This window comes from Laspinema olomoucense D3b (assembly GCF_025370785.1).
Classification (GTDB): domain Bacteria; phylum Cyanobacteriota; class Cyanobacteriia; order Cyanobacteriales; family Laspinemataceae; genus Laspinema; species Laspinema olomoucense.
Genome location: NZ_JAMXFA010000024.1, coordinates 1 through 101,235, shown reverse-complemented (window position 1 = coordinate 101,235; position 101,235 = coordinate 1). Strand labels below are relative to the sequence as shown.

Sequence of the window (101,235 nt, the reverse complement as noted above, 5' to 3'; positions counted from 1 at the left end):
ACCTCGGAGCCTCTGGGGTTGTTTACAATAACCCCCAAAGTAGCGATATTATTCGCTCCATTCTCATCAGCATCACCGACCCATCCACACTTTAGATTTAGGCACTCAAATTTCTTGCCTTGTCGGTTGCCAATTACTTTGCAACAATGACAAGTCTTTGAGGTGTAGCGAGGGTCTATTATCCGGACATCTACGCCAAACTTTATTCCTTTGTAGGTCAAGAATTGACGCAACTGATAGAACGCCCAACTGTTAGACTGTCGTCGCTCTGTCTTAGAGCGTGGCAATTCATTGGTACGTTCTCTGATGCCCGTCAAGTCTTCAAGTGCAATCGCCTGATTTGATGCCTTGGCGCTATGAGTGAGTCGATAGCTGATGGTATGGTTTAACCATGCTTGAAATCTTCGTTCACGTCCACTCAACCGTTGCAAAATCTGCCTCGCTCTACGACGAGTAGACCTTGTGCCTTTGGATGCTTTATGTTGTAACGAAGCCCGTACACGGCTGTATCTGTCTCTAGTCTGCGTGATTTGTTTGCCGCTGAATTTTTCTCCCTTGGATGTGCAGACCAGATCTGTCCTCCCAAGGTCGATACCCAACACATTATCCGTATCGGGGATAGCTGGTGGTTCAGACTCTAGCTGAATGTTTAGATAAAAACTGCCATCATTCCGTTTTACCAGGGTTGAGGATTTGGGTGCTTGCCCTTGCAGTAAGTGTTTCTGGTAGTTACCAATGTGGAGTTTAAACTTTTCTCGACCCTTCAGCATGGTCAAACTAACCATCCAATCCGCTTCCTTGAAGGTGAAGGTGCGACTATCGTAGGTAGCAGAGGTTGGAACAAACCCTTTGACGGGTCTACCTTTTTGCTTTGCCGTCTTGCGATTCGCGCAAACTCGCCGGATAGCGTGAATGGTCATCTGCGCAGACAGACCAGAATGTGCTCTAGCTTCCTTGTAGATTAAGGATTGGACAGCAATCTGATTAGTCAGTTTCTCAGGGGTGTTGTCATTCACGAACTCACAGCAACTTGCAAAAGCAGCAAGCACCGCATCAAGTTTTTCTACCTGCTGTGGTGTAACCATCAATTTACAAGAGACCGTAAGTACCTGACTCATTTTTTAAGTGGTAAACGTTATCAATGTATATAATTACATACTATTTTGCAGAGTGTGGGGTATCGAACCCCAAACTCTACCCAGCATTCCTCCCGACGCTCAATCAAAGATTAGAGCGTGGGACTCCTGCTGGTTTAGTTGAATCAAGAAAACATGGGTTAAGTTAGGATGGAGAGGTCAGCTTAAATTTTAAACCCGAGATAAGCTGCCCTTTTCAAATGTATAAAAAAACCGGATAAATCACTAGGAGAGGGTTGTAAAATTAGGCCAATCACCCAAGAGGAAAATGAGCAAAAGCAAACAGTTAGGAACACCGATGACGGACAATCGCTTAGATAAATTGGAAGAGATAGGAGCGATCGCCCGGATGATTGGTTGGGGGAGTGCGGATATTCTGACCTATTATCATACCGATGCTGCTGGGAAACTGAAGGTGAGGGAAAAAAAAGAAGGTCCTGTCACCAATGCCGATGTAGCGGCGAACGAGTATATCTTGCAAAAATTACGGATTGCCTTTGGCAGTCTGGAGTTTGGCTATCTGAGTGAGGAAAGTTATCAATCCCATAGCAATGGCGATCGCCGCGCGCACCAGTGGGTTTGGATTATTGACCCCATCGATGGCACTCGCGCCTACATTCAGCAAAACCCTAACTATGCGGTCCATATTGCCTTAGTCTATGAGGGGCAACCCGTGGTGGCAGTGGTGGCAGTCCCTTCCGCCCAGAAATTATATTATGCCCAACGTGGAGGGGGTGCTTTTGTGGAAACGCGTTCCGGCGATCGCACCCCCCTGAGAGTCTCTGGGCGCGATCGCCTCCCAGACTTATGTCTGCTGACCCGACGGACCCGCAAAGGAGAGAAATTGGACGAACTCTTGCAACGCTTACCCTGCCAAACCCAACAATATATGGGGAGTATCGGGTGCAAAATTGCCGCCATTGTGGAACAGCAAGTGGATGGGTTTATTTCCCTTTCGGGCAAAGGTGCGCCCAAAGATTGGGACTTTGCGGCCCCAGAGTTAATTTTGACCGAAGCCGGGGGCCGGTTAACCTTTGTGGATGGGACCCCTTTGCGCTATAACCAAAAAGATGTGAATCAGTGGGGGTGCGCGATCGCCAGTAATGCTCATTGCCACGAAGCATTATGCCATGAAGTCGAGAAGATTTTGGCCACCCTCTAACGCCGCATTTGCCGAGGGTCCTCTCACCGACGACAGAAGAAGTAGAATCCGGTGATTGCGAAACTCTGAGGGATTCCGCTATGCGGGTAAACGATGGGCGATAATCGCATAAAAAGGGTCGCCACCGCCCATTCCCATAAACTGCAAGATAGAAGGGAGATCCGACTTTCGGGCGATCGCTTCCGGATTAGAAAACCCTTCCACTGCCTTAAAATAACTTTTCACCAGGGCAACGCGAGACCCTTCGTCCCCCTCGCGCCATGCTTGAATCGCTTTCTGATAAAACATTCGATTGGAAAAACTAATAATCGCGATGCCACCCGGTTTCAGGATGCGGTGAATTTCGCTAAACACCACTTCGGGATGTTGGATATATTGGACCGAAACCGCATTCAGGACCGCATCAAAACTTTGATCCTCTAGGGGGAGGTGGGGGTTGTCATTGAGATCTTGGACAAAATAATGGTTAAGACGAGGATTTCTCCCGAGTTCCTCTTCATTGAGCCCATGACCTTCCACATGAGCCCATGTCATTTCTGGGGGGAGATGGGAGACCCAGGAACTCATCATATCGAAGATGCGGCTGTTGGGTTTGAGGCGATCGCGATAGAGATGGGTCAGTTGGTCGATGAATCCATCATCCACATGGGTGACGAATCGGGGGTAGGAATAGAACAGGCGATCGTCGGATTCATCGAGTTTCGTGCGTTGAGTCGGTTGTAACAACATAAAAACAGGGGGCAGTTAGCTTGACATTATTCTTATTGTAAAAAAAAATTAAGAAAGATGAAGCATCCGAGGGGGTCGCGCTTGCAGTCCTTGGACGGCATTGGCCCAAACTCTGCCCCGGGAGGCCTGTGCGTTCAAGGGGAATCTCTGCCAGTCGCGGAAAGTCAGATTCAATCTACCCCGACTGCGGGAACCCAATCCAGACAGCAGGTTTCTGGCACAATATTTCAGAGAGAAATAACCCACTTTTTTACCAATCTGGAAACCTAGAAACGCTTTAATTGTTGGGGAAAACTGCCCTGAATCTGTGGAAAACTGACGTCAATCTGTGGAAAACGACTGATGTTTTAAGCGAGATTTCCAAGGGAGGTTATCCCGGCGATCGCCCAGCCTAGGCATTAGGGTGTCCCAACAAATAAATCATCCAAATCCCGATAGTTAAACACCTAACAAGACTGTATGACGCCGCGCTTCTCGGGCTTTGTACGCAAACGCCCCACCCTTCAGGGTGTGGGGTTTTTGGGTATTTTATTTTTTGGAGTTCTCTTATTCTCGGGATTCAGGAGAGTCCGGCGCATAGCTAATCTCGGGAGATTGATAACTCGGCGGTTCGATGTGAATCAAAATCCGGGCCGGGGAAAATCGCCCTTGTAACCGCGCTTCCACTTCCTCCGTAATGGCATGAGCAGTTTCTACATCCTTGGCATCAACAATCAGATGCATTTCAATAAAAACCTGACGTCCGACCACACCGCGAGAGGCAATATCATGACAGTTGAGAACGCCGGGAACTTGCATGGTAATGGAGTGAATTGCTTCGGGGGCGATCGCCATTTGATCCACCAACCAGGGTAAATTATCGGCCAACACTTCCCAGCCACTTCTAAACACCAACAAGGCCACGGGAAAGGCCAAAATCACATCCACCCATTGCAACCAAGGCCAGCGACTGGCAAAGGTAATCGCAATTAAACCCGCCATCACGACAATGGTTACCCAAACATCGCTCATAGTATGTTTGGCATCGGCAATCAGAATACTGCTGCCAATTCGCCGACCGATTGTCCGTTCATAAAAGGCGACAAAGATATTGATTCCCAACACAATCAGCAAAATCCAGAGGTCTCTGGGGGAAACTTCCACCGGGGTTCCATCTTTGAAGAAAATGCGCTCGATCGCACTGCTGAGAATTTCAAAACAGGCTACCCCCAAAAAGGCCGCAATCCCCAAGGCCCCTACTGCATCAAACTTCTGATGGCCATAAGGATGTTCGCGATCGGGATGGGGAGAGGCGAAATGATTCGTCACCAATCCCAAAATATTATTGGCACTATCGGTCACACTATGCAACGCATCCGCCAACAAACTCAGGGAACCCGTCAAGGTGCCCACGACTGCTTTAATTGCCAACACGACCAAATTTAAGCCCAGGGTAATCAGGAGTACCCGGCGAACTTCAACCCGATTATCTGTAGCCACGGATCTTTACCTTATGCAACCTACAAAAATTGTAGGGCATTGGGTTTGTTTGGAAGTTCACAGATCTCAATGTCCCCCTTCCCCCTTACCATAAAGAAACCGAATATTAAAAGTAGATCCCTCATGTCTGGTTCTCAACTCACCCTAAATTTAGTCGAGGGTTCCGTCTCGTTTCGGTTCTCTCCCGAAGCAGCGCGGGACTTGCAGGCGGCGATTAACGACCTGATGCAGCAACTTAAAGCAGTGGCATCGAAAGCAACCCCCGGTACGGGTTCCGGGAAACCAACCCCGCAAAAACCAATGGAATATCGTTCTACCGGGGATGTGTTTTTAGAAATTTTCTGCAATCCCAATATTTACCCCACCCCCTTTGCCGCCAAGGTGCTGATTACCCTGCGGGACGATCGCATTCGCCTGAGTACCGAAGCGGAACTCACCCGGTTAGTCGAGGACCTCAATCTGTATTTAGAACAGGTGGGTTAATCGAGATCGGTTCAGACCCCAAGCACAGAGACTAGACTGTTCTTCATAGGCTCCAGCAGGATTAACCGAACAACCTTATTTATATTAGGACTGACGCAACTCAAAGGTGTTTACCCTAAGGCGGGGTACATCCCCACCCTTGCGGAGGTCCTGATCGCATTCTTTCCGGATTCGACCCTTTAGAATGAAAATGAGCAAACTGTAAAATTTCACCACACCCCCGGATATTTAACCTGTTATTTTAAAAGGGAAGATGACTCAGCATATCCTGTTTTATAGTGATGATCATGGTTTGGGCGGGGTCGCCCATTACAATCACTCAATTTTATTTGGATTAGCCCAAAAAGGTTATCACGTTAACAGCGTACAAACCCAGAAAAATAATCCCTTAATTGAGCAACAACAGCAATTAGGAATTAACCATTTCTGGCTCAGTTACGATACCCATAAAAATTTTGAATTAACGCTACAGGAAACTGAGGAACCTGAAAAGATATTTTCTCGGGTTAAGCCCGATTTAATTATCTTTAGTGATTCTTGGCCGTTAGCTAATTTTGCCCCAAAAAAAGTAGCAACTCACCTCGGCATCCCCTACATCGTCGTGGTTGGGTTTGTGGCTCCCTATCCCGCAGCAACTTCTCCGGTATCTTTTGATGAACTAGAGCATTTGTATCAAGAAGCGAAGACCGTGATTGCGGTTTCCCAGGAAAATTTGAGGGTGCTGCATGAATGGTTTCGACTGCCGAGAAACAAAGGGGAGGTGATTTATTATGGCCGACCCATTGAGTATTTTAAACCGCCCTCGGCACAGAATCGCGATCGCCTCCGGCAAGAGTTACAAATTCCCCCAGAGGCTGTGGTTTGTTTTACCGCAGCGCGGTTAGATCAATTTAAGGGATGGAACTATCAGTTACAAGCGATCGCCCAGCTCAAGCATAGCCCTCAGTGGGAAAATCTTTACTTTGTGTGGGCGGGTACAGGGGAACTAGAATCTCCAATTAAAAACGCCTTAGAACAACTCCAGGTAACCCATCACGTCAAAGCGATCGGACGACGGTGGGATATCCCGGATTTATTAGACATGGCTGATATTTTTGTATTGCCTTCGGACTATGAGGGAATGCCCTTAGCGGTGATGGAGGCAATGGCAAAACGATTGCCCATCATCGCTTCAGCAGTGAGTGGAATTCCGGAAGAGTTGGGAAAGACTGGAAAATTACTCCCGGATCCCAAAACCGATGCTCCCGGGACGGTGCAAGAGTTAGTAAACACCCTTCAGCAGTGGGCTGAAAATCCCCAATTAAGGAAAGAAATAGGTCTCCAGTGTTATCACAGAGCTTGTGAACTGTTTCGGGAAGACCGGATGATTGATGAAACTGTCCAAACCATTCAAAGGGTATTGATGAATAAAAAAGATTATATTTCTCCGGGCTTAAAAACGGTTAATTTAGAGCCTTATTTTCCGAATAGGGTAATGGGGAATACCGATAATTGTAGTTGGCCTTATCTGCGGCGAGAAATCCCCCATAACTGGTATGTAGACAAGCGGCAACCCGTGATTGGATTTCTGAATCCCGATGAAGCTCATATTCTCTATAACAGCGCCCTCAAATTTAAGGGCAAGAAAGGGCTAGAAATAGGCTGTTGGCTGGGATGGTCTGCCTGTCATATTGCCAGCGCTGGGGTTGAACTAGATGTGGTTGATCCGCTGCTGAGTCGTCCGGAAATTTATGAAAGTGTCACTCAGTCTCTAGCAGCGGCTGGAGTACGCGATCGCATCAATTTGCTCCCTGGGTATAGTCCGCAGCAAGTGGAAGAACTCGGCGCAAAACAACAACAGAAATGGTCGTTAATTTTTATTGATGGCAATCACGAAGGAGATGGCCCGCTTCAGGATGCGATCGCCTGCGAAAAATTAGCGGCAGAAGATGCCTTAATCCTCTTTCATGATTTAGCCTCTCCTGATGTCGCCAGAGGATTAGATTATTTTAAGCAAAAAGGATGGAACACCCTGGTTTACCAAACAATGCAAATTATGGCCGTTGCATGGCGGGGAAAAGTCCAGCCAGTTTACCACAAACCTGACCCCAAAATTAATTGGCCGTTACCCACCCATTTGCAAGGCTACGCCGTAAGTGGAATCACCACAGAAACAACAGATACAACAGAATTTCAAGAAATCTTAGCAGCAGTTCGTCCTTATACCCTGCTGAGTGAAGCGCGGTTATTCTCCCTTTATTCTCGGGCTAAACACATTTGTCAAGCTGATATTCCTGGAAACTTTGTGGAATGCGGAGCCTACAAAGGGGGTTCAACGGCATTACTAGCGGCTGTCATTAAACGTTACAGTTCTCGGTCCCGACTCCTCTATGCTTTTGATACCTTTACGGGAATGCCCGATCCCACTGCCGTCGATCGCCATGAGGGAATTCCCGCCAATCTCACGGGTTTAGGTGCAGGAACCCTACAAGCGCCTTTAGATGAAAATTTAGAGGTGATTTGTCGCACCCTCGGGGTGAGCCAGCTTGTGGTTCCCGTACCGGGGCTGTTTGAACAGACGTTACCAGAATACGAGTCCACCATCGGTGCAGTCGCCTTTCTTCATGCCGATGCAGACTGGTATGAGTCTACCCTGACTATTTTTAATACTCTCTACAACCGCATAGTTCCCAAGGGGATAATTCAGATTGATGATTATGGCTTTTGGGAAGGGTGTAAGCAAGCAATCAATGATTTTCAAACCGCAGGAGGGATGACCTTTCCTTTGCAAATCATTGACGAGACCGGGGTTTGGTTCTGCAAGGAAGATGTCAGAGAATTATCGGCCAAGCCTTTAAATCCGTTAGACCCAGAAAGTTATTATCATCAAATCCCCGAACCGAAGAAAAAAGGGGCGGTCTCTTCTAGTCCCCAAATCGAAGCCGAAATTATTCATCGCCTTCAACAGTTAGGGATTCAGGTGGAGGATTATGAAATTGATATTTCCGAGTATGAGCGCTACTTCCAATCGGGAAATTATTTACAAGAGTTTTCGGAATATTACGCTTTCAATCGCGTTGAAAAATCTCTAGAACATTATGTGGCGGCGAAACTGCTACAACTGAGCAATCGCGATATTTATATTGATATTGGGAGCGAAAAAAGTCCGGTCCCAGAGATCTATCGCCGTCTATTTGGATTACAAACTTATCGTCAAGACCTTTCCTACCCACCGGGAATCAACGGCGATCGCATCGGGGGAAATGCCGCCCAGATGCCAGTTCCCGATAGTTTTGCCACCAAAATGGCCTTACATTGTGCCTTTGAGCATTTTGAAGGCGATGCCGATATCGGGTTCGTACGTGAAGTCGCCCGCGTGCTCAAACCCGGGGGGGCTGTTTGCATTCTTCCCCTCTATTTAGCTAAAGACTATGCCATTCAAACAGATCCAGTGACAGCCATTTCAACGGGCGGGGTCAACTTTGAACTGGATGCGGTGATTTACTGTGCAAGCGGATGGCAAAATCGACATGGGCGATTTTATGACCCCGAACATTTAGTGCAGAGAATCTGCCAAAATTTAAACGGTCTGACTCTGAAAATTTACCGCATCAAAAATGCTCAAGGGGTTGATTCATCCTGTTATTTACGCTTTGCCGCTGTTTTAGAGAAACCTCCGGTTAAACAGGTTCTGAATTTACCGTCCTTCGCCCCAGAAACTCAGACCCATAGTCTATCCAAATCTTCGGACAAAAAAGTCCTAATATTTTTTCCCCACAATCCCTATCCCCCCAAAACAGGCGCTCATCAACGCTGTATGGAAATGGTGAATGCCCTGAAAGGGTTAGGCTATGAAATTACCTTATTCAGTTCGACTTTATTCTCAGATATCCCTTGGGATATAAAGAGTATCCAGGGGTTGGAGGAGAACATGGGGATTCAGGTCGAAGTGTATCCCGGAACCGAAGGAGATCGTCAGTATAGCAACGAAATCAGCAACCGCAATCCGGGCCAATTTAATGCAGATTACTATACTCCCCCAGGATTGCGGGAACGATTTCGGCAGCGATTTCAGGCGCTCAAGCCCCAAATTGTCCTGGTCAACTATTCTCTCTGGGGCCGGTTAGTCCAAGGGGATGAATTTAAGTCAGCGGTGCGAATTATTGATGCGATCGACTTATTTACCTTAAATCTACAAATGGGGCAGGCCTTCAGGCGTTATTTGCATCAAAATCCCCTCGTCCCCAAACAGATTGATGCCCAAGTCCTAAGGGAAGATTTTTACAGTCAACTTCAGCTTAAAGCCTTGCCCGAAGAATATGCAATCTTTGATTTATACGACTATACCCTAGCCATTTCCTCCCAGGAAGCCGAAAGCATTCAACAAAATACCCAACAGACTCAGGTTGAGTATGTTCCCATGACCTTCGAGACAGAAACCTTGCCGAATACTTATGCAGGATTTCCCTTGCTTGCCATTGGGAATAATCCCTTTAATGTCCAGGGGTATCTCTATTTTGCCGCCAAAGTATTACCCATCGTGCGACAGCAAAGCCCCGATTTCACCTTAAAAGTCTTAGGAAAAGGCTGCAAAAATTTAGCCCCGGTCCCGGGTATCGATTTGGTCGGGTTTATTGAGGAGATTAAACCTCTATATGCTGAAAGTCGGTTTGCCATTTGTCCTCTCATCGGGGGAACGGGTCAGCAAGTCAAAATTGTAGAAGCAATGGCCTATGGAGTCCCGGTGATTGCCCTGGAAAATGTGGCAAAAAGCTCACCCATAGAACATGGAGTCAATGGCTTAATTGCCAAAAATGCCGAAGAATTTGCCAAATACACCCTGGAATTGTGGCGCAACCCGGAACGATGTCGCGAGTTAGGACAAGCAGCAAGGCAGACCATTGCTCATCAGTTTTCCCCGCAAATCTTAGCAGAACGTATGAAAAAATTTACCCATTGCTCTCCCGTTGCCTTGGCAACTCAAAAAATCACGGCTATCATTGATGGAGTCTTCTATCAAATTAACAACACCGGCATCGCTCGGGTTTGGACTTCCCTCTTGCAAGAATGGGTTAAAACGGGGTTTGCCAAACAACTCTTATTCTTAGATCGCGCTGGAACTGCCCCTAGAATTCCGGGTATTAAATATCTGTGTATTCAGGGTTATGATTATAATAATACCGAGGCCGATCGCCGCTTGTTGCAGGATATTTGTGATGAAGAAAGCGCTGATATCTTCATCTCCACTTATTACACTACACCCCTAAGTACCCCCTCGGTGTTCATGGCCTATGACATGATTCCTGAACGGTATCCAACCGCTTTAAATTCCCCCATGTGGCGGGAAAAACATCACGGCATCCGTCATGGTTCTGCCTATATTACCATTTCTGAACAAACCGCCCGAGATTTGGTTAAATTTTTCCCGGAAATTCCTGGCGATCGCGTGACGGTTGCCCATTGCGGAATTCATCCGGAATTTGCCCCGACTCCCCCAGGGGAAATTAACTCTTTTAAATCTAAATACAACATATCGAAACCCTATTTTCTATGGGTCGGTAGCCGCAGTAATATTAATAGCTATAAAAACGCCATCTTATTCTTCCAGGCATTCGCAAAACTCCCCTCCCGCCGAGAATTTCAGATTCTATGTGTGGGAGGCATAGCTACATTAGAAGCGGAATTTCAACCCTACGTCACCGATACTCAGATCCACCTTCTCCATTTGAGCGATCGCGAGTTGCGATTAGCTTATTCCGGTGCAGTGGCTCTCATTTATCCCTCAAAATACGAAGGCTTTGGGTTGCCTATCCTCGAAGCAATGGCTTGTGGATGCCCAGTTATTACTTGTCCAAATGGGGCAATTCCAGAAGTTGCTGGACAATCGGTCATTTATGTGAATGACAACGATATCGACGGTCTCGTCAATGCCATGCAGGAGATTCAAAAACCCCAAGTTCGCAATCCGTTAATCGCCGCTGGATTTCAACGAACCAACCAATTTTCCTGGGCAAAAATGGCCGAAATTGTCCGTTCAACCTTAGTTGCTACAGCACAAAACCCACGGAAAGAGGCGATCGCCACTCCCATTTCCCCCACCCCTGTAGAACCCGAAACTTTAACTGATCTCCAGCAAACCCGCCAACAACTGGCCCAGCAATGGTTAAATACCCCCGAAGAACAATTACAATCCGCCTATTTAGGTGAACTTGGCAAGGCCCATAAAACCCTGCTAGATACTGACATCAAACATCACGCTATTACCCCCAGCGAACAAGCACTCATCCGTAAACTTTCGGTGGGAATTGCCCAGGGATTTGATGCACCCACTGCCCTGCAATCCTTCATTGCTGCCACCCTCTATTGCTATCCCCATCACCTCCCCATTCCCTACAAAAACGCACCGATTCCAAAATGGTTCGCCCAGGATTATCTCAAATTTATGTTTGCTAGTCCTACCCTGTTCCACGAAACCGGAGAAGTCGAACAATATTATCGCCATTTCCAAGGGTGGTTAGAATATGTCCATCAAAAAATATTCAGTAATCTTGACTCAGCCCTCTGGCAAAGCGTAGCTGAATTTTTCACCCAGGGAAATGCTAACTTTGCGCCCTTGTACTTCACCCTTGCTAACCTCAAATCTGTCTACAGTCAGCGAGGGGAGATTATTGAATGGGCACTCAAAAATAGGGGTTTTGAAGTGGATTATGTCTTCCCAACCCCTTCCCCAAATCGCCCCAAAATTCGCCTGGGAATTTTGAGGGACCATTTCAATCCAGCAACGGAAACTTTTGCAACCTTGCCAGTTTTTGAACATCTGGATCGCGATCGGTTTGAGATTGTCCTCTATGCGTCTTGGGCCAATGGCAGTCAACTCGAATGGTATTGTCAAAGTCGAGCCGATCGCCTCGTGAAACTGCCAGAAAACCTCTCAGCACAAGTCCAAACCCTCCGCAACGAGGACTTAGATATCCTCTTCATTGGCACCAATATTACCGAACTTAATAAACCCTTAACTGCCCTCGCCCAACACCGACTCGCCCGAGTCCAAGTCACCTCAATTGCCTCCCCGGTTACCACCGGCATTCGCAATATTGACTACTATATTGCTGGCAATTTAACCGCCCCCACGACTACCAGCAGTGAACAGTACCGCGAGAAACTGGTCAATATTGAAGGGTCGGGATTATGTTTCCGGTTCCCTTTACCTGAACCCGCCTCCACCGTCAATCCAACTCGGGCAAGCTGGGGTGCAACAGAGGAAACGGTGGTGTTTATGTCCGGGGCTAACTTCTACAAAATTCTTCCCGAACTTACCGAAACTTGGGCTAAAATTATCGCCGCCGTTCCCCATTCTATTTTAGTCTTATATCCCTTTGGTCCGGCCTGGAATTCCTCTTATCCAGCCCTCCCCTTTTTGGAACGAATCCACCGAATTTTTGCTCAAAATGGAGTCGATAAACGTCGGTTAGTCCTGATTAATACCCTGCCGAGTCCAGCGGATATTAAAGAATGTGTCAAACTTGCCGATGTTTATCTGGATTCCTATCCCTATAGTGGGGCAACTTCTTTACTAGATCCGTTACAACTGGGAATTCCAGCGATCGCCTGGGAAGGAAGTAGCTTAAGGTCTCGCCAAGCTTCTGCACTCCTGCGCGAAATCCACCTTGCTGATTTAATCGCCCAGGACGAACCCGGTTATATCCAATTAGCGATTAAACTCGCAACAAACCCGCAACTGCGCCATCACTATCGCCAGCAAATCCAGCAAAAAATGCAGCAAAATCCGCCCTTTTTAGATAGTGCTGTCTACGGCCAGAAAATGGGGAATTTGTTTGAGCAATTGTTTCAAAAGGGACAGACTTCTGGTGCAATGGCGAGTGCTATATCTACCCCTACTCCCGCTACACCAGTCTCTGTTTCTCAGGAATTTCTCAATCGCCTGATCGGTTGTGCCAACCTGTATTATATTGACCCGTCTGATGAATCTATTCACCGGGAATTGCTCCAACTGCGGCGAGAATTTGCTGAGTTGTGGTTGCAAATACCTAGCGATCGCCTGCGCGAATGCTATACCTATGAACTCGGCAAAGCGCATCAAAGTGTCCTCAACAGTGGCATTCAAAATGAGCCATTACCGGCTACAGAACAGACCTTTGTTCAGGAGTTAATGGATAAACTGACCTCCGGACTAAATGCGCCCTTGGGGATGAATGCAGTCCTAGCCCTTCTGTTATATCAACAGCGCGATCGCCTCCCCCTCTCCTCCCAAACCTTACCGGATTGGGTGAATGTTTAATCGGAATTAATTGTCCCCCAGGATAGAAACCGGGTTTCCGTAAAACTTGTTGCCTTTTCATCATAAATTGATAAAAAAAACCCGGTTTCTTGCTACCCCTCTCCTCCGATTACATCCAATCTTCACTATCACTATCTTGCGCTCGATAGACTCGACCTTTCCGGTGAATCTCGCGGGTTTTTTCAAATAAATCCTCTTCAGTCATATTCCACCGGGATAACACTTTTTCGATGTCACTCCAGACATCCCGGGAACCCGGAAATCCTCGATATCGAATTCGCAATCGAGCTAATTCCGCCAGATTATATTCGTTTAGATCTCCTGCTAAAATTTTATCCAGAGTCTCGCGATCTTTACGAGCTTGGGGATGTTGTTGTTCCTGTTTGATTTCAGCCATAATTCGGTAAATCCTTCTTTAGTGATTTAATTGACAGAGATTTGCTGTTTTTTTAGCTCTTCAAAAATGCCATACATATCCTGAGCAAATTTAGCCGGATTCCACAAATGAGATAGGTGTTGAGGTTGCTTAGACCGGATTAATTGATGCCGAATATCTTGCCTAATTTTAACCTCATGCCCCAACCGAATTCCCCACTCTATATACTCTTCCCAACTCCGGGCGATTCCACTCTCAATGCCTAGAGTATTGAGGAATGAATATCCCATCCGCGCCAGACACAATTCTCCCACCCGGGTGACGAGGGGTAGGTTAAACCACAAGGCTTCAAGGGTATGAGTCCCGCCATTGTAGGGATAGGAATCTAATAAAATATCCGCACATTCGTAGATAGTCCGGTGCTGTTCTTCGGTTTGCGTTCTTGATATTAAAATAACTCGATTGTTGGGTACTCCTAACTCAGCACAGGCTTGTTGATAGAGTTGCCCAATAGCCGATCGCTCTCCTTCGCCTTTATGGATTAACACACTATTGGGGACCTGCTTAAGGATCTCAATTTGAGCTAAAACTAACTCCCGATTCAGTTTTTTACCGGGCGCGACACAGAGATAGGCAATCTGTTGCCAATTAATTCCTAGGCTCAACCGGACCACTTCTCGCTCGACGGATTGCCGCTTAAATCCGGAAACCGCCACAAAGGAATCGGGCATTCGGATTAACTGCTCAATGTAATCCGCTTCAATACCTGGGGGATGGGTGTGCCGATCGCCTAAAAAGTAATGAGATGAACATAAAAAAGGGGCATCAAATCCCAGCCAAGATAGGCAAATCGGGGCAGGTTGATGGTACAAAATTTCTAACTGCTCAGAACAGGTGACTGAATCTAAATCCACTAAAATATCAATTTGGTCCTGGCAAATTTGCTCCCAAATCTCTAATCGCGCCGATTCAAAATCACCACTTTGCGGTTGATAAAATTGGGTGGCTAGGTTCTGGAACTCTTCGGTTTTATCATCCCTAGCTTGTACTTGTGTCACATAGAGATAGATTTCAGCAGATAGGGCCGATAACTCGCGGATAATATCTGCACTGCACCATCCGATAGAATGGCGGCGGAAATGAGGAGAGAGGAAGCCGATTTTTAGATGGGGGAGAGTGGGGGGATGGGGAAGATGGGGAAGAGTGGGGGGATGGGGGGAGGAGATTAGTTGTTGGTTGAGGCGGGCTTGATTTTTAGCGCCCAGCAGTTTCGCTAAGGTTAGATTGGTTCTAGCATCATCGCGCAGATGGGGTTGAGAAAACATCAGCCGAGAATAAAGCAAGGCGATCGAGTCGAAGTCTAGGCGATCCAGGTCCGACTGAAGCTGTGTTTCTAGGGTGAGAAAGGTTTCTTGAGCTAATTCGCTATATCCCCCATGTAAACATAAGGAGAGGTAGGGCAGGGCAGCTAACAGTTTAGTGGGGCCTTGGGCGCGGCTTAAATAGTCTTCGGCAGCTTGTAGAAGGGAGTCAAAGTCGATTCCGAAGGGGTCTCGCGACCGAATTAGATAGAACAAGGCATGATGTGCTGGGATTAAGTCTGGATCAAGGGCGATCGCCTGTAGAAAACAGTCCACGACCTCTTGCCATGCTGATCCACTCAGTTGTTGATGCTGATGCCCTTGTTGTAGAAGGGCTTGACCTAAATTGTAATGAATTCCGGGTGACTGGGGGCTGAGGGATTGGGCAGTTTTCAGGGCCGCAATCCCTGCCCCTAAGGACCCCTGTTGAATCAGGGCGTTGCCGAGATTAGAATGGGCTGAGGAAAAGTTGGGGTCAAGGTCGATCGCCTGTTGGTAGTGGTGAATCGCTTCCTCAACTCGTGCCAGTGCTAAGAGGGTATTTCCGATTTTTAAATGCCGTTCGGCGTTTCCCATAGAGGGTTCCAGGCGCAATGCCTCCTGCCAGGACTCCAGGGCCTCCCCTAAGCGGCCTAGATCGTGATAGAGGGTCCCGAGGTTCCAGTGAATGCCAGCTTGGGAGGGTTCCAGGGTGAGTGCTTTTTGGTAGCAGGCGATCGCTCGTTCAGACTCCCCCTGGCGATAGTAGAGGCTCCCCAAATTAGCATGAACCGCAGCAAACTCAGGCATAATCTGTACCGCCTGTTGGTAAGCGCGTTCCGATGCGGCCCACTTTTCTTGGGATTGGAGGATATTGCCCAGGGTCTTGTAGGCATGGGCTGATTGAGGGTCCAGTTTGAGCGCCCCTTGACAGTAGGCGATCGCCTCAGTCCATTGGCCCTGCCGCCAATAGAGGTCCCCCAGTTGGCAATAAGCGTCAACCGCATCCGGGTTAAAATTCAGGGCTTCTTGATAAAAGGCGATCGCTCCCGACCACTGCCCCTGTGCTCTCAACTGATTGCCGCGCTGGATCCAAACTCCAGCTTTTTCCAGATCAACCACAGATATTTCCCTCATCCCCACGGATTTTCGGTCTTGACTCCCATAGCAATCCTAAATCAAAACTGCTCCCTGCCCCTACTTTGCCTTATGCCCCGCCCTTGATGGCATCGTCCCTGTCCACCGCCAGAATAACAACTTCGTAATAATTCGCCGTATTTTCTCCGATTTATAGTAATTCCCTATAGAACCCCCTCGGGGATCGTATATAAGATTACAGTAAAATCTGGTTGGCTAGTCTTTGCGCTCTTTGAGAATCGGAGTAGAGATGAAAAATTGTGGGGTGGTTTAACTCATGCGGTTAAAACAATTAATGTAGAAACGAGAGATTTTGCGTCTGTTTAATCAATAATGTAAAGACAAGAGATTTCGGTTCTCTAAATCAAGCGAAGCGAATGGCCCCTAGGAGCGGTGCTGATCTGTCCAGCTTTGATGGTGTAGGGACAAAAGAGGCGATCGCCTCTGGAACACCGCGTTCCCACCCCTAGCAGTCCCTAAATCCTCTTAACCCCGTTTAACCCGATAATTGCAAGTCACAGCGAGGTTTTTTCCCGGGTTCCCCCCTGGAGGGTTGGCCGACTGGCCCCCTATTTGATAAACTTTCCTGCGATCTGCCGGGTCAGAAAAAGAAAACACAGAATAGAGGAATAAGAGCTGCCTGGGTAGGCATTTTGAGCCATTTTAAGGAAAGGGAACTCTCGGATTGGTATCATAGTCGTGCACCCCAGCATTGTCAAGCTAAAATCAATGAGCCATGCTAATCGGTCACAGTTGGAACAGCTAAATTTTTGCCATCTTGCCAGACTAGACATTAGCACCCAATTGGGCTAGACTTGCTGCTGACAGAAAGTCCAGACGACTCAACCGAAGTCAAGGGTTTCCTAGGTTAGCTGCCTGAGCAGACTTGACAAGGACGACACGAAACAGATGAGGAGTGAGAAACTGAATGGTTAGAATACTAGATACAAACCCGTTAAACCCGAACGATACCCTAGATTTAGCTTCGTTTGGCCTAGGCGCCGATACGGTTGTGGGCCTAACGGGAAGCGATTTTATTACCACCGATACCGTCGGTGGGAGTTTAATTTTTGGGAATACAGAAAATGATTCCCTGTCCTCTAGCACCGCAGGAGACACCCTTTATGGGGGTCAAGACGATGACTTTTTGGTGAGCAAAGGAGGCGGGAGCGTCTTCTTCGGCGACTTAGGGCAAGATCGGTATGAAGCCCGAGGCAGCTTAGGTCGCGACACGGTTTACGGTGGCACCAACAACCAAGCCGAAAACCGAGGAGAAGACAGCGACGATATTTTCAACTTTGGTAACGGACTAGGGGGCAACCTCGCCTTTGGAAACGGCGGAGATGACTTCATCAGTGGCTCCGGCTTAGGTGCAGATACCCTCTACGGTGGTATTGGCGACGATACGATCCAGGTGATTGAAGTCGCCGGTAGTGGCTCAGGTTCCGGGGGTGGAGGCGCAGCCTTCGTTCCCGATACCATTGGTGGCATCGGCTTCGTTCCTCCGTTCTTATTTGGCGGTGGATCGGGTGCAGGTGCAGCAGCAGGCTTGGGAGTGGGCGTCGTTGTAGAAGATGGCGTAGCGGTTCCCAGAAACCCCGGACGCAACTATCTCAGCGGTGACAAAGGCAATGATGTCATCTTTGGGATCGGCGATCGCGACAGCCTGATTGGGGGTGAAGGAAACGACTCCCTGTTCATGCTCAGTAAAGATGCTCCTCTAGAACTCGGGTTAGAGGAAGAGGGCGTTAACACCGTAGCAGGGGCGCAACGCGCACTCGCAGGGTATCCTCGCAACAACTTCTTAAACGGCGGAACCGGGAGTGATTACATCTACTCCTACGGTGGCGATCGCGGACGCCAGACCATGACCGGGGCCGAGGGGGATGATTCCCTGTTCAACCGAGGCAGTCAGGTCCTGGTGTTCGGGAATACTGGCGCAGACTACTTAGAAACCACCGGGTTCTCTCGGAGCACCCTATATGGTGGACAAGATAATGACACCGTGGTTTCCGGTTACTCCGAAGTCACGGGTAGCACCGCAATCGTGGGTGGCGGCACCAACCTCCTGTATGGAGATAAAGGTAACGATTCGATGCTCAGTCGCGGTGCGCGCGATACCTTAATTGGTGGCAACATCGAAGACAATGACACGATCGCTGGAAACAATCTTGACCTCTTATCCGTCGGCGGAGCCTCCAGCATGGGCTTTGGTAACCAAGGGAACGACTCCCTAGTTGGTGGAGCCGACTTGGTGACGCTGTACGGTGGTCAAGACAACGATTCCATCGTGGCATCGAAATCCAATTCTTATCTAGCAGGGGACAAAGGCAACGATACCCTAATCCTCGATGGTGGCACAAACAACACCCTGATCGGTGGCGAAGGCAATGACTCCCTCTACGCCCGCAACGGTGGCGGTGGAAATCTGCTGATTGCTGTCGCAGGCGATAACGTGCTGGTTGCCGGGTCTAAGGATGACACCCTGATGGGCGGTAGCGGTAATGACTTCCTCGTAGGAAGTGAAGAAGGGGATACCATCCGCGCAGATGGTCCCGGCTTGGATACCCTGGAAGGGTTCCACGGTGCGGATAGCCTGATTGGAACTGCTGGTGCAGCCGATGCCTTCCTCTTCTCCAGTATTGCTGATGCCCTTGATGACGTCACAGTGGAGAACGGTGTGATTACCGCAGGAAACAACACCAACCGCGGTGATACCATCACCAGCTTCCAGAGTGGTACTGATAAAATCTACCTCAGCCTTGAGGGCTTTAATTTAGACGAAGAGGCGATCGCTGGACTGCGGACCGACATCGACTTCTTCACTACCAAGGCAGACGTGCCTTATGGGGGTAGCTTCGAGGGCCTGCTCCAGAAAGACACCCCTGCGGCGATCATCTTCAACCCTACCAATCAGGGTGGGTACTTGATCTGGGATGCAAATGGTGCGACCGCGGACGCCGGTACCACTACCAATGACGTGATCACCCTTGCTACTATCCAGACTGGTACGATTACCCGGAATGACATATTCCTCTTCTAAATGGCGCTTAACATAAACGCCTCGTAATGAGACAGCCACAGATGAATAACATCTGTGGCTCTTTTATTGGGGGTCATTTGTCATTTGTCATTTGTCATTTGTCCTTGGTTGATGGGGAGGATGGGGAGGATGGGGCTTTTTTATCCGGGGGAGATATTAATGCCTCGACCGATTAGGTTGAGAAATGCGGTGCCAAAGTGCTGAATCTCCAGGAAACTGGCATAAGCGGGAGCGGGTTTATAGATTCTAAAAGTTCGCATGATCCCCAGCGTGGCGACACTTTCCAAGGGGCCGATAAAACTGGTATCGCGGTCTAAAAAATAAGGTTGGGAAGCCCAATAAGCCATCTGTTTGGCATTCAGAAAAAAGCATCCAGAATGAGGATTAAGCACTCGTTGGAAGATCACAGGTTGCTCCATGATACTTCCCTTCAACTCTGGGCGCTCCTGCACCTTCTGAAACTGGGCCGTAGCCCTAGGTAATAAATCCCCATCAATATAGACCTTACCCACCCGACCCGGAGGCGAGATTTCATAGCGATTTGGCTGCAACAGATTCAAATCCCCCGCTTGGGAGGAAAACCAGTTTAATTTAATAAAAAACCAGGGGTCATGGAGGATGAGGTCATCTTCCAAATAGCAATAATAATCGTAGCGACCCAAACTATCCCGCAACAGGGCGTGACACTCAAACCCCAGCATCAAGGGTTCCGCTTGGGTGGCGTGATGCTTGTAAATCTGATGGGGAACCGGCAATTCATCTAAAACATGGCGATTTTGAGTCGTACAAATCACGATGTCAAGATCCACGGATTGGCCCTGATTCGCTGGGACTGCTAGAGATTTAGCGATGTCCAGGACGCCTTGATATTTCCCTAAAATTGCGCCTAAGTGGGTTAAAGACTGACTTAATGCCACAATCCGCGATCGCGGGTCTTTGCTGAGAGAACCATGTTTCCCACCGCCATCGGGATTGAAATAATGCGCGATCGTGATCAGTATTTTCATAGATGTAAATTTAGAGTGGTCATTTGTCATTTGTCATTTGTCATTTGTCCTTGGGGGATGGGGGAGACCGCCATCGAGACCGCCATCGGGATGGGGTGGATGGGGGATTTGCCTTACTATTAATTGCACTTCCGGTCCCCTCCCCTGTGTCTTGGGGAGGGTTAGGGTGGGGTCTTCTTGAGGTAGCCAAGCCACGTCACGAAGAAAGAGGTTGGAACAGCCTAAATACAGCGGCGATCGCCTCTCATGATTGCGTGAGGTGGCGGTAAGCGGAAGCTCTCCCGTAGGGAATCGCCTCATCAGGAGGACCCCACCCTAACCCTCCCCAAGACAGAGGGGAGGGGACCGGAGGTGCTCTTAAGCGTAAAAAACTTACTCTTATAAAGGGGAGATGGGGGGATGTTACACCTCTAGGTCCTCCTCGGGACGCGGCTTCAGCCACCTCACGAGGACCCATCATTTAGGATTGCGATAGATTAATCTTCAAACAATTCCGGTAGGCGATCGCGCAATTCCTGATTCAATTGGGGGAGGCGATCGCGCAGGGACAAATACCACTGGTGACGTTCCCGATAATGCTGCGAGAGTAAGCGATTTTCAGCCACCCACTGATAAGCATTCTGCCCTAAACCCCGCCGCAAATCCAGATCCAGGATTAAAGATTCCAACTTTTTGCCAAACTCCCCCTCAGATCGATAAATTAACCCCGTTTTTCCCTCAATAATCGTGTTTTCATAGACCGTAGGACTTGCCACCACTGCCACCCCATGACCGGCACATTCCAGAAACTTTAAATCCGACTTCATACTATTAATCCGCGTGGGAGTTAAAGGCAGCAGCGCTACATCACAACTATGCAATACCTCCTGATAGGTTTCATAAGGAGAGAAGGGCAAAAACTCCTTATTCTTGACCTGTAATTGCTCAAAAAACTGGCGATCGTGCAGCACTTTCACCCGGACTTGCTGCTTATATTTTTGCAGAACTCGATTCAACTCTGGCATAATGGGTTGCCAATCCGCCTCGCGATTGAGCGCCCCAAAAAAGATGGTACAAGTCTGATCATCAGAATAAGTTCGCTTGGGTGGTAAATAGCCCAATTGATTTTTAAAGACGGCCACATTGGGATTATATTGGCGTAAAAAATCCGCCAAAGGTTCCGTAGAAGTTTGCACACCGTGACAACCGCGATAACTCAAAAAGAGGTTCTTTTCATATTCCGGACGGCGCAGGGGGTCATCATCAATTTCAGCAATAATTAAATAGCCTAATTGCAGCAGTTGTTTAAGTTTGACCACATCCTCGGGATAGTCCATAATGGTGCGTTGCCAGATAAATACTTTTTCCTCTTGAGGCAGTGCAGCATTCACATTGGCCGATCGCACATCCGAGATGGTTCGCACCCCTGGAATTGTCGCACTGAGGCGATCGGGTTCCAACACCCGAGGGCGATCGCACCCCGTCGGGGCCATAATAATTGTCTGAATTAACAACCGTCTCGGCGGCACTTCCGACTTAATTCCTCTCACCACATATTGAATCGCCCCCGTCTGAGTTTCAAACGTTTTCGGGTCAATTCCTAACCCTTGAACCACCGGGGCCATTAACTGCTGGAACTGTTGAAACGCCTGGGGTTTCCTGCCGCGAGTTTGAATTTCATAACTCTGTAAACCTGCCTGAAGGAATAACTTTTTCACCTCATCTAACGTAAAAAATCGTAAATGAGTGCGATCGAGCAACCCTTGGTCTTGATACTCCCAACTCCCGCGCAACAAATTAACAATCGCCGTCCAATGTTGAATATTGGGAATACAAGCCAAAACTTGACCCCCATCTTTCAACCATTTCACATGATGCTGCAAAACCCGCCAAGGATCAATTAAATGTTCCAACACATCCCCATACACCAAACAGTCAACCGACCCAGGCTCAAACTGTAACCGTTCATCCTCCAAATCCTCAACATTCGCAACAATTACCTCATCTAACCGTTGCGCTGCCACCGCTGCCGCCCCCTCATTAATTTCCACCCCAACATAACGCATAAGAGGATTAATCCGCTTATATTGCGCCCCCATCGCTCCGGCACCACAACCCACCTCAATAATCACCCCTGCATCTGCCGGTAAAACCTTCAACAAATCCGGATTCACCCGGTCATAATAATCAAAATCAGTCATAAATCTCTTCTCTAAATCTCTTCTGTGACAATCAGTGAAATCCGTGGTTCAACCCTCCCCCTCCCACCTTACCAACTGACTAATTTTTTCACTCCAAACCCTCCCAAAATGCTGCACTTCCAAAAAATTAGCCCTTGGCGGTGCCGGTTTATAAACCTTAAACGTCCGCATAATTCCCAGAGTCGCCGCACTTTCCAAAGGACCTACAAACCGGGTATCTCGGTCGAAAAAATAGGGTTGCTGCACCCAGTATTCCATCTGTCGGGCATTTAAGAAATAACAGCCCGAATGGGGATTACAAGTGCGCTGAAAAGTGACCGATTTACCCATAATCATGCCGGTGAGTTGAGGTTGTTCGGTAACATTTTGATAGGGTGCAGTAATTTGGGGGTGTAGTTCCCCATCGATGTAAATTTTGCCGATGCCGGGGTGAGTGGATTGTTCATAGCGGTTGGGTTGGAGGAGATTGCGATCGCCTACTTGTTGGGTAAACCAATTCAGCTTGATAAAAAACCAGGGGTCCTGCAAAATTAGGTCATCTTCCAGAAAACAGTAATAATCATACCCGCCTAAGCGTTCTCTCAAAAGGGCCTGACACTCAAATCCCAGCAGTAGCGGTTCCGCATCCGTGGGGTGATGGGTCCACAAATGGGAGGGGAGGGGAAGGCGATCGAGAATATGGTAGCCTTGGGTCGTGCAAATCACAATCTCAATTTGAGTCTCTAGGGATTGATTGGCGCTGATCGCAACCCGGTTGGCATAATCCGTGGCATACTGGGAGTTCCCAAATAACTGGTGCAATGCGGTGAGGTTTTGGGTGAGTGCTTGAATGCGCGGAGTGGAATCGTTGCGTTGAGCACCATATTTGCCAATCCCATCCGGGTTGAAAAAGTGAGCCAGGGTAAATAGGATTCGCATATAAATTTTAGGCTTTAATCCGATGAAGTTTGAGGCTTGTTCACGAGAGTTAATGACGACCTTTGCGACAATTTTAGATCCAGAACGTCAGGGGACGGCGATCGAAATTGGAGTGGGAACCCAGGATTATTATTTTGTAGATTTTGTCAAAGCTGGGTTTCCCACCTTGGCAGTGGAACCGGCCCCAGCAGAGGAACTACGGGTGACTTGTCAGCAGTTGAATGTCCCCCTGGAACAAGCGGCGATCGCCGAGAAAAATGGGGAAGTCACCCTGTATTTGGGGGAATATGAAGGTCAGCTTAATGTCAATTTGAACTCCTTAAATCCGGATTGGTGGGGAGTAGTCAACCCGCAACAGTCTGAGTTTCCCCATCAGAAGAGAACCCTAGCCAGCCTAAAGGTGCCTGCGTTTACGTTAAAAACTTTACTACAAAATCGAGGAATTGAGCGGCTTTCTATTTTAAAAGTTGATACAGAAGGCAGTGAATTTGGAATTATTAATGGACTGCGGGAGATTCCCCCCCAAACGTTACCCAGTTTGGTGCAATTTGAATATGGGGGAGGAGGCGATCGCCAAAGTCAGGAAGGGGGATGGAATCCTAAATATTTTCAGAACACCCTGGATTGTTTAGAGGTACTAAAAGCCCTAGGGTATGAATGGTTAGTGCTGATTGATCGGGATTTACCCCGTCCTTACTCTTTGGCACTTCAAGAGATTACTAACTTGGCCGAGATCTTTCATCCCCTGTCCCATGTCGGCAATGCGATCGCCTGCAAAACTCGCCACATTACCTCCCGAATTAACCTAGAATCCCTATGTCAGCCTTATCTCAATTATTCCCATAAATTAGCCCAAAGTCTGGTCAATTTAGGGTCCTCTAAAATTGTCCATTCCTTTAAATATCTTCTGCCTTATGTCATCATTCATCAGTATAAAATAAAACGACGTCCCTTGCGGGTCCTAGAGTATGGGCCAGGATGTAACACAGAGCAGTTTATCAAATCATTAGTCTGTCAGCAGATCGTCTCTGTGGAAGATAATGCGGGGTGGTATGAAAAATTTGCGCCCATCGTCCAATCTGCTCAAGGCATCGATATTGACTATCGATTAATTCAGGTTAAAAGTGAAGAAGGAAAAGCCTATTTAGGGGGACATTGCTGGACGGAATCAGAGATTTTAGAGTATTGCGAATACCCACTGAAATATGGTCCAGGCTATTTTGATATTATCTTTGTCGATGCAGGCGATCGCCAAGACGAAGTAACCATAAAAGGGCGCACTTATCCCGGTTGTCCCGTCCGCACTATCTGTTTAGAACTGGCTCATACCCTATTAGCAGATCAGGGGGTCGTTGTTCTCCATGATGTACCCGGTCCTTTTCCCACCATCAATCAGTCCTTAGTAGAACCAATTAAAACTTTTTCTGGCGTTAAAAGTTTTCCTCAAGTTTGTACAACTGTACTCTCTAATTCTGTTAATTTAGACGATTTTGAAGAATTTATTTCTAGCTTTTATCCCCAGAGGATTCCCCAAGACTCTTTCAAACCGGGGATGCCCTCTAGTCGGGAGAGTTCCCCTCCTGATCCAAAAATGTTGGATTTATCCCAACTTTTAGAGAAGCATTCTATCAACCCTCAAGGAGTCATTCATGTGGGGGCGAATGAAGGAGAAGAACTAAAAACCTATCAAAAACTTGGCATTAAAAAAGTCTTATTTATTGAAGCCAACCCCGCCGTTTTTCAGATCTTAAAAGCTAACTTAAGTGGCGTTCCCAACCTAATCGGGGTGAATTGTGCCATTTCCAATGTCAACGGAACTGCAACCTTGCACGTCACCTCAATGGATGCAGCCAGTTCTATTTTACCCCTGAAACGGGTTAAAGAGTATTACCCCGAGATTCAAGAAACCTATCAAATTCCTGTCCAATGTAAAACATTGGATACACTGCTGGAAGAATTAGGTTTAAATCCAGCGGATTTTAATCTATTGAATTTAGATATCCAAGGTGCAGAATTTTTAGCACTCCAAGGGGCCAAAAATCTGCTGCAACATATAGAAGCGATTAATACTGAAGTCAATTACGAGGAACTGTACGAAGGGACGCAATTAATTGACAAAATCGATGAATTATTAGCGGAATCCGACTTTGAGGGCGTTGCTACTGTCACCCCCTATCATCCTTCCTGGGGAGATGCGTTTTATGTAAAAAAGCCGCTCATCACCCTGTCTACCCTGGGTACTAATGGAAGGTTTGCTAATCAAATCTTTCAGTATGGGTTTTTAAAACTTTATGCTCAAACCCATCATCTGCGGGTAGAAACTCCCCAGTGGATTGGACAGTATTTATTTGGACATCAAGACCCCCCCTTATCTAAAAATTTACCTGAATTTAAAGATATCAGCAGCCGCACCCAGGACTCGCCGATTTTGCAACGGGAAACTCCCCTAAAAAATGTTGATATTTGGGGGTATTTTCAGTTTTCTACGCAATATTATTCCCAATATAAAGAGGAATTTTGTCGCCTGTTTCAACCCGTCCTTGAGGTGAAACAACAACTGGAGCCAGTGCGCGATCGCCTCCTTTCCCAAGGCAAAACCATTATCGGATTGCATATCCGACTCAAAGACTATGGCTTTTCCTACTTTTTCATCGCCCCTCTTATCTGGTATAAAACCTGGTTAGCCAAAATTTGGCCTACTGTGGAACAACCAATTTTATTCATTGCCAGTGACGAACCCGAAAAAGTCCTGCCGTATTTTGCCGAATATCAACCCATTACCGCCAAATCCCTGGGGGCCGAATTACCGAAAGCTGACTTTTATCCCGATTTTTACTTACTGAGTCATTGCGATATTCTAGCGATTTCTAACAGCACCTTTTCCTTTGTTGCCTCCATGCTCAATCGCCGGGGAACCTGCTTCATGCGTCCCCAATTGTCTGCTCAATCCCTGATTCCTTACGACCCTTGGAATAGTGAACCGATTTTGCATGATGCCAAAGTGCCGAGGAAGTATGAACCCGCCTGTCTGCGTCCCCTGCGAGAGCAAATCGCCGATCGCTGGTTAAGTTTAACCGGCGAGCCACTCAAACTCAGCTATTTGAGTGGCGTCGGTATCGACGCTAAAATGCTGCTAGATAAAGGGGTAAAAAATGAACCCTTGACGGATAGCGAAAGAGAGTTCATCCACAGGTTAAATTCAGAGATTAGCCCCCGATTGGATCAGCCCAAAGCGATGCAATCCTTTCTCGTAGCCATGTTATATCGGGATGCCTATCAACTTCCTTTACCCTATAACGGTGCGGCGATTCCCAAGTGGTTTTTATCGGATTTCTGGCAGTTTTTATTTGCAACACCCAGCGCTTTTTCTGAACAAAGAGAACCAGAACAATACTTTCACTACCTGGAGGGATTAGTTAACTATGTCCATTCCCATCTGTTCCAGAATCCCCATTCAGACTTGTGGCAGTATATAGCCTTATGTTTTATCCAATCCCATAATTTTAAATTCCTATCCGCCTGGGAAGGGAATGGGATAAAAATTGCCCAGAAACGGGGAGAAATTCTGGAATTGAGCCTAAAAAAATTAGGGCAGACTCTGGATTATGATTGTCCCCCTCGTCCCCCTTCGGCGGGGAAAATTCGTCTGGGAATTCTGCAACATAACTTTTTTGCGGCAAAGGAAACCCTGGTTACTTTGGCAGCCTTTGAGCATTTAGACCGACAGAAATTTGAGGTCCGCTTGTATGCGATCGCCCTGCAAGAGACCCCCTTGCAACAAACCTGCCAAAATTGTGCGCATAGCTTGGTGAAGCTGCCTCAGAAATTGGGGGAACAAGTAGAGAAAATTCGCGGGGATGATTTGGATATTCTGCTCATTGGCAGCGACATTAGCAGTCATACGACAGCGATCGCCCTCTTAGCTTGCCACCGCTTAGCTAGGGTCCAATGTACCGGGGCCTGGGTCGCCACTACCACGGGACTGCGGCAGATGGATTACTACATTACCGGGGATTTGATCGCCGGACCCAGGTTCCAAGACTACTATCAGGAACGAGTGGTTACCGTGGAAGGGTCCGGACTCTGTTTCGCCCGTCCCCAAACCCGGGAACAACCGCGAATCCAACCGACGCGCCACCGCTGGGGGACTCCAGAGGAAACCATCATCTTCATTTCCGGGGCCACTACCCACAAAATCGGTCCTCAGATTCGGGAAACCTGGGCCAAAATTTTGACCGCCGTGCCGAATTCGATTCTCGTGTTATATCCGTTTGGAGCAATGGGGGCCAAATTTTATCGCACCAGTCCCTACGATAATCAGACCCTGATAGTCTTCCAGCGATATGGAATTGACCCTAGGCGGTTCGTAGTAATTGAGCAGTTGAAGTCTTTAGAAGAACTGAAAGACAGTTTGCAGCAAGCCGATCTGTATTTAGACGCTTACCCGGATACGGGGGATTTATCCCTAATCGATCCGTTAGAAGTGGGACTGCCGATGGTAGTTCGGGAGGGGGAAGCCCCACAAACCCGGCGATCGTCGGCCCTATTGCGAGAGTTGCAGCTTGGAGAATGGATTGCCCAGAGTGAATCTGCCTACATTGACTTAGCTATTTCCCTAGGGACAAACCCGAAACAACGGGAACAGTATCGGCAGCAACTTCACCAGGGTTTCCCGAACAAAGGTCCCTGTGTGGATACCCGAGCTTATTCCGCCAAAATCGGAGCACTCTTGGAAAAACTGGTTCAAAGCCAAAATTTGAACCCAGTTCAAGGAAAAATAGCACTCCGGGACATAAAGTAGTCTGACCCGGTTAAGGTGGGCAACCTGTTTAAAGAAACCAATCCCGGTTGACTAGCGTCCCCGGTAGTAGAGAGAACTCAACGGCCTATCTACTAAGATAGTAAAGAGCCGTCAATTTTTTTCAGGGCAGCAACGGCAATCGGGAAAGGTCAGACAACAACAGGAGCAACGCTTAACGATGGGATGAGCGATGTATGGAATATGCCGGATTCAGTTTATCTGTGATGCCTTGATCCCTTCTCCAGGGGTAAGTCGATATCGACCCATCCCATCGTGGCATCCAAGCGAGTTTGACCGCCCCTTTATGATGGGAGAGCATCACCCAATTGCCCGAAACCCAACCCAAAACTCAATTCAGGAAACAAAAAGTGCTGGCAATGCCAACTAGGATTGGTTATATTTGTGGTCTTGTAGAGGTTGAACATGAGTGACCTTTTCCAAGTTGGCGACATAACGATTAAAGCAGAAGACATACCGGCCTTATTAAAGCGGTATCAGTTAGATCAGCAATTTTGTCGGGGTGTCGTCCTAGATCAAGGAATAGCCGAGGCAAATATCACGGCAAGCGATGAAGAACGCTTAAGAGCGCTTGAAGACTTTGCAGTGCAGCAAAAGCTAACCTCCCCTGAAATCCGGGAGGCGTGGCTTAAAAGCCAAGGCATGACCGAAGAACAGATGCAGGAGTCTGTGGTGCGACAGATATTGATAGAAAAATTCAAGACAACAACCTGGGGGCCAAAAGTTCAAAGTTATTTTATGACCCGCAAAACTGACCTGGATAAAGTGGTTTACTCCTTAATTCGGACACAGGATGCGGGTCTAGCCCAAGAAATCTATTTTCGGATTTCTGAAGGGGAACAAAGCTTTGCAGATGCGGCTGCCGAATACTCAAAAGGCCCAGAAAGCAGAACTGGGGGAATGCTGGGACCTGTTCCGGTGTCTCAACCCCATCCCCTAATTGGTAAACTGTTGTCGATTAGTCAACCGGGGCAACTCTGGCCGCCTCGACAATTGGACGTATGGTTCGTGATTATTCGATTAGAAAAATTTATTCCAGCCCAACTGGATGACAATATGCGTCGGCAATTAATCGACGAGATGTTTGAAAATTGGTGGCGAGAACAGGTGCAAAAAGTCGGGTCATTGCAGTCTATCGCGGGTTAGGCGCAGGTTTGTTTCATCATGACATCAACGATCGATCTCTCTCAAATTTCAGAATTTTTAAAGAAAACGGCCCCTTTTGATCGCCTGAGCGATCGGGCTTTGGAAAATCTGGCCACCCATTGCGAACTGTTGCGGTATCGGACGGGTCAACCGATTTTTGAGCTGGGCAAAATGCCGACTCAAGTGGCGGTGATTTACGAGGGCCAGGTGCGGGAATTGGCCCGTGATGAACGCAGCCAAAGCATGGTGAGTTTGCGGTTAGCCGGTCCGGGAGAAATTCTCGGGTGGGGTAGCTTGCTGCGGGGGGTGGCGGTAGACAGTGCGATCGCCTCACGGGAAGTGATCTGTGTCTGCATCCGGGCTAGTACCTTCTTAGAGCAGGTGAAATCCGAAAAGGTCTTCCGAGAAGCTTTTGATCAACAGGCCGCCTTAAATGAGGTGTTTGAGGTCCTCTCCGGGGAACTTCAGCGCCGAGCCGATGCGACCACCAATGCCAAAGACTTGACCCTGCAACTCCATCCCCAGGCAGTCGTCCTTAACATCCCAAAAGGGAAAGCTAATCTGACCGCACTTGATCGCGATCGCCTCTGGTTTCTCAGTAGCGGAACCATCGGCGAATTTAACAGAGGCAGCCGCCTAATTGTGGATGCCAACACCATTGGGAAACTCCCTTGTCCCGATGGGGCCCGAGTGGTGGGCTTACCCCTGTTTGATTTGGCAGGAACTGCGGTAACCCCCGAAAACAATGGGGGTGCGATCGCTGATTCCCATAGCGCGATCGCCCCCACGCCGACCGTCACCCCGACCGTAGTCGATCCCATTCCCTACGCCCCCGATCGCCCCCCGGAGATTGAAGCCGAAGAGAACACCCCACCCGGTAAAGTTAAATATCCCTTCATCCGAGGAAGAGGCCCTATTCAGGGGTCTTTGGCCTGTTTTCAAATGTTGGGGAAACAATATCAGATTCGGGTGCGCCGTGACGTCGTTCAGCGCGTCTTGGAAAATCAATATAACTCCCACGGCAAACTGACCCTACAATCCTGTGGGTCTGTTGCTGCCATGATGGGATTTAACGGGCAGTTGGTCACCGTCCCGGTAGAAGTCATCTCCCGGCTCAAAGCACCGGCGATGATTCGGTGGGAAAATAGCTTCGCCCTCTTATTCAGCGTCAGCGATCGCGAAATCGTTGCCGCAGTCCCCTCCAAAGGGCTCATTCGCCGCAAACCCCAAAAATTTATCCAGGAGTGGCAACTCGTCACCCCCACCGAAGAAGGCAAAGAAGGCACCGAACAGGTCCTCCTCCTCGTCCCTCCCGCAGAAGACAAACAAGACACCTTTAACTTCTGGTGGTTCGTTCCCGAACTCGGCAAATATAAAAGTGTCTTAGTCCAAGTCTTCCTCGCCTCCTTCTTCATTCAACTCTTTGGGTTAGCCAACCCCCTGATCACTCAGGTGATTATCGATAAAGTCATCGGGCAAAGAAGCCTAGAAACCCTGGATATCCTGGGTATATTGATGGTTTTAGTCGCCCTGTTTGAAGGGGCGCTCACCTGGTTACGCACCTATTTATTCGCAGACACCACCAACCGCATTGACTTGAACCTCGGGTCCCAGGTGATCGACCACCTGCTGCGACTACCCCTGGGTTACTTCGATCAACGGCGTGTCGGTGAACTCGCCGGACGGGTGAGCGAACTGGAAAAAATTCGCCAATTCCTCACCGGAACCGCCCTCACCGTCGTTCTCGATGCCGTATTTTCGGTGATTTATATCGCCGTCATGCTCTCCTACAGCCTGTTGATGACCGCCGTCGCTTTGGCTGTCGTCCCCCTGATGGCCCTGCTAATCGCCGGGGTCTCGCCCATTGTCGAACGCTTGTTACGCAAACGAGCCGAGCGTTACGCGGATACCCAGTCCTATCTCGTGGAGGTCCTCTCCGGTATTCAAACCGTGAAGGCCCAAAACATCGAACTCACCTCCCGGTGGAGTTGGTACGAGCGCTATGCTCGCTATATCAGCGCCGGGTTTAAAACCGTCGTCACCTCCACCACCGCCAGTTCCATCAGTACCTTATTAAATAAAGGATCGGGACTCGCCCTCCTGTGGGTGGGTGCTCATTTAGTTCTGAGTGACCCTCCTCAGATGTCCTTGGGTCAGTTGATCGCCTTCCGGATCATCGCCTCCAACGTCACCGGGTCCCTGCTGCGCTTCGTGCAAGTCTGGCAAACCTTCCAAGAAACCGCCATGTCTGTTGAACGTCTGCGGGATATCTTAGAGGCACATCCCGAGGCCGATGAACAGGACCGCAACAATATCCCCATGCCTGCGGTACAGGGTGCTGTCCGATTTGAAAACGTTTCCTTCCACTTTCCCCAGAGTAAATCTCTGCAATTGGCGAACATCAATCTGGAGTTTCAACCAGGGCAGTTTGTCGGCATTGTCGGGCAGAGTGGTTCCGGTAAGAGTACCTTGATGAAGCTGTTGCAACGGCTTTATGAACCGACAGGGGGTCGGATTTTGCTCGATGGCTATGATGTTTCTAAGGTGGAACTTTATTCCCTACGGAGTCAAATCGGTGTGGTCCTCCAGGATACCCTGCTGTTTAATGGGACGGTGCAGGAGAATATCGCTTTGACTAATCCAGATGCCGCCACTGATGAGATTATTAAAGCGGCCAAAATTGGCGTCGCCCACGAGTTTATTATGACCCTGCCCAATGGATATAACTCCGTTGTGGGAGAACGGGGTTCCTCCTTATCCGGGGGTCAGCGCCAACGGATTGCGATCGCCCGGACTGTCCTGCAAAATCCCCATCTGCTAATTTTGGACGAAGCTACCAGCGCCCTCGACTACAATTCCGAGCGCCTCGTTTGTGAAAACCTCGCCGATGCCTTTAAGGGTCGCACGGTCTTTTTCATCACCCACCGTCTAACTACCGTTAAAAAAGCCGATGTCATCCTCATGATGGACCAAGGCGCAGTGGTGGAACAAGGCACTCACGATGAATTAATGGCCCTCAAAGGTCTCTACTACTGTCTGTATCAACAACAGGAATCGCAAGTCTAAGAGAAATGGGCAAAATTCAGAGATGAGGGTCAAATCCCCCATCTCCCCATCTTCCCCATCTTCCCCATCTTCCCCATCTCCCCATCTTCCCCATCTCCCCCTCTTCCCCCTCTTCCCCCTCTTCCCCATCTCCCCATCCCCCATCCCCCATCCCTCCTAAAACCTAGCACCTAAAAACCATGAAATCAGCAGTTTTCGACCAACCTGTTATTTTAGAACGCCCGCCGATTTGGTCTAGTGTATTTATCTGGTTGATTATGGGTATGACCGCTTCGGGAGTCGGGTGGGCGGCCTGGGCGCAAATTGATCAATCGATTGCTGCCACGGGTAAATTAGAACCCCAGGGAGCGGTAGTTGAAGTGAAAGCCCCAACCAATGGTGTAGTGCGGGACATTCACGTTAAAGGCGGCCAGTTGGTAAAAAAAGGCCAACTCTTGGTGACTTTGGACGCGACGAATCCAGAGGCTGATGTGGAGTCTCTCAAGCAACAACGAGACGCCCTGATGCGAGAAAACCAGTTTTTTACAGCAGCACTCAGTGGTAATACCGTGGGAGAAGCGGGTTCTGAACTCGAAAACCTGACCAAACTGCGAGCAAATTTAATTTCTGAAACCCAATTTTTACAAGCCCAGCTCAATGGGGCCGCTGTCGCCAGCAATGGAGGGGAGTTCGACCTCAACCAAGAGCAATTGTTAATCGCTTCTCGAAACGAATCTCAGTCGCGGGAACAAGCGGTATCTTTGCGGGTAGATGAGTTGGAAAAACAACTCAACCAGGTGAATAACCAAATTCCCACGGCTCAAGGTCAAATTGCCATCTCTCAGGGACAATTAGAAACTGCCCGCAGACAATTAGAAACCGCCCAGCGGCAATTGCCTAATGTGATTGCTCAATTGGAGAATGCTAGACGGCAATATGTGGCCTCCCAACAACGCCTGGAAAATGCCAAACAAGACCTCCCGAAGGCTCGGGAACGGTTAGAAAATGCCCGTCGCCAATTACCGAGGGCGCTGGAACAACTGGAAACCGCCCGTCGGCAAATCCCCACGGCTCAAGCCCAACTGGAAACGGCAAAACAGGGCCTCGCGGTGAATCAAAGTATTATGGGCCGGATTCAACCTGTGGTGGCAGAAGGGGCATTGTCCGAGCTGCAACAAGAGCGCCAGGAACAAGAAATTTTGCGATCGCAAGCGGAAGTGTCTAATCGGGAAGCGGAATTGTTGAGTCGTCAGCAACAACTCGCGGCCCAGGAAGCTCAAATTTTGACCCAGCAAAATGAAATTTCCTCGCGGGAAGCTGAGGTGCTGCGAAGTGAAGATGAGATTGCCCGACGGGAAGAGGAACTTTTGCGATTTCAAAATGAAATTGGGGCGCGGGAATCAGAAATTTTAGGGGCTGAAAATGAGATTGCGGCCCGGGAGGGGGAAATTTTGCGCCTACAAAATGAATTGCTTTCGCGATCAGGAGAGGTCGATCGCCTCTTGAGTGAACAAGAACGGCTGAAGGTGGCGATGTCGCGATCGCGTCAAGAGGTCCAAAATACTCGCGCTATTTCCCAGCGCGATGTGTTAGCCCGCATTGCCGAAAATCAAAAACGCATTTCTGATATCAATGGACAACTCAGCCGCTTAAAACTGGAAAATGACAAGCGGATTTCTCAAATTGACGGACAGTTAGCCAAGGCTAATCTGGAACTCCAGTATCAAGAACTCAAGGCTCCCGTGGATGGGTATGTGTTTGATTTAAAACCCAATTCTCCCGGATATGTCACCCTGGCGCAATCCCCGGAACCTCTATTAAAAATCGTTCCGAATAATGAACTTGAAGCATCGGTTTACATCCAAAACCAAGATATTGCAATGGTGTTAGATGCCCTGCGGAAGAGTCAAGAGGACGGACAGCCTGGGGTCCCCGTTGAGATTAGTATCGAAGCTTTCCCGGCCACGGAATATGGTACGGTTCGGGGTGTGCTAACCTCGATTGGTTCTGATGTGTTGCCACCTGATGAAACCCGACGCTTTTATGCATTCCCGGCAACTATTATTTTAGATAGTGAAAAGTTCTTGTTGGATAATGGACTGCAAGTGAGTCTCCAGTCCGGTATGGCAGTGCAGGGTAATATTAAAATTGGCAAACGCAGTGTGCTCCAGATTTTCTTGAGCCGGATGACGAATAAGACTCGCAGCATTGAGACGGTGAAATAATTTCCTGTCTACAAGATGGCGGTTGGCGCTAAAACTCCTGCCGTCTGAGCGATATTTTTCAAGTTCTCATTTTGAACACTTGAAAAATATCGCCCGGATGAGCCTGGGCAAGGTGCGGTGGCGATCGCGGGTGGGCCTTCCGGGCGAGGCGATCGCGTCGGGGGCTGGTGAGCGATCGCCTCGCACGATTCCACTGCATCTGGCTTATGGTCCCACCTAAAAGTCGCGGGTCCTAGTGATTGCGCGATTGAGGGGTGTTACGACTGCTAACTACAGCTAGACTGGGTGGGGACTGATTCATCTCCGTAGGACTACAGCTAGGGAAGTGGAGGCTTGGGAAGGCGATCGGCTTTCTGTGAAAATGAGCAAGGCTTTAGTTTAATTTTAAATCAAGTGTTGTAGCTCCCTTCAAATTTCATGCAATTAATGGCAGATATTTTTTTATAACTTTTATCTCTTAACGTTCTCGCCCAACAATTTATGAATAACCGGCAAAGTATTCTTGCCTTAAATCTCAGGAATTTTATCAACTTTTGTTACCAACTGCCTAAAAACGTATAAAAACTCGGGCGTATTTTTAGACAGAGATATAGAGTAGTATAGTGCCTCTTGCAGCATTTGGACCTAGAGATAGCTTGGGTTGAAGGCTCGCACTACAAGAACATCCAGCATGGTTTTTTTGTTAAATTCCTGCAAGATTCGCTATATTTAAGCTAATCATTCCAGAAAATCTAGCCTTTACGGACATCGCTGTCCGTAAAAATAACGCCCCATTCCACAAAGCATTATTCATCGTCTGGCTCAAGAGTGGCCCCTCAAATTTCTGCATTTAACATTAGGCAGAGGCGAAAAATAAAATCTTATTTTCAATATAGGGCAGGACAAGTTAGTGCCTTATCCTTCCAGTTAACGGTAAAATTTACTGATATATTAACCCGGGTAGGAATTTGGCAGGGGTTCCAAGCCGGGTAACCTAGGTAGCGCCTAAAGCAAGTAAATATAGATTAGGGGATAAAAGCGCATAAAAGTAAGAGCAAATGCTGTGCAGCACTTGCTCTTACTCTTGTGCGCCATGCTGCCAAACGTACCGTTAGAGCATCACACCTTGCTCGCTTTCATTTAGGAAAAAATCCTCCAAGACTAGGCATGGAAGTAAATCTCCCAGGTTGGGTGGGCTATTTTTATTCATCGGCGATCGCTTAAATCAAATAAATTCGCTGCATCTCAGTTAATTTAGGATTAAACCAGCCTATTTTCGTGTCTGAAAAGGACTTAAGCTAACTTTCAAAATATCCTAGATTTTGCGCTCCTTTACTCGCGAAGCACTTCACAACTTTCTTAATTATTTTTTTATAAAAAATCCTAGCTTTTAATTCTAAAATAAGCTATCTTTTAAGATAGATCGGAAAGACAAAGCCTCAAGTTCCATTCAACCCATAGGGGTCAAAATTGATTGTAATATCTATCAAATACTGTATTAACGCTCTATATCAGTCCTAAATCAATGGAGTCATGGCTTCTTATGTGAAGCTCTTAGAGTGCCGCACATCAACAGCTATGCCTACTTGAAGAGCATCTGGCTCCCTGGCTTTGTTTCAAATCATTTAGTCGGGTTATATCATCCTGCCCCCACCCTAAAACCCACTCTAGTTAATTGGCAAATTGTTAACCCAATAGCATGAAAAATACTAACCGAAATTCAACCAAAAGTAAAGGTGTAGCTCTGTTACTTTGTTTTTTTCTGTGGTTTTTAGGCGCTCATGAGTTTTATTTAGGTCAGATAGTTCCAGGCATCCTCTACCTCCTTGGTTTTTTAATCTTATGCGTATTCCTGGGCTGGCTGATTATCCCCATCTTTATCTATTTAATCATTTGGGGACTAATTGCAGTTATCGAATTTTTTGTAATTTTATTTATGTCTACTGAAAATTTTGACCGCAAATACAATGGGATTTAATCTATGCAATTACCCCTAAAACATGGTAAAGCTAACATCAAGAAAATGAGCTTAGTGCCTTTTGTTATCTTAGGAATACTGGCCTTTACTGGAACTTCAAGCTTAAATTTAAGTTACTTTTGGAGGGGTTATGTTGTCTTATTAGAGACTCAAGCGGGTCTAGTAATCCTCTATTTTTTGATGCATAAGCTCTCTAAGATTTATGCTGCAAAACCTTAATTGTATCCACTCATGTGGGTATAATAATGCTATCAATTGACGCCTTTTAAGGGTGATCACTTCACTAGAATAATCGGGGAAAAATCATGAAAAGTAAAAGTGTTGCCATTTTATTAACCTTTTTTCTAGGAGGAATTGGAGTACACAAATTTTATCTAGGACAAAATCTAGGAGGGGTATTGTATCTACTATTTAGCTGGACTTTTATCCCCGCTTTAATTGCATTTTTTGAGTTTATTGGATTGCTCTTGATGTCCGATCAACAGTTTGATGCTAAATTCAATGGCATCCCAATGGGTGGAGGGAGCTTATCTGGGAACGGGCGCTCTGCCCGAGACACGACTGGCGCTCTGAGTGAATTAAAAAATCTCTATGATATGGGAGCTATTACCCCAGAAGAATATGAAGAAAAGCGCAAGAAACTCTTAAAAGATTTGTAACATTCATCTGTTGGAAACCATCATGTCTAAAGATCCGTTGTCGTTAGAGAGAACCCCTAATTGGGTATGGTATTCGATGATTCCCGGATTGGGAGGATTAGCGATCGCCTATGCCGGAAAAAAAACCAATACTACATCTTGGATTGTCATAGGACTGGGAATGACCGGATTTACCTTATTCCTAGCTGAGACTAGCTTAATGTTCCCGATTTGGGTAGCTCAAATTGGTCTAGCTTGGTATTTCAAAAAAGGGTTTTTAGATAAAATGTCTTCCCCCGAATTAACGGTGCAGGCCAATTTTAATGGAAGTACATCTATCTCTAAAAAAAAGGTAAAAATAGATATAAATAAGTGTTCAAAAAATGATTTAGTTCAGGAATTGAACTTACCTATTGTTTATGCTAATGATATTGAGGCACTACGAAATGAAGGATATATTTTTACAGATCCAGAAGAATTGTCAGATATGGTAGGAATTCCTGAAACAACAGTTCAACGAATTGCCAATTTTATTGTTTTTGGGTATGACTATAAACAAGAATCAGATTTCTCTTGGCGGCGTCTCAACAGTTACTCTTTAGAGGAATTAATGACCGTTGGCCTTCAAAAAGAAGTCGCTCAAAAAATAGTGAATGAGCGAAAGCGTGGGGAATACAAATCCGTTATTGATGTCAAACGACGAACACAACTACCTTTGGCTACTTATCGTCAAATTATTTAAATAACTGGACCGTACAAATTTCGGTGAGGTAATGAACACCACCCCCCAGCCATGCCAGGACTGATACTACTATATCTTGAACAACCGCAAGGAATTATAAAATAGACTATAACATTATAGGCCACATGGAGCCGGTCGATGGGTTTTTCAATGTTGTCAATCAATCCATTTACTTATTGTGAAAGGAGTTAAGCGAATAACCTATTTAACTGATGAACGCCGGTGGATAGTTCAGTTTTTATGAGACTCCTGGTAGAAATATTATTTACTTATACGGAATCCGGTTTTCAAAAGTCTATAAAAAACTGCACCCATGCTTGGTGGGTCTACACAAACAAAGCCTGCGAAGGCAGGCTAACATAAAAAATCTACTTCTAACAACCGGATTTTTTATTACTGGATTCAACCGGCGGAATGTACGACAGTTATGTTGTCGGTTCGGTTAGGATAACTTTTCTTGGGTGCGATCGCGATAAATTTGGGCGACTTTATCATCTGGATTTTTGCACAAACACCGTTCAAACAGTTCCTGAGCTTCCTCCGGTGAGTTCTGGTTATAGTAAAACAAGGCGGTTTCAAAGTCCTGTTTTGTCTCTAGCTTGGAAACTTTCAAATCCGGTGGATCGGCATCAAAAACTTCATAAACGGTGACTAATTCTGATTTACCTTTGACTTTAACCGTGTCGATTTGGCGAATTCCATACTGAGCGGGATTTTTTAACTGGGAAAAGGTGCGATCAGAAATTAACAAGGAAACCTCATATTGTTTGGTGAGTCCTTCAATTCGGGAGGCTAAGTTGACGGCATCTCCGATCGCTGTTCCATCCATGCGAGTTTTTCCCCCTACGGTTCCTAACATTAAATCCCCGGTATTGATGCCAATGCCAATTTTAATCGGCTGTTCTCCCGTGGCGAGGCGATCGCGATTATATTCCCTGAGACTTCGTAACATCTCTATTCCCGCTTGCACGGCATCATCGGCTTCCCCATTAAATAAGGCCATAATCGCATCGCCAATATATTTATCAATAAACCCCTTATTGGCTGCGATCGCCGGTTCCATTCGCGACAAATAAGCATTAATAAACTTAAATGTCTCTTCCGGCGTCATCCGTTCACTTAAACTTGTAAAATCCCGAATATCTGAAAATAAGATTGACATTGACTGATTCACACTATCGCTCAATTTAACATCAATAATGCTCTCCTTATTCAGCATTTGTAAAAATTCACGGGGAACAAAGCGACTGTAAGCTAGGTTAATATGTGAAAGTCTTAAATGTGTTTTAATCCGCGCCAATAATTCATTCTTGGAAATGGGTTTGGTCAAATAATCATTCGCCCCAGAACCAAAACCTTCCACGAGGACATCAATTTGAGTTTTGGCCGTTAACATTAAAATCGGGACTTCCGTCGCTGGAAACACATCCCGCAATTTCTGACAGACTTCTAACCCAGTCATTTGGGGCATCATGACATCTAGTAATATCAAATCCGGCTTAAACCCGCGCTGAATCACATCTAAGGCTTCCATCCCATTAGAGGCTTGAGTAATCGCATAATTTTGTAGGGAAAGATGATTCACCAATACTTGCAAATTAATCGGCTCATCATCCACAATTAAAATCTTAAATTGTTCCGAATTTTCCTCGGCTTTTAAAAAGGTTAAAGTAGCGACTGACTCCTCGGGGGATATGGGTGCTTTACCGGAGGAATCAAAGGCGACTGACTCACGCTGTTCCTTGATAATTTGCGTCGTCACCGATGGGTAAGTCAACCGTTCCCCATTGGATACCTCAACGGGTGCGATCGGTAAAGTAAAGGTAAATCGAGACCCTACTCCCACCGTGGATTTTACCGTTATTTCTCCCCCATGCAACTCCACAAGCTGCTTAGTAATAGATAACCCCAATCCCGTGCCACCATATTCCCGTGCCGTAGAACCGTCCGCTTGTTCAAAAGACTCAAAAATTCGCTCTAACTTGTCCGAGGCAATCCCAATTCCCGTATCAGAAACCGTAATCGCTAAATAGTCAGGATGATCTGGAGTATCCGCGACAGATTTGCACAACTGCGCCGACACTTCAATGACACCGATGGAGGTAAATTTAATCCCATTGGCAACTAAATTTTGTAAAATTTGCTGGACCCGATTCTCATCGGCTAAAACTAACGGAATCTCCGCCGGAATCTCATTGATTAATTTTAAATCCTTGGACCCAATTAAAGGCTGACAGATAGAGAGGGTAATTTCTGCAATTTCTCTCATGCCAATCGGCTTGAGTTGCAGTTCAATGGTTTTATGTTTTAACTTGGAAAAATCAAGCAGGTCATTAACTAGATGGACCAGGCGATATCCACAGTAGACAATCATCCCTAAATTTTTCTGTTGGAGGGAGGTCACGGCGCCTGCGGCCCCATCAATTAGCGACTCAGCTAGACCAATAATGCCATTGAGGGGCGTTCGTAATTCGTGAGAGGTATTGGCTAAAAACTCATCTTTGAGGCGATCGAGGTGTTTTAATTCCAAATTGGCCTGTTTGAGGGCATCTTCACTATTTCTGAGGGCAGTGGTGGCACGATTGACGGCACCCTGGAGTCTTGCTGGTGTACTGACTAGAATAAACACCAAACCCCCAGCTAATAGCGCTAAGACGGAGCCTCCTGCCCATAACCATCGGGAAAAGGGGGCGATCGCAGGCCATCCTTCAGCCGGGATTGCCGCTAACTGCCAAGATCCATTGGGCAGAATCACGGATAACAACACCGGACTTTGCCTAAAAATTTGGGGGTCCCCGAAAAATACCCCTCCGGCAGCCCCCAATCCATCGTTCCCCCGGATGGCATATTTTAGTCGGGAATCAGCATCGAACAATCCGGCCTCGGTAAACAAGATATCGCGATCGATAATAATCCCCACCATCCCCCAGTAGGACCCGCTTCCGGGTTCTGCACCGGGAGGGGTCAAAAATATCGGGGTGCGACTAATAAAAGCCAGTCCTTGAGGAAACAGGTCCAGAGGTCCAGCCAAGACTGTGCTGCGGGTATTAATGGCCCGCAGAATTGCTTCCCGTTCAGCGGGAATCGTCATCGGATCAAACCCGATCGCCGCCTCATTCCCCGCTAGGGGATACATATGGCTAACAATGGTGTTTTTATAAAGGGCAATACTGCGAATTCCCGCTTGGTTGGCGACAATCACCCGAGCTAGGTTATCAAACTGCTTGGGGTCAATGTCGGAATTGAGGGCGCTAATATAAGCGACTAAACCCCGTTCCAGAAACAACCGCTGGTTTAATCCTTGTTCTAATCGGGCCCGGATGGCGCTGACTTTATTCAAGACATTGGCGCGATGCTGCTGTTTCCAGCGCTGTTGTTCAGAATAGTTGAGGATTGCTACTCCAGCTAACAGCAATGCCACCGTGACTGATGCTGCGATATAGGGGAGCAGACGAGCTTTCAGCGCCCAATTTACAGGTCTGCTTGAAAAGCTGGTTGCGAAATATTTATGAAACAATTGCATTACCATAGAGGATAAACGCAAAGGCGTTTAGGGAAACTACCGCGCTACATAGAAAGTACACGATCTTGATTCTTGGTTCCTTGGGATCAAGAATGCCACTGGCTACCCTGAACCTTAAATTGGATAGCGCCCTCTATCCAGGCCCCTCTGGGTCTTTGAAAAGGCTCGGGTTGCCACCGTCCCTGGATTGGTCTTTTAAGCCACTGTAACCTTGAGTGTAACGGACGGGAAAATGAGTCCTAATTTTTAAACCTCTCGGTTTAAAGGTGAGCAATTCTGATAAATTGATGAGCGAGCTGAGTTTAAACCCGAAAACTCCCGGTTGCTATCCCTGACAATTTTTAATGAACATAATTCCCACTGATATTCCTGATGTCGTGATTATCGAACCGAAAGTTTTCGGCGACGATCGCGGTTTTTTCTTGGAAAGTTATAATCAACGCACCTTTGCTGAAAAAACCGGCATCACCGCAGAGTTTGTCCAAGATAACCACTCGCGATCGCGCCAAAATGTCCTGCGCGGTCTACATTACCAGATTCAACAGCCCCAAGGAAAATTACTCCGCGTCGTGGTGGGTGCCGTGTTTGATGTGGCGGTGGACATTCGCAAAGAGTCTCCCACCTTCGGACAGTGGGCCGGTTGTCTCCTGAGTGACAAAAACCACCGCCAGTTATGGATTCCGCCTGGATTTGCTCATGGTTTTTTTGTGGTCTCGGAAATCGCGGAAGTGCTGTACAAAACCACGGAATATTACGCCCCGCACCATGAACGCTGTATCCTGTGGAATGATCCAGAGTTGGGCATCGATTGGCCCTTGAATGGGGCTACGCCGATATTATCGGAAAAAGATCAAGCGGGTCTACCTTTGAAGGTTGCGGAAGTATTTGCATGACCCAAATTTTATTGACGGGGATTACGGGTCAATTGGGACAGGAATTGTCTCCCATTCTGCAAGCGGTGGGAGAGGTGACGGGGTGCGATCGCCAAACTTTGGATTTAGCCAATCCTGACTCAATCGGTCAAGTCATCGCAGCGGTTAAACCTCAAGTGGTCATCAATTGTGCTGCCTATACTGCAGTGGACAAAGCCGAAAGTGAACAGGACCGGGCAATGGCTATTAATGGCACCGGGGTGGGAATCCTGGCGGATGAGTGTCATAAATTAGGGGCGCGGTTGATTCACGTTTCCACAGATTATGTCTTTGATGGCACTCAGTCTCATCCCTATCGCGAAACCGATACCACCCATCCGTTAGGACAGTATGGCGCATCAAAACTCGCCGGTGAGGAAGCGATTCGTCAGGTGGGGGGAGATGCGATTATCCTCAGAACCGCTTGGGTGTACGGGACCGGGGGTTCCGGTAATTTTGTGAAGACGATGCTGCGCTTGGGTGCCCAACGAGAGGAATTAGGGGTGGTAACGGATCAAGTGGGGAGTCCGACTTGGACTGGGGATTTAGCTGCGGCGATCGCCTCCATGATTCAGTTAGCAATTCCCTCGGGGACTTACCATTACACCAATAGCGGGGTTGCCAGTTGGTACGATTTTGCGATCGCCATTTTTGAAGAAGCTCAGGCCCTGGGTTTTCCCTTGCAAATCCAACGGGTTAAGCCGATTTCTACCGAAGAGTATCCTACTCCCGCCCGTCGTCCCGCCTATTCGGTCCTCTCCCTGGCTAAAATCGCCGCAACTTTGGGAACTTATCCCCCCCACTGGCGACAGGGACTCAGACAAATGCTCCGGAATTTTAGCGGTTAATTATTGATATGAAAGCACTGATTTTGTCCGGTGGAAAAGGCACCCGCCTCCGACCTCTCACCTATTCTGGTGCTAAACAGTTAGTGCCGGTCGCCAATAAGCCGATTCTTTGGTATGGCATTGAAGGAATTGTGGCCGCCGGAATTACGGATATCGGAATTATTATCAGTCCAGAAACCGGGGAAGAGGTGAAATCTCTGACCGGCAATGGCGATCGCTTCGGTGCGAAGATTACTTATATTTTGCAGGAACAACCCGCCGGTTTAGCTCATGCAGTAAAAATAGCTCGTCCATTTTTAGAGGATACTCCGTTTATTATGTATCTCGGAGATAACCTCATCCAAAGGCCGCTGAATCCGTTTTTGGATAAGTTTAAAGAAGAAAAACTGGATGCTTTAATTTTACTGCGGCCAGTCTCCAATCCCAGCGCATTTGGGGTGGCAAAGGTGGATGGAAAGGGTAAGGTTTTAGAATTAATTGAAAAACCTAAAGACCCGCCGTCTAATTTAGCCTTAGTGGGGATTTACTTTTTTTCTCCCCAGATTCACGAGGCGATCGCCAATATCCAACCCTCGACCCGAGGAGAGTTAGAAATTACCGATGCTATTCAACGTCTCATCGACTGGGAAACCTCCGTGGAATCCTGCACCCTAGAGGGTTGGTGGTTGGATACCGGGAAAAAAGATGACCTTCTTGAAGCGAATCGCATCATTCTGGATACTCAATTAGTAGCCCAGAATCACGCCGAAGTGGATCACCAGAGTCACATTATCGGGCGCGTCCAAATTGGGGCGGGAACAAAAGTGATTAACAGTTCAATTCGGGGCCCCGTGATTATTGGCGAAAATTGTTATTTGGAAAACTGCTTCATTGGTCCTTATAGCAGCATCGCCGATCATGTGAAGTTAATCGAAGCGGATTTAGAACATAGTGTGGTTTTGCATAGCGCTCAAATCATTGGCATTCATCAACGATTGGTCGATAGTGTCATCGGTAGACGAGCACAATTGACCATCGCCCCCCGACGACCCAAAGCCCTCCGCTTTATGATTGGCGATGATTCTCAAATTGAATTACCCTAATCGGTTCGGATGAAGGATAAAAGATAAATCAAAATTTAGCTAGGTTATCCTTCATCCCAGTTCAATTGATCAATCACTCGATGGAATCTCAACTCAGGTGCTTTATTTTGTAACCGTTAATTATTATTCTACAGAGTTAATTGAGCAATTAATTCAATCCATTGAGGACAGTTATACCCTTAAATATCAGGTAATTATTGTTAATAATTCCCCCAAAGACGGCTCAATTTACCAGTTGGAATGCGAGTCTACGGTGATTTTGGAGTCTGGGGAGAATGTCGGATTTGGCGCGGGGTGCAATCTGGGACTGGATTGGGTTTACCAGCAAGACTCCCAAGGGATTGTCTGGTTAATCAATCCCGATACTCTGCTGGGATCGGAAGGATGGGAAAAAGTCCCCAATTTATTTGCCGCGAATCCCGAAGTGTCTATTTTAGGTACAATTGTTTATGAACCCACCGGGACCCTCTGGTTTGCCGGTGGGGTATTTATTCCGAGTCAGGGTGCGATTCTGGAAAAAAACCTGTTGAGTGTGAAGACGGATGCCGATTATGTCCCTTGTGACTGGGTAACGGGTTGCAGTTTATTAATTAATTTGGGACAGTTTTCCGAATGTCCTACCTTTGACCCCGATTATTTTCTCTATTATGAAGATTTTGATTTTTGCCGACGCTATGCCGCCCAAGGACATATTATTGGAGTGACGCCCAAATTAAGCCTGATTCATTCTCCGTCTTCGATTACAGATACCCAGGTTAAAGATAAATTCAAACACAGCACCTACAGCTATTTAAAAACAATGGAGAAATACAGTCCAAAACGAGTTTTAATCGGTCGATTGTTTCGCTTAATTGTCCATGCCCTAATTTTGAGTTGTGTTAAGCCGGAGATTGCCCGGGGAAAGTTTGCTGGATTGGCTCACTATTGTCAGCGATCGCCCCTAGTCAAAGCCCTCCTCTCTAACCTGAAACCAAGAGGTTCGGATGTTTACTTTGGATAAAACAATCGTGTTCGCTCTTGACCTGTAGTTGGACGTCACGCAAAAAATCCGAGGTGTACGCTCTTGACTTCCCTGTCCATTAATCTGTCATTTTTGATTCCCAAACCTACGGGAATTACCACTTATGCTAACCAAATTGTCCCTTATTTAACCCCTCTGGAGCCGACTTTATTAATCGGGCGGGAATTAGCTCCTTATAATTGTTATTTAGTTCCAGAAGATTTAACCCCAGATTATGGAAAGAAAGGTCATCTCAAGCGGTTGTGGTGGACCCAACAACACCTGCCGAAAATTTATAAAACTCTGCGATCGCAACTGCTGTTCTCCCCAGTTCCCGAAGCCCCCTTGTTTTCAAGCTGTCGGTCTGTGGTGATGGTTCATGATTTTATTCCCCTGCGATTTCCTAACAAACGCTCTCCCTTAACCTATTATCATCGCTATTATATTCCCCTCGTTTTGCAGCAAGCGACTCATATTGTCTGTAATTCCATATCCACAGCCCGGGATATTAGTAACTTTTGTAAAATATCGGCAGATAAAATCACCCCAATTCCCTTGGGATATGATGGGGAGAATTTTAAATTTTTAAACTTACCCGTTAGTAATTATTTTCTCTACGTCGGTCGCTGTGACCCTTATAAAAATCTGCATCGATTGATAGAAGCCTTTGCGAATGTGGCCCAGGGTTCCGAGTATGAATTATGGTTAGCCGGTTCCCATGACTCCCGCTACACTCCTGCCCTCCAGGAACAGGTCAAAGAGTTGGGATTATGTGAACGAGTGAAATTTCTGGAATATGTCCCCTACGAGAAGTTGCCGGTGTTGATGAATCAGGCGATCGCCTTGGTCTTTCCTTCCTTGTGGGAGGGATTTGGCTTACCTGCTTTAGAAGCAATGGCCTGTGGCACTCCGGTGATCACCTCAAATCGCTCTTCTCTGCCGGAAGTGACCGGCGATGCTGGCATATTAGTGGATCCGTACAATATTCGAGAAATTTCCAGTGCCATGCTGGCGGTGGCCCTGGGTGCAACCACGCGATCGCGCCTCCGGGAACTGGGTTTAGCCCGTGCCAGTCAATTTAGTTGGTCTAAAACCGGAATCTCCACAGGAGAAATTTTAAAAGACTATCTTTAAGGATGAGCAATCAAGGATGAACAAAATCCCGAAAATTCATTCTTGATCGTTCATCCGTTCTCCGTCTATCGTCAGACTCTTAACCGGCTTAACTCCGGATTTCAGCTTTTTACTCTTGTTTAGTAGGATATTTCTGTGGAAATGCTATTCTCCACAGTGAATCTATATATTGGTGTGTGTGGAGTGAATAAAATTATGGTAACAACTCCAGCCTGGACGCAAGGCTCTGGATCAAACGGCTCATCCTTAACCCTCGCCGGGGTGAATGGGTCTAAATCGGTACAAAACCCCAAACCCATTGCGGGTAAAGAGGTTATCAATCGCCTTTCCGTGGTAGAAACCGGAATTTATCTACCCAATACTCCCTTATTTGGGACCGATGGAATTCGCGGACGAGTGGGAGATTTTCTGAATGCGCCCCTCGCCTTGCAGGTCGGATTTTGGGCAGGTCAGGTCCTGAAAGCCCAAAGCGGAACAACGGGTCCGATTATTTTAGGACAAGATTCTCGAAATTCTAGCGATATGTTAGCAATGGCCCTCACGGCAGGGCTGACTTCGGCAGGGTTAGAAGTTTGGAATTTAGGATTATGTCCGACCCCCTGCGTAGCCTACTTAACTAGCGTTTCGGAAGCGATTGGCGGGGTGATGATTTCGGCTAGTCACAATCCCCCGGGGGATAATGGAATTAAGTTTTTTGGATCAGACGGGACGAAGCTACCGGCTGCTGTGCAGAAGCAGATTGAAGCAGGTATCCGAGGGCAGATGGACTTGGCGAGTTTGACCGGGGCCTGGGGACATCAATATTATAGGCCCGAGTTAGTGGCGGATTATGCCAAAGCGTTACAACTCCCGTTGATTTATGGCAATGGGACTGAGGAATTGCCTTTACAGGGAATGCGGATTGTTTTAGATTTGGCCTGGGGTGCAGCGGCGATGTTGGCCCCGGAGGTGTTTCAGGCATTGGGGGCTGAGATTATCTGCTTGCACGATCGCCCCGATGGCGATCGCATTAATGTCGGCTGCGGTTCTACCTATCTGGATGTCCTGCAATCCGCAGTCAAGGCATACAATGCCGATATGGGATTCGCCTTTGATGGCGATGCCGATCGCGTCTTAGGGGTGGATGATAGAGGCCGCCCGATTGATGGAGATTATATTCTCTATTTGTGGGGACAGACCCTGGAACAGTCCGGTCAACTCCCTGACTCAACGATTGTGGCTACAGTCATGTCTAATTTAGGCTTTGAACGGGCCTGGGAAAAATTGGGGGGTAAATTACTCCGAACTCCCGTCGGCGATCAGCACGTCCATGCAGAAATGCTGCGTACTGGGTCTATGTTAGGCGGTGAACAATCCGGTCATATTCTCTGTCGCCACTATGGGGTAACGGGAGATGGCGTGATGACCGCGATTCATCTGGCAACCGTTGTCAGACAATATGGCGGTTCCCTGGCGCAGATGGTGGATGAGAGTTTTCAGACCTATCCGCAATTGTTACGGAATGTGCGGGTAGAAGACCGCGATCGCCGGATGGATTGGGAAAGTTGCGAACCCGTGCAAATCGCCATCAACCACGCAACTACAGCAATGGGCGATCAGGGCCGGATTTTAGTTCGCGCCTCGGGTACGGAACCCTTGATCCGGGTGATGGTGGAAGCAGCAACGGCGGAACTGGCAAATTATTGGACCGAAAATTTAGTGCGAGTTGTTGAGCAACATTTGGCCGCTTAGAGTTGAATTATCCCGTTAAGTTGCATTCTTAAATCGGAATAAATTTAGAAAAGAAGGCGCGAGCGATCGGGTCTTCTTTTCTTTGTTTGGGAAGAATAGGGCAGGAGTCTATTCGTTAAAAATAGGTGCTTTGGAGGGGTCAATGGGCTGGAGTACCGACGGCACAGGACGGGTGCAATTTCTGGGGTGTAATTCCCTAGCGCCCTGGGGATGAGGGCGATCGCCACTCCCTGAATCCGGATATAGCCGCCTGAGTGGATTTGATGTTATCAATAAGAAGTGATAAGTCGGGTTTGTGTGACTGTCCGTAGAAAGGTCCGCCGGTTCGAGGGTCTAATTCCTGGGGAAGATTCACCATCGGAATATGTTAAAAAGCAAGCAAAAATCTAAGAAAAAGTCCCAAACCAATAAGGAGGCACAAGTGCCTTCTGTGAGTAAAAAAGAACTGGCTGCCCAACAAAAGAAGGTTGAGCGCGAACGCAAAGCGATGATTCAATCGTTCACGATCTATGGAGGTGTCGGTGCAGCGATCGGGCTGGTACTTTTTTTTGTGGCCGACGTCAAGTTAGCGCTCGCGGGTGGAGGTGGGGTTGCGGTTTTATTAGTGTCCTGCAAATACCCTCGGTTAGCGATTTGGGGCTTTTTGATCTATATGCCGTTTTCCGGCACCATTACCTACTGGATCGGCGGGGGAAATGCACTGTTCCAACTGGCTAAAGATGGGTTTTATATTCCTGGGGCGATCGCCCTCTACCGGGAGATCAAGGCCAAAAAACTCCCCTTCCTAATTCCCCCCCAACTGGGTCTTGCGCTGAACATTCTCTTGTTGGTCTGCCTGATGACTCTGTTGTTTGTCAACGGGGCTCAGCAATTTGGCCCCAAACCCGATGGCAAGCCCCTCCCAATGGGACTACTGGGTCTGAAAGTCTTCCTCGGCTATATTCCCTTGATCGGATGCACTTACTATACCATCCGTAACAAAAAGGAATTTCTGTGGCTGACCCGCACCCATGTCATACTCGCTGTGATCTGCTGTGGACTGGGTGTTGTTCAGTATTGGTTCCTCTCCTCCGGTCGCTGTCCCGGGACCAGAGGCTATGTAGGTGCAGATTTATTTAAAGCCACCCTCGAAGCTAAATGCCTGGTTGGCGGTTCTCTGGTGTTTAGTCCCGAGGTGAACATGATTCGCTTACCCGGGACCTTTGTTGCCCCCTGGCAGTGGGCTTGGTTCCTGATTGCCAACCTCTTTTTTACCTTTGCCTCAGCCTTTAACGATCCTTCCTTCCTCTGGAAGATACTCAGTTTCCTGGGAATGGCCTTAGTTTTTGTCAATTCAGTGATCTCCGGTCAACGAATTGCCTTAGCGCTTGTCCCTGTGATGACGGTTATTCTGCTGGTCGCCACGGGTCAAATCACAAATCTGAAACGATTTATTCCGATCGCCGTCGGACTCTCAATCTTGGGATTTGGGGCAATGGCACTCTTCCCGGATCTGATTACGGAACGGATCGATAGTTTTGTCGGCAGGTGGAATGCCTCTCCACCCACAGATTTTATCGCCCACCAAGCCGAATTTACCTCAAAAGGACAAGCTGGATTTTTTGGGCATGGTTTAGGCAGAGCGACCAACTCCGCTCGGATGTTCGGAGAGATTAAGCTCATCGAAACCTACTATCCTAAATTACTCTATGAAATTGGCCCCGTGGGAGTCATCGGGTTTCTGATTTTCGTGACCACTCTGAGCTATCTGGGCTTTAAAACCTATCGCTCTGTCAAAGATAAAAATCTCCGAGGCTATGGCGCATCCTATTGGGTGTTTGTCTTGTTTATTAGCTATAACACTTACTATTATCCTCTCGACGTAGACCCGGTTGCGGTCTATTACTGGGTGGTTGCCGGGTTACTGTTCAAGTTGCCTGACCTTGACCGAGAGGTTGCTCAGGAAAAACTCGAAGCAGAGGAACTCGGGTTGCTCGATGAGAAAGGCTCCTCTAAAAAGAAACAGAAAAAGAAATAAACCCGACCTCTAAACGCCCGCTTCCCTTGCCGATCGCCTTCAACTCCTCTAAACTCTAAACTTTCAACCCTTAACTCCATGTCTTTGCCCTCGATTTCTGTGATTATTCCCACATACAACCGGGAAAAGGTACTCAGAGAGACTCTCTGCGATGTCCTCCAACAAGACTACCCCGATTTTGAGGTGCTGGTGGTGGATCAAACCCCCACCCACGAACCGGAAACCGATGCCTATCTGCAATCCCTCGCCGAATCTGATCGCATTCACTGGTTGCGCTTGGATTGGGCCAGTTTACCCGGTGCGCGCAACTATGCCGTGCGCCGATCGCAGGGAACAATTATTCTCTTTCTCGATGATGATGTCCAACTTCCCCCGGGTTTTCTGCACGCTCATGCTCGCAATTATCTCGATAAACCGGAGATTGGGGCGATCGCGGGTCGGGTTTTCGATCGCATGAAACTCGCCGACTCCGGTGGCGGTTTAACCATCGAGGATTTACCCCCAGAAGCAATGGATCCGGGAATTGCCTGGTATTATATTGACCTGGTGCATACCGTCAAACCCCAGGAAGTCCTCTCCGTTCGCGGTTGTAATATGTCCTTCCGTCGCGAAATTTTCGACAAGTACGGATTACACTTTGATGAACGCTTCCGAGGCAGCGCCGTGCGGGAAGAGTCGGATTTTTGCTTGCGTTTGCGACAAACTGGATACAAAATCTGGTATGAACCGGACGCTCACTTAATTCATTTAGGAGAAGAAACCGGCGGCTGTCATGATATTAGCACTCGCTCAATTAGCTATCAAATCACCTTTTATCACAATCATTTCCTCCTGGGATTAAAAAATCTCACCCTATCTCAATGTCTGCGCTTTTTCGCTCGCTTATTCGACTGCCATGTTCTGGGTCATCCCCCCTGCAATAAAAGTGGGTCGCCGATTAAAACCCTGGTGCGGTTTTGGTTCTATACCCTGGGATTTTTCAATGCTGTTGGCACTGTTCTGCAATCGAGCTTTCAAGATGGACAAATTTACAGCCAACAAGATGAACTAGCCAATTCTCAAAAAACCTGATTTATCCATTTATTGTAAATGCTGTGAAAATTCTAGTTGCCAGCCATACTTATATTGTTGATTTAAACCGGGAAAAGTTACGAAAACTGGCCCAACTTGCTCCCGGGATTGAAGTTACCGTGGTGGTTCCTCGGCGATGGCGTCCTGGTGGCGTTCAAAATAAACTCATCGAAACCGAATTCTTAGAAGAAGGTTCGTTTCGAGTAATGCCAATTTCCAATTTTAGCCAAAACAATCAAGGACTTTTGACCTTTGGCGCGGATTTGATTTCCCTGTTGCGGCAGTGGCGGCCCGATATTATCCAAGTGGAACAGGGTGCGAAGGCGATCGCCTACACGGAATTTATCACTCTAAACCGATTACTCGGATTAAAAGCTAAGAATCTATTCTTTACTTGGTGGAATCTCCCCTACCAATTAAAATTCCCGGTTTCTCTCTTAGAATCCTATAATTTACGACATACCGATGGCATTATTGTGGGAAATCAAGATGGGGCTGAAATTTTGCGCGATCGCGGCTATTCCGGTCCCCTCAAAATCATGCCTCAACTCGGCGTTGATGAAACCCTCTTTCGTCCCCATCCTCAACCGGAACTCCGCACCCAACTCGCTATTTACCCCGATGAATTTGTCGTCGGGTTTGTCGGGCGGTTTGTGGAAGAAAAAGGATTGCTCACCTTACTCCAGTCTTTATCGCAGTTAGCCGATAAACCTTGGAAATTGTTGCTATTAGGTCGCGGTCCTTTAAAAGAAATGCTGTTGCAAAAAGCCACGGAGTTTAATTTGCAAAATCGGCTAATTTGGATTGAAAGTGTTCCCCATGATGAGGTCCAGCGCTATATTAACTTAATGGATGTTTTGGTTCTCCCTTCGGAAACCACCGATAAGTTTAAAACCCTAACTTCCGCAGGATGGAAAGAACAATTTGGTCATGTTTTAATTGAAGCAATGGCTTGTCAAATTCCTGTGATTGGGTCGGATTCCGGGGAAATTCCTAACGTCATTCAAGATGGGGGATTAGTCTTTCCCGAAGGGAATGCGGAAGCGTTGCAGGATTGCCTCTCTAAACTGATGGAAAACCCTGGATTTGCAGAGGACTTGGCTCATCGCGGTTATCAAAGGGCAATGGAACATTATACCAATCAGGCGCTTGCTCAACAACAGTTTGAATTTTATCAGACCATTTTGGAGCAGTAAGGGTTAGGAGGCAGAGCCTGGTTTTGAGCATTCCTAGGCTTTGCCTAGGAATGAGGATGTAGGAAGGGATAAATATTCTTATAATTATAGCCTTTTCCAGTGTTATGATTTGCCTTATTTTGGAGTGGGATCATCTGGCTTGCTATTCCCCTCAAAGTTCTCCCTAAAACCGTTAAATTCTTATTTTAATCTATGAAAATTTTACAAATTATTCCATCTATTTCCCTGGTTTATGGAGGGCCGAGTCAAATGGTGTTGGGGTTGTCGGCAGCCCTGGCACGACAAGGTGCAGAAGTGACAATATTAACGACTAATTCTAATGGAGATGTGGGACAAGCGCCTCTGGATGTTCCCCTGGACTGCCCTGTAGAACAGGATGGTTATCAAATCCGCTATTTTCCTTGTTCTCCCTTTCGTCGTTATAAATTTTCTCTGGATTTATTACGGTGGTTATCTATCAATGGGAGCGAGTATGATATTGCGCACTTACACGCCCTATTTTCTCCGGTAATTTCCGGGGCGGCAACGGTGGCGAGACTGCGGAAAATTCCTTATATTTTGCGTCCGTTAGGAACGCTAGATCCGGCAGATTTGCGCAAGAAAAACGCGATGAAGCAGGTTTATACGGCATTGTGGGAACGAGGGAATTTAGCAGGGGCGGCAGCGATTCATTTTACGAGTGCAGAAGAGGCGAAGATTTCGGAACGGTTTGGGGTGAGAACCCGGGATTTAATCATTCCTTTGGGGGTGAGTTTACCTGGGATGGATGGAGAGTTGACCCCGGAGGAACGGCAGCAACGAGTGAAAAAGATTCGGGAGGAATTGGGAATAACAGGTAATCGCCCCCTCGTTTTGTTTCTGTCGCGAATTGAACCGAAAAAGGGATTAAATTTGTTGTTACCGGCATTAGAAAAGTTACTTGCCCAAGGGTTAGAGTTTCATTTTGTATTAGCGGGAAGCAATCCTCAAGATCCAGAGTATGAGGAAAAAATTAGAGCCCAAATTGCTGCTTCTTCTTTGGCGAATTGTACGACTTTGCCTGGGTTTGTGCGGGGAGAGTTTAAAGTATCGTTGCTGCAGTCAGCGGATATTTTTGTGCTGCCGTCTTATTATGAAAACTTTGGGATTGCGGTGGCGGAAGCAATGGCAGCAGGAACGGCAGTTTGTATTTCTCGGGGGGTTTATATCTGGGAAGATGTGCTGGAAGCGGGTGCAGGTTGGGTGGGGAACGGGACTGTCGAGGAAATTGCACAGTTGCTCTCGGAGGCAGTCGCCAATCCTGATGAGTGTCAGCAACGGGGAAAGAAGGGTCAGGCGTATGCGGCGACTCATTACGATTGGGATGCGATCGCCCAGCAAACTCTAGTGGCATACAGAGAGATACTCGCCCAGGGATAAGGCGATCGCCCTATATCGGGGATAAATACCCTCAAGGGCGGGAACTTCAGAACGATTGCATTTATTCGCTACACTTGAGAATAAACAGATTGATCTACAGTCGCGGGTTCGGGGAATGATTCATGTGGACTAACACTGATTACAGACAAGTTTTAGGGGTGGCAATCTTGCTGAGTTTGGGGGTTACCCCCAAGGTACAAGCGATCGCACCATCCATGAAAGAGAATTTTGAGTTTTCTCAAATCCCAGGGATAGTTTGGGTGGCGCAGGGAATGGAGGAATTCCCGGAAGCGGAACGGTATTATACTGAAGGCGCAAGACTTCAGGATGAGGGTAATTTAGAGGGGGCAGTCGCTTCTTATCAGCAAGCAATTCGCCTTAATCCTAATTTTACGGAAGCGCAAATCAATCTGGGAGTTGCCTTAGTGAATTTGGGGCGAATTCCCGAGGCGATCGCCGCCTACCGAAATGCCATTGCTACAAATTCCCAATTACCTGCTGCTCATTATAATTTAGCCAATGCCTTGGCGCAACAACAGGAGTTCGATGAGGCGATCGCCGCCTATCGAGAAGCCATTCGTCTTCAGCCTAACTATGATAAAGCTTATTATAATATGGGCAATATTTTAGTGAATCGCGGCCAAATACCAGATGCCATATCTGCATATCAGAAAGCCATTGAAATTAATCCCAATTTTGCAGAAGCGCATGGCAATTTAGGAATAGTTTTATCAGAACAAGGCGCTCAGACTGAAGCAACTCAAGCTTTACAAACCGCCCGCGATTTATTCCAGAGACAGGGCAATTTTTCGGCAGTCAGTCGCATTGATAGCTTCTTACAACAACTGGATAATCGTTCTAATTAATTTCATATTGGGGGATTTCCAGCTAAGAGGTTAAAAAACCCGGTTTCTTTGTCCTAGCTAGGGTTGGAGAAACCGGGTTCCTTTTTTCAATCTGGTTAAGTAGCAAAAATTTTTGCAGAAACCCGGTTTTTTGAGTAGCTTTGTATCTAATACCGGATTCGCGGATCGATATAAGCATTCAGCAAATCAATTCCAATACTGGCAATCACCACAATCCCGGCAAAAAAGACGACAATTCCCTGAACAGTGGGATAATCCCGTAAGGAAATCGCCTCATAGAGTCGATTTGCTAATCCGGGCCAAGAAAAGGTCACTTCAGTTAAAATTGCTCCTCCTAAAAGTGCCGCTAAGGTTAATCCCATCACCGTAATCACTGGAATCATGGCATTTTTTAAGGCATGAGCGATCGCAATTCGGGCTTCCGGTATCCCTCTGGCTCTGGCTGCTTCAACATAATCCGCCTGTAATGTTTGCTTCAAATTCACCCGGACAATCCGCTCGAAAATCCCACTAATTAGAATTCCCAGGGTCAAAGATGGCAGTGCTAAATAGTGCAAGGTGGTGAAAAAATTGCCCAGATTTCCACTTAACAAACTATCAATCAGGTATAATCCTGTTGGTCCCGAGGGTGGGGTTTGGGTACTGGGAAAACGTGCCCCCACGGGAAACCACCCCAGTTGCACGCTAAAAATTAACTGCATAATCATCCCCACCCAAAATGCTGGGAGGGAATAGGTGATGATGCCAAACATCCGTCCCCCGACATCCCATCCGGTATTGGGATTAGAGGCTGAAAGTACCCCCACTCCAATGCCGACAATTAAGGCAACGATCATACTCACCACGGCAATTTCTAAGGTAGCGGGGAAATATTGACCGACGATTTCCCACACGGTTTGTCCTCGGGTGGTGAGGGATGTGCCTAAGTCTAGCCTCAGCAAATCTCCCATGTAGCGGATATATTGTAACCACAAAGGAGCGCCTAAGCCCAGTTGTTCTCGCAACCGAATTTTTTCAATTTCCGGTGCTTTTGGGCCTAAAATCGCATCAATGGGGTCGCCGGGAGTGGCACGCAACAGCAAAAACACCAAGGTGGCGATCGTCCATAGCATCAAGGGTGCTAGTAGCAACCGCAGGAGAATATAGGATTGAAGCGCTTTTGAACGGGACATGGGTGATATGTGAGATGCTAAGGTTGAGTAGGGAGTGGAGGGATGAGAAGTTGAGGGAAACTCCGGCATCCCTGCATCCCATGATGGACTTTATTTTTTCAAGGTCCAAAATGGCACGGCTTGAGTTGATTCCAGCGCTGCGCCTTGGATTCCCTGACGAGCAAAGAGATATTCTTTCCCTTGCCACAGGGGAATAAATGGCACATCTTCGGAAAGAATCTGTTGGATCTCGGCAAAAATTTGGCGGCGAGTTTCGGGGTTTTGTTCTTGACGTTCACGAGCAATTAATTGATTGACGCGATCGCTATAGTAAAAAGAACCCCACAATTTGGTTTCTCCTTCTTCACATCCGGTTTCAACAGACCCTTTCGCACAAGAAAGAAAAGGGTTAATGTAGTTATCCGGGTCGAAAAAGTCCGGGGTCCAATCTAGGATAAACATAGAATAAACCCCTTTATCCAAATTATTGTAAGCGGTAGCGGCTTCAACACTTTGCAATTGAAGTTGAAGCGCTCCCCCTAATTCCTGTTCCGCTACGGCTTTGATGGTGGTGGCGGCATCGGCATTGGTTCGGAGATTGGACCGATACCAAAGCTGAAGCTGGAGGGGATTCTGGGGGGTGTAACCGGCTTGCGCCAGGAGTTGTTTAGCTTGGGCAAAATTGCCATCCCCATACTTCTCTTTAAAGACGGGCTGATAATACCGTTCTAAGGTGGTCGGAATTAAGCTGTAAAGCGGTTCCATTTGTCCCTGGAAAATCCGCTGTTGTAAGAGGGGACGGTCGATGATGGAGGCGATCGCCTTTCGCACCTCTGGTTTTTTTAATGCCTCATCTTTCATGTTCAGGCTTAAGACATAAACCCCATTACTGCGATTAGAAATCACTTGCCACCCTTCGGACTTGGCTTGCTTTTCTAAACTGGTAATTTGATCCAGGTCTAATGTCCCGTAGGTGAGGTCAACTGCCCCGCGACGGAAGGAGTTATAAACATTAGCCGGACTGGAAAACTGCTGAATATCAATGCCGGTATTGACGGGCTTTTCTCCCCAGTAATCCTCGAATACATCTAATTTGATGGAATCGGTTCCATAGCTCACTAATTTATAAGGCCCCGTGCCTACAAATGTATCAGGTTTAAATTGACCTGCCCCAATTTGATAGGCTGTGGGAGAAACTGCCACCAAACCGGAAAAGGTTAACAAATCGGTAAAGGCAGCAAAAGGCTGTTTTAACTTGATGGTTAATTCAGACTCACCACTAGCTTGTACCGATTCAACGATATTGGATAATAAGGATGAAGGCGCACCTCCATTTTCCATGAATCGTTGCAGGGAAAATTTCATGGTTTCGGCATTGAAGGGAGTGCCGTCATGATAAACCACTCCAGAACGCAGAGGAATGGTGTAGGTGACTCCATCGGGGCTGATTCGAGGGAGGGCAGTGGCGAGTTGAGGTTTGAGGGTGGTGGTCCCGCTTTCGTAGGTGTAGAGGCGATCGCCTAGGTTGTACAGCAACATTCCTGCGGCATTTTCATAAGCATCGGCAGGGTCGATGGTTCTAATTTTGGCGGTGGTTCCAATGGAGATCCGATTCGGGTCATTACTCTGATTCATCCCCGGGCGATCGCCACAGCTAATCGCCAGAAGACAGCACATCGAAAACAATCCCACAAATTTAGCGAATTTGCGCCAGTGGCGATCAAAGATCGCCCCACGGATGGATCCGGTAATACCGCGATAGTTTACTCCAGTTCTGTGATTCGACTTCAATTTTTCTTTTCCTACCATTGAGCAGCGTAAATTGGAAAGTTTCTAAAGTGACAAAAGCGATCGCCCATTTGTTTATTTGCTTTCGGTCAGATTTAGGGGTTCACCGGACAAGTTTCGGGTTGCCAACCCCCTCTCCTTTGTGTTTTCACCTCTGAATCGACTTGAAGTTTAGCATGGATTCTACAATAAACTGGCATGACAATTTCTGGCCCCCGACTACCACCCCCATTGCAAAATCCAGGCAGGCGCCTAAAGGAAATATTAGGGTTTCCCCGGGAGATTGCGGACCCATCGATTAGGAATGGTTCCCCAGCAGCCAATAGGTCAGCATTTCTCCTTTGCCTTTTACAGAAATCAGTCCCCGTTGTTCAAATTCAAATCTGTCTTTTAACCGTTCATAAACCGCCTCAGTGACTTGAATTTTCCCCGGTAATCCGCTAGATTCCATTCTGGAAGCCGTATTAACCGTATCCCCCCATAAGTCATAGATGAATTTGCTCATGCCAATCACTCCCGCAATGGCCGGACCAATATGAATCCCAATTCTCAGTTCAAAAGTTTGTCCCGTATGCTGATTTAACTGAGCTAACTCCCCTTGCATATCCAGGGCCATTTGAGCCACTTCAAAGATAGCATCAGCACAGGGAACAGGTAATCCCCCGACAACCATATAGGCATCTCCAATGGTTTTAATTTTTTCTAAGTTATGGTGTTTTGCTAACTTGTCAAACCGCGAAAAAATTTTATTTAATAATTCTAATAATTTTTTGGGCGGCCTATTGGCTGCAAATTCCGTGAATCCGACTAAATCCGCAAAAATTACACTCACTTCTTCAAAGTGATCCGCAATGGGATTTTCTCCCTTTTGCAGCCGAGTTGCAATTGGCTGGGGTAAAATATTCAACAGCAGCGCTTCGGTTTGATTTTGTTGAAATTTGAGCGCTTCCTGGGCTAACTTGCGCTCAGTAATATCGGAAACAATGCCTTCATAGTAAAGAATCTTGCCACTGGAGTCTCTCACCGCACGGGCCGTTTCAGAAATCCAAATGATGCTTTTATCTTTGCAATAGACCATTGATTCAAATCCAGACACCGAATTTTGGGCAGCGATCGCCTCTATAAATTCTTGACGGCGGTTTGGATTAACATAGAGTTGAGTATTGATATTTTTAACACTCTGTTGTAATTCTTCGGGGGAAGCATAACCATATATCTTCGCTAGTGCCGGATTGACACTCAAATACTGTCCATCTACCGTGGATTGAAAAATACCCGCTATGGCATTTTCTACGATACTGTGATATCGTTCTTCGGCTATTATTAAGGCTTCTTCGGCTTGCTTGCGATCGCTAATATCTCGGGCCACGACAATCACCGTATCTTCCCGCACTGGCGACACCGCCGCAGAAAACCACATCTCTTGACCGCGATCCAGGAGACAGTAATCGAAATGCAGCGTCTCTCTTGTCTCTAACACTTTGCCAATAACATTCAACCAAATTTCCGAGGTGTCTGGGTCAAATAAATGTTCAATTGTTTGGCCGATAATATCCGAATCTGGCTGATATAAACGCATCCAATTACTAGGTAAAATATCCAAATTTTCAATATTACCCTCAGAGATGCTAATTAATGCGACAATATCAGTCATTGCCTCAAAAACTGCCCGCATTTTCTCCTCAGCAGACCGGAGTTTTTCCTCTAATAATTTTCGTTCATTAATTTCCGCTTGGAGTTGCAGATTTTGATGACCCAGGAGTTCAGTCTTTTCTTCAAGTTGCTTTTGCAGCGCCCGTTGAGCAAGATGGGTTTCTAGCCTTGCTAGAATTTCTTCCACTTGGAAGGGTTTACTGATGTAGTCAATTCCACCGGATTTAAAGGCTTTGGCTTTATCAAATCCTTCCGTGAGCGCACTTAAAAATATAATAGGAATATCCTGGGTGTGAGGATTTTCTTTTAATTTTTTGCAAACTTCATAACCATCCATTTCTGGCATCATGATGTCTAGCAAAATCAAGTCGGGTTTTCTGATTTCTACAAATTTTAAGGCTAATCCTCCATTAGTCACGCCTCTAACATTATAATTATTTTTTCTTAATAAACTTATTAATAATCTTAAATTGGTCGGTACATCATCTACGATTAATAGGTCGGCTCTATATTCCGGCTCTTCTTGAAAATTTATGTGATTAATTGCTGATGCACCTTGTTCGCCCATAGTATCTAAAAGAATAAGATATTTTCCCAATCATTCAATCAGCTTTTCAGACTTCTACACTCTTTAAAAACTTACCCTTACTTTCTGGAGTCAAACCCCTTCAACAATTACCCTTAAGCTCTCGAACCTAGCCGGTTTAACCCTATCTGCCCCAAGGTCCCCCAGTGGGTGGGAGCAAACCCGCAGCGAGTCTCTGAGGATAAAAGCGCTCAGGGGAATTTTACACCAGCCAGACTGACGCATCCCCTTGCTCCTAAGGGCAGTCCATGAAAGACACCTATCCTATGGGGTTGACATCCCTGTGAAGCTCATAAGTTCTGTCCTGGTTTCCAGAGGATATCTGCATATCACTGTACTATAGAGCGGTTTAATGATTTGTACAATTTTAAATCCTTCATAAAACCATTTCTCCACCCCTTTGAAGTATCACGGATTACCTATTCGCTATCTGCGATTTTAGGATAACCCGGGGTATGGCACTGAGTTTCACTAGACCTTTTACAAAATTCCGGCGCGATCGCCCTTTCCCTCGGTGAGAACCCGGGACAGTACCCCTTTTTTAGGGGGAACCAACCGGAATAAATAAACCTCTTGCTTTCATTCCGGATTGCTCCCCCTTTCTCCCCTTATTAACGCCAATCGGCTTAAGAGATCTATTATGCAAGAGGTCTAATGCTTAATTCCTGGAGGCTTTTTAGAAATTGGCTGGCTTATTGCCTTATCTAATCTGTCTATGAACTTCTCCTCTCCAGATATTATAAGCTGCATTTATTGGGCCACCTCAATTCAATCACCCGATATTTGAAGCCCGAGGTTAAATGATTGTAGCTAGGGGGACTCATCTTAGGAATAATACCATTGAACCGGACAACGGGTAGCCGAAAGATTAAGGCGATCGCCTCGGGATCGCTCGGATTATGTAACCTGGGGGTAGCCCGGACGAGATAGCTTTGAAGTTGCTAATCTCCAGTCTCGACTAGCCAGGTGCGCTAAATTCCTCTAGTCACCTGTCCGAGGAGAAAAGCAGCGATCGCGCTGCTAAATTTACTACTCCATCTATATCTTAAGGCTGATGTATGTAGGCACAATCCCTTGATAACCTTAACTCAGATAAGGGAGGCCGAGAGGGTGCAAGACCTGTAACCCCCGAAATCCCACCCAATGGAAATTTTAGACCAGGAGAACCATAATATGCCGTCTATCAGCTTAAAATTACCGACTTTGCGTCCCCTACGCTTTTTACTGGCCGTCTGTGTGTCTGCCCTACTCTTTTTCACGAGTGCCTTCCCTGCTTATGCAACAACTAGCAGCCCGACGAAAGGTGAAGATCAGATGCTAAAGATCGAGAAGGACTCCCTAGAAGCGATCGGAGATGATCCTTATACTATGAAAGATCAGGTTGATAGCACCAACCCCGGATTGAATATTATTCAAGGGGCTGATGATAAAGATAAAATGATCACCCCAGAAGATGCCAAGGCTGACGGTGCAACCTCGTTTATCGAGCAGGTTAAGAACTCAGTTGAAAACATCACGGGTAAAGATTAATCTCTAAGCCGGATTGGGGTATAAAATATTCCGAAAAATCCCAACTTAGAACAAGGTAAATTAGGGTGCGTTAGTCCCTCCAGAGAAAGGCTTTTACTCCTTTCCCTGGAGGGACTAACGCATTTTTCCTGAAGTTTAAAGTCGGTTGAGGCGACTCCAAAAAATAAAATCTTCCATGATACGGAATCCGGTACTCATACCCAATCGGGGTATCGCCAGTCTGTTTTCTCTAAGGGTTCGGCATTAACTACAACTGCCAAAGTCGCAGTCGCAACTGGAACAATCCAGGGCGCTATTTTCAAGGGGAGTACAGTCGCTGCAAGTAATGCCACCACAACAATCAAACAGGGTTAGGCACTCTAGGCTGTCCGTACAGGCATCGCAACCGACTCCTGGGGTGAATTCGTTACAGGCACCATCTCTGACCCGGTTGGGACTGGAACGGTGGGGCTTTTTTTGAGGTGGAGTAGTGGGACAAACTTGGGACCGGAGAATGTGATGCGCTTCTTTGCAGGCAGCAAATCGGTGTTGAGATAAAGCGATCGCCCCGGATAAGCCCCTTTGAGCCACGGCGGTTTTGATGTATTGAGAACAGGAGTCCCCACCGTAGAGAATCCGATGAGCGCAGGAAAAGCCTTTATGGGGAGAGAGGTGTTTTTGATAGCCGCTAATCGATGAGATCGCGATCGCCCTCAACAGTCGTGAATCCATTAACAGCCGCGCATCCAGTCCATTCGAGTTCATGTTGCCCCAGGGAAGATGGCCCTTATTTTTAGTCCCAGTTTATTCTTTTACCCCGACTAAATTCCAGCATCCGCCAAACAGGGCCAATTGTGTCGAAATATTAAGCTCTGTTTCATTTTCGTCACATATAGGGGGGTAACCTGACCACAAGGGGATAGTCCGTGATACGATTGCTTTCCGTAACCGTGACAGATAGGGAGAACTTCTTTGGCACTACGGGTTGCTGTTGTTGGATCGGGACCGGCTGGTTCCTCTGCTGCCGAAACGCTTGCAAAAGCAGGGATTGAGACCTACCTGTTTGAGCGCAAGCTGGATAATGCGAAGCCTTGTGGCGGGGCCATACCCCTTTGTATGGTGAGCGAGTTTGATCTCCCCGATCACATCATTGATCGTCGGGTGAGAAAAATGAAAATGATCTCCCCGTCCAATATCGAAGTCGATATCAATTTAGAAAAACAAGAAGAATATATTGGGATGTGTCGCCGGGAAGTCCTCGATGGATTCCTGCGCGATCGCGCTGAAAAACTAGGCGCAAACCTGATTAATGGCACCGTTCACAAACTGGATATTCCCACAAACAATAGGGATCCCTATATCCTCCACTATGCCGACCATTCAGACGGCAGCGTCGCCGGGACCCAAAAAACCCTAAAAGTGGATATGGTCATTGGGGCTGACGGAGCGAACTCTCGCGTCGCCAAAGCCATTGATGCTGGGGACTATAACTACGCGATCGCCTTCCAAGAGCGGATTCGCCTCCCCGAAGACAAAATGGCCTATTACAATGACCTGGCAGAAATGTATGTGGGAACTGACGTTTCCCCAGACTTCTATGCCTGGGTTTTCCCCAAATATGACCATGTGGCCGTGGGAACTGGCACCATGAAAGTCAACCAAGCTTTAATCAAAAAGCTGCAAGCAGGCATTCGGACCCGGGCCGCCAAACGGCTAGAAGGGGGCGAAATCATCAAAGTGGAAGCGCATCCGATTCCGGAACATCCCCGTCCGCGTCGAGTGGTGGGTCGCGTCGCCCTCGTCGGAGATGCCGCAGGTACCGTCACCAAATCATCTGGGGAAGGGATTTATTTTGCAGCCAAATCCGCTCGGATGTGCGCCGAAACCATCGTCGAATTTTCCGAAGGCGGGACCCGCGTTCCGACAGAAGAGGAACTGAAAATTTATCTGAAGCGCTGGGATAAGAAATACGGCATCACCTATGCGGTACTGGACATCCTACAACGGGTGTTTTATCGCACCGATGCCACTCGGGAAGCCTTTGTGGAAATGTGTGCCGATATGGATGTTCAGCGCATGACGTTTGACAGCTATCTGTATAAAACCGTCGTTCCCGCCAATCCTTTCGTGCAGATGAAGATTACCGCGAAAACAATTGGCAGTTTGCTCCGGGGTAACGCCTTGGCGCCCTAGAACCGCCCAGAACAGGATCCAGCTAGAGCCGATGAATCGGGAAAGTTGGATTCTGTTTGGAGTCGTCCGGAAGCTGATCCCTGGGATCAGTCTTGCGGAAAATTGTTAGAAATAGCGCTCTCCCACGACATTAAGCAGTTAGGGGGAGCGTTTTTCTATGGAATCGTGAAACGACCCTGAACACAGAGGAGTCTCACCCCACAGGGTAGAACTTCAGGGAGTTCAAAAAGGCGAAACTCCCCATCCGGTTCTTCCTTTTTTGTGGGGTGAGACTATACTGCCTGTGGGTTTTCATTAGCCGGTGCCGTGCTAGGCAACTCTAAGCAATAACCTGCACCATAGACCGTTTTAATGTAGCGAGGATGTCGAGGATCGGGTTCGAGTTTCGTCCTCAGATGTCTAACATGAACCCGGATCGTTTCGATATCATCATCGGGGTCATATCCCCAAACTTCTTTGAGAATTTCACTGGGAGAGACGGTTTGGCCGTGACGTTGCAACAAGCAGTGCAACAGTTCAAATTCCAGGTGAGTCAGCTTGACCGTGCGATCGAACCAAATGGCTTCAAACCGTTCAGGGACGAGGGTCAGGGGTCCATAGTTGAGAATCTCCGCGTGTTTGGCAGCCTGGGGAATGCGATCGGTGCGTCGCAACAAGGCTCTAACCCGTGCAAGCATTTCTTCAACTTCAAAGGGTTTAGTCAGGTAATCATCAGCACCCGCATTGAAACCTTCGACCTTATCATGGGTTTGACCTAAAGCTGTCAGCATCAGGACGGGTATATCGGCTGTACGCTCATCACGCCGAAGCCGTTGACATACTGTGAATCCATCCACCCGAGGCAGCATCAGATCGAGCATGATTAAATCGGGGATCAGTTGCAGCGCAAGCGCTTGACCTTTGATGCCATCTTCGGCTTGACTGACTTCATAGCCAGCCATCTCCAGATTGACGGCGACTAATTCTGAGATTGCAGGGTCATCGTCAATGACGAGTATCCGGGGCATGGTTCAAAATTTTGAAAGACTGGGTTGATTACGGTTCATAAAGAACCATGTAGAGAATCGTAAAGATTCCTCTACAAATTATAAGCAAGGATTCTAAAATCTTTCCAAAGAATTATTCCCGGATTTGAACGGCTTAGATCCGGGGGAGGGTCCGCGATCGGATCGGCTCGATAATTTGTCATTGAATGGATATTTTTTAAGGAAATAAACCCGTTCTCCAGGGTTCTCCCCCTGGAATAAAGGCACATTTCCCCGCGAACCTCCCGGCGATCGCCCTAGGGCGACAATCCGGACGCTACTCCGGGCGAGGGGCGTGCAAATCCCCTGGAGTATTAAAATTTCTTAACATCCGGAATTCCGCAGTGCCTACCTCCAAAGGAGTAGTCCCAATCTGGGGTAACCACCGTTGAAACGATCGCCCCCCTTGGTCCAGAAACTGCTGTAACGGTTCTAAAGCCGATCGCCGATAAAATCCACACATCGGATGCCAAAGCGTTCCCTGCTGGGGAACCAGGGCCAGACTCTCCGGGGGTAGATGGGGCAGTTGAGAGGCCCACTGCTGGACGATCGCTGGATCTAATAACGGTAAATCACAGGCTAACAACAACACCCACTCCGCCTCAATCTGACTCAACCCTTCCCAAACCGCCCCTAAAGGACCCCGTTGGTGCTCCGTCTCTGGCAGCGCCTGTACTGTCCTTCCCGAGAGATGTTCCGGGTTTAGCATGGACTCATAGCGTTCCGGCCAAGGGGTGATGTAATAAACCAAGGGCGCACAGTGACAGGCCACCTCACAGACCCGCTGGAGTAGGGGCTTTCCGTCCCAGAGAATTTGGGCTTTATCTTCCCCCATGCGAGAACTTTGGCCTCCAGCGAGGAGAAGGGCCGCGAGTTGGGGATTGGTGGGAATGGATTCGCTCATTGTTTGCTAGGGCATGGGGACAGGGATTATAGGGAATCCGATAAAAACCCGCACCCTCAAGGGTGGGTCTATACGGACGAAGCCTGCCTTTGCAGGCTGAAGAGGAAAACAGGTCTTTTAAAAACCCGCACCCTCAAGGGTGTAGGGCTGTTTGATTCTCCCAGCCCAATTAATTTTTGCATTGTTCAATCGCTTTATCTGGCGGAGTATACAGGCATATTCCCCTCCTGTGGAGGGGTGTCCCGAAGGGACGGGGTGGTGTCTTGATTGGGAAGAAACATATACTTTTGAGTAAAGAAGCATAGCTCAATATTTGATTACTAGCTAGAATTTACCACCCCGCCCCTGCGGGGCATCCCTCCTGTAGGAGGGGAATTTTGGGGCATATTCCCCTCCTGTGGAGGGGTGTCCCGAAGGGACGGGGTGGAATTCCCCTCCCTTGGAGGGGTGCCCCAAAGGGGCGGGGTGGTCCTTAGGTTCAACTTAGGAAATCAGGCCGAAAACCCTTGCTCCGTAAAGCTTACGGGGTAAGGAAAATTTGACAATGAAACAGCCCCACCCTGAAGGGTGCGGGTTTTTTGGATTTTATTTTTTGGAGTTCCCTAATGCACAACCGATCGCGAACTCACGGCTTGAGTAATTTCCTGGAGTTTAGCAGCAACTCGACCACTCTTAAACCCTTCCCGCGCTTGAGTAATGCCGCTGATCAGATCTTTAGCAATACCACAATGCCAGAGGTAAAACCCCCCACTCCAGACGGCAGACTCCATCAGTTCGCTGGGTTCACCCCGCAGGACTCCTTGCATTTGGGCGGGGAATGCGTCGGATTGGAAGGGGACATTTTCTGGGGTAAATCCATAGTCCCGAGGATGCAGAAGCAGACGCTGGAATGGATCGGATTGGGGAGACTCAGACTCGGAGGCGGCAGGTGGGGGGGAAGTCTCGGAGGGATTGCTATATCCGATGATGGCGGTGCGTTCCCGAGGTAAATCACAACTGCCTTCTAATCCTTTGACTGTGGTCAAGCGGGAGTCACCGCGTAATCCTAAAGCATCGCGAAACATCAGTTCGGTGGGGGGATGGACGAACCCGGCGACGAGGTGGCGATCGCCCTGATAGGGAGCCCAAATCAGTTCTAAGGTGGCGACTGGGGGTCGTTTCCCCAGTTGTTCTCGGTAGGGAACCAGACTCTGCGCTTCGGGAAACTGTTTGGGAAGATAGACAAATCCCACTCCCGTTGCTTGCAAGACGGACTGGAGTTGTTTGAGGTCGCTCTTTCGCCAGTTCACCCCCAAGGCATCCCAAATTTCCACACAAGGAATGCCATACTTGGTGGGCATTTTATCCCCGCCGTGGAGGAGTACAGGTTGACCGTAACTGGCGAGGAGAATGGCACTCAGGACAGTGACAGGTGCGGTGCGCGATCGCCCATCGTAGGGACATCCCCAAACCATCACCGGGGAGGACGCGGCGATCGGCCCCAGTTTCGGCCCGATTTCCTCGTAGGCATCCAGCATCCCCGCTAATTCTTCCCCCGTCGGACGCTTGATGCGGTGAGCGATTAAAAATGCGCCGATTTGTGCCTGGGTTGCTTCCCCCACTAGCATCATCCGCATTGCATCCGCTGCTTCTGTGCGGGACAGGTTTTGGCTGGTGTGGGGACCACTGCCGACTTTCTTGACAAATTCTGTGAACGCTGTACTCATGAGTGAGAGGGTGAGTGAATAAAGGGGGAATAAACGGGAAAAAACCGGGGAATCTTGGGCGGGGGTGAGGAATCTGTGCAAATGAACATCACAGAAATTGAGTAGAAATTCCAGTTTTTAACCGGGTGCAACCTTGCTCGGCAAAAAGTCATGAACCAGTTGCCAAAAGTGTTGGATGGGGGGAATTTGGAGGCGATCGCTCGTGGTGACGATCACCACTTGCCGATTCCAACAAGAATCCCCCGCCAATGTAGGATAAATTCCGTTCAATGGGGAGGGGGTGGAAGGGCAATCTATTTGATCTACCGGGGGTAGAGAGCGAATGGCAACTTTGGGGTCACAACGGGCTTCGACTAAGGCCGATTCGGGCAACAGTGCCACCATCTCACCCTCCTGAACGACCCCACGAAAGGCATCGGGAGTATTTAACTCTAACACCGCCCGCAAGGTCAGGTTGTATTTAGCAAAGATATCTTGAACTAACCGCTGCATTCCATACCCATCTTTAAAAACAACTTGAGGATAGCGCGCTAATTCTTGCCAGGGTACGGGGTCATATTGAGCGAGGGGATGAGTGGCTGCCATTAACACTTGAATGGACTCATTGTAGAGAATGTCAACGACCATTTCTGCATTAGAGGTTAATAGGCGGTTATTCATGACGATCGCCAGATCGACGAGGCCATCTTTGAGGACTTTTAAGGCGCGATCGCTTCCTAATGCCGTTACCCGTAACTGAACTTCCGGATACTGCCGACAAAATTTTCGTAAAATAGGAGGTAAATAATAGGCACAAACCGAGTGAATTGCAGCGACACAGAGTTCGGGCTGTTTCCCTTCTAATAAATTGCTCAGTTCCTCTTGTGCGGTGTGCCATTCCTGACAAATTTTACGGGCATGGGGGAAAAATCGCTCTCCGGGCAAAGTTAATTTTGCCTGAGCACTGCGATGAAATAACGGTAAGCCCAGTTCTGCTTCCAGAGACTGTATTTGACGGCTAATTGTAGATTGGGTGACCCCGCATCGACGGGCCGCTTGTTGGAAACTACCCGTATCAGCAATTGCCATAAAAGCTTGTAACTGCTCTAGGCGCATATATGGAGAGATAAATAAGATTTTTCCGCATTTTTTATCTTACCTGAAAACCTCCCAATTTTTGGTACAAATTGATACCGGATTTTCAGGGATTTTCTCTATCCTTGGGTTCATCTGGGGATGAATTGCATCGGAGTTGGGGACAACCCCAGGGCGATCGCAGCAACCCGTGAAATCTACTCCGGTTGAGACCCCTCTCTAATCTCCTCCTCTGGGCTAAGGAGAGGGGACCGGATGCAGAAGGATTGGGTTTTTATGGGTCAAAACCTCTCTTACCCCATCTAGTGCTGATGGTCAATGTTAAATCTGTCGGTCCCCGGGGGCTTGATTCTGAGAGATTTTTCTGTTCAGAATGCCCATAATTCACAACGTAAAGGTGATTGGGAATTTCCGGCTGAAAATTATCCCTATTTTCATGATTTTGCCAGGTATTTGTTCACTTTATTAAACCCGAAATAAAGGAAATATTAGGCGTTGTTTGATACTTCCAAACCCCTTACCCATGAAAAAAGTTTTCTTGAAAACCCCGGCCTTTTCAGTTGCTTCAAATCAATTAAATGGGGTCCATTTTGGACAATTTATGGAGCAAAAGACCTGGAGTTTCTAAATGGGATAAACCCCTGGAGCAGCCTAATTCAAAATATCCATATCTTTCATGTTAACTGCATCTTAATCTCTGAACAAATCTTATCCTCAAGGGGTGGGTTTTGTAGCGATCGCTGCCAAAAAACAGGGTTTTGGGTGTAACTACCCTACATCTTATGCAAAACCTAAATGAATAAATCCCTGGAGAGGGGAAAAGGTTTAGGAGTGTTTTCCCGGGAATCCCTTGCCCCCAGGGTTCCAGCCAGGATAGCTGATGGACAAACCCAGGACGATCGCCCCTTGTCAAAATTCCCTAACTTTTTACCCATTCTTCCAAGGCGATCGCCACACCTTGTTTGAGAGAGGGACTGGCAGTGGGTTGACAGGAGAGCTCTAGCAGTTGCCGATAGGCTTCGTCGGGCGCAATCTGTTTCAGGGCGGCGATCGCATGAAACCGGACTCCAGCCTCGGAGGTAGCTAACAGTTGAATCAGGGGTTCTATGCTAGTTTTTTGCCCCAAATAACCCAACGCCGAGGCGATCGCTTGTTCCCTACGCATCCAGTCTCTCCCCGCAGCTTTTGCCTTGGAGTTTAACAGTTTAGTCAGCATCTGCGCCGCTTTTGGCTTCAACTGGGGCACTTCGACCCTTCCCAGTAAAGAGACAATTTCTGCTACCACCTCGGGACTAGAACTATGCTTTTGTCGGCTAACTAATGCTTTTTCTAAATACTCCAAAGCTTCCGGAGTTCCCATCCAAGCTAAGGCACGAACCGTATTAATTTGTAAAGGGATTGGGGTAGCTGGGGAGTGGAGAATTTCATCTAAACAGGCTGCTGCTTTTGGCGTTGCCACTCGTCCCAGGGAAATCGCCGCCTGATGGGTGACACCGGGGTTAAAATCCCACAAACGCTCCCGCAGGAGTTCCTCGATTTCTGAGGCGAGCACGCTGTAGATGCCCTGGGTATCGTGTTTATAGGAGGGTCGCATGGCGCATAATCCTAAGCCGATGGTGGCTTCCCGACGCACGGAGGCATGGAAGTCATGGATGGATTCGACGAGGACCTGGGGGATACGCGGGTCATCATAGCTATTCAGGGCGGCGATCGCCTCGGAACGCACTTGGGGATCGCGATCGCCCACCACACTCAAGAGGGGCTCGATAATTTGGGGATGGCGGATTTTGCCTAAAGAGCGCACCGCTAATGCTCGGGAGGTAGAGTCCCTTAACTGCTCACTTAAAGCAGCGATCGCCGGTTCTCCCATTTGAGCCAAGGCATTGCCTGCCATAGAGCTTAATTCTTCTTCCGGGCTATGGAGTAATTCAATTAAGGCGGCGATCGCATCGGGGCTCTTAAACTCCGCTAGGATTCGACCCGCAAACCATCGTAATTCCACTTCGGCATCAGGATCACCCAAAATGTCCAACAGCGGGGCGATCGCCTCGGTTCCCAGACGAGGGAATACTTTCGCGACTTCCCATCGTTGTTGAAAATCCCCGTATTCTAAGACTTGATCCGCCAAACCGAGTAGGGAGGAGATATTGATCTGCGGCGATCGCCCGTTCGGTTGCTCTGTTGAGACGGGGAGAGACTCCACTCTAGCTGTCCCTGGGATTGTGGCTAGTTTTTCCAAACATTGGGTCACCAATTGCCAATCTTCTTGTTTTGCCGCTGCGTTAGCTTGTTCTAACAGATGAGAGAGAGTTGGGGGCATAGTGATGGGTGGGTTTTGAATGGGGCGGGGTGCGATGCTTGCCAAAGTTACAAGGGTTCCAGTCTGAACTTTTATCCCTTTCAATTTATCCTCGGTGTGGCTGGATGTGCTAGTAGGGTTTGGCCCGTTGATACCTAAATCGAATTTTCCTCATCCGTAAATTGCATTAGGCTCTAACTTTGGTATCTAATTTTACCAAGTTGCTGTAAGGGATTTGAAGCCTTTACCTAGAATGTCCGTGCAGTTGGAGAACTCAGGGACCTGAAACCTGGTTTCGTACTCCCATAAGAGTCCGCTTTGTCACTTGCTTGAGAAAGAGAAACCTGGTTTTTTGTCCTCTGGAACTCATCTTATCCCACTGCCTTAAGTTTAGGTTTTGCTTAAGAGGGAATTAAATTTTAAAAGAGTATCAAATGTTGCTTAAAAATATCAGAAAAGATGCTATCAATCTGCGGTTAGCGCGGGTTGCTCCGGCACAAGCCCTCCGGGAGTTTTCATCCGAAGGTAATTGCGATCGCTTCCTTAATAAAAGAGTCAAGCGTGAGAACTAACACTTAAATTTACCGGGTCCGGGATCAAAGTGACGGATATTCTTAAGGGTAAACATTGCATCAATGCCGCATATAAGATAACAAGCACTAGAACTAATAGGGCTGATGCCTCATCACCGCTTATAGAGTGAGGGTTATCCCTCCAAATTTACGTCAGTCCTAACTCAAACCTAAACATTCCATATATATAGGGAGATGTTCAGTTTGGGGATTGCTGTTACCCCGTGGGATGATGACGGGTTGCCGGAATCGGGAATGACTTTAAACGGGTTAAAATAGCTTGTGCCGTTTGGGGACGACTGTGCCAGTCGGGTGCCATCAAGTCATCGAGTAACTGGGCAAACTCGGGAGAAAGATCCGGAAGGCGACTGCGCCAGATGAGCTGCCCTTGGGGGGTTTCGGGAAAGTCGAGGGGGGTTAACCCGGTTAAGGCATATAAAAAAGTGCGTGCGATCGCGAAAAAATCCGATTGCGGTTGGGTATCCCCAAGGAGTTGTTCCGGGGGTGCATAACCCGAGGTTCCTACCCGGGTACTTCTACTGTGGCGATCGGCGACACTGCCAAAATCAATCAGTTGCACTTGTCCATCGGGTGTGAGAATCAGATTGCTCGGTTTAATATCTCGATGCACCAATCCTTCGTGATGAATTGTGCTGACTATCTCCATCAACTGTGCTAACCATTTGCCAGCAACGGTTTCAGAAATAGGACCCTGGTTTTCAATTGTTTCTTCTAGGGTTTTCCCGGCTTTTTTTTCCATCACGAACCCCTGGAGGGATTTGCGATCGCCAAGGGTGAGGATAAAATATCCTCCCGGTTCCACCTGGGGAATCCCCGGGTGTCGCAACCAGATTAAAACTCGCGCTTCTTGCTTAAACAAGCGGACAAAATCGGGCTGAGTCGTAAATTTAAGGACTTTCATCACCTTAGCGGTTCCCCACTCCTGTTCCCCCCAATCCTGGACTTCATAGATATCGCAGGGGTAAGCGGGATTTGGTTCGCGCAAGGGGGTTTTGAGGCGATAGCGATCGCAAATCAGCAAGGGAGAACCGCAGTTGCTGCAGTGACTTTCAGTATCGGGATTTTCCCGCTGGATGCAGTTGGGATTAATACAGTAACTCACAACCCATTTTAGAAGAAGATTGGCTCCTGATGAGTGAGGGGAAACTTGGCTTTGTTGCAACGGTGAAAGCATTTTTTAGAAAAGCTGTCTCCTGAAGCCAAATTTCCCCGGTTTGGATTGGGTTCTCTAGGCGATCGCCCAGAAAAAACCCCCTTTAACTCGCCATCAGCGCAAGCAAGTTACGAAGGTTAGCGCTGGCATATCCCACATCCCTTTGGGTTTTATCTTCGAGTTTTCCAGCAATCGATTCGAGTTGAGTAATCAACTCATCATATCCCCCACTTCGCATCACGAAAAATTGCAATTGATTTTTAATCAGTTGCACCATTTGGGGTTTTTGAGTTGCAGCGGCTTTGCCTTTTTTGCCAGAAGTCGCCCCGGCGCCGAGGTTATGTTGGATTAAAATTCTTAAACTTGACAGTTTTTGAGTTTTCACCAACTGTTTAATTTCTTCACAAGCATTTTCCACTAATTTAGTGGTGACAAACTTCATCATCAAAGGTTGTACGGTGAAGAAAATATCGCTCGCTGTTTCTTGTTTCTCAATTAAGGCGCGGCGATCCAAGGAATCGAGGGTTTTGAGCATATCCGAAAGGGATACAGGTAATAACATATTCTCGCGCAAGCGGGTCAGGGTAACCGGAGACCGCTCGATCGCCAACCAGTATAAAATCTCTTCTTCTGAGGGAGATAACCGCCCGAAATGCTGCTCTAGTAGATGAGTCAGTGTATCTTCTATAAACAACTCGGTAGCTTTGAGGAAAGTGGCCGTATTTCCATTAAAAAATTCTTTAATGGTCATGGCAACAACCTTATACGCCAAGAGATTATCTCCATAGCGTTTAACCAGTTCGAGCCACTCTTTATCCGTGGGAGGCACGCCTTTATCAGCAAAGATTTCTCGGGCGATTTCGTGGGAATCCATCGGTTGCAGGGTCTGGACTTTTTCCCCATGCAGTAAGGCAATTTCAGCCGGTTCTTCCGTGGTGACGAGGACGAAACAGCTTTGATGATTGGTTTGGGCAATTCGCTTGATGAAATCGCGATAGTTTTCAAATCCTGGACGATAATTACCGGCGAGTTCATCACCCTTGAGCAAGGCATCGATATCGTCTAAGATGATCAGGCAGCGATTCTTTTTCAGGAAGTCTAGCAGTTTTAAGATTCTGCCGCTGAGGTCATCGGGAATATCTGGTTTCTTTTGGGTTGAAAGGGTTTGCAGTAGGTTCCCTAATAAGTCTTCGAGTTTGGGGGTTGCACAGAGGGACCGCCACACCACGAATTCAAACTCGCTTTCGAGTTGTTTAGCAATCTGTACAGAAAGTACGGTTTTGCCGATGCCTGTCATGCCCAAAAGGGTGACTAACCGAGAGCTTTCATCGATAATTAATTCTTCTAGAATTTTAAGTTCTTCGGTGCGTCCATAAAACTGGGATACATCCGGCGACTCACCCCAGTCTGGGCGGTGGGTTCCGGTGGAGACAACTTCGTTAGAAGGTTCGGGGGCTGCCGGTTCAGTTTTTTTGCTGGAAGTTGCAGCCGGTTCGGCTTTGGCTTTACCTTTGGTTTTAGTGGGTGCTGGTGCTTCGGTTTCTTGGGCTTGGTATTGATAGAATAGCTGATGCCGCAATTCGGCCAGCTTGCCCGGACCACGCCCGTAAATGCTAAATTTTCTGTAGACTTCGCCGAGTCGTTTGCGCACGGCAATGTTGCTGATCCCGAGGATCGTGGCGATCGCAGCGGTGGAATTGCCGTCAAGTGCCATCATGACGGTTTCTAACTCAGCATCGGAAACGCCTCGTTCTTTAGCGACTCCGGTTAAAAATTCGGGGGGAATTTGGTTAGTCAAGGTTTCTGAGCTTTACAAACGATACAACGTTTTTCATTATACTGTGTTTCTAACGATTTGTTGCCCGCTTCTGCGATCGCCAGAAAAATTTTTGCTCCATAGCGTTTTGTACCCATGCCGATCGCCTAAAGAGACAATCCCGGGACATTGTTCGCCGATCTTTCCCCCGGGCGCTCAATGTTCTAACCCTTATCCCCTGCTGATTTGGACCGTTCTAGCCCCTCTAGTCGAAGTGTTTCTTTCTTTAGCTACTTGACAATATTTTATAGATCGTGCTTCAGCACTTTGAATAAAAAATCAAGTGTTTCACCGATATTTTAGTCATCCCGGAAAAAACTTAACCCTAGAGAGATAAAATTGTTCATCCCCTCACCTCCCCTCTAAGTCAGCAGTTGGGAAAAAACAGCGAGTAAGCATGATTCCCTGGCCCGATCATGGCTCACTTCCGTGAGGTGCTGCTCCTGAGTCGGCCAGAAAGCATCAGAAACCGCAAGTTATAACAGGCTTTCAAGACAACCCGGAGGAGAGTAACTTTTTGTTTATCCCGATGGATCACAGAATATATACTTAGCCCCAAAAGGGAAAAATTTTAACATAAGGGATAGAAAAAATCAATTCTTGCAATAAAAAGTGACAAAACTAGGGATAAAAAGCGGCGATCGTGAGGCATCCCCAATTCCCCAACCCCAGAGGAAACCGCCCGGTGAACTATGCTTTGTGTTTCCCCCAACTCCAGGTATAAAGGTTCTCTCCCAGCCACATCATCCCTCACCCTCACTCCGACATCCCCGCCAAAGCCCGCAACCGGGACAAATCTAGCAAGCGAATCCGCGCCCCCTCAATCTCCAAGACTCCCTCACTGCTAAGTTTCGCAAACACCCGCGAGAGAGTCTCCGGAATCGTCCCCAGAAAAGCAGCCAATTGCCCTTTTGTAATATCCAGTTCCACTTGTTCCAAAGTCCCCTGGGGTGAATCACTTAAATAAAGAAGATAAGCAGCCAAGCGTTGCGGCACATCCTTCAACGACAGATCTTCCACCATAAGAGCCAACCAGCGCAGATGACGAGCAAAAATTCCTAACAAAGTTATGGCAATATTAGGATGAGCTTGCATCAAGGCCACGAAGGCAGTCCGGGGAAAGAATAACACCTGAGTGGACTCTAGGGCAGCAGCAGAAGCGGGAAAGGGTTGACCATCAAAAGCAGGCACCTCAGCAAAATGCTGACTTGCCGCAAAGATTTGTAAAATCTGTTCTTTGCCCAAGGGAGATTGCTTAAAGACTTTAACTCGACCCGAAATCACGATGAAAAAACCAACGCTTTCATCCTCTCCCTCCCAAAACAAAACCTCTCCTTTCCGATAGGATTGGGCGATCGCAATCTGGGCGAGGGCCTGATGCTGGTCTGGGGGTAAACTCTGAAACAGGGGAGTTTGGGCAAGAAATGCTTGTTTATCAAAGGATTGGTCTTTCAATACTGGATTCCCGGCACAGGATCAACTCATTGATTTGATTGTACCGGCAAAACCGGCTGTTCCAGAATGGGGTTGAGAAAAACTCACACCCCCAGGACTGCTATCATGACCTCTCTATCCCTATAGGTGCGAGTTGCCCGGGATGCCCCTACATTGAAAATTAATGCGGCAAATCTGCCTGAGTCCTAGATGAGAACCGAATTGAGTATAAATCTGGCTTTCTTTGACTTAAGTCAAAGACATTCCCCCAGGGCCAACTTAAAGTAGAGATAACAAGACGAAAGCGACCGAGAGGTAACATCATGTATTGCAGCCAATGCGAACAAACTGCCGGTGGAGAAGCCTGTTATCAATGGGGTGCCTGTGGAAAGAGTCCCGAAGTGGATGCCCTGCAAGATTTATTAACCCATTTATTGCGGGGACTGGGACAAGTGGCGATCGCCGCCCGGAAATACGGAATTATTAACCGTCAAGCCGATCGCTTTACCTGCGAAACCCTCTTTTCAACCCTCACCAACGTCAACTTCGACCCCGAAAGTTTTGTTCAATATATCCATCAGGCGATCGCCCTGCGGGATGGATTGAAAGCGCAACTGCAAGCTGTCGCCCCCGAGGTTTGTTTTCCCGAAGGTCCCGCCACCTTGCAACCCGCCCCCACCCTCGATCAATTAGTCCAACAAGGGCGGGATATAGAATATGGATTTATCTCCAAAGCCGCCAAAAACGTTGATATTTTCTCCCTCAAACTGACCATTATTTATGGACTCAAAGGCATCGCCGCCTACGCCTACCATGCACAAGAACTGGGACAGGAAGACGATCGCCTCTACGCCTTCTGCCATGAAGCCTTAGCTGGACTTGACTCCGTAGATTTGACCCTAGAAGACTGGGTAAAAATCGCCTTAAAAGTAGGGGAAATCAACCTGTTGGCGATGGAACTCCTCGATAGCGGCAATACGGGAAACTATGGTCATCCCGTCCCCACTCGCGTTCCTCTGGGAACCCAACCGGGTAAAGCGATTCTCGTCTCGGGTCATGACCTTAAGGACCTAGAAGAACTCCTCAAACAAACCGCCAACCAGGGAATCTCCGTTTATACCCACGGGGAAATGTTACCGGCGCATGGGTATCCCGGACTCAAGCAGAAATATCCCCATCTGTATGGTCATTATGGCACCGCGTGGCAAAATCAAACCCGAGAATTTGCCAAATTCCCAGGGGCGATCGTCATGACGACCAACTGTCTGATGCCCCCCCACAACACCTATATTGATCGCGTGTTCACCTGTGGCCCTGTGGGTTGGCCCGGACTGACCCATATTGAAAACCGCGACTTTAGTCCCGCGATCGCCTGTAGCTTATCCATGCCAGGATTTACCGATAACGGAGACCCCCGCCAAGTCACCACCGGATTTGCCCGGAATGCCGTCTTGGGTGTTGCCGATGAAGTCATCGCCGCTGTGAAACGAGGAGATATCCGCCACTTCTTCCTCGTAGGCGGTTGCGATGGTGCCAAACCCAGCCGCAACTATTACACCGAATTCGTAGAAAAAGTCCCTGAAGACTGCGTTGTGCTGACCCTAGCTTGTGGCAAGTTCCGGTTCTTCGATAAAGAACTCGGCGACATTGGCGGCATTCCGCGCTTGATGGATGTGGGTCAATGTAATGATGCCTACTCCGCCGTGCAAATTACCCTAGCCTTAGCGAATGCGTTTGGGGTGGGCGTGAATGAACTGCCGCTTTCGATGATTTTGTCCTGGTATGAACAAAAAGCAGTGTCGATTTTGCTCACCCTGTTCCATTTGGGAATTAAAAATATTCGCTTAGGGCCAACGCTTCCGGCGTTTATTTCTCCCAATGTGTTTCAGTTACTTTCTCAGACTTATAATCTCAAGGAGATCGGCACTCCCGAGGAAGATTTAGCCGCCTGTTTAGGGACGAGTGTCCAGGCTGATGCCTAATCTGGAATCCGATGTTTTCCTCTCGGTTGAAAATTAGACCTCTTGCAAAATAACGGATTCATCCCCCCCACCCCCCTTACGAAGGGGGGCTTTTTATAATTTTGCCAGAAGTCTATTAGCCCGCCCCTAGCTTTGTTTCTTTAGCCTAACCTGACCTGAATGCGCCTGTTGTTGGATTTTTAACCAGCCCGGTTTATCAACCGGGCTTTTTTTTAGTTAAATTTAGGGAGGTTTACCTACGCAAAAATGCCCTCGTGAATTTGGCCAGAAAATGTTACCGTTGGCAAAGTAATTGGGCAGAACTCCGATTCATCCCGATTGGGGAAGAGTCGCGAGGCTCCCAGCCATTCAATAGACTCCGTTAAATCACGAAACTATGAAAACCACGACCCAGTTAAGCGTTGCAGCCGTCGCTCTGTTTACTTCTTCTTTTATTAATATGGCCTCCGTTTCCTATTTAATTAATCGCATGAGTGATGAGGGTCGAGTGGTGAATCCTGCCGGAATCATGCGAGGTGCAACCCAGAGACTGGTTTAGGCCAAACTGCCAGGGTGCACCTTTAGCTTCAGCCTCGGGGGTCAGAGTTGAGAGTGCGAACAATCCAGTAACTAATCGATAGGGCAAAAATGGCAACAGCCAAACCCAGTAAAGCAAAGTCAGAATATTTTTCCAGGTCAAAAATAATAATTTTTCGGGCAACAGCAACTAGAGACGTTACAATGACCAGTTCAACTTGAACCGTATGCTTTTTCATATAGGCTGTAATATTCTCTAAGATTTCCATAGAAATCAGAATATTTAGGAATAAGCCAAATATTTTAAATAAAGTATTCGTTAAAAAGCCGACAGGTTCAGTAAACAGAATTTGAGCCAAATATATCATCAAGTCCCAAAGCGCCACTAAAATGATAATAATCATTAAAATTGACAAGATTTTAGCGATAACAATCTGGATTTGTTCCGTGAGATGAACAAAATTATTATCTCGCCAATAATGGCTAATTCGGTGATACCCTCTTGTCCAGCGACTCATGGTTTAAATTAAAAATAAAAGAACTTCACACAGTAGGGGGGCCAGGGGGAAGGCTCCGCCGGGGACCCCGGTTGTCGCCTATACCCCTGCCGGTGCTTTTGCCAGAACCTCGGGGGTTAGGACTTGATTGAGTTTACCACTGCGATACCCTTCTAAGTCTAAATTAATGTAAATAAATCCTAACTCTTGAAAGGCAGCCACTAACGCAGGCAAATCCGTAATTAATACAAATTCCTTAATTTGTTCCGGGGGTAATTCAATTCGGGCGCTGTCGCCTTCGGACCGAACTCGGAGATTTTTAAACCCTAATTTTCGCAAATAGCGCTCGGCGCGACCGACTCTTTGGAGCTTTTCTACAGTGATTTCTTCCCCATAAGGAAAGCGAGAACTTAAACAGGGTTGGGCGGGTTTATCCCACCAAGGCAAGTCTAAGAATTTTGCCAGTTGACGCACTTGTAATTTCGTGAGTCCGACTTCAGCAAGAGGCGATCGCGCCCCTCGTTCTTTCGCCGCTTGAATCCCCGGACGATAATCGTGCAAATCATCCCCATTCACCCCATCCACCACATAGGGATATCCCCGGGATATCGCCAGAGGTTTGAGAGTATCATGGAGTTCACTTTTACAGAAATAACAGCGATTAACGGGATTAGAGGTGTAATTGGGATTCCCCATTTCCTGGGTAGTTACTTCTTCATGAGCAATTCCAATTTCTGCCGCTTGAATCCGCGCATCTTCTAAGTCTTCCGGAAGCAGAGAAGGGGAAACTGCTGTAACCGCTAACGCTTTGTCTCCCAAGGTATCATAAGCAATTTTGGCAACTAAGGTACTATCAATGCCGCCAGAATAGGCAATTAATGCCCGGTCCATTTCTTGAAAAATTTGTTGAAGCTGTTGGAGTTGTTGCATGAGTGATTCTGCTAAAAAAACAGTTATGGAGTCAAAATGGAGGTCGGTACAGGGGTTTGGAACTCGGTATTTGTAGAAAATTTCCGGAAATTATCAGCTATTGGCTTGATTTCACCCGGGACCGAAACCCTAGGAATAGATAGAAAGATGCCGGTTTAAAATTCCCGCCGGGAAAATATTAAATTGGCGATCGCCAACAGGAGGATGATGTAAAATAAGGCATAAATGAAATTGAAAATCAAGGTCATTGTATCGGGTAATATCCCATAAACCGCTTGATTTTTGAGGTCTAACCGGGATAAGTCGGGTAAGATTAAATATAAGCCTCGGGTAATTGCTTCAACCGTAGGATTTTGACTAAGTTCACCGGCGGTAACAATATCCTCACTCAGGTGTCCCATCGCATAAACGGCAAAAGTCAGGAGGGTTGCCAGTAACGAACTGGTAAAGACACTTAAGGTGATCGCCACTGCCGTGAGTAAAGACAGTTCTAAAAATAGATAAAACGCCGCAACGAGCAGACTCCACAGGGGATAGTCCACCTGAGATAAACTCATCAAACCTAAATATAACGCCATCGTCACCGTAATCAGTACCCCAAGTACGGCACAGAGTCCCAGATGTTTGCCGACGATAAATTCCGCGCGGCTAATTGGTTTAGCCAGCAAGACTAGAACCGTGCGATTTTCGATTTCGTTTTGGATCGGTGCAGTTCCCACAAATGCCGCAACGATTAATCCCAAAATGGCGATCGCCGCAATTCCTAAATCCAAAAGAATTTTGTCCTCAGTGAGTACGGCATATTCTGGGATAAGGCGCATTGCCCCGATAAAAAATAACCCAAACACCATGATAAAATAGAGGACGCGAGCGCGAATCACTTCCCAAAAGACATTGTTTGCGATCGCTAACGTTCTGCCTGGGTTCACCAACACACCTCCGCGTTGCAATTTCAACTGTTCTGGATTTTGCTATGAGCAAATTTTAAAGGCATAGGGGCTAAAATGCAATAGAAAAATCAAGAGATGTTGCCCAGTCAATCTAGGGATGAGAATCACGTCTCTATTTGTATTTTAATTTTAATCGAAGCGCTGCCCTTGGGAGGGGATAGGTCCGGATTGGCGATCGCTGGCGGGTCCGCACTCCACCTGCGCCCGATCTAACACCTCTGCGGGGGGGCGACTGCTCGCCGGTCCCCGTTGACGATAGGTCCGAGAGATTTCGCAGGATTTCGCTAGGTAATATTCCTTTGCTGCTAACGGCAACCCTTTCCAAATGGCGAATAAAGTGATACCATATCCCGCTTGACGCTGAATCACCGTTCCCCGCAGTTCCCACCATTCATTTTCTTCAATATCCGGTAAACTTTCCTTAACTGCTTTATCAATGGAAATTCGTTTTTCTACCAATCCCGAAATCACTTGATTCGCTCGGGGCCACTGTTGCCCCTCTATTTGTTGGCGGAGGAAGGCTTCCATCGAGTTAATCATCATATTTCCTTGGGGGATTTCCGGGGCTTCAATTTCCCAGGCGATCGCAAATGAACTTCGCGTAAAATCTTGTCCTAATAAACTGGGATACTCCATTAGCCACTGATTCATTAAAAACCCGAATTGTAACCATAAACTCATCAAAAGATGAAATAAAAACATTACGGTTAATTCTTTCCAAATTGAAATAGGAGGCCACTTTGGCAAGAGTTTCCCTCTAAAAAATTTAGGCACAGACCGCACCCAGGCAGTCAGCAGCGGCCAAGTGACAATAATCGCTTGATCTCGCCAATTTTCGGGTAAATCATCGAACAACACAAGACTGAGTAATAATCCCACAATCCAAGGGCCGATATTGATACCCAATAGTATTATCGGTCGTTCCCATTGCCACCAAGCCGTTCCTAGCACAAAAAATATCAATCCCCCCGTATGGGTGAAATGATAGGCATTCAAAGCAGGGGGAACCAGCAGCCAGGAAAAGGCAGCCAACAACCAAGAAAATACACTTAATAAAATAAAGGTTTCCCACGAAAAGGGTCGGGGGGGTCGCAATCTATCGATACAGTATTTGAGCATTTTGCCAGTTAAAAGGGTGGATTACAGGAATAAAAATTACTTAAAATAGCGATAATTATACCTAATTACGTGATAAATTTACATTTTGTTTTTAGATAATTTATTGTCGCTTTTTATAAACCCATATTCTCAATATTCTTTAACCATAAAACTAATAGAATTACGCTATGACTATAGGAATGACCCCATAAAACCGCCATTGATTGCCGACGCTCGGGGGCTTTTTTAACTTTGCGACTGGAATACATATAATCGTCTTGTAAGTCTACTTCTGCTCGGAGGGGGTAAGCCGAATCAACAACCCGGTTGAATAAATTTAAGCTAATTAGCTTAATTGAAAAATCTGCCCAAAACACGAAAAATCCAATAATAAAAATTACAGAAAGCCCCCCCTCTCCCAGTTGATTTAAAAAAACATAGCTAATGACTTGGATTCGCAGACGGGGAGAAAGAAAAGGTTCAATGTAGAAGAAGAATATCCAGCCGACACAAACCGAAATTAAATTAATTGCAAGGGCATATTCAACGCTAGTTTTGCGGCTGACTTGACAGCGAGCATAAAATACGGACGATTCAATAGCGACCGAAATTGTTAAAAAAAAGGTTTGAAGTAAAATAGTCGGCAGAGGAAAAACCATAATTGCAAGTGGCTCCTAATCTTGCCTATTCTACCTGACTGGGAGGGGGTTTGGTGGGAGGATGGGGAGGATGGGGGAGATGGGGGAGGTGGGGGAGATAGGGGAGATGGGGAGGTGGGGGAGATAGGGGAGATAGGGGAGATAGGGGAGATAGGGGAGATAGGGGAGGTGGGGGAGATAGGGGAGATAGGGGAGGTGGGGGAGATGTTCAACGTCACGACTTGCTGTTGTTATCCTCCCCATCCTCCCCATCCTCCCACCAAACCCCATCCTCCCCATCCTCCCCATCCTCCCCATCTCCCGGGAATTAGGGAAAAGGGGACGAGAACTCGGATAATAGAAGGAGAAGGCATTCATAAAATACAAACGAGCTATGACAAGAACTGGCATCGGCATTCGCACGGCTGTTTCGCAGGAGCGCATTGTAGGTCAGATTCACGTTTATGATGGTGCGGGAAAGGGGAAATCCCAGGCGGCCCTTGGAGTCGTGCTGCGTTCGATTGGCTTGGGCATTAATACGCCCCTGCAAAGCAGAGTGCTGCTGTTGCGGTTTCTCAAGGGTCCGGCGCGGCATTATGAGGAAGATGCGGCGATCGAGGCTCTGCAACGGGGTTTTCCTCATCTGATTGATCAGGTTCGCACGGGAAGGGCGGAGTTTTTTGGACCTGATGAAATTACGCGGTTTGACCGACTGGAAGCGCAACGGGGGTGGGATGTGGCAAAAGGGGCGATCGCCTCGGGTCTCTATTCGGTGGTGGTTTTGGACGAAATCAATCCGGTTCTGGATTTAGGATTACTCTCTACCGAGGAGGTGGTTCGGACCCTTAAGGATAAACCGGAACATCTAGAAATTATTGCCACTGGGCGATCGACACCCCCAGCTTTATTAGAGATTGCGGATTTACATTCGGAAATGAAGTCCCACTATCATGCCGGAGGGGTGGAAAATGGCATTGATGGGATTGAAATTTATACAGGGGCTGGAAAAGGTAAATCTACCAGTGCCTTGGGTAAGGCGTTGCAGGCGATCGGGAAGGGAATCAGTCAGGATCAATCCCATCGGGTGCTGATTGTGCAGTGGTTGAAGGGGGGAAGTGGCTATACGGAAGATGCTGCGATCGCCGCCTTGCGTCACAGTTACCCCAATCTAGTGGATCATCAGCGCTGTGGCGGCGATGCCATTGTCTGGCGGGGTCAACAGAAAGAAATTGACTACGTGGAGGCAGAACGGGGGTGGGAAATTGCGCGATCGGCGATCGCCTCGGGACTCTACAAAACCATTGTCCTGGATGAACTCAATCCCACCGTTGACTTAGAACTGCTGGAAGTGCAACCCATTGTTGATGCCTTACTCCGCAAACCCAAAGACACGGAAATCATTATCACCGGGCGCTGTCAAAATATTCCCGCCTACTTTGAGTTAGCCAGTGTTCACTCAGAAGTCTTCTGTCACAAACATTATGCCAATCAAGGGGTAGAACTCAAGCGCGGCGTTGATTTTTAAATTGGGTCATTGGTCATTGGTCATTTGTCGTTTGTCCTTTGTCGTTTGTCATTTGTCCTTTGTCGTTTGTCATTAAACGAAAGCCCCAAGGACCAAGAACCAAGGACCAATGACCAATGACCAATGACCAATGACCCCCTTTAACTCGCGGTGCCGGTGCGAACGAGGATCACTGTACAATCGCAATTGCGGGCGATCGCCTCGGGGATATTCCCCTTCACCACGGAGTGCAGTAACCCTTCACGACTGGCCCCCAGGACAATCACATCACATTGGTCTTTTTGGGCCAAATCAATCAACGCATCCTCAACCGAGTTGGCACAGAGGGAGGTTGAAATCACCGGACAGGGGACTTGCTGTTCCAGAAAGGCCAGGGCCTGGTCCAGGACCCCCTGATCCGCCTTATAAGTTCCAGGCCCAAACACTTGACAGAGGCGAATTTCAGGATTAGCGGTCATCGATATCAATCCGGGCAGTAATTTCACTGTTGCTAAACCACTGGGGCCACCCCGAATGGGAACCAGCCACCGTTGAAACGACAGATGAGCCGGGATAGTGCGCTCCCGTCCAGTTGTAGAGACAGAAATCTTGCCTGAACGCGGGGTTTCTGGTCTGCGTCGCGAGGGGGGGAAGGAGGTTTTACCCATTTTGACCAAAATCGCATCACAAGGGGCTTGACGAATCATGGTATCCGCCACATTCCCAAAAATCCGCCCGGGAGTGCTGGTACTGCCTTTCCATCCCATTAACACTAGGTCGATATGTCGATCATCAATCGTTTCTAGCATAGCCTGGGCCACATCATGGGCCACCCGGACTTGAGTATGCACCGGCACATTCCAATCCCGACCCATGCGTTCGGCAAGGCGCAATAACCGCCGAGAGGGAATCGTTGTGACAGGGGTTTCATCTGGGGATTGGTGACGGGAGATGACAATAGTTTGCAGACATTCCAGTTCATAGTTGCGCTGATGAGCGATCGCCACGGCCAAGCGCAGCAAGGCTGGGGCCGTTTCCGGATTAGCCAGGGGGACGAGTAAGCGACCTTGACCTGTAGCGGGCGATCGCGTCTGATAGACCAGATAGGACGGTGCGGGATGGGGTCCAAATCCCTGTTGTCCCGTGAGGCGATCGCTTTCAGCCCGAATGATATCCGTGCGCGTAATAATCCCTACCAGCTTTCTTCCTTCCGTCACCGGCACTCGGCTTAGGTTGTAGCGGTTGAGTAAAAACAGCACTTCCATCAGGGTATCCCGAGGAGAGACTTTCACTGCCCGGGGAGTCATAATCTTTTCCAGGATGGTATCTGGGGGTAAATTCAGCTTAGAGATTTTTGCCAAATCCGACTGAGCAACCATTCCCACTAATTTACCCCCATCTAGGACCGGAAAGCCGCGATGATGAGAGCGAGAGAATGCCTGAACGACTTCCTCAATGGAGGTTTGGCGGGTTAGGGTTTCGACTCGGCGCTGCATGACATCTGCCGCGCGAATCTCACTTAAAATTGCATTCGGGGTGGCTTCTGTTTTGAGTTCAATCCCATTGAGTTTCAGTAACTTATCGTATAGAGAACCGCTTTCGGCCATTTCCGCGACCAGGTAAGACACCACGGAACCAATCATCAGGGGGAGGACTAAATTAAAGTCCGTGGTAATCTCAAAAACCATCACGACTGCGGTAATGGGGGCTTTGGAAACCGCACAGAAAAAAGCACCCATGCCTGCTAGGGCGTAAGTGGTGGGCAATCCGGCACCAAGGAAGGCAAATTCCCAGAGACCTACGAGATAGCCTAACGCCGAACCGAGAATCAGGGAAGGGGCGAATAAACCTCCGGGTGCACCGGATCCAGCAGCAATAATGGTTAAGCAAAAGTGACTGATGAAGGCGATCGCCGAGGCTGCGGCAGTGGGGGACCCGGTGACCAGGAACTCCCGCAGGCCGCTATTATTGCGAAATAATGGGGGTAACAGGGCGATCGCCGTGCCGCAAATCAATCCCGCCAGTCCCATGCGCCAAGGCAGGGGCACTCGGATCACCTTGCGATTAAATTTAATACTCGCGACAATGCCCTGGGTGAAGAGGGTCCCCAGCAAACCGGAGAGAATTCCTAGAATCAGGTAGAACGGGATTTCCGGGGCCGTGAATTGGGCTTGAAAGCCGGTGGCACTTAAATTTAAGTCCAGACTTTTTCCCCCGAGGATGCGGGAGACAACGGCCCCAATAAATGAGGCAAGGATCGCCGGACCTAGGGAGAAGGCCGAAATATCCTGGAGGAGTTCTTCAACGGCAAAGAGGACTCCGGCCAGGGGGGCGTTAAATCCAGCGGCTAAACCAGCGGCTGCACCAGCGGCGATCAGTTGCCGTCGGTAATCCGGGGAGGTGGGAAACCAGCGGCCAATTTCCGCCGCGATCGCCGCGCCAATTTGCACCGTTGGACCCTGCCGCCCCAAGGTCAACCCAGATCCCACTGTGATCCCGGTACTGATTAATTTAATGAAGGCGACTCGTAAATCGAGAGATAAAGGAACCCCAGCCAGGGCTGCCTTAACTTGCGGAATGCCACTCCCTGCCGCTTCCGTGGCACAGCGTTCGACGAGAAAGCCCGCGATCGCCCCGCCGATAAGTCCAATCAACGGCAACCCAATCCAAGAAGGCAGATTGAATGAGGCATAGATCCGCCATCCTCCCAGCCATCCCACCCCTTGTTTGAGGAGAACCGCCGCCAGTCCAGAGACCAAACCAATTAAACAGGCTTCAAACATAGCAAGGCGTTTCGGTCTTAGGAAAAAAGCTCTAAGCCTTGTCACTACCCAACTATTCGAGGAAAGGGACTGGAGCCACATGATCTCGTTGGTGATGAGTTTTAAGGGGGGGGAAATTGGAATTAAGGGTCATTTGTCATTTGTCCTTTGTCATTTGTCCTTTGTCATTGGAGGATAGTAATTGTCATTTGTCATTTGTCCTTTGTCATTGGAGGATAGTAATTGTCATTTGTCATTTGTCATTTGTCATTTGTCCTTTGTCATTGGAGGATAGTAATTGATAATTGTCACTTGTCAATTGTTAGTGGGTGTTGGTTATTGGCTCTTTTGTTTAATGACAAAGGACAAACGACCAATGACAAATGACAATCGAATCTAATAAGTTTTTCCCGTCACCGAGAGGCCCTCTACAATCAGAGAAGGGGTATAACAAGCGCCATTCCATTCCGCATCTCCCCCGATGTCCAAGACTTGTTTAAGAGCGGTATAGACATTTCCAGCAACCATCGTATCTTTGACGCGCCCAATCACCTGGCCATTTTTAACCCGGAAACCGAGGTCTACATTAATGGAAAAATCCCCAGAAATTCCCGTTGCGCCTCCGAGCATTTGATCCACGATGATTGCTTCATCTAATCCCGCAATCAGTTGGGCTAAAGACTTAGAACCCGGTTGGATGAGCCAGTTAAACAGACCCGGAGAGGGATAACTGCCTAAACCGGGGCGAAATCCGTTGCCGGTGGTGCCAATTCCCAGTAATGCCCCGGTGGTGCGATCGCTGTAAAACTGCTGGAGCACCCCATTTTGAATAAAAATAATCCGTTGGGTGGGGGTTCCTTCATCATCAAAGGGACAACTATAAGGACCCGCATCCGGTTCTTGGGAAATGGTGAGAGACTCTGAGACGATCGCCGAACCGAGGCGATCGCTCCAGGGGGAGGATTGCTCCCTGACTCGCTTACCATTGATTGCTTCTTGGACCGTTCCCCATAGCATATCCGCTGCTTTGGCGGTAAATAAAACGGGCACCCGGCCACTGATTGCCGGAGCATTGTCCTGACTCCAGCCTAAGCGTTGTAAAATTTGGTGAGCCACGCCCTTCGGTTCTAGGCGTCCCCGTTGGGTTTGGCCGTCGGATACACTCAGAAAATCTTCAGAGCGAATCCAGTCGGCGGAGAGATAGCAACTTAAAGTAGTGTCTTTATAGCGACAGTCCAGACCATTGGAGTTAAGCAGGCGGGTAGTTTCACTATCGCAATCCCATTCTCCATTGCAGAGAATTTCCGGGTAGGCATCGCGAACCAAAGCGATCGCCTCTTTTCCCCAGTCGAGTAACTGTTCCACCGGCACCATTTCCCCTAAATCGGGGTAGGATGCAAAACGGTTTTCCGTCATTTCGATGGTTTCCGGCTGGTTTAAATCACTCAAGGCGATCGCCCGGTCCACCAAGGATTTTGGGTCTACCGGCCCATAAGCGACGGCTAAACCGGGACGCCCATTCTTCCAGAGTCGCAGTGCCGTGCCTTCGGATTGAGCACTTTCGAGTTGCTTGAGACGATTCGCCTCAAAATAGACAGGGCGAGAGTGCGATCGCGACTGAAACACCTCCGCCGCCTCGACCCCCGCATGATGAGCCAGATCTAAGAGCTGTTCTGGCAGTTCCTCTGCTTGCAAATGTTCAGACCCCATGAGAATTCAAGGATTAAGGATGAAGGGTGAAGGGTGAAACAGCTAGGGTAAGATCAGAAATATCTTTCCCCAACTGTTCACGCTTGTAGAAGAGCGCAACCGGATGTTGCGGACGGCACAAGACTTCACACTTCACAACTTTACGCTAAGTTGAGTTCCTGTAATAGCCAAAATCCTGCAAAAGATTCCGAATTGGGATCGGTTTGAATGGCTAAAAAATGCACCCCTTGAGCTTTATCCTTGGTTTCGGCAAATCCAGCCGCTTCGGCGCGAGTGGTTTTATCCGTTAAATTGGCCAGAATCCATCGCTCATTAAAACCTGTTTCTAAAACCACCTGTCCGGGTTCTTCCAGTTCGGGTTTCAAAAACCCTAACTCTAGTCCTGACATCCATCCCGCTAGGGCTTTCGCCCGGTTTGAGAAGACAATCAGCCCCGGAATAATGGTGTCTGTGCTGATCTGAGGCACTAAACTTTTTTCACCTAAAATGGGAAAGGCTTCTCCAAAGCCAATATCCCACTCCTGCATTTCTGCAAAGCTACCCGCCTCCAAGGAGACAAATGCCCAGCGATCGCCCTGTAGCGCATCGGGAAGGCGTTCCGGTTTCGGGGTCTCAAATTGCACCGAAGGGGTTAACCCAGCCCCTTGGAACCCCGGTTCTAGGGGATAAACGGTGTCCATCCGTTCCTGCAACCAACGGTACAGCGCGACGGTCCGCCGAGAGGGTTTGGAGGTAATTCCCAAATCCTTACAGGCTTTTGTGATCATATTGTTCATCTGGCGACGGAAAAAGCGAATCTGCGTCGGCGGTTTGCCAGCGATCGCGATCGCTTCGTTGATCGCATCTCCTAACCACATCGAATTAACTTCGCTACTGGAACAATATTTTGAAAAGCGCAACAACTCTTCCGTGGAGCAGGTATCGGTCGGACTCTCACAGATGAGCACTTCCCAGCGCTTTTTGCCATTCTCATCGAGAATCGGTTTGGAGTAAAAATCTAGTTCCCACGTTTTGCTCATCGCTATTTTGCGCCGTTTTCCCAGCCTACTATCTCTATGAGCGATCGTATCATTAACTGGAGTTTATCTATGATTCATATTGACGGCTCGTTTGGAGAAGGGGGGGGTCAGGTCCTCCGGACTTCCCTGAGTCTGGCGACCCTCACCGGAACTCCCCTAACCCTCGATCGCATTCGCGCAGGACGCCCTAAACCCGGTTTAGCCGCCCAACATCTCACCGGGGTCCGCGCCGCAGCGGCCCTCTGCAATGCCAAAGTTTACGGGGACTCCCTGGGCTCCCAATATTTAGAATTCATTCCCCAATCCCCCCCTCAACCGGGCCACTATCGGTTTGATGTGACCACCGCTGGGGCCGTAAGTTTAGTCTTACAGACGATTTTGCTGCCCTTAGCCCTAACCCCAGGAGAATCGCGGGTTACCCTCTGCGGGGGGACCCATGTGGCTTTTAGTCCCACTTTCCCTTACATTAAGGAGGTTTATTTACCGGCGATCGCCCGAATGGGAGTCTGTGCCGAAGTCACCTTAGTTAAGTGGGGGTGGTATCCCCGAGGTGGGGGTGAAATTGAACTGCGGGTAACTGGAGGTCAACCCCTGTCCGGACTGAATCTCCCGGAACGGGGTAAATTCCGACAGGTGAGAGGATTAGCTGCCGTCACTGAACTCCCCTCTCACATCCCCCAACGCATCGCCAACCGCGCCGAAAATCGCTTGCGCGAGGCCCAGATGAAAGTTCATGTCCAAACCTCCCGAGAAAAAGGTGTTGCTCCTGGAGCGGGCCTATTTCTGATGGCAGACTATCGCAATAGCACCGCTGGATTTAGCGCCCTGGGGAAACAGGGATTGCCCTCGGATCAAGTCGCCGATCGCGCCTGTGATGCCTTGTTGGAATTTCATCACAGCGGTGCCGCTGTTGATGTCTATCTCGCCGACCAATTATTATTACCCGCCGCCTTAGCCACTTCTGAAACCCACTATCATGCCCAAGCTATTTCTTTACATTTAACCACCAATGCCGGAGTCATCGAACAATTTGGTCTGGCTAAAATCGAAATTGACTCGGACCAAAACCTCGTTTCGGTTTTCCCTCAATAGCTTACATTCTCTTGAGGTCTGGCCTTACTTCAACCCCTCAAATAATGCACCCTGATTAACTCTCCTAAAATTGAACTTTTGCCCAAATTATCACTTAAAAACAGCGAATCAAACTATTCACCGAAACAAACCCTTTAATGGGAGCTTCTATCTCCACCCACGAGCGTTGTATTCCTCCGGGATCGGGAATATATTCATAATTTTCAATCAATTGAACTCGCCCATTAGCGGGAACTCCTCCGAGATACTCAGAAGGACCGGAAACAGCAGAACGAATCGCCAGACCCTGGGGTGTCACCAATCCATTCACTTGGCGGCAAAACTGACCATTCGGAATATCAGGAGTCGCGGCAACCGGGGATGGAGTGGTAGAAGTCGGTTGGGATGCAGGAGTCCCTGGGGAGGGTCTGGCACTTCCGGAACAGTAGGCGAGATTGCCGCCACTATTCGGGGGACCATTGGAAATATAGCCTTCAACAGGTGCAGTGATTTTAATCCAGATTCGACCATCGGAACCGACTATCGGTTCGGCATCGCCAGCTAGAGTCACAGTGGCATTGGGGTCTACGCCGCCAATTTGGGTTTGACTGGGGTCTGGGGTCCGATGGACCGCTAGACCCCGACGTTCCGTGACCCGACGGCACAGATCTGGGGGTTCTGCCTGTGCCAGCGGAGTGGCGATCGCCTTCGGGAGGGCGATCGTCATGACACTCAAGAAGGCGATCGGGATTGTCCACAAATTTAACAATTTCATGGGTTAGTTTTGTCTCCAATTTCAACAGATTTTGGGTTTAATTTTAGCGGCAAATTTTGAGGTTAGGGAGAAAGGTTACGCAATTTTACCAGGATTGCTCAGGGTAAATTAGAGGAATAGGTTTTAATTCAATAGGGGATTTTTGGCTCAATTCATTCACTCTTTTAGGGGCAATTGTGCAATCTTTGTTGCCCTCTAATAAAGAGCCATAAACAACTTCACTCGTTCCTACAAACCAGGAAAAAACAACTGAATTTGCCATCTCCCCCATCCTCCCCATCCTCCCCATCTCCCCCATCCTCCCCATCCTCCCCATCTCCCCCATCTCCCCCATCTTCCCCATCCTCCCCATCCTCCCGATCTCCCCCATCCTCCCCATCTCCCCTATCGACACATAATTAAACTATCTGTAGACACAAACCCCGATACCGGGGTCGTAATTTGTACCCACTCTCGTGCATCTGAATTGAGATCGCGCAGGATTTGATAATTGGGGATGAGAGTCACCCGGGCTCTGGGGGGAACAACACCTAAATAGGCGGCGGAACTGGTGGGTTCGGCGCGAATGACTAATCCATTTGGTGCCTCTCGACCTTCTACTTCACGGCAGAGATTAGCGCTTACGGGGGTGGGATTGAGGGGATTCACAGAAACCCCTCCATTGCAGTAAATTAAGCTTTCCGTGGGGATATACCCGACGATTGGGGATGAAATTTCAATCCAAGTCCGGGGTTCACGATTTTGATCCGACAGAAGTTGAGCATTTGGTGCAAGTAAAACTTGTGCTCCGGGTGCTATTCCACCGCGATTGGTGGCAAATCGGTTGGCATCGGCATGAACGCTGATGCCTTGGGGGGCCAGATTGGGGTCAACTCGACGACAGAGGGAGGTTGTGCCGATAATGGGAGAGGGGCCGGGGGTGAGGGGGGTGGCGCTTCCAGTACAGGGGACAAAATTGCCGGAACTTCCCGGTTCGCCGTTGGAAACGTACCCTGGCACGGGTGCAGTGATTTCAAACCAAACTCGTCCATCGGGACCGGGAATCTGGCGCGCACCGGGGGCGAGGGTGAGGGTGCCATTAAAATCGACCCCTGCGATCGCAGCAGAATTGGAGTTGGGTTGGGAACGAATTGCCAATCCCTGTTGTTCCGTGACTTGCCGACAGAGGGTGCCAGTTGCCTGCGCCAGTTGTAAGGGGGATTGCGCGGTGGTGGCGGGGGTGTTGAATCCCGTGGAGGCGATCGCCCAGAGGCCCAGTCCTACGCCCAGAATGGTCCGATTTTTTAACGGTTTTATCACTGTCGTTCTCTCCCTTGCGAAACTTTATTTTAATTTTAGGGAGCGATCGCCACAAACGGAGACCTCTTCTGGCGCTGACTCCCTGAGTTTAAGGCGATCGCTTTTGGCCCGATAATGTTTCCACTCTTTGCCATTATCCGTGGAGGTGCAGGAACTTTACTCCCCATCCGAGGACCAAGTTGCCCTTTGAGTTCTATCCCGATGGCTCTCCCAGAAGGTATGTTATAACCCACCTATCTACCCTTTCTGTGACGGGTTTTATGAAGATTTTCAAAAAGGACATCGATTGGGCAGTCTCGGAAGGAATTCTTTCCTCCGAACAAGGAGAATCTCTCTGGAATGCACTCCAGAAGCGGACAAGCAACCGCCCTCAGTTTAATTTCGCCAATGTTGCCTACTATTTTGGGGCTTTCATTGTGCTTTCCGGCATGACTTGGTTTATGACTTTAGCTTGGGAGCAGTTTGGTGGCAAGGGTTTGTTATTTTTAGCTTGCTTTTACACTTTTTTGTTTGTCCTGGCTGGTCAAACCCTCTGGTTTAAACAAAATTTAAAAATCCCTGGAGGACTCCTATTTACCATTGCAGTATGCATGACTCCCCTAGCTATTTTCGGCCTCCTAACTCAGGTAGAATCATGGCCTACTCCCTATGTGGCCGACGATTATTCTACATACTTTATTCAGGAAACAAGCCGTTTAATTTTGATGGAATTAGGAACTATTTTAGCCGGACTAATAACGGTTAAGTTTATAAAGTTTCCTTTTTTAATGGCTCCAATCACCTTAGCATCGGGATTTTTATCGATTCATGTTACGGCTGCCATCATTTTTTATTATACGGGGCAAACCGGGTGGTATAGCCAAGAAAATTGGGTGTTTTTCTGGTTTGGGTTGAGTTGTTTGATAGTAGCCTACTGCGTGGATGTAAAAACCAGCCGCCTTGAAGAAGATTATAGTTTTTGGCTTTATTTATTTGGCTTGATATCGTTTTGGTTTAGTATGACCTTTATGGGAATCGGCTACTACTGGAACCCTTTTATCTATTTATTGATTAATTTTGTTTTGATTTTGCTGTCTGTTTTGTTGCACCGCCGGGTTTTTATCGTATTTGGAACCCTGGGCATTTCCTATTTATTATATGATTTATCCTACCGGACCTTTCAGGGGTCTTTGTTATTTCCCTTAACCTTAATGGTATTGGGACTTTTAGTAATTTATGCTGGGATTCAATATCAGCGCAATGAGGAGGCGATCGAACGATTGATAGTGGGTAATTTGCCGAGAACAATTCGCGATATTTTACCTCGGCGGCGTTCATAACAGGGTTTTAAAATCTTAAAAATACCCCTCTTCCCGCTGGGAGAAGGGGGTACATAATTTACGCATTACCTCTATATTGGTAAGGTAGGTTTGCTTAAATATCTTTACCCATATAGAGGTTTGCTTTCACAATAGGCGTCGGTGCTGGGGTGGTTTTTAAACGGCCAGGTCAGGGAATTAAGGAAAAGAAATAAAGCCACGGTTTTCCCTGGCGATCGCCCGACCGTTGAATGCCCATTTCTTAATCATTTAATCCGGTTACACTGTCTGCGTAGGGATTAATAAATTCCGGTTGGAGGAGGGCTGGTGTCTTGCCATTTTTAGAGTGTTTTTCCACTTTCGACTCTTGTTGGTAACGCAGCACGGGGAGGTGGATCAATTCTTGTCGATAAATTTGGAAAATGCGATTTAATGAAGTAGCCATTCTATCCCAACTGGCTTTTTCTGTCAAGTTTTGAGCCACTTGTTTAATTAATTCGTCCCCTTCGCTGTTTTGGACGAAGGCTTGGAGGCGATCGCCATCGGTCAAAAGGGTAGCTTGGTAAACTTCTCCCTCGCACCACCACAATTCCCACTGACTCAGCAACCAAGTCAGTAAGTAGGTTTCTGCATATTGTTCCGTAACCCAAGTCGAAATTTGCATAAACTCCATTTTTTGTCTATTTAATGCTTAGGGTTGACTTTGGCGATCGCAATCGCTCGTCACTATATCTCGGACACTCACCCTCCATCCGGTTACTCTGTTAAAATTTTTGATGATTGTTTGGCGATCGGGTCCATACAATTCACCGGGATATCAAATAAACTTCTGCTTAATTTCCGGGTTTTATGCCTTCATCCTTCATCCCTCATCCCTGATTCTTACTCCCCGGTTCTTGTATGATCAGTGAAAATATTTGACCCTCATTCATCACCATGAACCCGCCATTTTTTCCCAAAACCATTAATTATTCCCAGGTGATTTATCTGAGTCACCCGATCGCCTCCAATATCCCCCAATGGCCGGGAGATCCACCCGTTGAGTTCCAGGCGATCGCCAACTTGTTTACCGATGGCTATTATTTACGCCGCTTTTCTATGGGAGAACATAGCGCCACCCATCTGAATGCACCGAATAGTTTTTATCCCCAAGGAGTGGGAATTGAGGCTTATGCTGCCGAATCCTTAATCGTAAAAGCTGTGGCGATCGATATCTGTGAGATGGCTGCCCAAAATCCCGATTATACCCTCAGTTGCGCTGATGTCTTGGCCTGGGAAGCAGAACAAGGGGAAATCTCTGCCGGGACAGTCGTTTTATTATATACCGGCTGGCAGCACAAGTGGTCCGACCCAGATGCCTTTATCAACCAGCAGCACTTTCCCGGTTTTGCACCAGAAACCACCCGATTTTTGCTTGATCGCCGTCAGATTGGCGGCGTAGGAATTGATACGCATGGGGTAGATGGGGGACAAGATTTGACCTTTGCCACTAACCGGCAAGTATTGGAACAACCGCGCATTGTCCTGGAAAATCTCACAAATTTGGACCAGTTGCCACCCACCGGAACAACCCTGGCGATCGCCCCGTTGCAGTTGGTCCAGGGTTCCGGTTCTCCCGCTACAGTGTTGGCATTTTTACCCTAAAATACCCGGGGTTCTCCCCTGGAGTGGCACAGAGTTTAGAGGAGATACCCACGGATTCACGACATTTCCCCCGGGTTGCCATGTCCATTGCGATCGAGCCATTTCAATAATGCCTGTTCCAGTTCGGGGGAAAGTTGCACCGGCAAGGTTCCGGACCGAACGTGCAAATCTCGTTGAGCATAAGGAATTTCTACGCCGATATGGTGCAGCAAGGAAAAAATTCGGAAATACAAATCGCTTTTAATCACAAACTGCTGAGTGGGTTCCGAGATCCATATAAGCAGTTCAAAATCTAAAGAATTGCTGCCAAACCCTTTGAATAATACCCGGGGTGGGGGAACCAGCAAGACATCAGGATGTCCCTTGGCGGCATCTAACAGGGCATTTTCCACCTGGCGAACATCAGAAGTATAGGCAACACCAACCGGCAGATGCAATCGAGAGACTGGGTTGCGGTGGGACCAGTTAATCACCTCAGTTTCCAAAAACCGGGAGTTTGGCACAATGATAAAAATCCGGTCCAAGGTTTGGATAGTGGTACTACGACCCCCGATGCGCTCAACGGTCCCGACATATTCCCCCACTTCCACAAAATCGCCGACTTGAATGCGACGTTCAAAGACGAGGACGATTCCACTCCCAAAGTTTTTAGCGATATCCTGAAAACCGAAACCAATCCCCACACCCAGGGCACTGGCAACGATGGTGAGGGAGGTGATATCAAACCCCCAGAGTTGCAGCAGGACGACACTGCCGATGATGATCAGGGAGTATTTGGTGACGATGGAGATCGCTTCTTCTGCACCCCGATTCAGTCCTGCCAGACGCAAAACCCGCGATCGCAGAGCATTGGTTGCCATTCCTGAGATGGCGACTACCCCAATTAGCATCCCTGTGATGATCGTCAGATCGATGATGCTGTAAGAGCGTTCGGTCAGGGTAATAATGGGGGTGGTAAAGGAGGTAATCAGGACCTCGGTGATCCGGTAGCTCCATTGGCGCGTGAAGGGGAAGAGGTTGGCAATATAAAGAATGGTCCCCAAGACTAAGACGGTGCGGAAGAGTGTCCCCAGGAGGGTGAAGAGCAAATCCATTGCACTGATGGAACCCTGGGGTTCTACCTCGGGGGTGGGGCCGCGAAACAGATTCTGCAAGGGTTGGCGATACCGTCGCCACATTCGGGTTAATCCGCGATTCAGGACCAAGATGGCGATGATAATGGCAATGGCGTGAATCAGCGATCGCTGGATAAATTGACCTTGCCGTTCTCTTTTGGCTCGTTCTAAGCCCTGTTGAATATCCCGCATCCAAATTTCAGCTTGAGCTTGGGGGGTGAAGTTATCCTCTGTATCCCCAGCAGTGACGGTGACTAAGAGGCGATTGTTGAGGTAAATAGCGGGCAGTTGATTGGTTTGGCGCACCTCTAGCTCAAACGGCATGGCCGAATCTGCAACGGATTGGAGCTGCGCTTCAATCACGTTGGCGCGAACATCAGCGGGATATTCCCCGGCGCGAGTGACAAAGAACAGGCGTCTCCCGTCCAAGGTAACGGCAGCTTGTGCTTGTTGGAGTTCCTGATTGAGCCATTCAGAGCGAAACTGGGCGATGTAGGGTTCGGGTTGCACCGTGGCGAGCGCCTCCGGGGACTGTCCCACTGGCGCAACCCAGTTCAGATTTGAAGGGTTCCCGGTGGCTCCAGCACTAGACATTGGAGCGAGGGACAAAAGTCCGATCAGGGCCAGCAAAGTGATGATTGTTGCCCCTATCAGGGGTTTAAAGTTCCCAATTTGAGAGGGATTAACGGTTCTTCTTGGTTTCACGACGAAGCTCAATGGCTTGATTTTGGACTCCCCCGACATGGAAAGTCGATTTTAGTTGTCCTTATTTTGCCATTCCCTAGAGGAAAACAGACTCGCTTATCCTCTGGGTTTTTGTATTTTAAAGTTGCCCCAGGCGAGGGGGACCCGTGGGAAAATCCGGAGGCTTGATCGCCTTAATCGTGACCACAAGCACCCCCAAGCGTAAGGTGTCGGTCCAAGGATGTAAAAGCCTGGTTCTTGGAGAAAATAGCTAATTTCCTGAGTGGCGCTGCTACTTTTTTGTTCTGGTGAAGCTGCAATTTTTTTTTTAGCCCAAAGTGCAGTTTAATTAATTCTTAAGATTCTTCAAACCTTGAAAGTTCAACGCAAAAAAAATCCCGAAAATGATTTTCAGGAAAATTAATTTACAAAATTGTACGGATTGGGGGTGCGAATCTGAGTATAGAGCTTGAATAAGTACCCGGTTTTATCGGGCGATCCCCTGCCTTTCTCATCGCCGAGGGAATGTTGCAAGACGACCCGTTCTGCGGAATTTCGGTTCCCCAGACTGGCATTTAGATTGCAATATTCTTCAGGGCTTTACCTGAGTTAATCAGGAAATTCCCTAGAAACCCAGGATGAGCAGGATGGATTGCTAAGAGATAACCCTGATTTAGGTGAGCGAGGTGATTTCTGCTAGACCCCTGGCGGTTGTTCACAGAAGAGGACCTGACCACGTGAAGGCTACGACTTTCAAGAAAGGCGTTTCCCAATGACGAACCCTATCAGGGAACGATCTGGGGGCTTTTTTATGCCCAGATTTGGTCTGAATTTAACGCTTTGTCCGACTGAGGAGGCGAACAATGAACATTCAACTGCTTGCAATTGGCACCTTAGCGGCTATTGTTACAGCGGATTTAACCCAAGAGGCTAGTGTTAGTCCCGGTGGAGGGTCCCCAGCACTGGCATCCCCAGCGAGTAACGAAGTCCGTGACCCTTACCACCCGGGTGAGGAAGCATTACAGCACTATGCTACGGTCACCCCGGGCGATCGGGACAAAATGCTGGATCCGAGTCTAACCGACTCCCACCCCAGCGATCGCACTTTGAGGGCCTCTTTTGAGCCTCAAAGACCATTAACCGACCTAGAAGGTCACTGGGCCCGAGAATTTATTGAAGTGCTGCAAGCTGAGGGAATTATTCTCGGCTTCCCGGATGGCAGTTTTCAACCGGATGCAGCGATGACCCAAGGGCAATTTGCGGCAGTGCTGCAACGGGCCTTCCCAGACCGCTATCTTGCGAAGGATGAGGCGTTGGGTGCAGAGGTTTCAGAGGAGGACTGGGGGCAAAGTGCGATCGCCGAGGCCTCCTTCCGGGAATGGATGGGAACCGATCCCAACCAAGCGGTTGAACCCAACCAACCGATCCCCCGATTGCAAGTGTTAGTCGCCCTGGTTAAAGGCTTAAACTTAAAACCCCCCAGAGACATCCTAGGAAATGTAGAGACTTATTTTTCATCAGCAGCATCTATTCCCACCTATGCACAAGAACCCCTAGCGGGGGCGATTCTCCTGCTGGAGAAATTGGAACAGTATCGCCACCTTTATGGAGGGACGATTCCCAATGACTGGTTTTCTAATCCCGATCGCATCGCCACCCGTGGGGAAGTCGCCGCTTTTATTTACCAGGCACTGGCGATCGTTGAGGCAGAATCCTCCGGAACCGAGCTTCCTTTAACCCCCACCGGGGAAAGTCCACAAATAACTGCATCCCTTTTTCCTGCCTTCCCTGCAGAAAGCGTGGTCACCCTGTTTCCTCAATCACCGGAAACCCATGAGGATCCGGATGACTCCCAGGACAACTTCCATCCTGGCGATCGCCCTACAGTCGAGTCCCGATTCTCTCCACCCAGCAATCGTTGGGGGATTGGAGGGGAGGGATTTGTAATGGCCGAAGCCGATCTCCACACCTTCGAGGAGCTCGACTCCCAAGCAGTTCCCAGTGATGAGGCGGTCCGGGTGGGCGATCGCTTTCAACCCACTTGGGAAGGGCGACCCCGCCCCTCGGAAAGTCTCAGCGCCCTGTTACCCCCTCGTCCCGTCACCCCTACCCTGTCTGAAGCATCCGCAGACCCCCTGGAAAATAGCATCAGCCTCCGTTTGGAAACCTTACGCAGCAGAATTCAATCGAATCCCGCGCCGGTCCCCGAACTGCCCCCCCTAGCGGCAGCCGGTTCCTACCTTCCAGAACCCGCTGAACTCTTTCAAGGCTATATGTGGCCCGCCAGAGGCGTCTTTACCTCTGGGTTCGGAATGCGCTGGGGACGAATGCACAAAGGGATTGATATTGCCGGACCCATTGGCACACCGATTATGGCGGCAGGGACTGGCATCGTCACCTTTGCCGGCTGGAATTCTGGCGGATATGGAAACTTAGTGGAAATTGAGCATCCCGATGGCAGTCTCACTCGCTACGCTCACAATGAGCGCATTTTGGTCAGCCCCGGTCAGGAGGTGATTCAAGGTCAACTGATTGCGGAAATGGGCAGTACAGGCAATAGTACGGGTCCTCACTTACATTTTGAGATCTATCCTCCTGGCACCGATGCGGCGGACCCGTTAGCCTATCTTCCTGGCGATCACCAGAAGCTGCAAGTCGATTCCACGGTGGGACAAGCGGTCTATTCGCGGTGAACGGTTAGGGGAAACAGCTTGAGGTTTCGGCTTTTTTCCAGGGTTTCAGGGTGATTCAGGACACGGCATTGCCGTGTCCTTTGTTGTTTGTTGCTCCTCACAAGGATGAACGGGAAGGAACAGATAACGCTTTCACGGTTTCAGGATGTCGTCCCAGTTGTCCTGTCATTAATCGGAGGGCAAATTGCTTGACTGGGGGTAGGGTTCGCAATCCCCATAATCCGAGATGACGGAGGGTAACTGCGGGTAAGAATTGATTAGAAAATAGGCGATCGAGAAGGTCCGTAAATCCTAAAATGGTCAGATTTTCCAGTTTTCGCCAGCGTTCATATCGTTTAAGCACTGCCAAGGACCCGATATCTTCTCCTTGGTGATGTGCTTGGGTGAGAATTTCGGCGATCGCAGCGGCATCCCGAATCCCCAAATTTTGCCCTTGTCCCCCCACGGGATGACAACAATGGGCGGCATCTCCAATTAAGGCAAGACGGGGTTGCACATAGCGGCTGCTTTGCATCAGTTGTACGGAAAAGACTCGGCGATCGCTAATGGGTTGGACTCGTCCCATTTGTTCCCCGTAACGTTTCTGGAGTTCGACTAAAAATTCGGCCTCATCTAAGGCCGCTAAGGCTTTGGCTTCTTCATGAGGTGCAGTCCAGACAATATTACAGCGATTTTCCGTTAGGGGTAAAATAGCAAAGGGTCCGCTCGGCCAAAACCGTTCGTAAGCAATATTGGCGTGAGGTTTTTCCGGTTTAACTTGGACTGTAATACAGGATTGCCAATATTTCCAACCCCGAGTTTTGATGCCTGCTGCTTCCCTAATCTGCGATCGCGCCCCATCAGCCGCAATTAAGACCCGGGTGCGAATTCGTTGGGTTTCGGGGTTTTCCTCAACCTGCGATCGGACTTCTATGAGCACGCCATCAGGTTGGTAGTCCACTCCCAGCACTTCCGCCGGACAGTTCCAGGTCACATTGGCACAATCTGTGAGAAAATCCTGCAACGCTGTGAGTAATACCTGATGTTCCCCCACATAACCCAGAGTTTCTCGACCTAAATCGCCCGGTTGAAAGCGCACCCCTTCCCGTCCAGAATCCGAGAGACTAATTTGATTAAATGGGGTAATTTTTGGTAAAATCTTCTCCCACACCCCCACCGCCTGGAAAATTTGCCCGGACAACAGGGACAAAGCATAGACTTGATTTCGGGATGCGGCAACCGACGGTGGCAATGCCTCAATTAGCACAACTTTTAAACCGGAATCTTTTAAAGAGGCGGCTAAAGTTGTGCCAGCAATTCCACCACCGGCGATCGCCACATCATAATCAAAAGCCGATTCCGATCCGGGAGTGACCTTGGTTTCGCGAGTAAGCTGCTGTAAGGGCATGGTTATCGAGGTTTCTCAAAACGGATAAAGATAGGTCCTATTCCTTATCATTGTGCCGCAAATCGCCATTTCAGGCTAGAGGAGGTGGGGGAGATGGGGAGGATGGGGAGGATGGGGAGGATGGGGAGGATGGGGAGGATGGGGAGGATGGGGAGGATGGGG

General features: G+C 48.1%; 70 protein-coding genes. 35 read left to right on the top strand and 35 right to left on the bottom strand.

Annotation, left to right across the window (positions count from 1 at the left end; all coding sequences use genetic code 11):
- Positions 1–1,016, bottom strand: a 1,016-nt coding sequence (locus tag NG792_RS18000) for an RNA-guided endonuclease InsQ/TnpB family protein (RefSeq protein ID WP_261236291.1), incomplete at its 3' end; no start/stop codon positions are given.
- A gap of 388 nt (positions 1,017–1,404) precedes the next feature.
- On the opposite strand from NG792_RS18000, the gene NG792_RS17995 reads away from it, so the two are divergent.
- Positions 1,405–2,298 carry a 3'(2'),5'-bisphosphate nucleotidase CysQ family protein gene (locus NG792_RS17995; RefSeq protein ID WP_261236290.1) on the top strand — a complete coding sequence of 298 codons (894 nt, stop codon included), beginning with the start codon at positions 1,405–1,407 and terminating at the stop codon, positions 2,296–2,298.
- Between the two features lie 78 nt (positions 2,299–2,376).
- Here the strand turns inward: NG792_RS17995 and NG792_RS17990 are convergent, their stop codons facing one another.
- Both NG792_RS17990 and cdf31 read right to left on the bottom strand, forming a co-directional pair.
- Positions 2,377–3,027 carry a class I SAM-dependent methyltransferase gene (locus tag NG792_RS17990; protein ID WP_261197643.1) on the bottom strand — a complete coding sequence of 217 codons (651 nt, stop codon included), beginning with the start codon at positions 3,025–3,027 and terminating at the stop codon, positions 2,377–2,379.
- Positions 3,028–3,573: 546 nt separating this feature from the next.
- Positions 3,574–4,506, bottom strand: coding sequence for a CDF family zinc efflux transporter Cdf31 (gene cdf31, locus NG792_RS17985; RefSeq protein ID WP_261236289.1), 933 nt, complete (start codon positions 4,504–4,506; stop codon positions 3,574–3,576).
- Positions 4,507–4,629: 123 nt separating this feature from the next.
- On the opposite strand from cdf31, the gene NG792_RS17980 reads away from it, so the two are divergent.
- Positions 4,630–4,989 (top strand): hypothetical protein, encoded by a 360-nt coding sequence (locus NG792_RS17980; protein WP_261197641.1) that lies wholly within the window; start codon positions 4,630–4,632, stop codon positions 4,987–4,989.
- Positions 4,990–5,242: 253 nt separating this feature from the next.
- Positions 5,243–13,267, top strand: a complete 8,025-nt coding sequence (locus tag NG792_RS17975) for a glycosyltransferase (protein ID WP_261236288.1) — start codon at positions 5,243–5,245, stop codon at positions 13,265–13,267.
- Between the two features lie 109 nt (positions 13,268–13,376).
- Here NG792_RS17975 and NG792_RS17970 read toward each other — a convergent pair whose 3' ends face one another.
- Together NG792_RS17970 and NG792_RS17965 are read right to left on the bottom strand one after the other, a co-directional pair.
- Complete coding sequence (locus tag NG792_RS17970; protein WP_261197633.1) at positions 13,377–13,664, bottom strand: DUF3288 family protein; 288 nt, start codon at positions 13,662–13,664, stop codon at positions 13,377–13,379.
- A gap of 26 nt (positions 13,665–13,690) precedes the next feature.
- Positions 13,691–16,105, bottom strand: a complete 2,415-nt coding sequence (locus tag NG792_RS17965; RefSeq protein WP_261236287.1) for a tetratricopeptide repeat protein — start codon at positions 16,103–16,105, stop codon at positions 13,691–13,693.
- A 943-nt stretch (positions 16,106–17,048) separates the two neighbouring features.
- Here NG792_RS17965 and NG792_RS17960 point away from each other — a divergent pair.
- Positions 17,049–19,163 (top strand): calcium-binding protein, encoded by a 2,115-nt coding sequence (locus NG792_RS17960; protein ID WP_261236286.1) that lies wholly within the window; start codon positions 17,049–17,051, stop codon positions 19,161–19,163.
- A gap of 140 nt (positions 19,164–19,303) precedes the next feature.
- Here NG792_RS17960 and NG792_RS17955 read toward each other — a convergent pair whose 3' ends face one another.
- Positions 19,304–20,170, bottom strand: coding sequence for a calcium-binding protein (locus NG792_RS17955; protein WP_261236285.1), 867 nt, complete (start codon positions 20,168–20,170; stop codon positions 19,304–19,306).
- 23 nt (positions 20,171–20,193) lie between these two features.
- Here NG792_RS17955 and NG792_RS17950 point away from each other — a divergent pair, with 23 nt between their 5' ends.
- A complete protein-coding gene (locus tag NG792_RS17950) occupies positions 20,194–20,439 on the top strand; it encodes a hypothetical protein (protein WP_261197629.1) in 246 nt (81 codons plus the stop codon).
- A 207-nt stretch (positions 20,440–20,646) separates the two neighbouring features.
- Here NG792_RS17950 and NG792_RS17945 read toward each other — a convergent pair whose 3' ends face one another.
- Both NG792_RS17945 and NG792_RS17940 read right to left on the bottom strand, forming a co-directional pair.
- Complete coding sequence (locus tag NG792_RS17945; RefSeq protein ID WP_261236284.1) at positions 20,647–22,350, bottom strand: methyltransferase domain-containing protein; 1,704 nt, start codon at positions 22,348–22,350, stop codon at positions 20,647–20,649.
- A 48-nt stretch (positions 22,351–22,398) separates the two neighbouring features.
- Positions 22,399–23,268 carry a calcium-binding protein gene (locus tag NG792_RS17940; protein WP_261236283.1) on the bottom strand — a complete coding sequence of 290 codons (870 nt, stop codon included), beginning with the start codon at positions 23,266–23,268 and terminating at the stop codon, positions 22,399–22,401.
- A 52-nt stretch (positions 23,269–23,320) separates the two neighbouring features.
- Between NG792_RS17940 and NG792_RS17935 the strand changes: the two genes are divergently transcribed.
- From NG792_RS17935 to NG792_RS17895, 9 genes are all read left to right on the top strand, one after another.
- Positions 23,321–28,069, top strand: coding sequence for an FkbM family methyltransferase (locus NG792_RS17935; RefSeq protein WP_261236282.1), 4,749 nt, complete (start codon positions 23,321–23,323; stop codon positions 28,067–28,069).
- A gap of 423 nt (positions 28,070–28,492) precedes the next feature.
- Entirely contained in the window at positions 28,493–29,233 is a 741-nt protein-coding gene (locus NG792_RS17930; protein ID WP_261236281.1) for a peptidylprolyl isomerase, read from the top strand.
- Positions 29,234–29,251: 18 nt separating this feature from the next.
- Positions 29,252–32,299, top strand: coding sequence for a peptidase domain-containing ABC transporter (locus NG792_RS17925; RefSeq protein ID WP_261197624.1), 3,048 nt, complete (start codon positions 29,252–29,254; stop codon positions 32,297–32,299).
- Positions 32,300–32,478: 179 nt separating this feature from the next.
- On the top strand, positions 32,479–34,503 hold the full coding sequence (locus tag NG792_RS17920; RefSeq protein WP_261236280.1) for a beta-barrel domain-containing protein: 2,025 nt from the start codon (positions 32,479–32,481) through the stop codon (positions 34,501–34,503).
- 97 nt (positions 34,504–34,600) lie between these two features.
- Complete coding sequence (locus NG792_RS17915) at positions 34,601–34,723, top strand: hypothetical protein (RefSeq protein ID WP_261236279.1); 123 nt, start codon at positions 34,601–34,603, stop codon at positions 34,721–34,723.
- A 1,458-nt stretch (positions 34,724–36,181) separates the two neighbouring features.
- Positions 36,182–36,460, top strand: coding sequence for a TM2 domain-containing protein (locus tag NG792_RS17910; protein WP_261236278.1), 279 nt, complete (start codon positions 36,182–36,184; stop codon positions 36,458–36,460).
- A gap of 3 nt (positions 36,461–36,463) precedes the next feature.
- Positions 36,464–36,679 carry a hypothetical protein gene (locus NG792_RS17905; RefSeq protein WP_261236277.1) on the top strand — a complete coding sequence of 72 codons (216 nt, stop codon included), beginning with the start codon at positions 36,464–36,466 and terminating at the stop codon, positions 36,677–36,679.
- An 86-nt stretch (positions 36,680–36,765) separates the two neighbouring features.
- On the top strand, positions 36,766–37,119 hold the full coding sequence (locus NG792_RS17900) for an NINE protein (RefSeq protein WP_261197621.1): 354 nt from the start codon (positions 36,766–36,768) through the stop codon (positions 37,117–37,119).
- A 22-nt stretch (positions 37,120–37,141) separates the two neighbouring features.
- Positions 37,142–37,840 (top strand): helix-hairpin-helix domain-containing protein, encoded by a 699-nt coding sequence (locus NG792_RS17895; protein ID WP_261197620.1) that lies wholly within the window; start codon positions 37,142–37,144, stop codon positions 37,838–37,840.
- Between the two features lie 442 nt (positions 37,841–38,282).
- Here the strand turns inward: NG792_RS17895 and NG792_RS17890 are convergent, their stop codons facing one another.
- Positions 38,283–41,369, bottom strand: a complete 3,087-nt coding sequence (locus NG792_RS17890; protein ID WP_261236276.1) for an ATP-binding protein — start codon at positions 41,367–41,369, stop codon at positions 38,283–38,285.
- A gap of 338 nt (positions 41,370–41,707) precedes the next feature.
- Between NG792_RS17890 and rfbC the strand changes: the two genes are divergently transcribed.
- The 11 genes from rfbC (at position 41,708) to NG792_RS17835 (ending at position 54,617) form a co-directional block, all read left to right on the top strand.
- The gene (gene rfbC / locus NG792_RS17885) at positions 41,708–42,256 is read left to right on the top strand and encodes a dTDP-4-dehydrorhamnose 3,5-epimerase (protein ID WP_261197618.1); all 549 of its coding nucleotides are present in this window, start codon (positions 41,708–41,710) and stop codon (positions 42,254–42,256) included.
- Complete coding sequence (gene rfbD / locus NG792_RS17880; protein ID WP_261236275.1) at positions 42,253–43,122, top strand: dTDP-4-dehydrorhamnose reductase; 870 nt, start codon at positions 42,253–42,255, stop codon at positions 43,120–43,122. The genes rfbC and rfbD overlap by 4 nt, the downstream gene beginning before the upstream one ends.
- Positions 43,123–43,130: 8 nt before the next feature.
- Positions 43,131–44,204 (top strand): glucose-1-phosphate thymidylyltransferase, encoded by a 1,074-nt coding sequence (locus NG792_RS17875; protein ID WP_261197616.1) that lies wholly within the window; start codon positions 43,131–43,133, stop codon positions 44,202–44,204.
- Between the two features lie 97 nt (positions 44,205–44,301).
- The gene (locus NG792_RS17870; RefSeq protein WP_261197615.1) at positions 44,302–45,204 is read left to right on the top strand and encodes a glycosyltransferase; all 903 of its coding nucleotides are present in this window, start codon (positions 44,302–44,304) and stop codon (positions 45,202–45,204) included.
- A 63-nt stretch (positions 45,205–45,267) separates the two neighbouring features.
- Positions 45,268–46,338 (top strand): glycosyltransferase family 4 protein, encoded by a 1,071-nt coding sequence (locus NG792_RS17865; protein WP_261197614.1) that lies wholly within the window; start codon positions 45,268–45,270, stop codon positions 46,336–46,338.
- 195 nt (positions 46,339–46,533) lie between these two features.
- Positions 46,534–48,069, top strand: a complete 1,536-nt coding sequence (gene glmM / locus NG792_RS17860) for a phosphoglucosamine mutase (RefSeq protein WP_261236274.1) — start codon at positions 46,534–46,536, stop codon at positions 48,067–48,069.
- A gap of 364 nt (positions 48,070–48,433) precedes the next feature.
- A complete protein-coding gene (hpsL, locus tag NG792_RS17855; protein WP_261236273.1) occupies positions 48,434–50,086 on the top strand; it encodes a hormogonium polysaccharide biosynthesis protein HpsL in 1,653 nt (550 codons plus the stop codon).
- A gap of 78 nt (positions 50,087–50,164) precedes the next feature.
- On the top strand, positions 50,165–51,157 hold the full coding sequence (gene hpsN, locus NG792_RS17850) for a hormogonium polysaccharide biosynthesis glycosyltransferase HpsN (RefSeq protein WP_261197611.1): 993 nt from the start codon (positions 50,165–50,167) through the stop codon (positions 51,155–51,157).
- A gap of 23 nt (positions 51,158–51,180) precedes the next feature.
- Positions 51,181–52,353, top strand: coding sequence for a hormogonium polysaccharide biosynthesis glycosyltransferase HpsO (gene hpsO, locus NG792_RS17845; RefSeq protein WP_261236272.1), 1,173 nt, complete (start codon positions 51,181–51,183; stop codon positions 52,351–52,353).
- A gap of 192 nt (positions 52,354–52,545) precedes the next feature.
- Complete coding sequence (hpsP, locus tag NG792_RS17840) at positions 52,546–53,751, top strand: hormogonium polysaccharide biosynthesis glycosyltransferase HpsP (protein ID WP_261236271.1); 1,206 nt, start codon at positions 52,546–52,548, stop codon at positions 53,749–53,751.
- Between the two features lie 122 nt (positions 53,752–53,873).
- Positions 53,874–54,617 carry a tetratricopeptide repeat protein gene (locus tag NG792_RS17835; protein WP_261236270.1) on the top strand — a complete coding sequence of 248 codons (744 nt, stop codon included), beginning with the start codon at positions 53,874–53,876 and terminating at the stop codon, positions 54,615–54,617.
- 146 nt (positions 54,618–54,763) lie between these two features.
- Here NG792_RS17835 and NG792_RS17830 read toward each other — a convergent pair whose 3' ends face one another.
- The 3 genes from NG792_RS17830 to NG792_RS17820 all read right to left on the bottom strand — a co-directional run bounded on the left by NG792_RS17830 (position 54,764) and on the right by NG792_RS17820 (position 59,777).
- Positions 54,764–55,789: an ABC transporter permease gene (locus NG792_RS17830; protein WP_261236269.1), complete on the bottom strand. Its 1,026-nt coding sequence runs from the start codon at positions 55,787–55,789 to the stop codon at positions 54,764–54,766.
- Positions 55,790–55,879: 90 nt separating this feature from the next.
- Positions 55,880–57,577, bottom strand: a complete 1,698-nt coding sequence (locus NG792_RS17825; RefSeq protein ID WP_261236268.1) for an ABC transporter substrate-binding protein — start codon at positions 57,575–57,577, stop codon at positions 55,880–55,882.
- 277 nt (positions 57,578–57,854) lie between these two features.
- Entirely contained in the window at positions 57,855–59,777 is a 1,923-nt protein-coding gene (locus NG792_RS17820; RefSeq protein ID WP_261236267.1) for an adenylate/guanylate cyclase domain-containing protein, read from the bottom strand.
- A gap of 1,161 nt (positions 59,778–60,938) precedes the next feature.
- Between NG792_RS17820 and NG792_RS17815 the strand changes: the two genes are divergently transcribed.
- On the top strand, positions 60,939–61,325 hold the full coding sequence (locus tag NG792_RS17815) for a low temperature-induced protein (RefSeq protein ID WP_261197604.1): 387 nt from the start codon (positions 60,939–60,941) through the stop codon (positions 61,323–61,325).
- A 243-nt stretch (positions 61,326–61,568) separates the two neighbouring features.
- On the opposite strand, the gene yidD is transcribed toward NG792_RS17815, so the two are convergent.
- Positions 61,569–62,069, bottom strand: coding sequence for a membrane protein insertion efficiency factor YidD (gene yidD / locus NG792_RS17810; RefSeq protein WP_261197603.1), 501 nt, complete (start codon positions 62,067–62,069; stop codon positions 61,569–61,571).
- A 207-nt stretch (positions 62,070–62,276) separates the two neighbouring features.
- On the opposite strand from yidD, the gene chlP reads away from it, so the two are divergent.
- Positions 62,277–63,497, top strand: a complete 1,221-nt coding sequence (gene chlP, locus NG792_RS17805; RefSeq protein ID WP_261197602.1) for a geranylgeranyl reductase — start codon at positions 62,277–62,279, stop codon at positions 63,495–63,497.
- A gap of 272 nt (positions 63,498–63,769) precedes the next feature.
- On the opposite strand, the gene NG792_RS17800 is transcribed toward chlP, so the two are convergent.
- The 5 genes from NG792_RS17800 to NG792_RS17780 all read right to left on the bottom strand — a co-directional run bounded on the left by NG792_RS17800 (position 63,770) and on the right by NG792_RS17780 (position 70,526).
- Positions 63,770–64,504: a response regulator transcription factor gene (locus NG792_RS17800; protein ID WP_254567101.1), complete on the bottom strand. Its 735-nt coding sequence runs from the start codon at positions 64,502–64,504 to the stop codon at positions 63,770–63,772.
- Between the two features lie 295 nt (positions 64,505–64,799).
- Positions 64,800–65,426 (bottom strand): molybdenum cofactor guanylyltransferase, encoded by a 627-nt coding sequence (locus NG792_RS17795; RefSeq protein ID WP_261236266.1) that lies wholly within the window; start codon positions 65,424–65,426, stop codon positions 64,800–64,802.
- A gap of 602 nt (positions 65,427–66,028) precedes the next feature.
- Entirely contained in the window at positions 66,029–67,132 is a 1,104-nt protein-coding gene (locus tag NG792_RS17790; RefSeq protein WP_261236265.1) for an anthranilate phosphoribosyltransferase family protein, read from the bottom strand.
- 117 nt (positions 67,133–67,249) lie between these two features.
- Complete coding sequence (locus NG792_RS17785) at positions 67,250–68,227, bottom strand: LysR family transcriptional regulator (protein ID WP_261197599.1); 978 nt, start codon at positions 68,225–68,227, stop codon at positions 67,250–67,252.
- Between the two features lie 898 nt (positions 68,228–69,125).
- Positions 69,126–70,526 carry a HEAT repeat domain-containing protein gene (locus NG792_RS17780; RefSeq protein WP_261236264.1) on the bottom strand — a complete coding sequence of 467 codons (1,401 nt, stop codon included), beginning with the start codon at positions 70,524–70,526 and terminating at the stop codon, positions 69,126–69,128.
- A 413-nt stretch (positions 70,527–70,939) separates the two neighbouring features.
- Between NG792_RS17780 and NG792_RS17775 the strand changes: the two genes are divergently transcribed.
- Positions 70,940–71,077 (top strand): hypothetical protein, encoded by a 138-nt coding sequence (locus tag NG792_RS17775; RefSeq protein ID WP_261236263.1) that lies wholly within the window; start codon positions 70,940–70,942, stop codon positions 71,075–71,077.
- Between the two features lie 217 nt (positions 71,078–71,294).
- Here the strand turns inward: NG792_RS17775 and NG792_RS17770 are convergent, their stop codons facing one another.
- From NG792_RS17770 to NG792_RS17760, 3 genes are all read right to left on the bottom strand, one after another.
- Positions 71,295–72,272 (bottom strand): serine/threonine protein kinase, encoded by a 978-nt coding sequence (locus NG792_RS17770; RefSeq protein ID WP_261236262.1) that lies wholly within the window; start codon positions 72,270–72,272, stop codon positions 71,295–71,297.
- 82 nt (positions 72,273–72,354) lie between these two features.
- A complete protein-coding gene (locus tag NG792_RS17765; RefSeq protein ID WP_261236261.1) occupies positions 72,355–74,049 on the bottom strand; it encodes an NB-ARC domain-containing protein in 1,695 nt (564 codons plus the stop codon).
- A 774-nt stretch (positions 74,050–74,823) separates the two neighbouring features.
- Positions 74,824–75,522, bottom strand: coding sequence for a Crp/Fnr family transcriptional regulator (locus NG792_RS17760; protein ID WP_261236260.1), 699 nt, complete (start codon positions 75,520–75,522; stop codon positions 74,824–74,826).
- Positions 75,523–75,824: 302 nt separating this feature from the next.
- Here NG792_RS17760 and hcp point away from each other — a divergent pair, with 302 nt between their 5' ends.
- Both hcp and NG792_RS17750 read left to right on the top strand, forming a co-directional pair.
- Positions 75,825–77,483 carry a hydroxylamine reductase gene (gene hcp / locus NG792_RS17755; RefSeq protein ID WP_261197594.1) on the top strand — a complete coding sequence of 553 codons (1,659 nt, stop codon included), beginning with the start codon at positions 75,825–75,827 and terminating at the stop codon, positions 77,481–77,483.
- Between the two features lie 376 nt (positions 77,484–77,859).
- On the top strand, positions 77,860–78,021 hold the full coding sequence (locus tag NG792_RS17750; protein WP_261197593.1) for a hypothetical protein: 162 nt from the start codon (positions 77,860–77,862) through the stop codon (positions 78,019–78,021).
- Positions 78,022–78,049: 28 nt separating this feature from the next.
- On the opposite strand, the gene NG792_RS17745 is transcribed toward NG792_RS17750, so the two are convergent.
- From NG792_RS17745 to fraC, 5 genes are all read right to left on the bottom strand, one after another.
- Complete coding sequence (locus tag NG792_RS17745) at positions 78,050–78,517, bottom strand: phosphate-starvation-inducible PsiE family protein (protein ID WP_261197592.1); 468 nt, start codon at positions 78,515–78,517, stop codon at positions 78,050–78,052.
- Between the two features lie 78 nt (positions 78,518–78,595).
- Positions 78,596–79,426, bottom strand: a complete 831-nt coding sequence (gene larE / locus NG792_RS17740) for an ATP-dependent sacrificial sulfur transferase LarE (RefSeq protein ID WP_261236259.1) — start codon at positions 79,424–79,426, stop codon at positions 78,596–78,598.
- A gap of 155 nt (positions 79,427–79,581) precedes the next feature.
- Positions 79,582–80,355: an ABC transporter permease gene (locus tag NG792_RS17735; protein ID WP_261236292.1), complete on the bottom strand. Its 774-nt coding sequence runs from the start codon at positions 80,353–80,355 to the stop codon at positions 79,582–79,584.
- A 150-nt stretch (positions 80,356–80,505) separates the two neighbouring features.
- The gene (locus tag NG792_RS17730) at positions 80,506–81,495 is read right to left on the bottom strand and encodes a DUF5357 domain-containing protein (protein WP_261236258.1); all 990 of its coding nucleotides are present in this window, start codon (positions 81,493–81,495) and stop codon (positions 80,506–80,508) included.
- Between the two features lie 113 nt (positions 81,496–81,608).
- Positions 81,609–82,133: a filament integrity protein FraC gene (fraC, locus tag NG792_RS17725; protein ID WP_261236257.1), complete on the bottom strand. Its 525-nt coding sequence runs from the start codon at positions 82,131–82,133 to the stop codon at positions 81,609–81,611.
- 373 nt (positions 82,134–82,506) lie between these two features.
- Here fraC and NG792_RS17720 point away from each other — a divergent pair, with 373 nt between their 5' ends.
- Positions 82,507–83,637: a cob(I)yrinic acid a,c-diamide adenosyltransferase gene (locus NG792_RS17720; RefSeq protein WP_261197588.1), complete on the top strand. Its 1,131-nt coding sequence runs from the start codon at positions 82,507–82,509 to the stop codon at positions 83,635–83,637.
- Positions 83,638–83,777: 140 nt separating this feature from the next.
- On the opposite strand, the gene NG792_RS17715 is transcribed toward NG792_RS17720, so the two are convergent.
- From NG792_RS17715 to NG792_RS17705, 3 genes are all read right to left on the bottom strand, one after another.
- Positions 83,778–86,480: a chloride channel protein gene (locus NG792_RS17715; RefSeq protein ID WP_261236256.1), complete on the bottom strand. Its 2,703-nt coding sequence runs from the start codon at positions 86,478–86,480 to the stop codon at positions 83,778–83,780.
- Positions 86,481–86,774: 294 nt separating this feature from the next.
- Complete coding sequence (locus tag NG792_RS17710) at positions 86,775–88,088, bottom strand: TldD/PmbA family protein (RefSeq protein WP_261236255.1); 1,314 nt, start codon at positions 88,086–88,088, stop codon at positions 86,775–86,777.
- A gap of 140 nt (positions 88,089–88,228) precedes the next feature.
- Complete coding sequence (locus NG792_RS17705) at positions 88,229–89,107, bottom strand: Tab2/Atab2 family RNA-binding protein (RefSeq protein WP_261236254.1); 879 nt, start codon at positions 89,105–89,107, stop codon at positions 88,229–88,231.
- A 69-nt stretch (positions 89,108–89,176) separates the two neighbouring features.
- On the opposite strand from NG792_RS17705, the gene rtcA reads away from it, so the two are divergent.
- On the top strand, positions 89,177–90,199 hold the full coding sequence (gene rtcA / locus NG792_RS17700) for an RNA 3'-terminal phosphate cyclase (RefSeq protein ID WP_261236253.1): 1,023 nt from the start codon (positions 89,177–89,179) through the stop codon (positions 90,197–90,199).
- 94 nt (positions 90,200–90,293) lie between these two features.
- On the opposite strand, the gene NG792_RS17695 is transcribed toward rtcA, so the two are convergent.
- From NG792_RS17695 to NG792_RS17685, 3 genes are all read right to left on the bottom strand, one after another.
- The gene (locus tag NG792_RS17695; protein ID WP_261197583.1) at positions 90,294–90,953 is read right to left on the bottom strand and encodes an SH3 domain-containing protein; all 660 of its coding nucleotides are present in this window, start codon (positions 90,951–90,953) and stop codon (positions 90,294–90,296) included.
- Between the two features lie 85 nt (positions 90,954–91,038).
- The gene (locus NG792_RS17690) at positions 91,039–91,215 is read right to left on the bottom strand and encodes a hypothetical protein (protein WP_261197582.1); all 177 of its coding nucleotides are present in this window, start codon (positions 91,213–91,215) and stop codon (positions 91,039–91,041) included.
- A 122-nt stretch (positions 91,216–91,337) separates the two neighbouring features.
- Positions 91,338–92,252, bottom strand: a complete 915-nt coding sequence (locus NG792_RS17685) for a hypothetical protein (protein ID WP_261236252.1) — start codon at positions 92,250–92,252, stop codon at positions 91,338–91,340.
- Positions 92,253–92,512: 260 nt separating this feature from the next.
- Between NG792_RS17685 and NG792_RS17680 the strand changes: the two genes are divergently transcribed.
- Entirely contained in the window at positions 92,513–93,571 is a 1,059-nt protein-coding gene (locus NG792_RS17680; RefSeq protein WP_261236251.1) for a DUF2157 domain-containing protein, read from the top strand.
- A 241-nt stretch (positions 93,572–93,812) separates the two neighbouring features.
- On the opposite strand, the gene NG792_RS17675 is transcribed toward NG792_RS17680, so the two are convergent.
- Entirely contained in the window at positions 93,813–94,214 is a 402-nt protein-coding gene (locus NG792_RS17675; protein WP_261236250.1) for a hypothetical protein, read from the bottom strand.
- Between the two features lie 272 nt (positions 94,215–94,486).
- Between NG792_RS17675 and NG792_RS17670 the strand changes: the two genes are divergently transcribed.
- The gene (locus tag NG792_RS17670) at positions 94,487–95,194 is read left to right on the top strand and encodes a cyclase family protein (RefSeq protein WP_261236249.1); all 708 of its coding nucleotides are present in this window, start codon (positions 94,487–94,489) and stop codon (positions 95,192–95,194) included.
- Positions 95,195–95,250: 56 nt separating this feature from the next.
- Here NG792_RS17670 and NG792_RS17665 read toward each other — a convergent pair whose 3' ends face one another.
- A complete protein-coding gene (locus NG792_RS17665; RefSeq protein WP_261236248.1) occupies positions 95,251–96,903 on the bottom strand; it encodes a mechanosensitive ion channel family protein in 1,653 nt (550 codons plus the stop codon).
- A 953-nt stretch (positions 96,904–97,856) separates the two neighbouring features.
- Here NG792_RS17665 and NG792_RS17660 point away from each other — a divergent pair.
- Positions 97,857–99,686 (top strand): peptidoglycan DD-metalloendopeptidase family protein, encoded by a 1,830-nt coding sequence (locus NG792_RS17660; RefSeq protein ID WP_261236247.1) that lies wholly within the window; start codon positions 97,857–97,859, stop codon positions 99,684–99,686.
- Between the two features lie 97 nt (positions 99,687–99,783).
- Here the strand turns inward: NG792_RS17660 and NG792_RS17655 are convergent, their stop codons facing one another.
- Complete coding sequence (locus NG792_RS17655; RefSeq protein ID WP_261236246.1) at positions 99,784–101,073, bottom strand: FAD-dependent hydroxylase; 1,290 nt, start codon at positions 101,071–101,073, stop codon at positions 99,784–99,786.
- Positions 101,074–101,235: the final 162 nt, after the last annotated feature.

Excerpts from the sequence above, each read along its gene's own strand:
- NG792_RS17780 (WP_261236264.1), bottom strand. The coding sequence starts at position 70,526 with ATGCCCCCAACTCTCTCTCATCTGTTAGAACAAGCTAACGCAGCGGCA.
- NG792_RS17775 (WP_261236263.1), top strand. The coding sequence starts at position 70,940 with ATGTTGCTTAAAAATATCAGAAAAGATGCTATCAATCTGCGGTTAGCG.
- NG792_RS17790 (WP_261236265.1), bottom strand. The coding sequence starts at position 67,132 with ATGAGTACAGCGTTCACAGAATTTGTCAAGAAAGTCGGCAGTGGTCCC.
- NG792_RS17720 (WP_261197588.1), top strand. The coding sequence starts at position 82,507 with ATGACAAGAACTGGCATCGGCATTCGCACGGCTGTTTCGCAGGAGCGC.
- NG792_RS17915 (WP_261236279.1), top strand. The coding sequence starts at position 34,601 with ATGAGCCTGGGCAAGGTGCGGTGGCGATCGCGGGTGGGCCTTCCGGGC.
- NG792_RS17905 (WP_261236277.1), top strand. The coding sequence starts at position 36,464 with ATGCAATTACCCCTAAAACATGGTAAAGCTAACATCAAGAAAATGAGC.
- NG792_RS17975 (WP_261236288.1), top strand. The coding sequence starts at position 5,243 with ATGACTCAGCATATCCTGTTTTATAGTGATGATCATGGTTTGGGCGGG.
- hpsN (WP_261197611.1), top strand. The coding sequence starts at position 50,165 with ATGTCTTTGCCCTCGATTTCTGTGATTATTCCCACATACAACCGGGAA.
- NG792_RS17815 (WP_261197604.1), top strand. The coding sequence starts at position 60,939 with ATGGAAATTTTAGACCAGGAGAACCATAATATGCCGTCTATCAGCTTA.
- yidD (WP_261197603.1), bottom strand. The coding sequence starts at position 62,069 with ATGAACTCGAATGGACTGGATGCGCGGCTGTTAATGGATTCACGACTG.
- glmM (WP_261236274.1), top strand. The coding sequence starts at position 46,534 with ATGGTAACAACTCCAGCCTGGACGCAAGGCTCTGGATCAAACGGCTCA.
- hcp (WP_261197594.1), top strand. The coding sequence starts at position 75,825 with ATGTATTGCAGCCAATGCGAACAAACTGCCGGTGGAGAAGCCTGTTAT.
- NG792_RS17890 (WP_261236276.1), bottom strand. The coding sequence starts at position 41,369 with ATGGTAATGCAATTGTTTCATAAATATTTCGCAACCAGCTTTTCAAGC.
- NG792_RS17835 (WP_261236270.1), top strand. The coding sequence starts at position 53,874 with ATGTGGACTAACACTGATTACAGACAAGTTTTAGGGGTGGCAATCTTG.
- NG792_RS17910 (WP_261236278.1), top strand. The coding sequence starts at position 36,182 with ATGAAAAATACTAACCGAAATTCAACCAAAAGTAAAGGTGTAGCTCTG.
- NG792_RS17660 (WP_261236247.1), top strand. The coding sequence starts at position 97,857 with ATGAACATTCAACTGCTTGCAATTGGCACCTTAGCGGCTATTGTTACA.
- NG792_RS17655 (WP_261236246.1), bottom strand. The coding sequence starts at position 101,073 with ATGCCCTTACAGCAGCTTACTCGCGAAACCAAGGTCACTCCCGGATCG.
- NG792_RS17980 (WP_261197641.1), top strand. The coding sequence starts at position 4,630 with ATGTCTGGTTCTCAACTCACCCTAAATTTAGTCGAGGGTTCCGTCTCG.
- NG792_RS17690 (WP_261197582.1), bottom strand. The coding sequence starts at position 91,215 with ATGGCAAATTCAGTTGTTTTTTCCTGGTTTGTAGGAACGAGTGAAGTT.
- NG792_RS17990 (WP_261197643.1), bottom strand. The coding sequence starts at position 3,027 with ATGTTGTTACAACCGACTCAACGCACGAAACTCGATGAATCCGACGAT.
- NG792_RS17705 (WP_261236254.1), bottom strand. The coding sequence starts at position 89,107 with ATGAGCAAAACGTGGGAACTAGATTTTTACTCCAAACCGATTCTCGAT.
- rfbD (WP_261236275.1), top strand. The coding sequence starts at position 42,253 with ATGACCCAAATTTTATTGACGGGGATTACGGGTCAATTGGGACAGGAA.
- NG792_RS17825 (WP_261236268.1), bottom strand. The coding sequence starts at position 57,577 with ATGGTAGGAAAAGAAAAATTGAAGTCGAATCACAGAACTGGAGTAAAC.
- NG792_RS17995 (WP_261236290.1), top strand. The coding sequence starts at position 1,405 with ATGAGCAAAAGCAAACAGTTAGGAACACCGATGACGGACAATCGCTTA.
- rfbC (WP_261197618.1), top strand. The coding sequence starts at position 41,708 with ATGAACATAATTCCCACTGATATTCCTGATGTCGTGATTATCGAACCG.
- NG792_RS17785 (WP_261197599.1), bottom strand. The coding sequence starts at position 68,227 with ATGCGCCTAGAGCAGTTACAAGCTTTTATGGCAATTGCTGATACGGGT.
- NG792_RS17745 (WP_261197592.1), bottom strand. The coding sequence starts at position 78,517 with ATGAGTCGCTGGACAAGAGGGTATCACCGAATTAGCCATTATTGGCGA.
- larE (WP_261236259.1), bottom strand. The coding sequence starts at position 79,426 with ATGCAACAACTCCAACAGCTTCAACAAATTTTTCAAGAAATGGACCGG.
- NG792_RS17920 (WP_261236280.1), top strand. The coding sequence starts at position 32,479 with ATGAAATCAGCAGTTTTCGACCAACCTGTTATTTTAGAACGCCCGCCG.
- NG792_RS17680 (WP_261236251.1), top strand. The coding sequence starts at position 92,513 with ATGAAGATTTTCAAAAAGGACATCGATTGGGCAGTCTCGGAAGGAATT.
- hpsL (WP_261236273.1), top strand. The coding sequence starts at position 48,434 with ATGTTAAAAAGCAAGCAAAAATCTAAGAAAAAGTCCCAAACCAATAAG.
- NG792_RS17960 (WP_261236286.1), top strand. The coding sequence starts at position 17,049 with ATGGTTAGAATACTAGATACAAACCCGTTAAACCCGAACGATACCCTA.
- NG792_RS17945 (WP_261236284.1), bottom strand. The coding sequence starts at position 22,350 with ATGACTGATTTTGATTATTATGACCGGGTGAATCCGGATTTGTTGAAG.
- NG792_RS17715 (WP_261236256.1), bottom strand. The coding sequence starts at position 86,480 with ATGTGGCTCCAGTCCCTTTCCTCGAATAGTTGGGTAGTGACAAGGCTT.
- NG792_RS17670 (WP_261236249.1), top strand. The coding sequence starts at position 94,487 with ATGAACCCGCCATTTTTTCCCAAAACCATTAATTATTCCCAGGTGATT.
- NG792_RS17925 (WP_261197624.1), top strand. The coding sequence starts at position 29,252 with ATGACATCAACGATCGATCTCTCTCAAATTTCAGAATTTTTAAAGAAA.
- hpsP (WP_261236271.1), top strand. The coding sequence starts at position 52,546 with ATGAAAATTTTACAAATTATTCCATCTATTTCCCTGGTTTATGGAGGG.
- NG792_RS17750 (WP_261197593.1), top strand. The coding sequence starts at position 77,860 with ATGAAAACCACGACCCAGTTAAGCGTTGCAGCCGTCGCTCTGTTTACT.
- NG792_RS17900 (WP_261197621.1), top strand. The coding sequence starts at position 36,766 with ATGAAAAGTAAAAGTGTTGCCATTTTATTAACCTTTTTTCTAGGAGGA.
- NG792_RS17940 (WP_261236283.1), bottom strand. The coding sequence starts at position 23,268 with ATGCGAATCCTATTTACCCTGGCTCACTTTTTCAACCCGGATGGGATT.
- NG792_RS17935 (WP_261236282.1), top strand. The coding sequence starts at position 23,321 with ATGACGACCTTTGCGACAATTTTAGATCCAGAACGTCAGGGGACGGCG.
- NG792_RS17795 (WP_261236266.1), bottom strand. The coding sequence starts at position 65,426 with ATGAGCGAATCCATTCCCACCAATCCCCAACTCGCGGCCCTTCTCCTC.
- NG792_RS17895 (WP_261197620.1), top strand. The coding sequence starts at position 37,142 with ATGTCTAAAGATCCGTTGTCGTTAGAGAGAACCCCTAATTGGGTATGG.
- NG792_RS17730 (WP_261236258.1), bottom strand. The coding sequence starts at position 81,495 with ATGCTCAAATACTGTATCGATAGATTGCGACCCCCCCGACCCTTTTCG.
- NG792_RS17970 (WP_261197633.1), bottom strand. The coding sequence starts at position 13,664 with ATGGCTGAAATCAAACAGGAACAACAACATCCCCAAGCTCGTAAAGAT.
- NG792_RS17695 (WP_261197583.1), bottom strand. The coding sequence starts at position 90,953 with ATGAAATTGTTAAATTTGTGGACAATCCCGATCGCCTTCTTGAGTGTC.
- NG792_RS17820 (WP_261236267.1), bottom strand. The coding sequence starts at position 59,777 with ATGGGCGAACAAGGTGCATCAGCAATTAATCACATAAATTTTCAAGAA.
- NG792_RS17800 (WP_254567101.1), bottom strand. The coding sequence starts at position 64,504 with ATGCCCCGGATACTCGTCATTGACGATGACCCTGCAATCTCAGAATTA.
- NG792_RS17955 (WP_261236285.1), bottom strand. The coding sequence starts at position 20,170 with ATGAAAATACTGATCACGATCGCGCATTATTTCAATCCCGATGGCGGT.
- rtcA (WP_261236253.1), top strand. The coding sequence starts at position 89,177 with ATGATTCATATTGACGGCTCGTTTGGAGAAGGGGGGGGTCAGGTCCTC.
- NG792_RS17675 (WP_261236250.1), bottom strand. The coding sequence starts at position 94,214 with ATGCAAATTTCGACTTGGGTTACGGAACAATATGCAGAAACCTACTTA.
- fraC (WP_261236257.1), bottom strand. The coding sequence starts at position 82,133 with ATGGTTTTTCCTCTGCCGACTATTTTACTTCAAACCTTTTTTTTAACA.
- NG792_RS17930 (WP_261236281.1), top strand. The coding sequence starts at position 28,493 with ATGAGTGACCTTTTCCAAGTTGGCGACATAACGATTAAAGCAGAAGAC.
- NG792_RS17770 (WP_261236262.1), bottom strand. The coding sequence starts at position 72,272 with ATGCTTTCACCGTTGCAACAAAGCCAAGTTTCCCCTCACTCATCAGGA.
- NG792_RS17665 (WP_261236248.1), bottom strand. The coding sequence starts at position 96,903 with ATGTCTAGTGCTGGAGCCACCGGGAACCCTTCAAATCTGAACTGGGTT.
- NG792_RS17875 (WP_261197616.1), top strand. The coding sequence starts at position 43,131 with ATGAAAGCACTGATTTTGTCCGGTGGAAAAGGCACCCGCCTCCGACCT.
- NG792_RS17830 (WP_261236269.1), bottom strand. The coding sequence starts at position 55,789 with ATGTCCCGTTCAAAAGCGCTTCAATCCTATATTCTCCTGCGGTTGCTA.
- NG792_RS17710 (WP_261236255.1), bottom strand. The coding sequence starts at position 88,088 with ATGGGGTCTGAACATTTGCAAGCAGAGGAACTGCCAGAACAGCTCTTA.